The following is a 115,343-nucleotide window of genomic DNA, read 5'->3' on the forward strand; positions in this document are numbered from 1 at the left end:
CCCGCCGCACAACAGGGGCCATTCGCGCTTCGGATACGTGGGCCAATCGGGCCCTCACCCACCGGCACCGAGCCGTGGGCGACAGGTGCACCCTGATGGGGGCACCCGCCGCGGGCGCCGCCGCCGTCCTGGCCGGCGTCGAGGCCGGCCTCAGCATGGAAGTCGTCGAGGCCGGCCTGCGCGTGGAAGTCGTCACCCGAAAGCCGTCGACACGTCCGCCTCACGGGCCGGCACCTCGGCAGCCATCACCAGAACATACGGTTCAAAATGGTGGCATCTGAGCACGTCGGGACTGGACCTCCTCCTCGATGGGTCTCCCCACCCATCCGCCGGCGGCGTCCTCGCCGAACGTGACCCTCGAAATCGCGGGCTTCAGCCGAACCGCCACCCCCGGGACAAGGCCCGGGCGCCATCGCGCTCAACTCGGCGCGGAACTCCACGGCCGTTCCCGACGCGGGACCCGAGCCCAGCGGTCCCACGGTCCCATCCTCGGTCAGTCGTCGATCGGGAAGCGGTAGACCGTGGACCCTCGGGCTTGAAACCCGAGACGTTCATACAGCCGGTTCGCCGCCCCACGATCCGGTCGTGACGTGAGATCGACCGTTCGAGCGCCCGCCGCCCGGGCGATCCGCAGGGACTCCTGGGTGAGCAGCCGCGCAACTCCCTGGCCTCGCGCCGCACTGTCGACGACCACGTCTTCGACACGGGCCCGCAAGCCGGACGGCAAGGGCAACAGCACCAGCGTCAGGTGCCGACGATCGCGTCAGGCGTTCGGGCAACGAGCACCGTGTTGGCGTCACAGGTCACCATCCGGTCGACCGCTTGGTGGTCGAGGGGCTTGGCGGTCGATGACAGCTGAGGAAGCAACCGGCTGAAAGCGTCCACAAGTCCCTGACTCGACTCCAGGATGACCTCTACACGCACGTCCATGTGCGGAGCTTATCCGGGGCTCCCGCATCCTCCCCCCAGCCACGTTCCGCGGTCTTTCGTTGGCCGGTCGCACGGGACGGCTCGCTCGGCGGAGCGGCGGCGTCGGGTCACTCCCCTGAGGAGGGGACGGTCAGTGCTGGGGCACGTGTCCTCGTGAGCCGGGCTGCTGCCTCCGGCAGGAACACGTCGAACGGTGGGCATCGCTAACGCGTTCCGTGCGGATGGGGAGCCGCTCCGCCACCTGGGGGCGAGAACTGATGGCACGTCAATACGTGCTCCGCCTGGGCGTCGCCCGCCGCCGGCCGCCGTTGATCCGCACCGTGATGCCCTGATGCGCCCAGGCCGGCACGTGGAGCTTGATGTCGGGCCGGACGCTGCCGTCGACCGGGAGGTGTCGTGTCCGCGCGCGGGAAGTCCGTCCGCTGAGCGACGGTGAAGCCGCACTCGGGCCAGTGCGGAGCGGAGGCGATGTACGGATCGACCCACAGTGTCCGACCGTCGGCGGACCGCGCTTGGACGGACTCCTGGTACCTGATCTGGTCCTCCAGGACGGCGCCGCCATCGCGGGTGCGCGCGCCGGCAACGCATCAAGATCATCGCAATGGCGCGGGCGCTCGACGTCCGGGACGGCACGGAGGCCGAGGAGCTCACGTCACGGCGGTTCGCCATCGCCTGGGTCGCCGCGCAAGGGCAGGACTTCACGCCTCTCGTCGGCGCTCGCGCCAGAGCGCAACTGGCGGACGTACTGGACCGGGACCGCGCCGAGCGCGGATGCCGCGGCGATCGCCGCGGCGGAGAAGCCGTGTCCCGTGGTGTCGCCGCTGGTGATCGCTACATGAGAACGCTGCTCGATCTGCTCGGCAGGGAACCCTGAGCGCGGCCGGACCCGGTTCCCATAGGGGCAGTCAGACGCCGCCGCGTTACGCACTGGGCCCGGCCGGTCCCCTTCACCGGGACCGAGCACGTCGCGGAGGCCCGGAATCGTGACGCTTCATCAGTCGCACCCGCGAAGATCCGTGCGTGGTGGACTCCCGGCGGACGGGCGTACGGGGACTGCCCGCGGTCGGCGCCCCGCGCCTGCCGGGAGCGAGGTCGGCCGCCGGATTCGCCATCATCGGATCGGCCTGGCGCTTTCTCGCCAGGAGAACAAAGGGAGACATGACGGGACGTCACGCACCAATGTAAGAGGAACGGCCAATTCCTCAACCTGGTCGATCAGTTCAGGACACAGAAGTACTCTGGTGCCCACACTTACGCCGAGGAAGCGAAACTCATGATGGACAGCAAACTCCTCATCCAGCCTCCTGCCGATGACCAGGCGTTCGACGAGAGCCAGGTGCCGCTGTACTACTCCCGCAAGACCAACGACATCCTGCAGAAGTACGGGCCAGGCCCCCGCGTGCACTTCCATGTAGGGCTCTTTGATCAGAGTGCCGATCTGGACACGATGGTCGGCCAGAGCGTCCTGAAGCGACGTATCGCCGAGTCGCAGGAAGCGATCCTTGACCACGCGGCCCGCAGCTGGGGCGTGCACACCGCACCGCCGGTGCAGCTCCTCGACATCGGCTGCGGCGTCGGCGGCGGTTCGATCTACTGGGCGCAGGAGCACCGCGCGACCGTGACCGGCCTCACCGTGGCGGCCGAGCACGTGCCCGTCATACAGGACTTCGCACGGGCGGCCGGTGTCGCCGATCGTGTCACTCCGCGCTACGGCGACGTCCACGAGCTGACCGAGCAGCGGGCCTACGATGCCGCGTACGCCAACGAGAGCTCCGGTTACATGGACCGGCAGCGGCTGTTCGAAGTGGTCGGAAAGGCGTTGAAGCCGGGGGGCTGGTTCGGCATCCAGGAGCACTTCGTCTGCCGCCCCGAGTGGACCGGATTCATTGACGGGTATTACAAGACCCGTCTCGGCACTGTCGCCGAGTACCTCTCGGCAGCCGAACGGGCCGGCTTCGAAATGGAGCAGAACGAGGACGTCACTGATCGGGTGGCGGAGTTCTGGGTGCAGTCGATGGCGTGGAACACCGCTGAACTCGACCGGGTCGAGGCGGCCGGCACCGCGTCCGCCTGGTCACGCGAGCGGCTGCGGGAGTCGACCATCACGCACAGCAGATTCTTCCGGATCTGGCGCGACCACGCGATGGAGACCCGTCTGCTCCTCTTCCGGCTCGCGGGCAGCTGACATGGTCACCGAGTACGCACGGCCCTCTCGCCTGGGGCCCCGGCTCCCGGCTTTCTACTGTCCGTTCAACGAAAGACTGATCCACCCGAGGGCCCAGGAGATCGAAGCGCGGGCAGTGGAGTGGACCGATCGGTTCGGGATCTATCCCGACGGCACGGAGCGCGCCTGGGGTCTGGCCACGCACAGTGCCGACTTCTCCAGTCGCATCATCCCGCGCGGGGACGTCGAACCGCTGGTGCTGTTCGCCGAGTGGAACTACTGGGCCAACGCTATCGACGACTGGCAGGACTCCGGGGACAAGGGAGTGAGTACCGCCGCCATCGTCGGCCACAGTATCCGGCTGGCGCGGGCCATCGAGGCTCCCGGCTCCGCGATGCTGCCTCCCGGCCCGTTGACTGCCGCGCTCGACGATCTGGTGGCCAGGACCTGGGGAATGCTCTCCCCGTTCCAGCTGCGCAGATTCGTCGAGGGAGCCCGGGACTGGCTGTTCGGAGCCGGCTGGCAGGCCGCCAACGCCGAATACGGCGTCATGCCGAGCCTCGCGGACTTCGCCGCGACGGGGGCGTTGGCGAACGGAACCCGGTTCTCCCTCACCTGGTCCGATGTCGCCAATGGGATCCATCTGTCCCCCGACGTCCTGTACTCCGCACCCGTCCAGGTCGCCACGGAGGCCGCCGGGTTCATCGTCAGTGCCGACAACGATCTGTTCTCCTACGACAAGGACGACGATCAGGAGCCCTGGGAGCAGAACCTGGTCAATGTCCTTGCCCATGAGTGGAGGTGCTCGCCCGCGGAGGCGGTGCCCGCGGCCGTGGCGCTGCGGGACCGGGTGATGACCTTCTTCATTCGGCTGCGTGCCCAGCTCGCGCGGGGGGCCGACGATCAACTCGGCCGCTACCTGGATTCGCTCGGTCATTACGTGAGCGGATCCATCGAGTGGCAGAGCCGGGCGCCCCGCTACGCCAGTCCGCGGAATCGCAACGATTTCCCGGTGGCGGGCGCCCATTTCGACCTGATGTGGCGCGATACACCCAGCGACCCGGACCCCTCCGCCCCACCGGTGCCCGCTTTCGCCTGGTGGTGGCAGCAACTGCAGTACTGAGCGATCCGGTGCGTACGGTGGGGGACCAGCGCGGGTGCGCTGGTCCCCCACCGTATGTCCGGTGCCTAGCTGCGCCGGAGCAGGCGCTTCCACCACGACCGGCGCCGCGGGGTCCCCGCGGAGACGGGAGCGGCGTCCGGCGCTGCCTGGGTCTGTACCGCGACCGGCGGCATGGCCGCAGGCACGACTACCGGCGGCATGGCCGCAGGCACCGCCGGCGCGGCAGCCTCGCGTCGAGGGCGGGGGGTGAACGACACGGGCAGCCCGGTCAGTTGCTGGAACATCAACGTTCCGCTGCGCTGCAGCTCGCCCGGGGCAACAGAGGGTTCGAGATCGGGCAGACGCGCGAGGAGGACCTCGATGCCGGTGTCCGCGATGGCCCGGCCGATGTCCTGCCCCGGGCATTCGTGCGGGCCGGCGCTGAACGCGAGGTGCGCGCGGTTGCCGTGCACGGGCGCCGCGTCGGGGCGGATCGACGCGTCGGGGTCGACGTTGGCCGCGGCCAGGCCCAGCAACAGCATGTCACCGGCCTTGATCTCCTGGCCACCGAGCACGGTGTCGCCGGTCGCCCAGCGGCCCAGCACGGTGTTGATCGGCGGCTGGTCCCACAGCACCTGCTCCAGGGCGTCCGGCAGTGTCATGTGGCCGCCGGAGAGGTCGGCGCGGAACCTGCCGTCGGTGAGCACCATCTCCAGCGTGTTCGCGATGAGGTTCGCCGTGGTCTGCACGGCCGCGATGAGGATGACCCGTACGTGCGCGAGCACCTCCTCGGGACTCAGCCGCGACTCGTGCGCCAGCAACCAGGACGTGATGTCCCTGCCCGGAGTGGCGGTCTTGGTCTCCAGGAGTTGCTGCAGTACGGAAGTGACGTAGCGGTCACTCTCCAGCGCGGTCTCCGTGGCGTTGACCATGTCCTGGGCTGCCCGCACCAGCAGCGGCCCGGCCTCCTCCGGAGCGCCGATGAGCTGCGTCATGACCAGTGTGGGCAACTGAGCCGCGAAGTCGGCGACCAGGTCGGCGTGGCCCTTCTCGGAGAACTCGTCGACCAGCTGGTGGGCGAAACGGGTGATGTAGCGGCGGATGCCGCGACGGTCGAAGCCCTGCAGGGCATCCATGACCGCACTGCTCAGCCGCTCGTGCACCTCGCCGTCAGTGAAGTTGACCACAGGCCACCAGGAGACCATGGGGCCCAGCGGGTGGTCGGCAGGGACCTTGCCCTCGGCCATGTCGCGCCAGACGCGCGAGTCGCGGGCGAAGCGGGACGGTGTCCTGGCCACCTCCAGGTTCTCCCGATACCCCAGGACGAGCCAGGCGGGCAGGTCCCCGTGCACCAGGACCGGGGCCACCGGACCGTGTTCGGCCCGCAGCTTCTCGTACAGGCCCTTGGGGTCGCCGTCGGCCTCGGGCCCGTACAGCCGCCTCGTCCCATTGGTGTCAGAGACGTGCGCCGGGCAGCCGGGGGGTGGGGTGGGGGGAGTGCTCACGATGCCTCCGAAGTAGCGGAGAGGGAGTAGAGGTAGCGCATGAGCGCGATCAGGACGTCCCGGCTGTCCTCGCGCTTGCGGGCGTCGCAGAAGTGGATGGGGACGTGTTCCGGCAGGTCCAGGGCGCTGCGCAACTCCTTCACGTCGTAGCGGGGCGCGTTGGGGAAGGAGTTGACCGCGACCAGGAAGGGCACACCGCGCTCTTCGAGCAGGCCCATGGCGTCGAAACTCACCTCCAGCCGGGCGGTGTCGACCAGCACAACGGCCCCCAGCGCTCCTTCGAACAGTCCGCGCCACAGGAACCAGAAACGCTCCTGGCCCGGGGTTCCGAAGAGGTAGAGGATCAGCTCCTGGTTGATGCTGATCCGGCCGAAGTCCAGCGCGACCGTGGTGTGCGTCTTGCCTTCGACCCCTGCTGTGTCGTCGACGCCGATGCCGGCCTGCGTCATGGTCTCCTCGGTCCTCAGGGGCCGAATCTCACTCACCGCGCCGACCAGGGTCGTCTTGCCGACCCCGAACCCACCAACGATCAACACCTTGGCCGCGGTGGCCGCGGTCGCCGGCAGTACGTCTTCCGGCCGCGGGCCCTCGGGGAGCGGCTCAGAGCTTCTGAAGTCCATCGATCACTGCCTTAATCAATGCCGGGTCGGGGAGCTTGACCTGAGGTATCGGCGGACGAGCCAGCACGTGCTCCTCAGCCAGGAGATCGCCGAGCAGCACGGTCACCGCGCTCATCGGCAACGCGGTGTAGGAGGAGATCTCCGCCACCGACAACGGTGACTGGCAGAGCCGGAGGATCACCGACTGCTCGGGGGACATGCCGGGCGTCGGCCCGGACCTGGCCACGATCAACGTGACCAGGTCGAGAGGCTTCTGACCCGTGGAACCACTGCGACCACCGGTGATGATATACAGCCGCTCGGGACTCTCTTCCTCCCAACCGCGGCCCGGTCCGCTCACGTGGCGTGCACGTCGTGTCGCGGCGGACTGTTGAGATGCTCCCCGATCCGAAGTACCAGGTCCCGCATACGCTGCCCCATCAGTCCTGCGTCCACCCCGTCGTTGGCGAGCACCGCCAGATAGGCGCCGGCACCCGCCGCCATCAGGTAGAAGAACCCACCGTCCATCTCGATGACGAGCATCCTCATCTTCCCCGATCCGGAGGGGAGTTCAGAGGCGACGGCAGCCGCCAGGCTCTGCAGGCCCGCGCAGGCGGCAGCGAGCCGGTCCGCGGTGTCGGTCTGCGTGCTGTGCTGGGCCATCTTCAGCCCGTCGGACGACAGGACGATCACGTGGCGGGTCTGCGGGACGCTGTCCGCCAGGTCCGCGAGCATCCAGTCCAGGTTGGCCTGCTGAGTCACTGCTGCTCCCCCTTGCCGGTCGAGCCGGGCTTGGTGTTGTGCTGCGAGGGGTCACCGGAAACGGCACTGCTGAAGGCGGCGAACCATTCGCCGGGCTGTGCTGCCGGCTCGGATTCGGTCGACGTCTTTTCGGACGGGGGAGGCGGCGTGCTTATCTGGGCCCGGCGGCGGCGCTGCGGCAAGCCGTTGTTCGCGCGTGGGACCTCGGGGCCGATGTCGCTCTCGTCCTCGACGTATGCCGGGCCGGAGGCCGGGCGGGAAGTGGGCCGCGCCGATTCGGGAGTCTCCTCCCTCGGCCCGGAGACGGTGCCGATGCCGTGCGCCCGCGCCAGCCCGGACACACTCGTGGTGGTGGTGATCAGCTTCTGCGGGACGACCAGGACGGCTCGCACACCACCGTACGCGGAGGCCCTCAGCGAGACCGTGAAACCGTTGGCCTGCGCCAGCTTGCCGACAGCAGCCAACCCCAGACGCGGGGTCTCCCCCAGGTCGGCCACGTCGATGCCCTGCTGCGCCTGGTGCAGCATGCGCTCGGCCCGCTTGCGGGCCTCCTCACTCATGCTGACACCGCCGTCCTCGATCTCGATGGCGATACCCGACTGCACCTCGACCGTGGTCAGATGGACCCGGGTATGCGGCGGCGAGTACCGCGTGGCGTTGTCGAGCAACTCGGCCAGGGCGTGGATCAGCGGCCCGACACCGGGACCCTCGACAGCGACCTCGGAGACCGAGTGCAGATCGACCCGCTGGTAGGGGATGATCTGGCCCATGGCACCGCGCAGCACGCTGTACAGCGGAACGGGCTTGCGCCACTGGTGACCCGGACGTGCGCCACCGAGCACGGCGATCGTCGCGGCGAGTCGTCCGATGAGCGAGTTGCCGTGGTCCAGCTCCAGCAGATCGCCGAAGACCTCCGGTACCTGCCCGTGCCGGTCTTCCATCTGCCGCAGTTCCAGCGCCTGCTGGTGGACGAAGGCCTGGATACGCCGGGCGACGTTGACGAAGGCGCGCTGCGCGGACTCACGGAGGTCCTCCTCGGCGCTCACGGCGTCGAGGACCGATGTCAGCACCGCCCGGTGTGCCGCCTGGAACTCGGCGGTCAGGCCGGACTCAAGACCGTATCCGGCCGTCAGCGAGGCGAGCACGTCCTCCTGGAACTCGCCCTTGCGCAGGCGTTCCATCGCCTCGGGGAGCAGAACGCCGGCCAGCCGCACGGTGGCGTTCTCCTGCTGTGACAACGCAGTGCGCTGCGCGGCCACGGTGGCAGTCAGTTCCTTGATACGCCTGCCTCGGCGCGCTGCGACACCCCCGACGGCAGCCGTCACAACGACGGCCACCACACCGAGCACCACGACCAGCGTGCGAGCCGAGGACGGGACCAGGTAACCGATCAGCGCAGCGACCGCCGCCGTCGCAACGGCCGGCAGCAGCCATAGGCGCGACGCCTCGGATCCTGCAGCTCCGGGCGGTGATTCTTTGCGGACCATCAGCACCTTCAAATTATCAGACGAATGACGATGGGCGGGAGCATAACGGTGCCCGGCAGGGGCAGTTGACCGAAGCCTCGTTCATCACCCAATGGAGCAACAGGCACGACAGTTCCACATCTGAACCTGTACTCTCCCGCCGCCCGGTCAACATGGCAGGCCTGCGGGCCAGATGGCAGGGGTTTGCCACGTGCATGTGCCATCCCGGCGACGGACTCCGGGCCCTGCTCGCCGCCCCTCATGCGTCGCACCGACATCGTTTCTTTCACGCGATCTCCACCTGGGAACGCGTCGTTGCCGGCTTCCCGCCACCCGGGCCGTCCATCGACCCAGGTGAGATTGGCGACAGCAGGGCACTACAGTCGGTCAGCGAAGAGCGCTCCGCTCGGCCGACGAAGGGTCAGATCGCCGCGGCAGAGCGTCCCTTCTGCCGATGCTGCCGAGGCGGCCGGCGCCTCCGGCGAATCGCGACCGCCCGGCTTCTTCAGCAGGTCATCGAGGTTACGGCAGGGAGGCACGCACCCGTCCGCCACGGTGGAAGCCCGGGGGCCGGCCGCTCCCGGACCGACACGGACGGGCAGAGGATGCCTCTCGCATCGGGGGGCAGGAAGCCGTTGGCGACCCCCGCTGCCCCGTTGGTGATCAAGATCACCGGCTCGGGACGGATATCGCGCGCTCAGGGCGCCACGCGCGATCCGGTCCGCTGGTCCGATGGTCCGCCGATGAGGACGTCCGTCGCGGTCACGGGCGCCCATCGCGGGTCGACCACCTCCAGCTCTCACGCCGGCCAGGCACGCCTGGCGCTGTCAGACACCTGCGCGCCACCGCCGCATTCGACAGAGACGACGACACGCAGGAGCGTAAAAGCGCTGGAAGGCTACGAAGCATTCGCATTCCTGCCCGATGTCCAGGAATGGCGTACACCAGGATTTCGGCCATACGCGTCATCAGAACGCCGCCTCGCTGAACAGCCACCTGCCGCCGCACCCTGCGGAGCCGGCACGTAAGATCATCCGAGTCGTGAAAGCGCCCCCTCCGGCGCGCGCGGACCGATGTCGTTCGCAACGCGACCCCGTAACACCGAACACCGAACGCCGAGGATGTCGTGCTGATTTCCGGGGCCCGCAGGGTTTCCGCAGCCGGGCCGACGAACCGGTGTGGCCACACGGGCGCAGCGCGCTCGGGTCCACCACCGCAGGCAGGCGCGGCCATGACGCGCACCCTTGCGCCGGCAGGCCCCCTATGACCTGTGGCGTTCCTGTCGGCCGTGGTCGCGCAGTGGTCCGACTCGCCAGCCGCGTTCCGCACACGTGTCCAGGAGCCGCGGCACGGCACCCAGTGTCACCCGCCACGAGCCGGGGGCCGACGTGCAGTCGGAGTCATGGAGCAGGACGGTGCCGCCACCGCGCAGGGACCGCATGACGGTGTCGTGCACGGAGCGCGGCGTGGCGCCGCGCCGCCAGTCCTCACCCCACGCCGTCCACAGGACGGGCCGCATGCCGAGTGCGCGGCAGGCCAGGTACGCGGAGGCACTGAACACCCCGTAGGGCGGACGGAACAGCGTGGGCGGTGTACCGAGCACGTGCGCCGCCACATCGTGCACCCGGGCGATGTCCGCAGCGGTGGCTCGGGGCCCGCGCAGCAGTGCGGGACGGTGGGCCCAGCCGTGCACACCGATCTCGTGGCCTGCCGAGGCGATGTCCCGCGCGAGCCCGGGAGCGTGCACGAGCATCTCACCCAACAGGAAGAAGGTGGCGCGGACACCGGCGCGTTCCAACAGTCGCAGGAAGTGCGGAGTGGACTGAGGGTCGGGCCCGTCGTCGAACGTGAGCGCCACGTGCCCGGGGTCGCCCCGGCCGGCGAGTGCGGGCATGAACCGGTTGCGCAGGGGCCCGAACGTGGATACCGCGGGCGCCGCGTGCACCGTCGTCAGGGCGGCGAGAGCGCCCGAAGCGGTGAGCACGGCGGCCCCGGCCCGGCCCGCACCACCGAGCCCGGAGAACGCCCCGGCAGCGGCGCCCACGACGGCCACGGCCGCCGTCGCAGTCACAGCCGCTGTTGCTGTTGCTGTTGCTGTTGCTGTGAGGTGCCCGGTCACCATGCGTGGTCCTCCAGGAATCGGTGGGCTGCAGTGGTCAGGCGCACCGGCACGGAGGCACCGGCCGCGTTCGCCAGCGGGGCCCCGATGCCCAGCGCGAGCGTCAGGGCAAGTCCCGTGGCCGCCACGAACGTCGGCCGAGGCCGGCGTACCTGGGCGGCGGCGCGTGTCACGCGCGCCGTACGGGTCACCGTCGCCGCGTGGCCACTCGGGGCGACGGCCGGGACCCGGGCCGGACGTGGCACACGGGGCGCCTCGGCCCCTCCGGCGGCCGTCGCGATGGCGCCCGCCGGCCCCGCCCCGGGTGGGAACAGAGCAAGCCCCGTGGCCCGTTGCCGCTCCCCACGAGCGCCGGTCGTCAACTCGACGATGGCCGTGTCGAGTTCATCGTCATCACGTACCCACGGCGCAAGCCCGGCCGCTTCCAGCGCCGCCGCGTTCGTCCGGCCGTGACCGGGTATGCATCGGTAGCTCAGGACGGGAAGCCCGGTGGCGAAGGCCTCCAACGAGGTCATCCCGCCGGCGTTCTGCACCAGGACGTCGCAAGCTCGCATCAGGGCACCCATGTCGGGCTCCCAACCGCGCACGTGCGCGAAACCCTCGGCGCGTAGCCGCCGCAGCAGGGCCGCGTTGGTCCCGCAGACCACCACCGGCACGGCCGTGCCACCGTCACGTATCTCGGACGCCGCCCTGCGCACCTGGCCGACTCCCCAGGAACCGGCCACGAGCAGGGCGAGGACCGAGTCGGACGGGAGTGCGAACCGCTCGCGAATCGCGCGCCGTTCGGACTCGTCCACCGGACCGAACGCGGGCCCGGCCACCGGTCCCGCCACGTGCACCCCCCGCGCGCCGAGGGCCCGCGCCTCCCCGGCCGGCACGTCATGCGCAGCGAGGTGCACGTCGACTCCCGGAGCGACCCAGAGGGGGTGGACGGAGAAGTCCGTCAGATAGGTGATCGCCGGCACCTCCAGCGCGCCGCGCTCGCGCAGCGCCCCCAGCACCTGCCCTGCCGCCGGATAGGTCGCCACAACGGCAGATGTCGCGGGTGTCACCGTCAGCGCCGTGCGGCGCTCGGCTCGGCGCAGCAGCAGCCGCAGCACGAGGCCGGGCCGGCCCGTCCTGCCCATCGCCGCGTAGATCCACTGGTAGAGCGAGGGGGCGAGGACGAGCAGCCGGTGGTACGCGCCCGACAGCAGCCGCCCGAGTCCGTACGGCAGCAGGTCCACGAAGTCGTACCGGTCGACGGCGAATCCGGCGGCCTCCAGCCGCCGGGTCAGCTCGGCCGCCGCGCCGTCGTGGCCCGCGCCCACGCTCGCCGAGATGACCGTAATGCGCCGGGAGGCGCGGATAGCGGGCATGACAGGAGGCCCTTTCATAGCTACTACATGATGTAGAGGTGAGAACGGACCAGGACCCTAGCAGCGGAATGCGACGGCACGGACGACGGCCCCCAGAATCGTCTACTGTTCCGTAGACGATAATGGCGCTCGATCGGACGGCGCCGGACGCCGGGACGGTGACAGCGATGAGCGGACGACAGAGAACTCCGTACCGACGGGGAGGCCCGGACCCGGGCAGGCTCGGCGGGCGCGCGCCGCTGCTGCTCGGGCCGGCCTGCCTCCTCGCCTTCGCCGCACTCGCCGCGGCGGTCACGACGTCCTCGACCGTGCCACTGCCGGGCGACGCGTCCGTCGCTCACTGGGCGGTGACTCACCGCCCGGCGGTCGCCGTCGCCACGGCGCGGGCCCTCACCTCGACCGGTACGGGGGCGGTTCCGTATCTGCTGGCGGCCCTGGCGGGACTGGTCGCCGGGCCGGGCCTTCTCGCAGGAGGGCAGGGCCCACGCGCGCGAGGGTGGGGCGCGGTCATCTGCTCGGCCGTGCTCCTGGCCGGGCAGGGACTGCGGCTCGTGGCACTCGCCGCGATCGCGCGCCCCCGCCCGCCCGCGGCCGACTGGGCGACCCATGCGTCGAACTGGTCCTTCCCGTCCGGGCACGCCACGACGTCAGCGATCACGGCGGGCCTGCTCGTCGGCGCCGTCCTGGTCCGCGCGCCGCGCTTCCGCGGCACGCTGGTCGCGCTGGTCCTCTGCTGGGGCGTCGCGGTCGGGCTGACGCGCGCGTACCTCGCGGTCCACTGGGCGAGTGACGTCGTGGGGGGCTGGCTGTTCGCGACGGCCTGGCTCTGTCTGTGCGCCCTGCTGCTCGGCCGGCCGGCGCGCCTCGCGCGGCGCGAGGTGTCAGGCCCCGAGCCGTCGCACGTGGCATGTCCGCCCCGGGACGGGCAGCACGGCGGGGCTGCGGTCCCGGACGACGAGCACCCGAGGCCGCGACGCGACGATCCCCGAAAGGACCACGGGTGAACCGGCGCCCACAGGGCGCCGGGCGGCCCGGAGGGCCGTGGTCGCCGGGTCGCGTCCGCTCACGCGGCCACCGTCGGCTGAGGACATCCACGGTGACGGAGCCGCGGAAGGGCGTGTGCGGCGCCACGCCCGACGCACCGGCGAAGGCCGGGCCCGGACGGGCCGCGCCCGGACGCAGGCCCCCGGATGGACCACCCGACGCGCCGAATATCTACGTCATGTAGTAGCTTCGGGGCAGACCTGGCGCGGCCGGTCCGCGACCGAAGCGGCGGGTTCCCCGCGCGCACGCGCCCCACGGCGCCCTATGGCTTCCCGGCGAACCGGAGCACGCTCCTCACTGTCTCAACGTCGCAAGGACCAGAGATGATCACAGCTCACTCGCTCACGAAACGCTATGGCGACCGCGTCGCGGTGGAGGACCTCAGCTTCACCGTCCGCCCCGGAACGGTGACCGGCTTCCTCGGCCCGAACGGCGCGGGGAAATCCACCACCATGCGCATGATCCTCGGCCTGGACGCACCGACGTCCGGCCACGCGATCGTCAACGGGAAACGCTACGCGGAACACACGGCTCCCCTGCACGAGGTCGGTGCCATGCTGGAGGCTCGCGCCATCCACACCGGCAGGAGCGCGTACAACCACCTCTTGGCCCTCGCGGCCACCACCGGCATCCCGCGACGCCGCGTGGACGAGGTCATCGCCATCGTCGGCCTGCGAGAAGTGGCCCGCAAACGCGCCGGCGCCTTCTCGCTCGGCATGGGCCAGCGGCTCGGGATCGCCAGCGCACTGCTGGGCGACCCGGCCACCCTGGTCCTCGACGAGCCGGTCAACGGCCTCGACCCCGAGGGCATCCTCTGGATCCGCAACCTCCTGAAGGGACTGGCGTCGGAAGGACGGACGGTCCTGGTCTCCTCACACCTGATGTCGGAGATGGCCCTCACCGCAGAGCACTTGATCGTCATCGGGCGCGGCAGGCTGATCGCCGACACCTCGGTGGAGGAGTTCGTCCAGAGCGCGACCGGCAGTTCCGTGCGCGTACGCACCGACGAGGCGGACCGGCTGCGGACACTGTTGACGGGCCCGGACGTCACGGTGGCACCGTCGGCCCACGGAGTGCTGGACGTGACCGGCCTCAGCAGTGACCGGATCGGCCGGACCGCCGCCGCCCACGGGATCGCCCTGGCCGAACTGACACCGCAACGCGCTTCGCTGGAAGAGGCGTTCATGGAGCTGACCAAGGACTCCGTGGAATACAGGACCCCCACCCGCGCGAGCGAAGGACTTCCCGCATGAGCAGCCTCACCACGACCGGAGCGCCCGGAAGCGCCCCCGCCATTCTCCCCCGGGCCGGGGTCAGCCAGGCACGCGTCCTGTACTCCGAATGGATCAAACTGCGGACCCTGCGGTCCACCTTCTACACGCTCCTCGCCGCCGTGATCGCGCTGATCGGCTTCGGCACACTCTTCTGCGCTGTGACCGCCAATCGCTGGCCGCACATGCGTGCCGCCGAGCAATCGGCCTTCGACCCGGCCCTGACCAGCCTGCGCGGCTACTTCCTCGCCCAGTTGGCCATCGGCGTACTCGGCGTACTGGTGATGACCGGGGAGTACGCGACCGGGATGATCCGCGCCACCATGTCGGCCGTGCCGCGCCGGCTCCCGGTGCTGTGGGCCAAGGCAGTGCTCTACGCGGCCGTCACCTGGGTGCTGACGACCCTCGGTGCACTGATCGCCTTCCTGATCGGGCAGGCCGTCCTGTCCTCGCAGCACATCGAGACCTCGCTCGCTTCCCCCGGCGTCGGTCGTCTGGTGCTCGGAACGGGTCTGTACCTGACGGTCGTCGGACTGCTCGGCGTCGCGATCGGCTCACTGATCCGCAACACGGCGGGCGGGATCGCGACGGTCTTCGGCCTGTTGCTGGTGGTACCCGTACTCGCGGAGGCCCTGCCGTCGTCCTGGAGCAACGCCATCAGCCCCTACCTCCCCAGCAATGCGGGGCAGGCCGTCATCGCCCTGCACCAGGAACCCCACACTCTTGCGCCGTGGACCGGAATCGGGCTCTTCCTCCTGTACGCGCTGGCAGCCCTGGCCGCGGCAGCCGTGCTGCTGAAGCGGCGCGACACGTAAACAGGCGGGACCCCTCGCCGGCGACGCACGACCCCGCCGGGCCTGTCGTCGGTCCAAGAACCCTCCCACAGCGATCCTGTGTCGCCCTCGCCCTCGCCGCCGCCGGCGCTGCCGAGGGCGAAGCGGGTCACCTGCTCACCGACCACGGCGTGCCACCTGCTACCCGCTTCGAGGCAGCGACCGTGCGGACAGCAGCTCCGAACCCCGTAGAGCACCGAGCCCCGAGCCGACAGTGATGCGCTCCGGGGTTCGTCACGCCGTCCGCCGTCCTCAGTCGTCGGTTCCCGACGACGGGTCGTAGGCGCCGGGCACGTCCTTGGGCGCGAGGATCTTCTTCCCGCCGGGATACGGCTGCGTCCAGTTGTGTGTCTCACACCAGGTGAAGTGGTTCCTATGTGCGGGGTTCGCGTGGTCGGCCGCGGCGTTGGGGCCGGTCAGCCGCTGCCGAGACTTCCAGTGGTCCCACTGCGACGCGACTGGCTTCACCTCAGTGGGCACATTCGAAGAAGGCACTGCCGCCGCCTTGGGGTCCTGCGGCGCGGGGGATGTCCACGCCGCAGACGGGCGGGGGCGCCAAGGCGTCGGTCAGCGAGGTCCGGTTGGCCACCAGAGCATTGAAGGGCTTGAGGTTCGCCTGCTGGGTGAACGCCGCCGCCATCGGGGTGGCCGCGCTGTCCTTCTGGTTCATCGGGTGGATCCCGAGGATCTGCTCGATGGTGGGGATCATCGTCATCCGGGAGTAGTAGTGGTTGTCGACCGCCGAATCGAACGTTCGGGGAACGGAAGAAACGCCGGAGAGGCAGCTTCTCGGGGTCTGTCCCTGTTCTTCCGTGAGGTGGATGACGTCCAGGGAGCCGACCGCGTGTCAAGCGGGCGGGAGGGAACGTGCCCGGGCGCGGACCGGAGCGTGTCCCTTTGGTGCGGTGGCCAGTTGGGTTGATCGGACGGGTCCGGTACACGGGAACGCGGACAGCCACGCACGGTCTCCGGCCACGGCCCTGACGGCGGGCGGCGCTCCGACAGCACCTCCTACACCCTGTAGTAATTTCTGTAAGCTGCCGCCATGACACGGACGTACACGGATGAACCGGGCATCACCCCTGTCGCGAGACCCGCCCCCACGCGGGCGGCCCGTAAGGGGACAGCGTGGCTCGTCGCGGTGGCGATGGCCTTCCTGGCAAGCCAGTTCACCTTCGTACCGCCGCACCTCGGTCTCGGTTTCGACGAGTCCGTCTACGTCAGCCAGGTGAGCGCCCACGCGCCTGCCTCGTTCTTCAGCGCCCCGCGGGCACGGGGAATCTCCTACCTGGTGGCCCCGGTCGCCGCACTCACCTCGTCGATCACCGCAATCCGCTGCTACCTCGCCGTCCTCTCCAGCGCCGCCCTGCTCGGTTCCTTGTGGGCGTGGCGGTGCTTCTACTCCGACCGGGTACTGGCCCTCGCGGGAGTGCTGTTCGCAGGACTGTGGATCACCCAGTTCTACGGCCCGCAGGCGATGCCCAATCTCTGGGTGGCGTTCGCCGCCCTGGCCTGCGTGGGGCTCTTCCTGCGATCAGTGGGCCCACCCCGTCCGCTGCGTGCACACTGGCGGTCCCTGGCCGGGACCGGTCTTTGCGCGGCGGCGGTGGTGCAACTGCGGCCCCCCGACGGGTTCTGGCTCGCCCTCCCCCTCTTCGCGGTGTCGCTCGCGATCCGCCCGAGGCCCGGCCGCGCCGTGTTCGGCGCCCTGCTGGCCGGGCTCGCGCTGGGCGGGGCTCAGTGGATCGTGGAGGCCTACACGCGCTACGGAGGTGTGGGGGCGAGGCTGCACACGTCGGGTCAGGTCGAAGGCGGATTCAGCTGGAACCCGGCCTTCACCGACCAGTTGCGCTCGCTGGGCGGCCGTACGCTGTGCCGCCCCTGCACAGCCCCGTGGCACTTGGAGACCAACTCGCTGTGGTGGTTCACCGTACCCGTGCTCGTCGCGGGCGGGGTGATGGTGGCCCGGCGGGACCGTCGACTGCCGGTCGCGCTACTGCCGGCGATCTGCGGTCTGTCGATTGCCGCGCCCTACCTGCTACTGATCAACTACGCCGCGCCGCGCTTCCTGTTGCCCAGCTACGCCCTGCTCTCCTTGCCCGCCGCCGCATGTGTGCGCTGGATCGCCGCCGGGGCGGGCAGACGAAGACGCCGCCCGTACCTCACGGCTGCGGCGGTCGTGATCGTCGCGGTGCACCTGGCGATCCAGAACCGCGTACTGACGGCCACCGTCGCGCGCAACGAGACGGCGCACGCCGACTTCTCCCGCATCGCGAGCGACCTGAACGGCGTCGGGATGACACGCCCGTGCCTGATCACCGGAGTGAACGCCATTCCGATCGGCTTCGTGGCGGGCTGCGCCTCCGGAGCGACAGCGGGCAACAACGCCAACATGACCGTCAGAGGCATCGCCGACACGGCACGCCGACGACCCGTGGCGGTTCTCGTGCCGGCAGGACATCCGGTCCCCTTCTACGCGAGGGCCTGGAGACGGCACCGGTTGCCGCTGTCGCGGCAGTTGCCCCCCTACCTGGCCTACGTATCGCGGCAGGCCTCCTCTCCCCCCGGCCGCGGGCAGGGCGATGGGCGGCCCGGGCCGCGCGCAGCGGGTGCGTCCGAGGGCGCCCGGGGCGGTTCTCGGGGCGGTGACACCTCATGAGGCGCTATCCACCGACCAGTTGACGGCGATGAAGAATGCTCTTCGCCGTATCGGTCGCTGCGGCTTCGCCCTTCCGGCCACCGGGCGGGCTTCCACCGCCACGTCAGTCGTGCCGCCTCACCGGCGACCGGCTCCGCCGTCAAGCGTCCGCCTTCCGCGGCGTCGCGAGGCTCGCGGAGCGCGGCCCGTACCGCTGGAACTCCGGCACCGGTCCGGCGCGGCGGACGCATCCGCGACGTCGGCACCCGCCCGGGGCCGGGTCCGCGGACACCTCCCACGGCACGGGGCGCATCCCAGGAAGCCGCTCCCGCTGCCGCCGGGTTCACCCGTTGCGGTGGTGCAGCCGTGCGCCACCCCCGCCCGGAGCGGCTCGACCGGCACAGTGGACGCCATGCGCTCCTTGACCATCGCCAGGGCAAGTGCCGCGATGGTGCTGGCCGCCGCCGTCCTGGCCGGCTGCACCACCGTGCACGCTCCCACGCCCGCCCGTCCCGCAGTCGCCCCGGGATGGAAACAGCCCCGAACGGCGGCCGCACTCGCGTCGACCCGACCCGCCCGGCCCGCCGACGCGCACGACGTGTCCCGTCTCACGGCAACGGGGAAGGAAGCCCCGCGCCATCACGCCGCCCACCCTGCCGAACACCGGCGCGCCCCGCACCGGCCGGCCTCCGTGCCGCCCAGCCGTCCGGCAGCGGTCCACCCCCAGCGCCACCGATGGACACCGCCGCGCGGCTCGGCCAACCACCTCCGGCCCGCGCACCGCCATCAGGCCGCCCCAGCCGCCCGGATCCCCCACCGTCACACGGCACCGGCCTACGACATGCGGCACTTGTGCAGGGACGCGGACACCATCGACGCGCAGGCCGCGTCACTGTGCCACGGCACCTACGGTCGCTGAGCCCCACCCTCGACGGCGATGCCGGACTCCGGCCGCTCCGGCCTTCGCCACGCCGACGACGCCGTCTCTCCTGACACCGCACCGCGGCCGCGGCGTCGCACCCCGCTCGGCGCAGCGGCGTGGTGGCATGGTGGCCGGCGCCGGAGCACCCGTCCCGGCGACGGGCGTTCCACCGCCGGGGATCGTCCTCCGGCATCGCCTCATCGCCGGGCTCCCCGCCACCGGGCACCGGTAGCCGGTCCGGCGGGGGCGGCGCTCGCGCCGGACTCCTGCCGCACGGGGCTGTGTCGCGGCCCGGCGGCTGCCGCCGCACCGGGGTCCGCCCTCAGCACACCCTGGTCTCCCGGTGCGCGGAGTTCGCGGGGTCAGTGACGGCGGGCCCGTCACCGGCGTTCGAGGATCCCCGAGTCCAGGGCCGAGGCGGTGAGGTGTTTGTAGCCGACGGTGTCGAAGTAGACGAGGAGTTCGTGGTCGTCCCGGCTCAGCATCCGGCCCTGACCCCAGAGCCGGTGGTGCACGGGGATGCCACCGATGATCGTCGGGCGGGGGGCCGGCGCCGCCTTCGGCGCGTCGTCGTTGTCGCAGTTGCCGCACGGCGGAGTGTAGGTCTCACCGAAGTACGCGAGCAGTTCCGCCCTGCGGCAGCGCGTGCTCTCGGCGTACGCGCGTGCCGCGTCCAGGCGGCTGGCCAGAATCGCCTGGCGCCGTTTGTCCTGCTCCACGAGTTGGTCGGTCAGCTCCGCAGGGCGGGGCAAGTGGCGCGCCGGTTCGAGAACGCGGTGCTCACCGGTGCCGCTCAGAGCGAGGAAGCCCAGCTCGGACAGTTCGTTGACCACACGGTCGACGGAGTGGGCGTGGACGTCCGCCGTCCGGACCAGGTCGGCGTGGGAGATGCGGCAGCCGGCGTTCTCCAGGGCGTCGACCACGCGGTGGAGGGTGGCCTCACCGAGGTGGGTGCGGGCGGCGAGGCTGCGGGGGACGCGGATGGTGCGCGGGTCGTGCACGAGGACCGCGGCGGCCGGTTCACCGTCCCGGCCCGCCCTGCCGATCTCCTGGTAGTAGTCGTCGATGCTCGCCGGGACACCCGCGTGTACGACCGCGCGGATGTCCGGCTTGTCGATGCCCAGACCGAACGCGCTGGTGGCCACCACGGCATCGAGCCGCCCGGAGAAGAAGGCGTCCTGCACCTCGGCCCTGATCCGTGCGGGCAGGCCACCGTGGTACGCGGCCGCCCGGAAGGAGTCGAGCCGCAGCCGGTCGGCGAGGGCCTCGCACCGGGCGTGTGTGAGCGCGTAGACCAGGGCGGGGGTGTCCTGCTGGATCAGCGCGTCGACGCACGCGTCGTCCACGGCCCGCGCTTCCGGCCTGCTCGGCTGGGTGTGCCGCATGGACAAAGAGATGTTCGGCCGGTCGAAGTCGGAGACCACCACCCTGGGGGAGCGCATGCCCAGGCGGCGCGTGATGTCCGCCTGGACGGGCGGGGAGGCCGTGGCGGTCAGCGCGAGCGCGGGCGGCCTGCCGAGCTGGGACAGGGTGTCTCCCAGCCGCAGGTACTCGGGCCGGAACTCCTGGCCCCACTCGCTGACGAGGTGCGCCTCGTCCACGACGAACAGGCCGACGGCGCGCGCACCCCCACGCACCGCGGACCGTGTTTCCTCATTGGTGAGTTGCTCGGGACCGACGAAGAGGAAATCGAGGTCGCCCCGGGCGAGGCGTTCCAGGCCGTCGTGCCGGTCGTGCGCCCGCTGCCCGGAGTTGATCAGGGCGGCCTCGACGGTGCGCCCCTCGTAGCGGCGCCCGGTGATCGATCGCAGCTGGTCCCGCTGGAGGGCGATGAGCGGCGAGACGACCAGCGTCAGGCCACCCAACACCACGCCCGCCACCTGGTAGATCGCACTCTTGCCACTGCCCGTCGGCAGGACGGCCAGCGCGTCCCGGCCATCGAGGACCGCGTGGACGGCCTGCTCCTGGGGCGGTCGCAGAGCGAAGCCGAACAGGGATCGCGCTGCCTCGGACGCCGTACGTCCCGATGCGGACATAAGGGAAAATATAGTGGCTGCGGCCAGAGGCGGCGGCCCGTGGCCGCCCTCACCGTCCCGACACAACGGCCCGGCGTCGACGAGGTCCGCCGGCACCGGACCTGCACGGCATATCACCCTCCCCGCCCCCGCGCGCGTCATCCGATACCGGGCGTTACGTTGGAGCCATGACCCGAGAGAGGGTGCGGGCCCCGGAAGAAGCCCTGCGCCTCGCCGATCCGGTCCTTGCCACCATCATCGACGAGGTGGACGGCATGGGCGGTATCCGCCCGGCGCTGCCGCCTGATCCCGGGCCGCCGAACGATCCGAGCATGCCGACGGACTGCTTCGGCGCTATCATCCGCGGGATCGCCGGCCAGAACATCTCGGCCTTCGCGTCGCGGGCGATCTACCGGAAACTGACGGACCGCTTCGGCGGCAGACCCCCGACGCCCCGCCAGATCCTGGACGACGATCCGGACGAGCTGCGCGTGGCCGCCGGACTGTCGAACGCGAAAACGATCTCCCTGCGGTCGCTCGCCGAGCACATCCTGTCCGGCGAGCTCCAGCTCGACCAGTTGCACAAGCTGCCCGACGAGGACGTCATCGAGCAGCTCAGCGCGGTGAAGGGCATCGGCGCGTGGACGGCCGAGAGGTTCCTCATCCGGCACCTGAACCGGCCGGACATCCTCCCGGTCGGTGACCTCGGCATCCGCAACGGCGTGCGGAAGATCTACGAGCTGCCCTCGGCCCCGGCCCACGCGGAGCTGAGGCGTATCGCCGAGCCGTGGCGACCGTACCGGACCCGGCACGCCTCTACCTGTGGCGCATGGAGGAAGCGAAACACGGATCCAGCCAGGGCGCGGTGCGTACGGGCAGCGGGGAGTGACGAACCGTCCGGTCCAGGGCCTCGCGACAGCGTCCGGCACCCGGACGCGACGAGAAGCGACGCACGGCGACGACCGAAGCACGGCGGACCCCCACCACCCGGGCCGCACCGCCACGGGGGCTCCTTTCGGGACCTCAGCGGGGCGTCCGGGCCCGCGGCAACGGGAGAGGCAGCGGTGTGACGCGGCGGCGTCGGCGTCCTGATCAACAACGTGGAGGAGGTGGCGGTGACGGAATCCGAGGAGCGTCTGCTCGCACTCGCGCGGCAGGTGGGCACCGCGGACGTCGTGGACGCCATGGGACGCCTGCACCGGCACCGGTGCCATCTGCTCGATCTGGCGAGCCCGACGCCGGGGCGTCTGCTCTTCGGCCCGGTGGTGACGATGTCGTTCTTCCCCACGTGCGAGCAATCCCTACCCGCCGAGAAGTTCAACTTCGTCGATGTGTTCGACGAGGCCGTTCGTGACGCCGGACCCGGCATGGTGCTGGTCATGGCCTCCAACGGCTACCCCGACGTGTCGATGGGCGGGGGGACGAAGATCTCCCGTGTCGCCGGAAAGGGGCTCGCCGGCGTGCTGGCGGAGGGGCGCCTGCGCGACTTCGACGAACTGGCCGGGTACGGGATGGCCGTCTACTGCGCGGGGGAATCGGTCAAGTGGGGCGGGGACACCGTGACTCCCTTCGAGGTGAACCGGCCCGTCGTCGTCGGCGGAGTCGGCGTCCGCCCGGGGGACCACGTCTTCGCCGACGGTTCCGGTGGCGTCGTGATCCCGCGCGGACAAGTGCGGGCCGTGCTGGAGGACGCCTGCCGGACCAAGGAGTCGGAGGCCCGCCTGGCGGCGGAGTGGAGCGCCGACACGGACGGGGACGACTGACGTGGTGAGCGCGGCCGTGGCGTCCGTGGGAGCCGCCCCGGCCGCATGCCGTACCGCTTGCCGACGGCACGTGCCGGGACGGCGCGAGGCCGGGAACGGTGCGGGGGTGCGGCGAGGTTCGAGGCCGCAACGGTGCAACTCCGGCGAGGTTCGAGGCCGGAACGGTGTGGGTCCGGGGCTCATCTTTCGTGTCCCGGGAGCGGCGTCGGCCGCTGGACCGTACCCCGTGTGTCCGACGGCCGTATCGCAGGGGCCCGCACCGGACGGCGCCGCGACGCCGGCGGCGGCGTCAGCCTGGGCCCTGGTCGCTCCACCGCCCACCGGCGGCATTGCCGCATCTTCGACCGGCTGAGGAGAGAGAAGTGGACACCGATGAGGACGAGGCACCCCGTTTCGACGGACTCCGTGCCCTGTTCGTCAACTGCACCCTGAAACCGTCGCCGGAGCGCAGCAACACCGAAGGTCTGCTGGCGAAGAGCCGCGCCGTGATGGAAGGACGTGGTGTGGCAGTGGACGTGATCCGCGCCGTCGACCACGACATAGCGCCGGGCGTATGGCCCGACATGACCGAGCACGGGTCCGCGTCGGACGAGTGGCCACGGCTGTACGAGCGGGTCCTCGCGGCCGACATCCTGGTGCTGTGCGGTCCCATCTGGCTGGGCGACAACAGCAGCGTGACCAAGAGGGTGGTCGAGCGGCTCTACTCCTGCTCCGCGCTCCTCAACGATCAGGGTCAGTACGTCTATTACGGGCGCGTCGGAGGCTGCCTGATCACCGGCAACGAGGACGGTGTGAAGCACTGCGCCAGCAACCTGCTCTACAGTCTTCAGCACCTCGGCTACGCCGTTCCCCCTCAGGCCGACGCTGGATGGGTGGGCGAGGCCGGGCCGGGGCCGTCGTACCTCGATCCGGATTCCGGCGGCCCGGAGAACGATTTCACGAACCGCAACACGGCCTTCATGACCTGGAACCTCATGCACCTGGCCAGGATGCTCAAGGACGCGGGAGGATTCCCCGCCCACGGCAACCAGCGCTCCCAGTGGGAGGCCGGCTGCCGAACCGACATGAACAACCCCGAGCACCGTTGAGGGATGCGGGCATCGCTGAAGGGCCGGTGCAGGGAGAGCGGAAGGGGCCGGCGAGGGGCGGCGGGCAGCGCGCCGGTCAGCAGAACCAGCCCGCCTGCACCCAGCCATGACGGTTGATGTCGCCGTACGCGAATCCGTAGTCCCAACCGGGCTGGGTGCTTTCGACCGTGAAGGTCTGGCCGGTGGTCAGCGTGCCCATCCACGGCCCGCCCGCGGCTGTCCTGACGTACAGGGTCTGCGCGCACACGGTCTCGCGCACACCGACGGTCCCGATGGGGTCGGCCTGGGCCGGCCCGGTGCACAGGAGCAGCGCGGCTCCCGCACCGGCGGAGGCGACAACTGCGGTGAGCGCACGAAGACGAGTCATGGCGGTCCTTCCGGCGAAGCGGTCAGTGGGAATGGCCCGAGGTAGGCGGCCGGTCCGTCGGGCACCCGGGCGCCCGGCTTCGGCGACGACGGGCGGGCCGGACGGCCTGGGGCGACGGGAGTCCGAACGACCGGCGACGCGAGGACGCGACGACGGACGCCCGGTGGACCTCACCAGGAGTCGTAGCCGCCGATGCAGCTGTTCAGGACGTAACCCCACTGTCCCGCCCCGAAGTCGAAGGTAGCGGCCCAGCCGTTGTAGACAGGGTGCTTGCCCGGTGTGTGGCCGACCTTCTTGCCGTAGTACAGCGTGCCGATGAGGCCTGAAGGACCGGACGAGCTGTCGTAGTTGGCGTAGAAGCTCGCCGACTGGCAGACGATGACGGCGTGTTCGGGCGGGACGACGGCCTGCGCGGGCGCCTGCTGGGTGGCGAAGAAAGCGCCGACCAGGGCGCCGGCCGCGAGGAGACTTCTCACTTTGCGCATCACACATCAACTCCGTTGATCAGAACGGTTGACGAAAACGCCAGGTGGACGCGGGTAAACCATAGAAGTCGTGTGTCATGTACGCAATAACGCCGGATCGAACACCCGGCAAATCCTGGGCACGCCCACGCCCCCTGCCGCACCCCGGAAGCACGCCGCCGCACCCCGAGCGCCCCGCGGCCGACCCGCGAACCACCGTGCTCTGCGGCCCGGATCGTCCGCTGAGCGTCCACGTGGCCGGACAGGTCCTCAACTGCGGTCCCGGAACGCACCGGGCCTGTCAGTACCTCACCCGGCCGCCGGTGGACTAGAGGTCGATTTCGATCGTCTCCACGTCGGTGAACTCCACCCGCAGGTCCTGGGCGCGGCGTCCGTTGTCACGGAAGTAGTGCTCGCCCAGCCCCTGTGCGGCGATGTTCAGCAACTGCTGCTCGGTGGCGCCCTGGTCACGGGCTTCGAAGAGCCGGTCCGCCCAACTGGGCGACAAGGCCTGGGTGATGTGCCGGACCCGGGCGTCGTCGGTGGTGCCCGGGGCAGCGGTGAAGCCGAAGCGGGCGCGGGTGGAGACGACGATGCCGTCGGTGGAGGCGGCCTTCTTCTTCGCCCTCGCGCGGATCTGGGGCTGCCACCGCCTGGTGACCTCGCGCTCCATGCGTGCCGCGAGCTCCTTGCGGGGCCGCTTGAGGCCGCCGGCCACGTACCGCTCGACGGTGCGCTGGGAGACACCCAGTGCCCGGGCGGCGGCCTTCGTGCCCTTGAACTGCCTGACCAGGTATTTCATCCGGGCCTGGGCGGACTTGGGGATCGGACGGGTGAAAGCCTGCTCAACCGCGCGATCGAGGCTCTCCCCGAGCAGGTCGGCCATCGTCTACTCCCCGTCGTCGGCGGCCCTGCCGCCGTTCTTGATGATGCGGGCGATGTTGACGGCGTCGCCGTACGTCTCGCGCTGCTCCTCGGCCCACAGGGTGGTCTGGGTGCCCTCGTGCTTGACCATCCCGGGCGACACCCCGAGCCGGAACGCACCAGGCAGCGGCTTGCCGTCCTCGGTGCGCGGCAGGAAGTCCAGCGGGCCCGGCCCATCGGAGGGGTAGACGACGCAGTCGGTGCCGACCGCCACCGGGTACACCTCGGCGGCCGAGGCGACCTTCGCCATCTTCCGGTGCATGTTGACCCGGGTCGTCGCGAGGACGGCGGCCCGGATGTCGGGGCGCCACTCCTTGCGTTCAAGGGCCGGCCACGGCTCGAACAGCGCTGTCCCGCGCGGGCGCTCGCGCAGCTTGCCGATGCCCCCCTTCGCGGTCGCCTTGATCGCCTTGAGCACCAGCGCCATCTCCGGATCGGCCTGCCTGTGCACGGTCATCGCCTCCAAGAACGCCTCCTCCTCCATTGCGGAGGTGACGCCGAGGTCCGCCATCGTGGCCATGTAGGCGTCGCGCAGGCGGGTGTACCAGGCGTCCAGGTATCCGCCGTGCTCGTAGCGCACGTACGCCTCGCTCGGCCGTACCTGGTGGCCCAGCTCCACCGCGTAGGCGACGGTCGGTGTCGCGTACCAGGCCGGGCCCTCGGGCCGCGTGCCCTTCGCCGTGAACGGGGAGGGCAGCCGGGGGTCGATCTCCACGTGGGAGAGGTCGACCAGCCACGAACCCGGCAGCTTCTTGTCGAACGCCGGACTCCGAACGTGCGTGGCGCCGCCCAGGCCGACGGTGAGACGGTTCGCGGCGGCGGCGAACGCCATGTTGATGTCGATGCCGACGACGAACCGCTTCATGCACTCGGCGTCCGTCAGCGGCCGGCACCAGTCGTAGGACTCCTCCATCAGCATCTCGTCAGGAGTGCGCTGGTGGTGGCGCGCGTACTTCCCCTTCAGCATCGGGTGCCCGTCGGGGACCTCGCACTCCACCGGCTCGTACACGGCTGTCAACGCCCCCGGTGCGGCGGCGCCGCGCCACTCCCCCGTGTCCTCGTCCTTGACGGCCATCGTCGGCGGGTGCAGCGCCACCATCAACTCCAGGCCCGTCACGGCCGTGGTCCCGCGCGGCGTCATCACCCGCTCCGCGTACGTGCCCAGGAAGCGGGCCAGATCGGCCGCGCCCATCGTGGGCAGCAGCGGGTTGTCCCGGTCGTCCCACTCCCGCACGTCGAGCGCGTTCCAGGACGGGACGCACAGCTGGACGCACCGGCGCCTCGCCCCTTCGGCCGGGCGAAAGATCCGCGCCCACGGCCCGAACCCGCGCTGGGTGAGCTGCCAGTCGGCGCGCTCCAGCTGCCCCAGGACCTTGTGTCCAGCGGGGAGCCGACCGGCGCGTCGCTCGTCCTCACTCAGCTCCACGGGCAGGCCGTAGCGTTCCAACGCCGAACGGGTCAGAACGAGGACCGGGTCGGCGTCCTTGCCGTGGCGATGCAGCCGCGCCTGACCGAGCCGCGCCTCTTTGAGCGTCCACTCCACGAGCGCCGGGATCGACTTGGCCGGCACGTCCAGAATGAGGCCGCCGACGCAGTACGCCGACACCTCCCCGTCCTCGCAGTCGATGACCGCCAGCGGGCCGTTCTCGAAGCGCGGGTCCACGACCGCTGAAGCGGCCGGCTTCCGCACCGCCTTCTTTGCAGCAGGGCCACGCGACGGCCCGGTCGCCGCGGCGGCGGACGCCGGGCGGACCGCAGGGGCGGTCGACGCCCCGGCTGCCGGAGCAGTCAGCCCTTCGACCGTCGGGACGGTCGGTGTTTCGACCGCCAGGACGGTCGGTGTTTCGGATGCGGGCCCGGGGACGGGGGCGTGGCCGGTGAACACCGCCGGCGCCTCGGCCGGAACGGGGTCAGGCCCGGGGGCGGGGAAGCGGGCGGCGAGCCCGTCGAGCAGCCGGGCGTAGGCCGCTCGCTTCGGCGGCCGCGGCTCGGTGCGGCCCGTCTCCCAGTTTCCCACCGCCTCCCGGCGGGCGTTCAGCGCCGTGGCGATCTGGGCCTGACTCAGGCCGGCCGCCTCACGCAGCCGCTTGCGCTCGGCGGGGGCAGGCAGATCATCCTGTGCGGCCTGTTCCAGCAGGGCGTCGACCGCATCGAACAGCTCATTCTCCGTGGCCACGGGTCACCTCCGTACGTCACCCTATCCAATCGCTCACCTGACCTCGCTACGAATCGCTCATGGATCGCGCCTTTTGTCGAGCGCGCATCACGGGAGGGGCCGGACCGAAACCGGCCCGCCCCCTCCCCGCTCCCCGCTCCCGGCTCCCGGCTCACCGGACGGGGCTCACCGCGTCCGGACATCGTGCGTCGTGCCGTCGGCGACGGCCCGGAGCTTGTCCGGGTTGGCCATGTTGTGAATGGCGGCGATGCGGCCCTCGGCATCGAAGTCGAAGGTGACGGTGGCGATCACCCGGTCCGGAGCGCTGAACAGGATGCCCGGCCCGCCATTGATCTCGACGAGTCCGGCGTTCATGTCGGCGGGCTCGACGCCCTGGTAGGCGACGGTGCCGATGGCCGCGAACCAGCCGGCCACCGTCTGTGCGCCCACGACCGGACGCAGGGCCTGGCGGACCTTGCCGCCACCGTCGGTCCACAGGGTGACGTCCGGGGACAGCAGCTCCATGAGGGTGTTGATGTCGCCGCCGGTCGCGGCGGCGCAGAACTGTTCGGTGACCTCCCGCTGCCGCGCCCGGTCGGCCGTGAAGCGCGGTCGCCGGGACCGGACATGCTCGCGGGAACGGTGCGCGGCCTGCCGCACCGCGGCCTCGGAACGCTCCACCGCTTCCGCGATCTCGGCATGGCTGAAGTCGAAGACCTCCCTCAGCACGAACACGGCCCGTTCCAGCGGGCTGAGCGTCTCCAGTACCACCAACATCGCCGTGGACACCGAGTCGGCGTCCAAGACGGCCTCGGCGGCACCCCCACAGGTGAGGATGGGCTCCGGAAGCCACGGCCCCACATAGGTCTCACGCTTGTGCCGGGTGGAGCGCAGCCGTTCCAGCGCCAGATTCGACACGATCCGCGCCATGTACGCCTTGGGGTCCGTCACTTGTGAGCGGTCGGCGGCCGACCATTTGATCCAGGTGTCCTGGACCGCGTCCTCGGCGTCGGCCGCGCTGCCGAGGACGCGGTACGCCACCGAGAACAGCAGGTTCCGATGCTCCTGGAACACCTGCTGGTCGGCGTCCTGGGTCCGGGGGGTCACCGCGCTTCCCGGGTGGCGCGGGTGAAGCGGCCACCGTGGGGCCACAACGCGCCCGACGCGGGTATCTTCTTCATCCGGCCGTAGGTCGGCCAGGGCGAGGCAGTCACCGTCTCCTTATACCGGGCCGCCGTACGGCCGGTGAGGTAAATACGCCGGGGGCTGTCGTCGGGGCGGGTGAACTGCACGACCCCGTCGTGCCGCCCCAGGCTCACCGGTGTGTGGTAGTAGCCGAAGCGGAACGGCCTGGGCTGCTTGCCGTTGAGTACGCGGATGATCGACACTGCGGCGTGCACACCGCTCGGCATGCCGCCCTGGCAGGTGCCGTGCATGACGCCGTACCCCTGGCGGATCGCGGCCGCGTCGCCCACGGCGTACACCTCCGGATGCGACAGGGACCGCAGGGCGGCGTCGGTGACGATGCGGCCACGCTCATCGACGGTCAGTCCTGCGGCGGCCGCCAGCGGCGATACCCGCGTACCGCTGGTCCACACGATCACATCGGCGGCGACGCTCTCCCCGCCGGCCAGTTCGACCGCGTCCGGCACTACCTTCGCCACTTCGACCCCACAGCGGACCTCGACACCCAGCCGGTCGAGCGCGGCCCGCAGATACGCCGCGGCCTTCGTGTTCATGGCCGCGCCGGGTTCCTGCCGGCCCAGCAGCACGACGTTCAGCTCCGGGTACCGTTCGGCGAACTCCGCGGCCGACTCGACGCCGGTCAGTCCGCTGCCGCCGATCACCACCGTGCCGCCGCCGAGCAGCGAAAGCCGCTCGGCCAGCATCTCCGCGTCCTGGGCGCTGTTCAGGGAGTACGCGTTGCCCTCGGCGCCCGGCACCGCCGCGGTGTCGGCCACGCTGCCCAACCCGTACACCAGCGTGTCGTAGGGCAGAACCTGATCGTCGTCGATCCGCACCGTCTTCGCGTCAGCATCCACCGCGGTGACCCAGCCGCGGACGAACCGCGCGCCTGTGCCCTCCAGCAGCTTCGGGATGCTCAGCTCGGCGACCTGCTGCCCGCTCGCCGTCATGTGCAGCCGCAGCCGCTCGGTGAACCGCTCCCGCGCATTCACCAGGGTCACCCGCACGTCGTCGCGGCGCCCGACCCGAGCCGCGAGCTGGATCGCCGCGGCCATGCCCGCGTAACCCGCCCCCAGGATCACCACGCGGTGAGTGGCCGTCCTGCCTGCTGTGCGCTGTGCGCTCATCGCTTCGCCTTCCGCTGCCCGCTGTTGACGACCACCAGATGGAAGGAGCCGCCCCGTACGTGACATGAGGCCGATGTGACGCGCGACACAGTCGGCTCAGGAGAGCGCGGACCCGACCGTCCGGGCCGGGCCGGACCGGCTTCGGGAAGAACGGGATCGCGGTGAACGCACGGCCGCGCGGGGCGCTCCGCACCCGGCAGGACGTCCCGGAGCCGACGTCCTCTCCGCCCTGCCTTCTCCACCCTGCCCTCTCGGAGCGGGCTGCAGCCTGTGAAGCCCGACAAGCCCGCAGGTCCGAGCGCGCACTCTCAGGTCACGGCCGGGGCGTTCACTGCCCCGGCGGCGCGTCCGTGGCCGTGGCCGCTTTCGACGCTGACGCACGGCTCGGCATGGCGCGAACAACCCTCACGTGGCTGCCAGGAGGATGGCCGTGTAGTGCGCGAGGGCGGCGGCGATCGTGAAGGCGTGGAAGATCTCGTGGAAGCCGAACCAGCGCGGTGAGGGGTCGGGGCGCTTGAGTCCGTAGACGATGGCGCCCGCGGTGTAGAGCAGCCCTCCGGCGATGATGAGTACGACGACCGCGGTGCCGCCGGTGCGCGCGAAGTCGGGCAAGTAGAAGACGGCTCCCCAGCCCAACGCGATGTAGCACGAGGTGTAGAGCCAGCGTGGAGCCCTGATCCACCAGACGCGGAACGCGATGCCCGCCGTGGCTCCGGCCCACACCAGCGACAGCAGCACCAACTGCCGGCCCGGGGGCAGCAAGAGCACCGCCAGAGGCGTGTACGTGCCGGCGATGATCAGGAAGATGTTCGCGTGGTCCAGCCGCTGCAGGACCGCCTCCCCGCGCGGACCCCACGTCCCGCGGTGGTACACGGCGCTGGTACCGAACAGCAGGCAGGCCGACAGCGCGTACACGGAGCAGGCCGCCATGGCCCCGGCCGGATGCGCGAGGGCGATCAGGACGATGCCGCCGGCCAGTGCGAAGGGGAACATCCCGGCGTGCAGCCAGCCGCGCATCCTCGGCTTGAGCGCAGCCGCCGCGCTCTCCACCACGCCTTCCGGACCGGCGGATGTGCCCCCGGCAGCCGACCGGTCGGGGTCGTCGGCAGGCGCGTCAACCGCCGGGGTGCGGAGTGCGTCGGGCCCTGCACCGGGGCGGGACTCGGGCTCCCGTCCCCGTGCCGGCGGCTGGACATCTTCGGCGATCATGCATTCATACTACGAAAGCGGCGGAAGGAAGCGGAATCGCATCCACGCCGGTGGACCGCGGGTCGCTGCCTGCCGTGTGCGGGGGGCGAAGCAGCATGATCAGGTCCCGCAGTTGACGCCCATCTCGTTCCCTGCAGTTGCTCGAACGCCCAAGGACACCGCATTCGCCCCCGTCGTGGTCGACCACGATCACTCGCGGCAGGCGCCGGGAACCGCCCTCCCGGACAACAGCGCTCCACACTCGCGCCGCCGCCTGGTTCCGCACCCACTCCACGCGGTCCCCGCCCACGCCCACTCAAGGCGTTCCTGACAGTCACGGTCGCTGAGACCGGGACCTGGGCCGGCGTCGTGGATCCCGTCGTCGTCGACCCCGTCATCGCGGTCACCGAGACGTGGCCCACCGCGGCCCACTGGGTGCCGCGCACCACATCGAGCCTCGAAGGACGACCTCCACGCGGGCAGCCCGGCCTGTGGCCCGCGCCGTGCGCCCGTCGTCGTAAAGGCAACACGGACCGTCCCGCGCACCGTGCAACCCGTCTCAGCCCTCGACCCGCTCCCTCACGACACGTACCCGTTCGCACACAGCCCCCAGGGGTACCGTCAGGTCGTACGCGGTGATCACGCCGGAGCGGTCGTCCAGACCTTCGTCGCCTGCCGCGCGCCACCGCCGCAGACGTCGCCTTCCCACGGATCGACCGCGAGACTCCCGGCACACGACGACCCGCCCCCAGCGTCGGCCCTACGGACGACGACGGTCGCCGAGGGCGCGCGCGAGCTCGCCGACCAGCGCGAGTACGTGCCCGCCATCAGCCGTGCACCACCACACGGCCGCACCGTCCCGTTGCGAGCCGTGCACTCCGAGGCCATGGTCGGGACACACCGGCCGGACCCGCCAGGTCCATTCGAGCAGACTCTCCTGCACCATGATCGCGAGAGCGGTCAGTGCGACGGTCGCGTCGTCGCACATGCTCGGCAGGACGTGGCCGGCCCAGTTGAGTCGTTCGCCGCCGGCAAGGCGGACCCCGGCTCCCACCGGGAACCAGTCCTCCAGAATCTCGATCTCCGGCTCGCCCTCGATCCCCCACAGGGGGAGGTCGCGCGCGACGATCCGCAGCGCGGCACGCAACGTCTCCAGACGCTCGGGAGCGAGCTCGAAGCCGGGATCGAAACCCACATCGTCCAGCAGGCGCCGGGCCAGGAGCGTCATCTCCGCCGGCGGGATCTCGGCCGGGTTCCTCTCGACGACCTCCAGGACGGCGTCGGTGCAGTGGAACCAGTCGAGCAGTCCACAGGCGAGGTCGACGACGTCCCGCGGGTCGAGATCGTCCTCGCGCAGGCCGAGGTAGACCCTCCGCTCCAGCTGTTCGATCGCCCCTTCACACTCGGCCCCGGTGTCGCTCACCGCCCCAGTATCCCGACACGGCGCGGCTACCGTCCCACGATGACGGGCACGCCTCCCGACGCGCTGCTGGCCACCCGCTGCCCGCCCCTCACCGGCAGGGAGGTCCAACTACCTCTGAGGAAACTGGAGTCAAGGCCGGAGTCCGGTCCTTCGCCGGGCGCAGCGTGGCGCAACCGGACCGGGTGCGGGCGGCGGAGGATGCCGCCCAGGAGGATCCGGAAGAGATGTCCTAGTGTGCTGTCCTCGGCGCCCGCCCCTGAAGGAGAGTCATGCCCTTTCCCGCACTCCCCCAGCCTGCCTCCGGTGACGTGCTGTTGGTCTGCACGTGCTACGAGGACGGCACCGCACTGTGGGGTGAACTGCTCGACGAGGTCGGGGGTCATCGCGAGGACGATGTGCTCGCTCTCCCGGACAGTGGGGTGCGGCTGCGGCTGGTGGAGGGCAGCGGATGGGACAGCCTGCATGGCGGGAACGTACCGGCGCTCGTCGCGGACGCCGACGGCAGTGCGCCGGTGGCCGTCCTGGCCGACCCTTCGCTGGTGTACGGCGGTGAAGGGCCGCTGCTGGTGGACCTGGTGGTAGCACCCGGGCGCGGCGTCCGCATCCCGTCGGACCGGCTCGGCGAGGTCCTGGCCGGCCTGCTGGAAACCACGCTCACGTTCGACGACTTGATTCGTGACATGGACATCTATGGCACGTACCAGGGAGACGGCGGCCGGCCCGCCTTCCCCACACCGACGGCACCACCGCGCCGCTCCTACCCCGCTCTGCCCTCCCCCGACGCCGCCCTGCTGGTCCGTACCTCCTTCGACGACGAGGACGGCTGGCGCGCGCTGCTCGACGAGTTGGGCGGCGTCGACGAGAACGGCTGGGTCGGCGCGGACCTGGACCCGGACGGGATAGACATGGACCACTACCCGTTGACGGCGCTGGTCGTCGACGACCGGGCCTACAACGGACTCCACCCGGCCGAGGTTCCCGCGCTCGTCCCGCCCGAGGAGGAGACCACACTGGTCGTGCTCGTCGACGCCGGAACGTATGCCGGGCCCGGCCGCCCCCTGACCGTCGTGGACCTGTACGACGTCCCCGGCCAATGCGCCGTCCTCCCGTGCGGCGACGTCGGGTCGATGGCCGCCAACCTCCAGATCGGCAACATGGACTTCGCGGAATTCATCGAGGGGGAGGACGGCGAAGAGTGGTTGGAGGAATGACCGCGTAAACCTCAACCACCGCCGAGGCAGCGGCAGGGGCGCTCCGGGGGCTTGGCGGCCTGCGGACGCGGATTCGCCCGCACCGCCCGCGTCGGGCGTTCGGTGCCGGCACGCCCGACGCGGGCGGGTCATGCCGCCGCGCGGCGCAACTGCTGTTCGATGTCCTCCAGCGAGCGGCCTCCGGTCTCGGGCACCCGCCGTCGGACGAAGATCCAGCACAGGGCGTTCATCACGGCGTACAGCAGCAGGGTCGCCGTCAGGCCGAACGTCTGCGACGCGGTGAGCGCGGTGAGTGCGATCAGCAGGTCGAAGCCCCAGACGGAGGCGGTGGCCATGCTGGTGGAGGGCCCGCGGACGGACAGCGGCAGGACTTCCGGCGCGATGAGCCAGACGGCGGTCTGCATACCGGCGCCGTTGAAGAAGATGTAGGCGAACAGGGCGAGTACGGCCGTCCACCGCTGCCCGGCCGAGCCGGGGAGCAGGAACGCCACGGCCACCAGCGCCATGGCCGCTCCGGAGGCGGGCAGCGTCCACAGGAGCAGGCGCCGCCGGCCGACCCGGTCGACGGTCAGGACACCGGTGATACCCGCCAGGACGAGCATGACCCCGATGCCGATGCCGGTGAGCAGGGCGCTCGACGAGCCGAATCCCGCGTGGGCGAGCATCGACGGCGCGTAGTACACCATCGCGTTGATGCCCGTGAGCTGCGAGAAGGCGGCGATTCCCAGAGCGACGAGCAACGCCGGCCTGAGCCAGCGTGCGCGGAGCGAGCGCGCGGTCGCCCGGAGGCCGCGGGCGCCCCCGCTCTCGGCGCGGCACAGGTCGGTGATGGCCGCGACCTCGCCGTCGATGTCCGCCCCGGGTCCGCGCAGGCGGACGAGGACGTCCCTGGCGCGCTGCGTGCGCCCCGCGCCGATGAGCCAGCGGGGGCTCTCGGGCAGGGGAAGCATTCCCAGGGCCAGCACGACGGCGGGAACGATGGCGAGGGCGAACATCCACCTCCACCCGCCGGGGCCCGCCAGCGCGTAACCGGCCAGGTAGGCCACGAGTTGGCCGATGGCGACCATGAGCTGGAAGAGAACCATCAGCCGCCCTCTGACCGCGGGCGGGGCGGTCTCCGCGATGTAGACGGGGACGGTGTTGGACGCGGCACCCACGGCCAGGCCGAGGACGAGCCGGGCCGCGACGAGGGCGACCGTGTCGGGGGCGAGGGCCGAGCCCAGCGCACCGGCGGCGAACACCAGCGCCAGGACCGCCACGACCGGACGGCGACCGTGCCTGGCGCTGAGCAGGCCGGAGACGGGGGCCCCGATCATGGCGCCGACGAGGATGGCGCTGACCACCACTTCCTGGGAGCCGGTGGACAGGTGGAGGTCACGCCCGAGGTCCAGCAGGGCGCTGGAGATGATGCCGGTGTCGTAGCCGAAGAGCAGGCCGCCGATGGCGGACACCGCGGCCACGGCGAACAGCAGTACCGGGGGCCGTGCTTGTGGTGGGCTGTTCCGGGCGGCGGCGCTGCCGCCCGGGTGGAGCGTGGTCACGTGGGATCCCTTCGCGGGTTCGCGGATTGCGCGGGTGGGCGGGCCGCCGCTCAGGCGTCCCCCATGACCAGTCCCTCGATGGTGTGCTGCTGCACGACCGGTTCGAGTGTGTCGACGACCCGGCAGGTCAGGTGGGCGCGGACCCGCTCGGGGAGCGCCTGCCAGTAGGCCCGGCCGCACGCCATGTCGTGCTGCGCGTCGTTGCCGGCGCCCGGAGCGTCGACACCGAGGACCAGGACCGGACGCGGGCGCGGCGCATGGTTGGTGGTACCGCGGTGGATGGTGAGGGCCGATCGCGCGGAGATGTCGCCGCGGCGCGGGTACTTGCGTACCGCGCGGGCCTCGTAGCCGGGGAAGGCGTCCCGGGAGGGGAACATGCCGTGGTCGAACTCGGCTCCCGTCTCCCACTGGGTGCCGGGGGCTATCTCGAACGGACCCATGTCCTCGGCGGTGTCGACGGCGGTGACGTTGAACGCCAGGGACGTGAGGCGGTGTTCCTCACGGGTGGCGGCCGGCGAGGGGAAGTCCCGGTGCCACGGCTGGTTGACGGCGCCTTCCAGGGGGACGTCGAAGCCGAGCTCCACGATGCGGTAGTCCGGGCCGAGCACGGCCTGGCAGACGGAGCGCACCCAGGGGTGGTCCGCCAGCTCGACGAAGTCACGCAGTTGCTCGGGGTGGATCTCGACGTAGTACCGGTTCGGGCCCCGGCCCACGGCGCCGTCCGGACGTGTCCGGGCGTCGTCGAAGGCCCGCTCGATGTCCTCGCGCAGCCGGTCGGCGAACTCGGGGGCGAACGCTCCCTTGCGGGCGGTGATCCCGTCGCGGTAGAGAGCGCGGAAGGCGTCCTCGATCTCCGCGGGCTCCGGCTCTCGCGCACCGCTGATCCGATGGGGTACGGGGGACGTGGGAGCTGCCATGGCGTTCCTCCTTGAAGTCGTGGTCGGCGGATATAAGATTGCAACGTTGATTGCAACGTTGCAATAGCCCGCCGGCTGTTTTTTCGACCGACCGTAGAATGACGGCGGTCCCGACGTCCGCGCGGGAGGAGGGGGAACCGGGGTGGGTTCGAAGCTGAAGGACGTGGCGGCGCTCGCCGGCGTCTCCGTCCGCACGGTCTCCAACGTCGTCAACAACCCGTCGGCCGTCGCCGAGGCAACGAGGGAACGCGTCCTCGCCGCGATCGCCCAAACCGGCTACCGCCCGAACCTCGCGGCACGCTACCTGCGCCAGGGACGCACCGGCCAGATCGGGCTGGTGATCCCCGAGGTCGGCTCCCCCTACTTCGGGGAACTCGCCGGCCTGCTCATCGAGAAGGCGCACGCCCGCGGTTGGACCGTACTCATCGACCAGACGGCGGGCCAGGCCGAGCGCGAACGGCGTCTCCTGTCCGGCGCCGAGGGGCATGTGGTCGACGGTCTCATCATCAGCCCCTGGTCGCTGGCGCCGTCCGAGATCGGCCGGCTGGCGGGCACCACGCCAGTGGTGGTGCTGGGTGAGATCGACCCGGGCGGTACCGCGGACCACCTGGCCATCGACAACGTGGCGGCCGCCCGCGAGGCGACCCGGCACCTGATCGGGCGCGGTGCGCGCCGCCCCGCCGCCATCGGCCTCCAGCCCACGCTGTGCAACGGTACGGCCGCCCTGCGCCTGCGCGGCTACCGCGAAGCCCTGGAAGAGGCCGGGATACGCCCCGAGCCCGCGTACGAGGTCGACGTCACCTCATTGCACCGCCCGGAAGGGCACCGGGCCATGCGGCTGCTGCTGGAGCTGCCGGGCCCCCCGGACGCCGTGTTCTGCTTCACCGACGAACTCGCGCTCGGAGCCCTGCGCGCCGCGTTCGAAGCCGGACTGCGCGTACCCGGGGACCTCTCCCTCGTCGGCTTCGACGACATCGAGGACGGCCGCTACGCCACCCCCGGCCTCAGCACCGTCTCCCCCGACAAGGACGCCCTGGCGGACCGGAGTCTGCAACTGATCGCGGACCGGCTCTACGGACGTCTGGACGCGCTGCCCGCCCGCCACGTCACCACCCCCCACCGCCTGATCCACCGCGAGACCAGCTGATCCGCGCGGCGCCCACCCCGCTGCCGCCCGGCACCATCCCGCAGCCGCGCGGCCGCCGGACCATGGCGGCCGGCTGTACTGCTTCCGCGAGCCGGCACGGAGGGGCGTCCTCGGCGCTCCCGGGCGCGACAGTTCCTTCGACGAACAGGCCGGTGGCGTCGTGACGGCACCGGAAGCCGCTTGCGGGCGTCCCGGGCCGGACAAAGGTGCATGCCGGTGTCCCGGGCCAGACAATGGTGGGACGGCAGCATCGGGCCGGGAGAACCACGGGTCCCGCTCGTTGCGGCGTGTCGCTCCACGACGCCGAAAGGCCATCTCCACAAGGGGCCGCCACAGTCCACTGAACAGCCGTCCCGGAGTACGGGAACCGCAGGGGGATCGGGGGCGCGCGCGACGCGCGGAGGGAGGATCCGAGGTGGCGGGCAGCAGTTCGTTCAGCTTCGATGCCCGCGGGCTGGTGACGGCCGTGGCCGCCGGCGAGGAACTCCTGGGGGCCGGCCTCGACGACGCCGTGGGACGGTCGGCGCTGGCCGCGATGCGGGGACTGCTGGAGGCGGGTGAGGCGAACGGTTCACCCGTTCTTCAGTTCGACGCCTGGCGGAGCGGCGAGGACACCGTGATCTCCGCGGTCGGATCGGCGTCCAGCCCCGGAACGGCTCGCGTGCAGAGCGCCTACATGCCGTCGGCGTTCGAGAACGCGGTCGCGGGCCTTGAGCTGTACGACACCGAACTCACCGTCCTGCGCAGCAACCCCGCGACCCTCGCCATCCGCGGGATACCGGCCGGCGAGGTCGTCGACCGGAACGCGGCGGAACTGGACCCGACGCTCCCGCTGAGTCGGCTGGTCGAACAGGCGATGGAGGCCGAGCGGGCCGGGAGTGCGAACCCGGTCGTGGTACGGGACGTCCGCAAAGGCCGGAACATCTACTCCGTACTGACTCTTCCCCTGCACGACGGCTCGGCCGTGGTCGGTGCCGCGACGATCATCCACGACATCACCGAGAGTGTCCGCTCCAGGGACGCGGAGCGACTGCTCGCGGCGACTCACAAGAAGGTGGGGACAGGGCTCGGAGTCATGGAGACGGCCCAGGAACTGGCCTCGGTCGCGACGGAGGACTTCGCCGACATCGTCACGGTAGATCTGGTGGAAGCCGTCTTCCAGGGCGATGAGCCGCCGCTTCCTCCCCTGAGCAGCACGGCCTCTCTGCGCCGGGCGGCGTTCGTCACCGCCGCCGGCTTCACGAGCCTGTACGCCGTCGGCGAGCCCAGTCACTTCGCGTTCCCCACCCCGTACAGCCAGGCGCTGGCGGACACGAAGCCGCGCCTGGTGGATCCGGAGGGCAGCCCGTCGGACTGGCACATGTACGACACCGCCAGGACCGGCATCCTGCGCGCCGCGCGCGTGCACTCGATGATCCTCGCCCCCCTGGTGCAGCAGGGGCGCATCCTCGGCCTGGTCTGCCTCTACCGCAGCCCGCGGCACCCCACCGCGTTCGACCGCCACGACCTGGCCCTTGCCGAGCAGATCGCCGCCCGAGCCGCCATCCACGTGGAGAACGCGCGCCGGTACAACCGGGAACTCACCAACGCCACGACCTTGCAGCGCAAACTGCTGCCCCAGGGCATCCCCCAGATGCCCGCCGTGCGCACGGCTCATTTCTGGCGACCGGGCGTCCACCAGACCCACTGGTTCGAGGTGCTCGCCCTGCCCGGCGCCCGGGTGGGCGTGGCCATGGGCCGGATCGCGCAGCACGGCCTGCGGGCCTCGGTGGACATAGGGCGCTTCCGGACGGCCTTCGGCACGCTGGCCCAGATGGACCTGGCGCCGGACGAACTGCTGGCTCACCTGGACGATGTCACCCACAGGATCCACCAGGACGACGAGGCGTCCGTGGAGACGGAAGCGGACACGGGCGTCGAGGAAGCCTGCTGCATGTACGCCATCTACGACCCCGTCGAGGGAGGCATCACGATCGCCTCCGCGGACTGGCCGGCGCCGCTCGTGACGGCTCCGGACGGCACCACGGCCCCCATCGCCCTCCCCATCGGGCCGCGGCTTGGCCATCACGCCAGTTACGAGGTGACCCGGACCACTCTGGAGCCGCACACGCTGCTGACGTTCTACTCGGCCTCAATGCTCCATCCGACGCGCGACGACGACGCCTTGGCCTTGTTGGAGCGAGCGGCCGCCGCGTCGGCTGAAGACGCGCAGGCGGCATGCGACAACGTCGTCTACGCGCTCATGGACGCTCGATCCCCCGACGGCGGTGCCCTCCTCGCCGCGGTGGTCGAACGGCTCGCCCCGGACGACCACGTGTCCTGGATCTCACCACGGGACCGCGCCGCCGTCGCGGACAGCAGGGCACGAGCGCGCGAGCAGTTGGAAGCGTGGCATCTGGACGACCACGTGTTCGCCACGGAGTTGGTCGTCAGCGAACTGGTGACGAACGTCCTCAGCCACGCCACAGGGAACCCGCGGGTCCGCCTCATCCGCGGCGAGAAACTGACAGTGGAGGTCTCCGACGATTCGACCACCTCCCCGCACCTGCGACACGCACGGGCGCAGGAGGAGGGCGGTCGAGGACTGCTCATCGCCGCCACTTTGGCCAGCCGGTGGGGCGCCCGTTACGGCGAGGACGGGAAGACGATCTGGGTCGAGCAGGAGCTGGGGCAGAAAACGCCGGGCTGAGCTCCGTCCTCCCGTAAGGGACGCCGGGGACCATCGTCGTCCTGCCCGCTGCTCCACGGGTTCAGCTACGGGCCCGAGGGCGGCTCTCCCCCGGTACCGGTGCTCGCCGAGCTGGTCAGGATCGCGCCCACGATGACCCCGAAGAGGTGATCGGCACGTGGCGCGAGCGACGGTTGATCACCGAGCCAGGCGAGAGACCCCGCCAGCGCGAACAGGTCGGTGCCGTCGATGTCGGTTCGCGCCGCGCCCTCGGCCTGAGCGCCGGCCAGGAGTCGGGTGCCGGCCGCGCGCATCGCGACGCACGAAGCGTGAAGGGCGGACTGCGTGTCCTCGATGGCCGTCACCATCAACGCGATGGCACCGCGGTAGTTGCGTGCACAGGCGACGAAGTCACGCAGCCAGGCCACCAGTGCGTCTTCCGGCGGGCCCGACGTCGGGATCGACAGCACCTTTCCGCTCGCGGAAGCCCGCGCGGCGCACGAACGCGCCGCACGAGGGCATATCCAAGGCAAGATCGTACTGACGGTCGTGTAGGGACGAGCCGTTTCCCTGACGCGTCCGGCGCTCGCCCTTGGGGCTCCGCGGGCCAACAGGGCGTCGAAGTACCGACCTTGAGGGGCCGGCACGCCGACGAGCCCCCGCCGTGGGGACCTTGGGGCGCGCCTTCCCGCGCAGGGGCTGTCGCTCGTAGCGGTGATCCGGGCGGGCGGGTTCGATCGGGGCGGTTCGCTGCGGAAGGTCGCCGAGGCGGAGGCGTTTCCGAGGCCCGACGGTGCCGCCTCGGTCCCCGGCTCCGCCTCGGTCCTCGGTCCTCGGTCCCGGCTCCGGCTCCAGCTCCAGCTCCAGCTCCAGCTCCAGCTCCAGCTCCGAAGAGTGCAGGGCTGCGCATTCAACTCTTCCGGTCGCGGCGAGACCGGGTCCACTCCCCCGCGGGGCTGTTGACGCGGTGACGGGCAGCCGGCTCCCGAGCGCGGCGGGGCACCGGTGACGGTCGCCCGGCGTGGGCTCCTCGACAGCCCCCACTGCCTTGTATGCGCTTACCTGTGCGCACACAATCGCAGCCTTGAGGAAGGGGCTCGCGTGCGGTGTCGAAACGGCTGGTGCGAACCGCGGGCCGCCCCGGAAATCCTCCCCTCCCCATCCCCTGCGAACGCTCACGGCTGTCGACCGTGGGGAGAGGCCACTCCGGGCGGCGCCCCGGGCCGGGGCCGCGCAGGGACTCGACCTGGCCCGACAACGGACAACGGAAAGACAAGGCAACCGTGAACACACACCGAAACCCGCCGTCCTGGCTCTCCGAGGCCGTGCTGTACCAGATCTACCCGGCGAGTTTCGCCGACTCCGACGGCGACGGCGTCGGCGACCTCCCCGGGGCGCTGGAACGCCTCGACTACCTGGACTGGCTCGGCGTCGACACGCTCTGGTTCAGCCCCTGCTTCGCCTCCACCTTCGGTGACGGCGGCTATGACATCACCGACTATCTGCGCATCGCCCCCCGCTACGGGACCAACGAGGACGCCGACGCGCTCATCGAGGCCGCCCGCAGCCGCGGAATGCGGATCATGCTCGACCTCGTCCCCGGGCACACCTCCCACCGGCACCCCTGGTTCGTGGAGTCCGCCGATGATCCGGACGACCACCGCTACATCTGGTCCGACCGCATCGCCACGCCGGTGCGCAGCTGGATCCCCAACCACGCCGCGCGCGGCGGCTACTACCTGGCCAACTTCTATCCGATCCAGCCCGCCCTCAACTTCGGTTACGCCCGGATGGATTCGGCCGAGCCCTGGCGGCAGCCCGTGGGCGCGGAGGGTCCACAGGCCAACCGAGCCGCCATGCGCGAGATCATGGGGCACTGGTTCGACCGCGGCGTGTCGGGCTTCCGGGTCGACATGGCCGCCTCCCTCGTCAAGGACGACCCCGCGCTGGTCGAGACCGGCCGGCTCTGGGCTGAAATGCGGGAGTGGATCGACCGGGCCCACCCGGACCGGATCCTGCTGTCCGAATGGGGCGACCCGAAGACGGCCGTACCGGCGGGGTTCCACGCCGACTTCTTCCTCCACTTCACCGGACCCGCACTCCGGTCCCTCTGGGACAACGGCACCGGAAGCCAGGGGGCATGGGCGGACGGACGACCGTGCTACTTCGACCCCGACGGCCGGGGCACGATGAGCACCTTCCTGGACGCCTGGCGTGAGGCCGACGAGGCGATCGACGGAGCCGGCCATGTCGCCCTGCCCACCGCCAACCATGACTTCTCCCGCCTGACCTGCGGACCCCGCACCCGCGACATGGTCGCTCCCGCCTTCGCCTTCCAGCTCACCTGGCCGTCGCTCCCGGTCATCTACTACGGCGACGAGATCGGCATGCGCTACGTACCCGGGCTGCCGGACAAGGAAGGGAGCCAGCTCGACTCCGAGGCCCGCCAGGGTTCCCGCACGCCCATGCAGTGGGACGAATCCGCCAACGCCGGTTTCTCCGCCGCGAGTCCGGACGAGCTCTATCTGCCCGTCGACCCGGACGAGAGCCGTCCCTCGGTGGCCGCCGCCCAGGCCGATGACGACTCCCTCGTGCACCACGTCCGGCGGTTGATCGCGCTGCGCAAGGCGACGCCCGCCCTCGGAACCGGCGGCTCGGTGCGGGTGCTGCACCGCGACTATCCCTTCGTTTATCTCCGGGGCGAGCGGCACCTCGTGGTCATCAACGGGCGCCGCGAGACCGCGACTTCCCCCCCGCCCGTTTCCGGGGCCCTCCTCCGGCCGCTGGCCGTCCACGGAGTCGACGTGACGGCCTCCGGTATCCGGGCCGCGGGATTCTCCTACGGCATCTTCGAACTCGGCCCGAACACCCGGTTGGCGCCCTGACACCAGCACGCAAGGCTCCTGCGGCGGCGGGGAGTTGGAGACCCGCCGCTCAGCCGCGGGTCGCCCCCGCAAGGGCCGCCCGGAGCAGGCTCCGTCGGGCGGGCGCGGGCGCTGGAACACACCTGCACGCGGCCGTCGCGGACGGAGTGCGGGTCGAGGGCTACCCGCGCTGGAGCCCACTGGACAACTACGAGTGGGCGTCCGGCTTCCGGCCCACCTTCGGCCTGGTCGCCGTGGACCGGAGGACCTTCGTACGCACACCGAAGCCGTCCCTCGCCTGGCCGGGCGGCGTCGCACAGGCCAACGGCCTGGACCCGCGGGCCTGATCTCCCCGTGGTGGGGGCGCCGCCCGTGCGACGCCCCCCACCACGCCGTGTCCGCGAACAGCACAGCGGGCGTGGCTACCACCGTCATGGCGCACGCTCCCCGCGCGGTAGGTTCCGCCACGTCGTCATCGCGCCGCGCCCAACAGGCCCCGCATGCGTACCTTTCGCACGTCGAATCGTTCGTTCCCGAACTCATGGGACCCGTAGGCCTCAGACGTTTCACTCACCGGCGATTCGGCCACACGGAGCACCCCGACGGTGGCCCTCCCGGCGATCGCGGACGTGGGGCCCCTTGCGATGCACGGCCTCCACTACGGCCGAAAGAGACTGCGTTCGCATGCGGCACCGCCTCGTTATGCCGTGCACCAGTACCTCTCAACGGCCAAGACGGAGGAACCCGTGGATTGCGTGCGCATCCTGAGCGAACTCGAACAGTGCCGGTACTCTCGCCCGCATCAGGGATGTGGATCATGAAGGCGGCCAGGAAGCAGGAGCCGGGGACCGGTGGGATCTCCCAGGCGGAACGGGAGCTCTATGGCGGCCGGCTGCGGTGGGACAAGAGCTTCGTGCGACATGAAGTCGCGTTGACACGCATGGGGTTCGCGCAGATGGCGGCGGCCCTGCCTCGTATGTCGGGGAGCGTGCTGCGGATCGGGTGGGAGGTCGATCGGCGGGCGCTGGCCGGCGTTGTGGCGGCCCAGCTCGGGCAGGGTGTGACATCCGCGTGGGGGCTGGTCGCGGTCAACGGCGTTCTCGCGCGGTTGTTCGCCGCCGGCCCGACTGCTGACAAGCTGCGCGAAGCCTTGCCGTCGCTGGTGTGGCTGGCGGTGGTATCGGTGGGTTCGGCTCTGCTGGCCGCGTGGTCGATGTCGATGTCCGGGCGGCTGGAGCCGCAGGTGGAGCGGGCGGTATCCGCCCGCTACTACGAGGCGGTCACCCGGGTCGAGGTGGAGGCGACCGAACAGCCGGAGGTCCAGCGGGTGCTGGAGGCCGGCAAGTTCGGCACGGATTCCGCCCGCAACATGTTGCGGCTGTCCGTGGGCGTGGGTCAGGTCCTGATCGGCATGGTCGCGGCCGCTGTCGTGCTGGCTTCCCTGCACCCCCTCTTGCTGCCGATGCTGCTGGCCATCGCGCTGCCCAAGGGCTGGGGAGCGGTGCGTTCCGCTCGCCGCGAGTACACGTCCCGTCTGAGTTGGGTCGATCACCGGCGGGCGATCTCCTCGCTGCTGGCCTACCTGACGCGTCCGCACGCCGCAGGGGAGATCCGCGCGCACGCGGCCGGGGCGAAACTGCTGGCCGGCTACGGAGAGATGTCCCGGCAGACGGAAGCGGAGCAGCGTCGCCTGGCACGGGCGCAGGCCCAGACCGACCTGGTCGCCGGGGTCTTCTCCGGGCTGGCGTCCGTGGCGTGTTACGGGCTGCTGTGGTGGCTGCTGAGCAGTGGGGGCCTGCCCCTGGCCGTCGCCGGGACCGCGGTCATCGCCATCCGCAATTCCACCGCACGGCTGTCGTCGCTGGTGCAGCAGGTCAATCGGCTGTACGAGGAGATGCTGTTCCTCACCGACACGAAGGACGCCACCGAGTTGGCCGCCCGGCACGCCATCCCCCGCACCGGCACGTCTCTCCCGGCCCACGTGTCGGGCGTGCACGTGGAGGATGTGACGTTCTCCTACCCGGGCGCCTCGTCGCCCTCGCTGAAGGGCGTGAGCCTCTCGGTGCGCCGAGGCGAGGTGACGGCCCTGGTCGGCGCGAACGGCTCAGGCAAGACCACACTGACCCGGATCCTGGCAGGGCTGCTGCTGCCCACCGAGGGGAACGTGTGGTGGACGGGGGCGCCCGGGGAGAGGGTGGAGTTGCGTGAGGCGGACCGGCAGCAGGTGTTCGACCACGTGGGCCTCCTCGCGCAGGACTTTCCGCACTGGGAGATGACCGCGGCGACGAACGTCGCCATCGGCCTCGGTGATCGCCCGCGCGACATGGACCGTGTCACCGAGGCCGCGCAGGCAGCCGACGTGCGTGACCTCGTCGAGGGCCTTCCGCACGGATGGGACTCCATCGTCTTCAAGGGCTACGAGAGGGGGGTCCAGCTCTCCGGAGGACAGTGGCAGAAGCTGGGCACGGCCAGAAGCCGGTACCGCAACGCACCGTTCTTCCTGGTCGACGAGCCGACATCGGCCCTCGATCCGCACGCGGAGATCGCCGCCTTCCAAGGCCTGTGGTCACTGGCCGAGCGCGGTCACGCGGTCGTGCTGGTCACGCACCGGCTGGCCGCCACCGCGAAAGCCGACCACATCTACGTCCTGGACCAGGGCCTCCTCGCGGAGGCAGGCAGCCACGACGAGCTCATGAGCCGCGAGGGCGGCGTCTACCGGGAGATGTACACAGCCCAGGCCGCCCAGTACGGCCTCTCCCCGTCGGCAGCCGGCCCTCTGCCCTCACCGAGGGAAGCCACCGACCGGCAGGAGGAGATCCTGTGACCTCGCGGAGCGCCGCCGCACGAGGGGGCCGCGACCGACGGCGGCTGCCCGGCTCCCGGCACCCGCCGCGCGGTGGGGTGTGACGCACTGCGGCACAAGGATGTGGCATCGGCCGCCTGGCATGCGCCGTGGGTCTCAGGGGAGCGTCCCGTCGCCGTCGAGGGTCCGCCGGCTGCCGCGAGTCCCGCGAGTCCGAGGCCTGCGGTCTCCGTGAGCGTCAGCGCCGGCAGCGGTGGCGCCGCCGACGGCATGTCACGTGCCGTCGGCGGTACGGGAGACAGCCCGGACAGACCGATGCCGCTGCCTCCACCCGCCCGTGCGCTGCTCCGCCCGACCCCGGATCCGGCCTGACGCCCGGTCCCGGCTAAAGTCCCCTTCTCACGATGATCACAAGAAACACACAACTGGAGCGGGGCACATGAAGCACATTCGGGCGACGGCGTGGACCGGGGTGACCGTCATCGCGCTGGCCGCGAGCAGCGCGTGCGGCGCGGGAGTGGAGAAGAAGACCGCCGACGCCGTCAACAACGCCCACACGATCATGTCGACCCTGACCCGCGCGTCGGAGAAGGCATCGAAGTTCGGCTCGGCCGAGGTCGAGTCGACGACCACCGTGACCGGCGGCAAGCCCATCACCATGCGCGGCACGTACTCCTGGGGCGACGGCGCGGCGATGGACGTGCAGATGGACACCGCGAGCGCGCAGATGCAGGCTCTCCAGGACGCCCCCACCACGACCATGAAGCTGGTGCACGGGGCGTACTTCTACGGGATCGATCCGCAGCAGGCCGGGCCGCTCAAGGGCAAGCACTGGATGCGCATCGACGTCTCGGCTGTGGCAGGCGCGTCGGGAGCGAAGGCCATCGAGGCCGACGCGGACCCCACGGCGGGCTTGCGCAACATCGGTGCCTCGAAAGACGTGAAGGACGTCGGCGAGGAGACCATCCGCGGCCGGAAGACCACCCACTACCGCGGCAGCGTCAAGGCGCTGTCGATCGCCAACGTCGCCACCCAGGGGAAGAAGTCCCCCGCACAGGCTCCGAAGGCCGGCAGCGGGAAGACGACGGTCGACATCTGGGTCGACGCCAAGAACCTCCCGGTGCGCGTCACACAGCGCGGCGGCGGCCTGACGAACACCATGGACTTCCTGCGGTTCGGCACGACGAAGAAGATCACCGCCCCGCCGGCCGCCGACACCGGTGATCTCACGGACCAGGTCACCAAGCAACGCGAACAGTCGCTCGGCCAGTGAGGCCCTGAGGTCTCAAGGGCCCGTCAGATCCCTGACCATGGCCGGGCCCGCGTGGTACGTACAGAAATCGCGGGGCTGCCGGGGCCGCCTCCTGGTCGGCGGCCCCGTGGAGGGCAGCCCCGCGGACAACGACCGCCCGACCAGGTGTCGCCGCCGTGGCGTCGGCCCGAGGATGTGACCTCCGCGGCCGGTTCACCCGCCTTCCCCGGCCTGTTCGCCGATCTCCTCGACCGCCTCTGCCGTACCGCTCGTCCTTGTTGCCCTCCGCCGCGCTTCGGGCTGTGACCCGGCCGCAACGGAACGGGCGCAGGCTGCCGTTCGCCGCACGCCGCCTAGCGACGTCCTCAGTCGTGTGCCACGCATCCCCGGAAGGTGCTCCCCAAGCACTCAACGGGACCTGCGAGTTGCTCACCGGCCGCTACCGGGCGCCCGGCAGAACCTCTGGCACGCGGGGCATCCAGGCTTGCCGCCGTGTGCCGCCGGCCGACAGCGTCAGCGCCGTCCTCGCGGGACCTCGCCCCCTGTTGCCTCACGCAGGTCGGTCGTCGAACCGGCTGATGCGCTTCTTTTCCAAGGACGTCAGGGGTTCGCGCGAACCAATCGCCGGTTCGACGCATCACACCCCATTGGCAGCGGATCAAGCCCCGGACCAGGCGTGGTTACGCCTAAGACGGATGAACCGGCGCTTCGCCCGACTGTCGCCTCGCACGCCCCCGTGTGCGAGGCGACAGTCGGGGTGACGTGACGTCAGATCCGCTGCTGCCAAAGGACCAACGACCGCGAGCTACAGCAAAAGGAACGTGCAAGCCAATGGATCGACTGCGAAGAGCACGAACAGGCAGACCGTCGAGGAAGAGGTCGTGGCGTACCACCGTGCTGGTGGGGATGGCAGCTGTCTCTGTGACGCTGTTCGGGCCGGGCATCCAGTCCGGGATCGCCGCCCCCTCCCCCGAAGCCGGGACCGCGTCCTCCCCCCGGGCGTCCGACAGCGGCGAGTCACCTGCCCGGCTCCACGCCGAGGTGGGCGCGGGAACTCTGCTCGAAAAGCACGGTGTCCATCCGGTCTGCCCTCAGTGCGACGCCGAGATCGTCACCGAGAAAGCCGGAGGCTCCGCCCCGCTGAGTTCCTCCGCACCGGCCGGCTACGGGCCCGGGGACCTGAGCGCCGCCTACAGCCTGCCTGCCACTTCGACCAGCACCGCGACCATCGCCATCATTGACGCAGGCGTCGACGCCACACTCAAGCACGACCTCGCCACGTACCGTTCGACATTCGGCCTGCCTGCTTGTTCGGTGGCGTCAGGCTGCCTCACACTGAAGAACTACACCGGCGGCGCCCAGCCGGCCCCGCAGTCCTCCGCCCAGGGTGCCGCGGCGGAGGAGGCGGTCGCCGAGGAGACCTCGCTCGACCTGGACGTGGCCTCCGCGTCCTGCCCGTCCTGCCGTCTGCTGGAGATCTCCGTCCCCTGGCAGGACTCCCAGGACAACAACGACGTCACGACACGCGACTTCGCCAAAGCCGTGAACCTCGCGGTGTCCGACGGCGCGTCGGCCGTCTCCGTCAGCTACGGCTTTTCGGCGGACGTGACGAACACCCATGGCTACGACCTGTCCGCCTTCACGCACAAGGGCGTCGCGATCACCGCATCGGCCGGCGACATCGGCTTCAACGGCGGTATCCATCAGTCCTGGCCGTCCGATCTGCCCTCGGTGATCAGCGTCGGCGGTGTGACCCTGCCCGACTCGGGCTCGCCGTCGGCGTGGACCCTCGGTGGCAGCGGGTGCGAGACGGACTTTCCGGCCGCCACAGGCCAGCCCGCCGCGGTGACGGCCGCCTGCGGCCACCACCGCTCGGCCACCGACGTCTCGGCGGACGCCGACCCTTCGACGGGCGTCGCCGTCTTCGACACCGACGCACCCGGCTCGGGCGTGCCCGACCGCTGGATCATCGCCGGTGGCACCAGCGCCTCCGCGCCGTACATCGCCGGTCTGTTCGCCCGGGCGGACCACCTGGCCCCGGTCAACGGTCCGATGTCGCTGTACAGCGCCCCGGCGGCCGACTTCGAGGACGTCACCACCGGCAACAACGAGATCTACCACGCGTGTGCCGACTACACGGGCATCAGCGCTTCCGTGTGCAACGCGGGGCCGGGCTGGGACGGCCCCACCGGGCTCGGCATACCCGACGGTCTCGGCGCTTTCAGTTAGGTCCTCTCCGAGCAAGGTCCAGCCACTGGGCACGACACCTGACATACGGCGGCACGGACATGTGCCTGCCCGAAAGGACTCTCCATGCGTCGAATGACGCCTACCGCGACAGTCGGGGTGGCGATCGCTGCCGCGCTGCTGGCCGGTTCCGGAATCGCGACCGCCGATACCGACCAGGTCACGGCCAAGCCCGCCGCCTGCGGCATCAACGACGTGTCGTTCTACTTCGGCGGCGCCTCCTCCGGGATCGGGCAACGCAGCTTTGACATCACACTGCTCGCCCACGACGGCGTCGCCTGCACGCTGACGGACATCCCGCTGATATCCGTCGGTGGTCCGCCGAGCCAGAAGACGCCGATACCGCTCTCGGTCAACGGCCGGGGCGGTTCCCTGGTCCTGCGCCCCAACTCCCCCTTGCACGCGAGTGTCTTCTACTCCGCGCCCGACACGGCTGAGGACACCATCCAGGTCAGCTCGCTGACACTGGCCATGCCCGATCACACCAGCCTCAGCACGTCGTTCCTGTTCCCCGGCACCATGGACATCTACTCGGGCGGTGTCTTCGTCACGGCGTGGACCACCGGACTGGGTCTGGGACAGGGCGAGGAGGGCTGATACCGGGGGCGCCGGGGCCCCGCGGCCGGGTGGCTGACACGTCACCACGCCCGGCGGGACCCGGCGCCCACGCGTCCCCCTCGTCCACATCGGTCACCAGCCACTGCCGGTCGGCTTCCGCAGGAGCAAGGACACGATCACCTCGGAAGGGAATCCCAGGCCGCGTACCCGACCAGCCCGAGAGCGACGATGGCGGCACCGGCCAGCAGGAGGAGGACGCAGCCGATCAGGCCCGGGATCAGCTCATCGAGAAAGCCCCCTACGATCTCCACGACGATCTCGCCGACGCCCTTCGCGACCTTACGGACTCCCACAGCTCTCCCCCGCCTTCGCTCGCTGGGGCGCGCACCGCCCCGGCTTCTGCTCGATTCCTATCAGTCGCTTCGGCGGGAACTGATCGCTTCCCACCAGGATTCCACCCATGGTGTGTTGTCGGGGCCGGACGCGAAGTCGCCCACCGGTCCCGGCCGCCAATCGATGCCGCTGCGCCGGCCCCGGCCGACAGGGACGGTCGGCAGGCGCTCCCGTCGTCGTGCGGCGTGGACCCGCCCGGCCCGCCGCGCCGGCGCTCGACGTGTCGGTGCCGCAGCCCCGTCGCCGAGCCGCGAAGTCCACCCGAAGTACGTGAGGGACAGCGGAAGGGGTGGCGCCACGGGCCGATGGAACGAAGACCGGCATCACTCTTCAGGTCGTGAGTAAGGCCCGCGCGGCAGCGGTTGCTCTTCCTGACGCTCTGCGTCCTGCTGACGGCCGCGGCCGTCGCGGCCGCGGGGACGATCGGCTTCGTCGCCCTGGTCGCCCCGCACGCCGCCCGGACCCTGGCCGACCGCCGGCATGTACGCGTCCTGCCCGTGGCCATGCTGCTCGGCGCCGTCCTGGTCACCCTCGCGGACCTGCTCGGCCGCACCGTGATCGCCCCGGCGCAGCTCGGCGCGGGCCTGATGACGGCGATGGTCGGCACCCCGTACTTCGTCCGGCTGCTGCTGCGGGGCCGGCGGTAGGCAACCACGGGGCGGTCCGCCTGCCCCGTGCCGCGGGTCGCCGTCCTCGCGCGGTCCGTCCGTGCGGCCGGCGCCGGGCCCGGCGCCGGGCCCGGCGGCCCGGCCGGGAATCGGGCGTCAGGGCTCGCGCCCGGCCTGAACCCGCCCATCGACGCGCACGACCTCCGCGGGTCCGCGTCGGACCGCTCGCGGCGTACGCGCCCCGTACGGCCTCGCCGTCGCGCCAGCCGCGCCAACCTCGCCCACGCACAGGGGCGTTGACTCCAGCTGAGCGCACCCGCCCCATTGATCAGCGTTCCCGCGAGACCCCATTGACATGGATCGGTCACCAGTTCCACTGTGTGCCGTTGGCGCCTCCTGCGGTGTACGGGACGCCTTTCGCCGAATATCAACGGGAGTGGTCGGTGCGCAGACACGGAAGATCGGGCCCCCTGACGGGCCGAAGGGGACCGAGGGCGCTGGCGCTGCTCGGCGCCGTCGCACTCGCGGTGCTGGGTGTGACGGCGCCGGCGGCGTCCGCGGGTCCCGCGCCGGCGGCGCCCGCTGCCGGAAGCGGCGAGGCGTCGTACAAACCCGTTTGCGGCACACCGGAAGCGGGCCAGTTCGCCTGCTTCGCGCTGCGCCGCACCGACGTGTCGGCGGCCCGCGGCCTGCGCGCCGCCGCCGCACCCGCCGGGTACGGTCCCACCGACCTGCAGAGCGCCTACAACCTCCCCTCCGACGGGGGCGCGGGCCAGACCATCGCGATCGTCGACGCCTACGACGACCCCGCGGCGGAGTCCGATCTCGCCCTCTACCGGCAGCAGTTCGGTCTGCCTGCCTGCACGGCAGCCGACGGCTGCTTCACGAAGGTGGACCAGCGAGGCGGCACGGACTACCCGGAGCCGAGCACCGACTGGGCGGGCGAGATATCCCTCGACCTCGACATGGTCTCCGCGGCAGCGCCCAACGCGCACATCCTCCTCGTCGAGGGCGACGACCCGAGCGGCGACAACCTCGGCGCGTCCGTCGACACCGCGGTGGCGCTGGGAGCCAAGTACGTGTCCAACTCGTACGGCACCGACTACCGGGGCGGCCCCGGCAGCGGTGAGGACCCGTCGGAGGCCACCTCCCTCGACGCGCACTACAACCACCCGGGCGTCGCGGTCGTCGCTTCGTCCGGTGACTACGCCTACGGCGTCTCGTATCCGGCGGCCTCCCCGTACGTCACCTCGGTCGGCGGCACCTCGCTGAACCGGGACGGGGACAGCGCCCGGGGCTGGTCCGAGGCTGCCTGGGCGAACGCGGGCTCCGGGTGCTCGCTGTACGAGCCCAAGCCGGCCTTCCAGCAGGACACCGGCTGCGCGAACCGTGCCGTCGCCGACGTCTCCGCGGTGGCCGACCCGGCGACAGGCGTAGCGGTCTACCAGACCTACGGCAACACCGGCTGGTCGGTCTACGGCGGCACCAGCGCGTCCTCGCCGATCATCGCCTCGGTGTACGCGGACGCGGCCACCCCGGTCGCGGGCACCTACCCCAACGCCTATCCGTACGCCGACCGCGCCGGGCTCAACGACGTCACCGCGGGCAGCAACGGCAGTTGCGATCCCACGTACCTGTGCCGCGCCGCCGAGGGCTACGACGGTCCCACCGGCCTCGGCACCCCGAACGGACTGCAGTCCTTCCGCACCGGACCGCACGGCCAGTTGTCCGGGACACTCACCGACAGCGGCACGGGCAAGCCCGTCGTCGGTGCCACGCTCTCCTCGGGGACCGACTCCGCCCGCACCGACGCCGGGGGCCACTACACCCTGGCCCTGCCGGCCGGCAGCCATGACGTCACCGCCACCGCCTTCGGGTACGCCACCCGCACCCTGAAGAACCTCTCGATCGCCGACGGCGTCTCGCTCACCCGGAACATCACCGTCAGCCGGGTGCCCAGCGAGACCGTCACGGGCAAGGTCACCGACGGCTCGGGCCACGGATGGCCGCTCTACGCCAAAATCGGTGTCACCGGTGACCCCAACGCCGTGTGGAGCGACCCCGCCACCGGGGCCTACAAAGTGACACTGCCGCGCGACGCCGACTTCACCCTCGACGTGGCAGCCGTCGCGCCCGGGTACCGCGCCCTGACCAAGAAGATCCACGTCGGCAGGAAGGCACTCACCGCCGACCTCCGGCTGACCGCCGACCCGTGGGCCGCCACCGCCCCGGGCTACGCGGTCCACCTGACGGGAAAGACCGAGACCTTCGACTCCACCACCGCGCCGCCGCAGGGGTGGGCGGTCACCAACGCACCTGACACCGTGGGAGGTTGGGAGTTCGACGACCCGGCAGGCGAGGGCAACAACACCGGTGGCGAGGGCTCCTTCGCCGTCGTGGACAGCACCTACTACGGCTGGGACGCGAGCCAGGACTCCGACCTCACCAGCCCCGTCTACGACTTCACCGGCAAGGACACGCCCGAGCTCGCCTTCGACATGATGTACACCTGGAACCCGTCACGGATGAACTTCGGTGTGGAGGCCTCCGACGACGGCGGAGCCACCTGGTCGACGGTCTGGTCCCCCGAGGACGGCGTGTACTACGCCGGACCCACACCGGTGGTCGTACCCCTCTCCGCCTACGCGAACGCCCCTTCCGTGCAACTGCGGTTCCACTACGCGGCAACGGGCGTCTGGTTCTGGGGTGTCGACGACGTCTTCGTCGGGCAGCGCGACTTCACCCCCACGCCCGGCGGCCTGGTCGTCGGCACCGTGAAGGACGCGAACACCGGCCTGCCCGCGACGGCCGCCACCGTCACCGACGACAGCGACCCCGCCGTACGCACCCAGACCGTGGCCACTCCCGAGGACCCCACGCTGGACGACGGGTACTTCTCACTGTTCACCCCTGATCCCGGCAAGCACACCCTCACCGCGGCCAAGAGCAACTACGCCGACCAGCCGAAGGCACTGACCGTACGGGCGGACCGCGCCACCGCCGTCGCGTACTCCCTGAAGGCCGGACGGCTGACCGTCACGCCAGGCAGCATCGAGGCCACCACGCCGCCCGGCAAGCAGGTCACGAAGAAACTGAGAATCACCAACACTGGTACCGCGAAGGCCACGTTGACGCTGGGTGAACAGGCCGGCACGCTGCTCCCCGACGCTGCCCGGGGCGCGCCCCTGCAGCGCGTCAAGGGCGACTATCCGCTCGGCCGCGCCCGCACCACCGCCCCCGCCGGCTCCGCACCCGCGGGCCACGCGGCACCGCCCCCGGTCAGCTCCTGGCAGAGCGCACCCGATCTCCCGGCGGCCATGATGGACATCACCGCCGACAGCCACCAGGGCAAGCTCTACTCCGGCTTCGGCGACCCCGGGTTCTCCATCAACGGCACCGGGGACAGCAACGAGCTGTACGTCCTCGACCCGGGCGCCGACACCTGGAAGCAACTGGCCGACGCCACCGATGCCCGGGAAGCACCGGGACACGGCTTCATCGGCGACAAGCTCTACATCGCCGGCGGCTGGTCCGGCTCCGACCTGGCCCCGGACGCGAAGCTGGAGGTGTACGACACCGCCACCGACACGTGGTCGGCCGGTGCCCCCGATCCGCGCCCGCACGCGGGTTCGGGCTCCGCCGTACTCGACGGGAAGCTCTACCTCGTCGGCGGCTGCGACGTGGGCTGCGGCGTCTCCGACGTCACCGTGTACGACCCGGCAAGCGACACCTGGACCCAGGCCACCGACTACCCCGAGCCTGTCTCCTGGGTGTCCTGCGCGCCCGTCGAGGGCAAGCTCTACTGCGGCGGCGGTGCGACCGACGCCGGGAACATCGCTCACACGTATGTCTACGACCCGGCGTCCGACACATGGGCGCGACTCGCGGACATGCCGGTGCCGTTGTGGGGCTCGGCGTACGCCGCCGCGAACGGCCTGCTGGTGGTGTCCGGCGGCGTGAGCGGCGACGACCTGAGCAACCAGAGCTTCGCCTACGACCCGCACAAGGGCGCCTGGAGCACTCTGCCCAACGCGGTCACCGCCACCTACCGCGGCGGCGGCGCACTCGGCTTCTACAAGGTCGGCGGCGGAACCGGCGGGCTGGCCGTCACCTCAGTGGTGGAGAACCTGCCCGGCTTCGCGGTCGATCCGGCCTCGGACGTCCCCTGGCTGAAGGAGAGCGCACAACGGCTCACCCTGCGGCCCGGGGCCGGCGTCACCGTCACCGTGACCCTGGACGCGCGCGCGACCCGGACGACCGGACCGGGCGATTACCTCGCCCGGCTCGACTTCGGCACGGACACGCCGTACGCGCTGCCACCGGTCGCGGTGACCCTCCACATCACTGCACCGGGGCGCCCGTCGGGGCGTTCCGCGGGATAGGAATGTGGTGGGCCGAATCCAGCAGTCTCCAAGAGTCCTCAACGGACAGACCCGGAGGAGGAACGAGACGATGGCGACGGCGGCGGCTGCCTGGGCATCGGGCCTGCGGTGAACACCGTGCCCTCGCCTGGTGATCGGCGGGCGCCACGCCCGCTCCCCCGGCTCCACGGTCCGGCTGTCTCCTGCGACAACGCCTGACCGAACCTCGATGACCATTCCGAGACCTGGTGGGCCCCTCGCCGAGGGGCCCACCAGATGGCTCGACGGGCGCTCGGCAAGGCGCCCCATGCATCCGGTCCGATGGCGGCCTCCGTAGAATCCCCCCTGCGACCAACCCCCTTGACGCTGTGGCGCCGTGGCGGGGACCGATGGCGTTGGCCACTGCCTCGCCCCGGTACTCTCCGCACGGTGAGCAACTCGCGTGCAGCCGCCGACGACGCCGAGGTAGCCATGGTCGCGGCATGCGCCGGCGCGGACGTGGTGCGCACGCTGTACGGCCGGCGGCTCACCCGTATCGACAAGGGCGCCGGAGACTTCGCCACGACCGCCGATGTGGAGGCCGAACGGCGGATTCTCCGCGTCATCCGCGCCGCGCGGCCCCATGACGCGGTGCTCGGAGAAGAAGGCGGGCAGCAGGGCCAGCTCGGTGCCGTACGGCAGTGGCTGGTGGATCCCCTGTGCGGCACGCTCAACTACGCTGTCGGCAGCATGCTGGTGGCCGTCAACGTGGCGTTGCGCAACGGGGCAGCCGCCGTGGCCGACCCGTTCAGCGGTGATGTCTTCTTCACGGACGGCGAGACCGCTTGGGGTCGGCCGGACAGGGCGGACCCGCAACTGACGCCCACGCCCGTCACGCGCTTGGTGGATGTGAACCTGGATCCGCCGTTTCCGAACGCCCCCGGCTTCCGGGCCGTGGACCTGCTGGCTCACCCGGGTTTCGCCGAGCACTTCCGGCCGCGCGTCGTGTCCACGACCTTGGCCCTGGCGTGGGTCGCGGCGGGAAAACGGGCCGCGTACGTGACCGATGGCGGCGACCTGTTGGGCAGTGTGCACTTCGCCGCCGGCATAGCTCTCTGCCGGGCTGCCGGGTGCGTGGTCACGGGGATCGACGGTTCGCCGATCGGAGCATCGAGCCGCGGGCTCGTCGCAGCGGCCGACGCCGAGACCCACGGGCTCCTGATGTCCGTCATCCGCAGCCGAAGTTGACGCGATGATGACGGGAGGCGTCGTCGCTGGTTGACGGCCACGGCCGGGGGCGATCGTCGTCCGCCCGGGCGGAGCAACACGCGGCACCGACCGCAGGGTCGTCCCCGGCGGGGCGGCCACCCAGCTCACCGTGCACCTCGGTCAACGACGACGCCCCGACGCGGTGCGTAGCCGACGCGTTCGCCGTCCACTTCGGATACAGCACGCACCATCGAGCACGGGCCCCGGGGGTATGCCCCACATCCCGGTGCGCGACGAGGACCGCGTCCATGCACCCGATGTGCCGCGCCGCCGCGTGAACCATGCGCAAGGGCATGACAGAGCCGCCCGTGCCAGGTACCGGCCCCGGCCCCCACCTGTGGTGCCTCTATCGGTCGGCGGGTCCGGGGACGAGGCCATCGGCGATCAGGCCCGCAAGTACCGCCTGTCCCAGGGCATGCACAGCGGACTGGGGGCGGACCATCACGGTGAACTCCTTGATCCGGCCCGTCGCGTCGAACTGGAGCAGGTCGATGCCGTGGATCTGCTTGCCCTCCACGGCGGTCCGGAAAGGCAGGATCACCGACGGAGCTTCCTCGCCGTCGGTGCTGGTCTCCGCAGCGCCCTCGAAGTGTCCGATGTAGCGAAAGTCCTCGAAGATGCGCAGCAGGACGCCGAAGAGCCCCAGCACCATGGGCTTGCCGTGGAAGGGGATGAACTTCACCGGACTGTAGAAGCGGATGTCCTCGCTGAACAGGTCCTCCAGCGCGTCGAGTTCACCCTTCTCCACCGCGGCACGGAAACGCTCGGCAGCCTCCATGGACCCTCCTCGTATTCATCAATGAGACTAGTCAGTTTCTTGAGTATGATGCAGGAGCGGACGAAGAAAAGGGAAGGGGCTGCTTCGATGGCCTTGCGACATGCCGTGCTGGCCGCACTTCTCGACGGCGAGTACAGCGGATACCAGTTGGCGAAGGCGTTCGACGTCGGCGTCGCGAACTTCTGGCACGCCCTGCCCCAACAGCTGTACGCGGAGCTGGCCAGGCTGGAGAAGGAGGGGCTGGTCGCGGGCCGGGAAGTGGTCCAGGAGAGTCGACCCAACAAGCGTCTGTTCCACGTCACGGACGCCGGTCACACCGAACTGGAGGAGTTCGCCGCTGCCGCGTCGAAGCCCTCGTTCATCCGCGATGACCTGCTCGTCAAGGTCCAGGCCGCAGACGGCGTCGGCACCGTACGTGTGATCGAGCAACTGGAGGAGCGGGCGTCCGCAGCCGAGGGCAAGATCGAACTGTTCGGCACACTGCTGCGGCAACTGCGCGGCGACGCGGAGGAGGACGAGTTCCTGCGCCGGGGCCGGCGGATCGGCCCGTACCTCACCTGCCTGCGCGGCCTGGCCTTCGAGCGGGAACACCGGGACTGGTGTCTGCGGACCGCGGCCGTCCTCAAGGAAAGGCAGTCGCTGCACACCGGACCGTGAACCCCCGCGCCACGCAGGCCGCCCGTGCGGAGTGTTTCTGGCAGTCACGCGACATACGGCGGCCTTCTCCACGCCGGCCAGCCTGCCGGGAAGTCGAGACCGACTCTTCCGGCCGCACCTCCGAATCAGGCAGACCCGGCCGCCAGTTCACCCTCCGCGCATCGGGTCAGCGGCATGGCGCTGCGATTCGTGCGGGTGAATGTCACAGCCAGGGACGACTCGGCGCCGGGCCGGTACTGGGCGCAGGCGCTCGACTCCGAGCGCCTCCGGCGAGGAAGCCGGTGCGCGCAGTGCGCGGCCCGTGGATACCGCCAGGCCCCATCCCGATTCGGTCTCCGTCGACGTCATCGTCGTCCCGGACCCCGGAAGGGTGGGCCGCGCGCACACTGAACTCGCCGCCACTTCCGCTACCCCTCACGCGGAATGGGTCGGTCGCCCGACGGAACTCGGCGCGACGCCCACCGACGTGGGCCAAATGGACTCTCGCGGATGGATCCGGGGGCCCGGAGGGCAACGAGATCTGCGTCCCCGGCCCGGTCTGCGCGAAGCCTCCCCGCCCGAGCCGCCACGCCGGACACCTGATGGCTCATCACTGAGGGCTCCCCCGTCGTCGTCGTCCGCCGCCATGCGACTACGCGCTCCCGGTTCACACCGGTCGGGTCACCATCATCCGCTCGCCCTTCGCCCTTCGACTTGAACGAACAACAGCACCTTCTCGACGTGCGACGGAACTGACGCACTCGCTCGTCGCCGGAGCACGGTTCGCTGGAAGGTCGTCGACCGTTACCCGCGACTGCCGTGGCTTCGTGACACGCCGGTCTCGTCCTTGACTGCCGTTGATATGACGCCCGTTACCCGCGGCGCGGTAATGCCCCCGCAGGCCGCAGGGGCATCATTCGACACCTGGTCGCGTCAGCAGTTGTCGCCCACCGCGTCCATCTTTCCGCCGAATCCGTTCCGGTAGAAATCCGCGTAGTCCCCCTTGCTCACCGGATGGCAGTCCTTGCCGCTGGCCCAGTCGATGAAGGCGCCGCTTCTGTTGGCCCGGAAGGAACCCACGTGGTCGGTGAAGTTGCTGGGCAGGTCGTGGTAGCCGCCCGTCCACACATAGCGGGTGCCTGTGTGGTATTGCCCCGTCCACACACAGATCGCGTTGCTGGGGCAGAGGATCAGCGGCTGCGCCCGGGTCTCAGCCGAGGTACCGAGCGTCGTCGCCAGCATGGCTCCGGCCACCAGCGCGAAACTCGCCCATCGTTTTCTCATCTTGTTCCCCCTCGGTTCGCAGAGTGATTTCTCCTATCGTCCGGCCCAAAACGCCATACCGGAACACGGATCATGAGTTCGATCTTCACGAAAGGATTCCGCGGCATCGCCGCCTGAGCCGTCGGCCGGCCACACTCGTGGTGTACGACGTCAGGCAACGGAAGTCGCATCGGGAGCCGCGGGTGTACCCCAGTGACGGCATGTCACCGGGAATCCCGGGCCAGAGCGACGCCGTGGCGCCCCGCCGGCACCGATGGGGCGAGGTGCTTCGCCCCGCGCTCGGGCGAGGACACGGGGAGGACGCCACCACCACGGGCAGAGGGGTCCGTCCGGCCTGGACCTCGAGGTCAGGGGGCTGTCCCGGTTTATTCGGGTGAACCTCGGTCCGCTCGGCTGTGTGGGGACATGCGTACCGGCGTGGCGCGATGGTCGGCGCGGAATACAAGGCGGAAATCCTCACGGAAAGGCTCACGTACCTCATGCGTCGTCGTTTCCCGCTCACCGCCTCCTGCGCGGCGACCGCCCTCACCGTCACCCTGTCACTGGCCCTGACCGCCCCTGCCGCGTCCGCCGGGGGAAAGCACGAGCCCTGGGTCATGCGCTCCGCCACGATGAGCACGGACGCCAAGGCGTTCCGTTCGCTGTGCGGCAAGCAGAAGGAGGGCAAACCCCAGCGTCTCACTTTCCCTCTGTTCAAGCACGGTAAGCCGTTCACCGCGGTGCAGGACTTCCAGCGCCGGAATGCGGACGGCTCGGTGTACTGGGGTGGCCACGACCCGAAGAACTCCGAGAACACGATCTCCGTCACCGTGATCGGAGCGTGCACCAACGGGCCGGTCACCCTCTCCGGCGCGATCCAGGTCGGCTTCCACCAATACATGTACGAGCCGCTGGCGAAGAAGCACGCGGGACAGTACGTACTGCAGGAGATCGACTCCCTGAAACTGCCGCCCAGTGGACGCGGTGTCGACACGGTCGACGTCCCCGCGAAGAAGCCGCACAAGCCACACAAGCCCCAGAAGCCGGGGCAGCGGGCCGCCACGCCCGACAACCCGGCGGCCATCGACATCGTCGCCGCCTACACTCCGGCCACTGTCAACGAGCTCGGCAGCGTCTCGGCGGTCCTGAGCCGCATCGGCTATGGCGTGAACCAGCTCAACAGAGCACTCGCGAACAGCAACGTGCCGGCCAGTGTGCACGTCGTCAACACCTATCAGACCGCGGCCACGGGGGTCCCCCGTGAGAACGTGAACACACTGCTGGGCATGATCAACAACCCCACGAACACGGTCCTCGGCGTCACGGCCAATGCCCAGCGGCAGCGCTACGGCGCCGACCTGGTGGCCCTCCTCGCCTCCGTCCCCGTGGAGGACAGTTCCGGGGCGTCCGACCTGCCCAGTTCCGGCCCGTCCGCGACGACCGACCGTAACGCGTTCTCGGTCACCAGCATCTACTCCGTGACGGGGTGGGAGAACCTCGCACACGAGATCGGCCACAACTTCGGCATGCAGCACGACCGCCTGACGGTCTCGCGACAGGGCGGGACACCCCCCGCGGGCTCCTTCAACTACGGCTGGGTCACACCCAACGGGCAGCACCGTACGCTCATGGCCTACTCCACCGCCTGCCCCCAGCCCTGCAACGTCGTCAACGCGTACTCCAACACCGAGCGGGTCTGGGGCGACCAGCCCCTTGGCAACGCAATGAACAACAACGCCGCCGTCGCACGGCAGAACGCCGACATCCTGGCCGCCTACCGGCCCTCCACGGTGACCAACCGCAGCTCCCTCACCCTGTTCACCACCCCTGCGGCCGGTGGCACGGTCAGGGTCAGCGAATACGGTCCGTACGACCCCGGCACGCGGGTCACCGTCACCGCCTTCCCCAACCCCGGCTACCGGTTCGACGCCTGGGCGGTCGACGGCGTGGAACTGGACGTCACCGCTCCGAGCTACGAGCTCACCATGAACGGCAATCGGACCATCAACGCGCTGTTCGCCCCGATCGAGCCGTAGACGTTTCCACCGGCTCCACAGCCCGGGGCCGAGTCGCGGCACGATCGTGCCGGCCGGCCACGACTACGCGCAGCGGAACGTGCGGTCGTGGCCGGCAACTCCCTCTCCGCCACCGCGCGGACCGCGCCGGGGCTCCAGGGCATCGTCATCGTCCCGCGGGCGGTGGCGGCCCTGGCCTCCCGTGCGACCGCGAGGCGAGGGACTCACCCCGGAGTGCGGGTGACGCATTCGGCGACAGCGTCCGCGAACACCCGGGGTTCCTCGATGTGACCGAAGTGGCCGCTGTTTTCCAGGACGGTGAGGCGGGAGTGTGGGACACGTTCGTGAATCTCGCGAGCCCAGCGGGGGCCGCAGATGAAGTCGTGGCGGCCCACGATCACCGAGGTCGCCGTGGTGATGGAACTCAGTGCGGCCCGGTCGTCGAAGGTCACGGGAGCCAGGTGCTCGTCGAGACCCGAGATGTGGGAACCGACGAGCGACTCCCGGATGGGTGCGAACTCCCCCTCGCGTCCCCAGTAGTCGGCGACATAGGCGGGGAACAGCCGGCGAGCGACCGTCGTGAAGGCCGCGTCGTCGGCGATCGCGGGGACGGACTTCCAGGCATCGAGGATGTCCGGCAACTCCGGGTTGCCGGCGTTCTCGCGAGCGAAGGCCTCCATAGTGCGGGCGGCTTCGGAGAAGAACTCCGGTCCGACCGCGGGTGCGCTCTCGTACAGGACGATCCCGGCCAACCGGTCGCCGTGCTTGCGAGCGTAGTACTGGGCGACGAAACCGCCGTGTGAGTGTCCGAGCAGATACACCTTCGGTATGCCGAGGTGGCCGATCAGTCCGTCGAGCGCCCTGCCGTACGCGTCCCTCGTGTACCCGTTCGGGTGGGTGGCCAGACGACCGGACCCACCGGTGCCGATGGGCTCGATGTACACCGCGGTCAGACGGTCTTCCACGGCGGGCATTCTCAGGTAGTTCCAGGCGAAACCCGGTCCTCCCGGATGGACCAGGCACACCGGTCCGGAGCCGGCGACGTGGTAGCGCTGAGCCACGCCGTCGATGGGGATCTCGTGTACGCCGGGCGACAGAGGACCGGTGTTCGTGACCACGGACCCTCTCTCACTTAAGGCGTCGACGAGAGCGCACACACGATGCGCGGGTGCAGAGGTTCGGACGCCCCCGCCGGGGAGCCCCCGTCCCGGCGACGGTGCCGGCGAGGCGCCGCGTACGGCGATCGGCCCGGGTCGGAGACGATCTGGTGACGGCCTGCCCGCGCGAGTCCACCCGGGCACAAGCGGCAGATTTCCTCGGTGAGTTCGTCATTTCTCGCGGTGCGGCGGAACGTTCTGGTTGAGACGAAACACGTTCCCCGGGTCGTAACACGCCTTGACCGCCTGCAGCCGCGCATAGGTCTCGGGCGTGTACATGTCGCTCACGGGCGTCGTATCGGACGAGGTGAAGTTGAGGTAGACCTGTCCGGTGCTCCACGGCTGAAGTCCTGCCAACACAGCCTCCGCGAACTCGTGTTGCGTCACCCACCGAGGACGGCCCCGTGGACATGATCCAGACGGCGAATGCGGCGTCGCGGTTCCCCACCGCGCTCGGCGGCCCCACCTGCCTCCCGAACGCACCACCGAGATGACGCACCTCGTCGAACTCCACCGGAGGATCCGTCCCCGGCCCCGCGATGTCGATCAGGGTGTCCACCGCCTCCGGCGTGAACTCCCTGAGCATCGCCGTCCATTCGCGGAAGAACAGCGGGTCGACCGGGTCGTTGTGGATGGATGCGAAGTCCGTCAAGGGCATGTCACCGAGCGTGTCGAGTACCGGTGGAACGGCCCTCCGCAAAGGCATGGCGAGACGATCGCCCTCCGCGGCCGTCCCGACGTAGGCGATCCGTATGTGGACCATAAACGCGTCGCGCAGCAGCTCCGGGACGGACGCAACGTCCGGCATCCGCAGGAGGGCGATGGAGGATGTCAGCTGGTCGGGCACGGAGGCGGTGAAACCGCGGTAGGCGTCCAGCACGGAGGCTGCGTCCCTCCCGGAGAAGAACAGCCCGCCTCCGTACAGTCGTGTCACGTCGTGAAGTTCCATCTCCACGGCGGTCACGACACCCATGTTGCTGCGGCTACCGCGCAGGGCCCAGAACAGGTCCGGCTCCTCCCGCGCGCTGACACGCCTGAGCCGCCCGTCGGCTGTGACCACTTCGATCGCGTGCACATAGTCGGCGCCCCATCCGAAGGCTCTGCCGAAGGTGGGGCTGAGGCCCCCGCCGAGGGTGAATCCCACGACGCCGACGGACGGCGAGGAACCCACCATCGGTGACAGGTCGAACTCGGCGGCCCCGTCGATCACTTGCTGAACACGGGCCCCTGCCTGGACGAGCGCCCTGCGGCTGCTGGGATCGGCGGTGACCGCCGACATCCTCCGTGTGTTGATCAGTACGGCCCCGTCGGCCGGCACGATGGCCTGATGCCCCGTGGCGAGTACGGCAACGGCCAGGCCATCGGCGGTCGCGAACCGCACCGCGGCCTGGACATCGGCCGGCTCGGCCGCGCCCACCGCGACGGCCGGCCTGTGTGTGAGGGCCAGGTTGAAGGTCGCACACTCCACACCGTAGCCGGCATCGCCCGGCTGGAAGACCTCTCCCGTCACGCCGGCCGCCAATGCCGCGACGTCATCAGCAAAGAGGCCCGGGGGCGGGCCTTCGTCGGAAGCGGGGGAAACCAACGGGATCGCGCCTTCCGGACTCGTGGGAGCAGTGTGCGGGAGCAGACAACTCAGGCGTCGGACACCGTCAGGGCAGGCAGGTCGACATGCCACGAGAGCGGGCCCACTGCCTCAATCCGCAGAGGCCACGCGTAGTGCGCTCCTTGTCCTTCCATGGAACAACAGGTGTGACCTCGGCGCATCAGCAACGGCCGCGGCGCGGCGGTTGCGCTGGACGGTGCCGAAGGCGGGTCCGCGGGCGTCTCGTCCGCTCCGGCTGCTCCGTCCGATCGCGGACACCGCACGTTCGTCTCGCAGGCGCCGGCTCTGTACTGCCACCCAAGTCGCCCTTTCCTGAGGTCTGCTCGACGCGACGGCCCCTCGGAAACCAGCCGGCCGGACGGCGATCGCTCCGCCGTCTCGGCCGTCGGTGCGGACGTGAAGCACAGCGACCTTCCGCACGCGTTACCCTGGTTTACATAGTCAATATTAGTGACTAAATCCCTCGAGGGCCTGCGACCACCATCGAGCTCACGAGGTTCCGCGTGGAGCCTCACCGAGTAGAGGACCTGCTCCACGCCCGGCCCGGCATGCTCGCCGACTTCCGTGCCGACCGCACCGGCTTCCTCGACGCCCATCTGGTCCGGCTCCCGGACGACCAGTGGCTCGACATCGTGACCCGGCGTGCTCCGCATGACTTCGCGGGTTCCCGGACCAAAGGAGCCAACCGCCCGGGCATCGCCGCTTTCTTCGCCACGATCGCCGAGATGGTCAGTGCGGAGGAAGGCACCGAGCCCGACATCGAGGAGGTATGACCCGTGCGCGCCCCCTGGTACCACCGTCAGGGCCCGGCCGCCGATGTGCTGCAGGCCGGTGTCCTGCCGACCCCGGAGCCCGCCGAGGGTGAAGTCCGGGTACGGGTGGCCGTCTCCGGCATCCACGCGGGCGACCTCGGCAAGCGCGAGGGCATGCCGGGCTCCGTCATGCCGTACCCGCGCGTGGTGCCGCACGGCGACGGCGCCGGCGTGTCGACGCGGTGGGCGACGGTGCCCCGGCGGAGCGCGTCGGAACACGGGTCTGGGTGTATCTGGCGCAGCTCTACCGTCCGTTCGGCACGGCGGCCGAGTACGTCACCGTGCCGGCCGGTCACGCCGTACCACTCCACGAGGAGGTCCCCTTCGAGCAGGGAGCGGTGGTGGGCATCCCCGGCATCACCGGCCACCGCGCCATCATGGCCGACGGCCGGTGCACGGCCAGTACGTCCTCGTGACCGGCGCCGTCGGTGCGGTCGGCCGGGCCGCCGTCGCCGCCGGCGCGCGTGTCATCGGCACGGTACGGCACGAGAGGGAGGTCGAGGCGGCCCTCGCCGCGGGCGCGCACCACGTCCTGCGAAACGCTGGTCCGAGCGACGCCCTCATCGCCGGGATCAACGACATCACCGCAGGCCGCGGCCTCGACCGCGTCGCCGACCTCGCCTTCGACTCGGGCATCGCCGACTAAGTGGTCGGCTCCGGAAGTCCTTCGGGGGTTGATCAGGCTGCCAGGGCGACGGAGGATTCTTCTTGTCGGTCGGCGGGTGTGTGTCGGTCGAGCCGGGCCAGTAGATCGTCCAGGTCGGAGGTGGTGAACCTCCACTGGAACGGCTGTGCCGTGGGGTTGTAGCGGTCTTCGAACGCTCTGAGCCGGTCCCGGACCTGGGTCAGGTCCGTGAAGTCGTTGGGTTGGTCGACCTTGCGCTGAACGACGGAGAAGAAGATCTCGATCTGGTTCGTCCAGGAGGCGTGGACGGGGGTGTGGACCATGACGGCGTTCGGAAACCTGCTGGCCAGGCGGTCGATAGCCCGTTGGCCGCGGTGGGAGGAGCCGTTGTCGACGACCCAGAAGACGCGTTTCGCACCGGCGTAGGGCTCGGTGGCCATGACCTGCTCGACCAGGTTCATGAAGGGGATGATGCCGGTCTTGGGCTCGCAACGCCCGAAGACCTTGGCGCGGTGGACGTCGTAGGCGGCGAGGTAGGCCAGCGCGCCGCCGCGGCCGTACTCGTGGTTGACGCGCATCGCCCGGGCCCGGCCCGGGGCCAGGGTCGGGTGGCAGCGGCAGCGGGCTTGGACGGAGGTCTTCTCGTCGCTGGAGACGACGTACTCGTCCTCGCCCAGCGGGACGTCCTCGAACGTGCGGGCATACAGGTCAAGGACACGCTGGGCCTTGGCGCGGAAGTTGGGGTCGCGGATAAAGATCCAGGACCGGTACTGCCAGGGCTTGAGTGCGTCCTCGCGCAGCCAGCGGCGCACTGTGGACGCGGAGACGCTGTCGGTGATCCCGCGCGCGGTCAGCTCGGCGGCCAGCTCTGGGCAGGACCAGCGCGACAACGGTACGCCGGTCTCGGCGGGTAACTGGCAGGCCAGCGCCTTGGCCTCGGCGATTTGCACGGGGTTGAAGCGGGCCGGGCGCCCTGAGCGCTTGTGGTCGGCCAGGGCCGGCAGCCCGCCGTGGGCGAACCGGCCCCGCCAGGCACGGACCGTGTCCAGGTGCAGGCCCGTCTCGCGGGCGTTCCGCGCGTTGGAGCGCCCCCGTGCCGCGTGCAGGATGATCTGCGCGCGGACCCGCAGTCGGTGCTCGGTCTTGTGGCCGTAGGCCATCTTCTTCAACCGCTCACGCTCGGCGGCGGTCGCAACTATCGGGCGGGCCGGGCAAACGGGCATGGCAGACGGGCCGATCGGGAGAAGTGGATCACGACGGGTCACACCCCGCCGCATCGGATGCGGCATCATCCACGCCATGCTTGATGACCTTGCCCTGGCCCAGCGGGCGGCTCTTGCCGGGCACCGCCGTGGGTCTGCGCTACTTTGCTCGCGTACGTACCCTTACCCGGCAGCAGAAGATGGACGGTGTGGCTGCGACCGAGGCGGCGCTGATCCGGGAAGCGTGACCCACCGACCCTCTGTGGGCCTAATGAGTCCAGGGCGGCGTGACGGTGCTGCCGTCGGCCAGCTTGGCGCTGAGTCCGACCCGTGTAGTGACCCACATGTGCGCGGGCTGGTCGGTGGTATTGGCAACCGCCAGCTCGGAGCCTGCCGGAGCCACGGCTGCGTCACCGACGCCGAGTTCGGCGCTCTCGCCGGCGATGGTGATCCAGAGGCGGCCGGATAGAACGTAGAACGTCTCCTCATGACTGATCGTGTGGGCCGGACCCACCATTCCGGCCGGGACCTCGCCGCGCCATGCGGCGAGGTCCCGGCTGCCCGTGTCCGGGCGGACGTAGGAAACGAAGCGGCCGCCATGGATCTCGTGCACGACGGCCTCGTCACTGCGGATGAAGGGCATGCCAGCCTCCTTGTAGACAAGTAACTTGTCCATAAAGACAAGCAGCTTGCCGAGTTATAGTCAAGCCATGGATGACGCTCTGGCCTTCTCCGCACTCGTGCTGGCACTCTCGGGACAGTTGGTGCAGGAGATCCACGCTCGCGTGTCCCAGCAGGGATTCGAGGACCTGCGGCCTGCACACGGCTTCGCCTTTGCCCGCATCTCCCTGGGCGGCTCCACTACGGCCAACCTGGCCGAACACCTGGGGGTGACCAAACAGGCCGCCGCCCAGCTGGTCGAGGAGCTGGTCCGCAAGGGGTACGTTGTGCGACATCCACACCCCCACGATGCCCGCGCCCGGCTCTTGGGGCTGACCGAGGCCGGCTGGGCCGCCACTCGCGCCGCCGACGAGGCAGCCCGGGCTGCCGTCGCGCCATGGCGAGAGGCGCTGGGCGAAGCGCGCTTCAGTGAACTTGTCGCCGACTTGACCCGACTTACGCCACCGGGGCCGATCCGCCCCGCCTGGTGAGCCAGTAAGTCACTGGCCTGGACCACCGCAGGTCACCAAGGAAGAGCCAGGGCAACGGATTTGCGCATCCCGGGTCGGGGATGCGCAGCAAGTCGTGAACCCCGCAACCCCCGAAGGACTTCTGAAGCCGACCACTAAGTCGAGACGGCCGCCTACCACGCCGTCATCGCCACGTACGCCACCAGCAGCCCACACCCGTCCGTGCCCTACTGGACCCTGGCGTACAAGAACGTGACCGTGCGCTTCCTCAGCAACGACGACTTCCCCGAACAGGCCAACCAGCGCGCCGCGACCGAGCTCACGCAGGCCCTGGCGGTCGGCGACCTGCGGTATCCCATCGCCGCGCGTTATCCGCTGGAGGAGATCGCCGAGGCTCACGAAGCCGCCGCGCTCAGCGGCGGCGGCCGTGTGGTGCTCGATCTGCCCGGAGGGGCGTCATGACCGTCCGGTTCGGCCTCTCGCTGTCCCCGGCGCTGATATCGAGCACGGCTACCGGCTGGCCGCCGTGGCCGAGCACTCAGGCCTGAACCTGATCGGTGTGCGAGACCGTCAGCACGTCGACAGTCACGTCGCTTTCGTCTTCATCGGGCGACTGCCGGCACGCACGCGCGTCACGGTCCTGCCCGATGTGGCGAACCTGCCGCTGCGGCAGCCGGGCACGCTCGCCCGCACGTCGTCATCGCTCACCCGCGTCTCCGGCGGCAGGTTCGTGCTGGGCCTCGGCGGGGCGGCTACTGGGATACCATCGCCTCGATGGGGACACCCCGGTGCGCGTCCGCCGAGGGACCGCGTGCGCTTGCCGAAGCGGTCGAGCTGATGCGTGAGCTGCGGCAGCCCGGTGTGGCGGTGACGCACGACGGCGCGTCCGTGTCCGTGTTCGCGTCCGTGTCCAGTACAGCCAGTCAAGGACCGGCCGTACCGGTCTGGATCGGTGCACGGGGTTCGTGCGGTCTCGCGGTCACCGGCAGGTTCGGCGAGAGCTGGGCGGCGCCCGTCCCCTCGTATCTTCCGTACGAGCGGTGAGGCCCTCGAACGCGATCACCGACAGGGCGGCCGGGGAGAGCGGGCGTGCGCCGTCAGAGGTGACCCGGGCCGGGCGGTTGTCCGGCACGATCGATCCGGCCGCGCACCGGCGCGCCGGCCTGGTCGGGTCCGCACCGATCCGTACGGACGTGTGCGGCTGGGCCGAGGAGATCGAACGCCACGCCACCGAACAGCCGTTCACCGCGTTCGTCCGCCGGCCCGAGGAAGCCGACGAGACGCAGATCCGCCGGTTCGCGGAGGAGGTCGTGCCGCTCGTCCCGGCGCGGCCGAGGCAGAGGGCACCCGACGGTGCAGGCGGCGGCTGTTCTCCGGCAGGCCGGTGCCAGGGGTCCGTCTACGCGTTGCGCGCAGCGCGGCCTACGGCCGGCCTCAGCGCCTTTTCTCCGGCACCACGACCGGTCCGGACCCGCCGGGAGGCCTTCACCGTCGCCGCCGGCACCACCATCCCGCGAAGGCCGTCGGCGGAACACGGGCCGCGGGCCGGCGGATCCTCCCCTCGCGGCACGGTGAACCGCTCGGCGGCCCGATCAAGGACGCTGCTCGTTACGCTGGGAGGGAGCGTAGACCAAGGGTGGCTACGGAGGGTATCGGAATGGTGTACGAGCCCGAGGCCGATCCCACAGTGACGCACTCCGCCGGCTTCGCACAGGTGCCGGAGGCGCCCACTCCCGCACTGGCCCTGCTCGACTCCGACGGAACCGTCGTGGCGTGGGGGGAGGGCTGCCGGCGGTTGCTCGGACACCGTGCGCAGGACATCGTCGGGCATCCGGTGCAGCAGCTCCTCACGGCTTCGGCCGAGATCGCGTCCTGGCCTCCCGCCCCTGGAGCCCTGGACCGAGGGGGCGATCGGCAGAGCGTCGCCGGCGTCGTGGAGGTCACGCACGCGGAGGGCAGGAGCCTGCGCCTGACGGTGGAGATCATCGCGCTTTCGGGCGAGGACGGTGCGCGCTGCTGGTTCGTTGCCGTCACGGACGCGCCGGACGGAGCGGAGAACGTCGAAGCGGCGGCGTCGCTCCTCGACCGGTCGACGCTGGCCGTGGGGGTGTGGGACGCGGACATGCGGCTGGTGTGGTCGAACCGGACCTGCAGGGAGGTCGTGAGCCTCTTCGAGGCGAACGCGCCCACACCGTCGACACGGCACGCCATGCGTGGTTTCGACCGGACCACCATCGAGCCGGTGCTGCGCAAGGTGCTGAGGTCGAAGGAGCCGGTCACGGAGAGCCTGGTCCGGTGGGTTTCCCCGGAGGACGGCCGGGAGATCGTCTCTTCCTCCTCCGTCTTCCCGCTCGCCCCCGGGGCCGGGTCTCCGCTGGGAGTGTGCACGATCTCCCTGGTCACCAAGAGCGGCGAGCGCGAGCGCCTGGCGCTGCTCGGCAGGGCGGCGCGACGCATCGGCACCACCCTCGATGTGGTGAGGACCGCACAGGAACTCGCGGACATCGCCGTGCCGACACTCGCCGACTACGTAACCGTGGACCTGGCCGATGCCGTACCGCTGGGCGGTGAGCCGCTGGAGCGGCTGCCCGAGGCGGAATCCGGCGTCCCCGTCTTCCGCCGCGCCGGTCTCGCCTCCGTCCACGGGGGCAAGCCCGAGGCCGCGTTCACCGTGGGCGACGTGGTGTACGTACCCCCCGCGTCTCCGTTCCTGACCGCGCTGTACGGCGATCGGTCATACTTCGAGCCGGTCATGAAAACGGGCCCGGGGACATGGCTGGACAACGATCCCCAGCGCAGGCGGCTCATCCGCGAGACCGGCATGCACTCGGTGATGGTGATCCCGCTCAGGGCCCGCGGCACCGTGCTCGGCATCGCCGTGTTCGTGCGGAACGACAACCTCGTCCCCTTCTCCCGCGAGGATCTGCTGCTGGCCGAAGAACTCGTCGTCCAGGCGTCGCTGAGTCTCGACAACGCGCGCCGGTACGCGCGGGAACGGGCCGCGGCCCTCACCCTGCAGCGCAGTCTCCTGCCCCAGGCGCTGTCCGGCGGAGCCACGATGAATGTGGCCCACCGCTACCTGCCCTCGGACCGGCACGAGGGCGTCGGCGGGGACTGGATGGACACCATCGAACTGCCCGGGGGCAGAATCGCCCTGGTGATCGGCGACGTCGTCGGCCACGGCGTCAACGCGGCCGCCGCCATGGGACGGATGCGCACCGCGGTTCACACGCTGGCCGTCCTCGACCAGCCCCCGGCGGAACTGCTCGACCATCTGGACAAGGTCACCACCCAGCTCGCGGAGTCGGGCACCTGGTCCCTCGGGCACGCGTCGGTCACCGGCGGGACCTGCCTCTACTGCGTCTACGACCCGGCCACCCGGATCTGCACGCTGGCACGTGCCGGTCACCCGCCACCTGTACTGGTCACGCCCGACGGCCACGCCGCGATCGCCGGCACACCGGTGGGCCCGCCGGTCGGTACCGGCACCGGCCCCTACGAGTCCGTCGACCTGGAACTCGCCGAAGGCACGCTGCTCGCCCTGTACACCGACGGGCTGGTGGAGTCCCGGCACGCCGATATCGACGTCGGACTCGACCGGTTGGTCGACGCGCTACGACAGCCGCCCGCGGACCTCGAAGCCCTGTGCGACCGTGTCGTCGCACGCATGACCTCGGACGCGCCGTCGGAGGACGATGTCGCTCTCCTCGTGGCACGCACCCACGCGGGCGGCTGAGGCGAGGTTTCCTTCGACGGCGGCCCGCGCAACACAGCGCGGGTCACGGCGCCCGCACGTCCCACCGCACATGGCATCACCCCGCGTCGGTCCGCGGGGGCCGTCGTCTACGTCAGGAGCAGCATCACAGCGGTCACCAGGGCAAGCAGCCCGATGTAGGCCCAGGCGTGGATACGGTCGGGGATGGCAGGCGGGCGCCGCCGCAGTACGGCGATGACAGGCAGGGCACCCAGGAGCAGTGCCGAGGCCGCGCGCAGGTCCACGAGGCCCACCAGGTGCACGTGCGCGTGCGCGGCGGCGGGAACCGCCGCCGCGCCCAGGGACATCGCGGTGGCGGGGAGCGCGATCGCGAGTGTGAGGGGGTTGGCCAGCGTGGTGGCGACGTGCATGGTGTGACCGGCCCGGCGCATCGCGGGCACGGTCATGACACTGCCACCCACACCGAGGAAGGCCGCGACCGCACCGATCGGTGCACCGAGGACCGCCGGCAGCCGGCGTGGCGCGTCGGATATCGCGCCGCCCCGGGGCGGCGGACGCAGGAACCCGGGACGCAGCAGCAGGTCGGCGATGGTGAAAGCGCAGTACACGACGAATGCCCAGTGGGCCACGGCAACCGGGGCGAGGCGCGTCGCGAGCGCGCCGGCCGCGGCACCGGCAGCCAGCAGGAGGAGCAGCCTGCCGCTGCCCCGGAGCGCGAGGAGCACACGCCGTGGTGTGACGGCCGTCGCGAATCCCGCGTTCACCAGCATCACCAGCGCCGAGGTGGCCGTCGCCACCCGCATCGCGTCCGCGCCGAGCGCGGCATCCGCCCAGACCACTACCGGTACCGCGACGAAGCCCCCGCCGAAACCGAACAACACGGTCGTCACCCCGGTGAGGAGCCCGACCCCGATCAGCATCACCACGTCCATGGCCCCCACCCCACCAGTTCGGACGATCGGCCCGCATGCGATGGTCGGCACAGTTCTTTCGTGTGTCAGCCACCCGGGGATTAGGGTGACCCGGTGAGGAACGTCCCGCTGGCCGCCGTCGACCACGTCGACCGGGCCGTCCTGCCGATCGGCACCGACTACCCGCCCGGCCACGTACTCGACTGGCACGCACACCAGCGCGCGCAGTTTCTCTACGGCGCCACCGGGGTGATGGTCGTCGACACCGCCGAGGGGACCTGGACCGTCCCGCCCGAACGCGCCGTACTCATTCCGCCCACTACCCGGCACCGGGTGCGCATGCTGGAGGTGAGCACCCGGAGCCTGTACATTCGTCCGCGCGCCGTCCCCTGGTGGCCCGCCACCTGCACGGTCGTGGGCGTATCACCGCTGTTGCGCGAACTCCTCCTGGCCGCCGTCGATTTCGAGGCCGAGTACAGCCTGTCCGGCCGCGCGGGAAGCATTGCCGCGCTCCTCCTCCATGAGATCGCCGAGCACGCCCCGCTCCCGTTCCACGTGGGGATGCCCGCGTCCGCCGACCTCGCGAAGCTCTGCCGCGAGTACCTGGCCGCCCCGGACGTCGAGGTCACCAACGCCGTGTGGGCCGCTCGTGCGGCGATGAGCGAGCGCGCTTTCACGCGGCGCTTCCGTTCCGAGACGGGTGACAGCCCCGCCGCGTGGCGAGGGCGGGCCCGCCTGCTCGCGGCCGTCCCGCTGCTGCGTACCGCATCGGTGAGTGATGTCGGCGCCCGTATCGGCTATGCCTCTCCCGCCGCGTTCACCGCCGCGTTCACCCGCGTCTTCGGGGCGCCTCCGTCCCGCTTCACGGCGAGCGGCCTGGGTGGGGGCCGGTTCTGACCGTACGACGGCGGGTGCAGCCGAGCGCCGTGTCCGTCCGTGGACCATCTCATCCGCTCCACCGAAAAGCCCCGGGCGCAGGCCGATCGCGCGGGCGTCGGCTGCGTCGCCGGGCCGGGCCCGTTCACGGCTGGGTGCGCCGCGGAGGCGGTTATGCGTTCACTGCCGTGCGTCGGCCGCGCGACGCTGATGGTCGACCACGTCGGCGAAGACCCGCTTGAACTCGGCATAGACGTCCCGGCCGAGGCGCCGTTCGTGGCGGGCCTGCATGCCGGCCATGATCTCGTCCGCCGCTGCCATCTGGGCTCGGCCGCGTTCAGTGGGGCACACGAGTTTGGCCCTTCGATCCGCGGGGTCGTTCTGCCGTTCCACGTACCCCAGATCGGTGAGTTCGTCGATCAGGGTGCCGATGACCTGCTTGTGCACACCCGACCGGCGGGCCACGTCCGTCGCCCGGATGCCCGCCCCCTCCAAGTACGCGAGGACGGCACCGTGGCGTGGCTTGAGGTCGCCGAAACCCAGCTCATGGAGCCGGGCGAAGAGTTCGCCCTCGACGGCTGACAGCAACCGGCTCGACAGGGTGCCCAGATCCGGCTCGGCAACGTTGCGCTCCTTGCGACTCACGTTCCGACCTCCTCGGCCCCTGCCCTCCCCGGCCACGAACGGCCCGGGCACGTACTGCACGAGTACGTACTGCACGAGTACGTACTGCACGAGTACGTACTGCACGAGTACGTACTTTCCGAGCACGTACTTCCCAGGCAGGTGAGTTTAACCGCCCGGCATGCGCGCGAACGAAGCGTGGGGTCGTCGAGCATGGCGTACTCGTTCCCGGGCGATCCACGGTGGCTACGGCACGCCTTCTCGCCGGCGTCGGCCGCCTGGGCAGGACGAGCCTCGCGGGCACCGGTCCGGGGGGCGCGTGACGACACGTGGAGACAACGCCAGGGTCGCGGCCGGGCCGCACACCGCGGCGGAATCCGGGTCGGGATCGGTGTCAACTCGCCCCCCGGCGCGACGCGTTCCGCGGCATTCGTCGCTGCGTCCGGGACACGATCACCAGTGTGGCGGCCACCAGGGCGGAGACGACGCAACCCGTGACCAGAACAGGACTGGACGCGAAGGTGGATGCGAGCACGGCAATGACGGCCGCAGCGAACAGCACGTCCAGTGCGCCGGACGCGGACTGGTGGCGAAGCAGCAGGCGGAGCGCCGCGACGTAGACCGCGACGGGCACCGTGTAGACGGCTCCCATCGTGGTGTGCCCGCGGTGGACGTGGCCGGCCGACTCGGAGATGTTCGCAGCGAGGCCGGCCCCCACCGCCGCCGCGGCGGCGAACAGCGCGTAGTGGCCGTAACCCCAGCGCAGCGAGGCAGAAAGCGAGATGAGACCGGTGGGGGCGTCGTAGGCGAAGTACAGCCACCACATGGCGAACACCGTCATGATGCCACCGATGACAAGGGAGGCGATGTCACCGAAGGCGATGTGGAGGTCGAGAGCGGTACTGACGGCATCGGTGACGGCCGTCACGGTCTCACCGAGCACGATGAGGGTGAACAGCCCGAAGCGTTCGGCGACATGACGAGGGTGCCAGGTGGTCTGCGCCGCCCGCTCCGCCCACAGGGGTACGGCGAGTTCTCCCGCGACGAGAACGAGGAAAGTCACCAGGCTGCCGTGACCGCCCGCCGCGAGCCGGGCCACCCAGCCGACCTGGAGGACGAAGATCCCCGCCGCATAGCGAACGCAGCCCCTCCGGCGTTCGGGGTCGGAGTAGGCCGCGCGCAGCCACTGGCTCATCATGGCCAACCGCATGACGACGTAACCGATCGTGACAACGGTGAAGTCGTAGTGTTCCAGAGCCTTGCCCGCTCCGGCAGCCATGATGAGCGCGCCGGTGATCTGTACCAGGGTCAGCAGCCGATAGAAGACATCGTCGGTGTCGTAGGCGGAGGAGAACCAGGTGAAATTCATCCACGCCCACCAAATGGCGAAGAACACCAGCACATAACCGAGCACCCCGTGGGCGATGTGACCGGCGACGAATTCATGTTCGAAGGCTGCGGCGGACCGGGCCACCGCGATGACGAAACACAGGTCGAAGAAGAGTTCCAGAGCGGTAGAGGTGCGATTCTCCTCATCGGCAGGACGTGCCGTCATCGGCCGGTACCAGACCCAACCGCCGGTGCTGTCTTGCGGTTGACTCATACTGGCGCGCTCCTGACCGTTCTTGAATCGCGTTGATCTCGCCCATGGCCACCACGCACCGCGCCCGGAGCAGCGCGCGGCAGACACGTGCCGTTCCAGGCATTGACAGAGGGTCACCCTACCCTCCGGGGGCGTTCTGACCGTGCCTTTGCCCAGCCGTAAATTCGCCCCGACGCTGGACATTTTCGGGCCGCAATTCCGGGCGGACTCAGGGAACGCCGGGCCCCTTCTGCACAGCGACGAATGAACGCTACGGAAAGGCCTTTCGGATGACCGGAGATCGGGACCCGACTCGACCGTACGGTGGGCCCCGGTCGTTCATCCCCGCCGTTGAGCCGGCCGTTCGACGAGGGGCCGCGTGTGATTCGGGAAAGCGGCTGGCGGGCCGCGCCGGACGGATCGCACCGCCAGGAGCGGGCCCGGACCACTGCGACGGTCCGAGAGGGCAGGCGCAATGTCTATTTTGACATGATTCGGTACGGTCGTACTGTATGGGCATGACGAAGATTCCTCGCACGCGCCGGGCGGGCGGAGCCAAGCGGATCGCGGCTCTGGGTGCCGTCGCGGAGATCCTCGCGGCGAGGGGATACGAGAACACACGGTTCGCGGACGTGTCGGCGGCGAGCGGCGTGGCGATCAGCACGCTGCAGACGTACTTCGGCTCGCGCGAGGACATGCTGATCGAGGCCATGCGCCGTTCGACCGACGAGGAGGTCGCGGCACTGGAGGCCGCGGCCGGGTCGGAGAAGGACCCGTGGAGACGACTCGTCGCGCTGATCGACCGGAGCCTCGGAAACTCCGAGCGCACACGGCAGGTGCTGATCGAGTTCTGGCGCGCGGGCATGCGCGATGAGGAGTTGCGCGACTACAGCGTGCAAGTACGCACACGCTACCGGGAACCCTTCGTCCGGTCGGTGACCGAGGGCCGCGATCAAGGCGCGTTCGTGTTGACCTCCGGTCCCGACGACGTGGTCGACTTCCTGCTCGCGGCGCTCGGCGGGGTCATGATCCCCCGAGTTCTGCACCATCCCGGACCGTCGCCCGAGGGTTTTCGGCACGTGCTGTTGAGTCACATGAGGCTGGCGCTCGGCCTTCCCGGGTAGCCGCGGCCGCGCGGAAGCCGAGCTGCGCGGCGCGTACGTCACCCCTCAAGGACCAGCGGGCCGACGACACATCAACAAGAAGCGGCGAGCGTACTTCGGCACGGCACCGTCCGGGTGCCGGTGCCTCAGGCCGCGTGGGCCGGATCCCTGTCGGGATGAACACACCGAAAGGAAGAGGGCACAGCCATGAACCCTGCCGAACCCAACGGATCCCAGGGGCCCCAGCAGAGCGGCGACGACCAACTCCCCACTCAGCCGCCGAGCTGGACCGGCGAACTGAACACCCTGGCGCAGAGCGTCGACGGCCCCGTCCTGACCCCCGGGATGGAGGGTTACGACGAGGAAGTCGCGGTGTTCAACCAGTCCGTGTCCCATCACCCCGCGCTCGTCGTGGGGGCGGCGAGCCCGGGTGACGTGTCGGCCGCCGTGCGTTTCGCGAACGTCCACCGGCTCGGTGTCGCCGTACTCAACACGGGGCACGGCCCATCCGTCGGCGCGACGGACGAGATCCTGCTCATCACCACACGCCGCATGTCCGACATCGCGATCGACGCGGAGCGGCGGACCGCGCGTGTCCAGGCGGGTGTCCGCTTCGGGCCACTCGTCGAGCAGGCCGCGCGATACGGGCTGGCCCCCCTCCCCGGCTCCTCGCCCGGCGTCGGCGTGATCGGTTACACCCTCGGCGGTGGCGCCAGCCTGACCATGGGCCGCAAGTACGGCTGGGCCTCGGACCATGTGCGGGCTCTCGACGTCGTCACAGCGGACGGGGAGACACACCGCGTCGCGCCGGACAGCGAAGCAGCGCTCTTCGGAGCGCTGTTGGGAGGCAAGAGCAACTTCGGTGTTGTGACATCCATGGAATTCGCACTGTTCCCCGTCACCCGCCTGTACGCGGGCGCCCTGTTCTTCTCGGGTGAGGACGCCCGGGCCGTGTTGGAGGCGTACCGGCGTTTCACCGCTTCGGCGCCCGACGAGATGAGTTCCGGGCTCGCCCTCCTCAACTTCCCGCCCCTCCCGACGCTGCCGCCCTTCCTGCAGGGCAAGCTCGCCGTTTCCGTACGGATCTCCTACGTCGGCCCGCCATCGCAGGGAGCGCGGCTCGTCGAGCCGCTCCGCCGAGCCGCGCCGCTTCTCCTGGACTCGGTCGGCGACATGCCGTACACGGAGTTCGCCGCCATCAGCATGGACCCCACCGAGCCCGCCGCCGCCGTGGAGCACTTCGGCCTGCTGGACGCGATGTCCCAGGAAACCGTCGACGCCGTGCTGGATACGGTCGGCCCCGGCTCCGGCTCCGGCTCCGGCTCCGGCTCCGGCTCCGGCTCCGGCAGCACGGTCAACCTGGTCGACATCCGCCACCTCGGCGGCGCCTACGCCGCCCGCCCGACGACCGAGACCGCCGTCGGAGCCCGCGACGCCGCCTACGCGTTCTTCGCTCTCACCGTCGTGCCGCCCGGGCAGGACGTCGCCGCGTACGCGGACGCCGGCCGGGAGCTCCTCGAACGGCTCACGCCCTGGCTGAGCCCGACCAAGCACCCCAGCTACCTCTCCCCCGCGGACGCCCTCGCGGGCAGGACGAGCGAGGCGTACGACTCCGGGGTCTACGAGCGACTGCAGGAGCTCAAGGCGGCCTACGACCCGGAGAACAGGCTGCGGGTGAACCACAACATCCCTCCCCGAAGCGCTGCTTGAGGGCTCCCCCGCGACTCCGTGGCACCTCGCGCAGCCACCCGCTTCGCCGCTCCAGGCATCTGCCTCCGCCGCTGCCGCTGCTGCTGCCGGACCCCGATACCGGGATGCGGCGGGCCGCACGGGTGGCATCCTCGGGCTCGGGCTCGTAAGCGGACAGCCCCCGGACGAGCGCGAGTTCAAGGACGAGTTGCAGCCCGCTCCCTCCCCGAGGCCGGATGTCCAGCCGGGTCCGCGTGTCCTTTGGTCCGGCCCATCCGTGGTGACGGTCCTGTGCGGTCTGCCGTCCATCGGGCAACGCGCCACAACCGCAGGCATCACATGACGTCGACACGCGCTGCTCGTCGTCGTGCCGCCCGCCGGGACACGCGTCGAGCCCGGCCCACGTGGCGGCTCCGCGGGCAGCAGCGGCTTCGCACCATGGCTTCGGTTCGGGTTGCCGCGCTCGTGGTGCGGCCGGATCGGTCCGTGCCGTTGCGGGGGTGAACGCCAGCCACGAGCGGGACGCCGTGATGGTGTCCGAGGTGGCCAAAACCCCTGCTTGCAGCACGACTTGTCCTGGCTGAACGCTTCACCGGCCCGCCTTCCGGACCGTTGCAGGCGTAGGCACGCGGAGGTGCCCGTACCCGGCAGAGAGCGCTCTCACCCTTGACGCACGGGCCTGCGCGCAGGTTCAATCACTACCGCCCACCCGGGCCGGCGACGCTGCGAACGCGGCTGGTCGGCCCTCCAAGCAGGCACTGCGCGCTGTCACCATCCGCTCGACACGCCGGGCCCCTCCCGCCACCCCCGCGGTCCTGACGTGACGTCCCTCTGCCCCCCACCAGACCGGCCCTGCCTGCCCAACGGCACTGTGCCGGACTTCCACAGGAGGAGAACGTGGTCTCCCGCCGTTCCTTCATCACCGCCGCCGGCGCCGTCGGCATGGCCACCGCCGCCAGTTCACCGCTGTGGTCGACAGCGCTGAGCTCGCCCGCTTCGGCCGCCACGGCATCCCTGCCCATCGCTCTGCGGAACAACTCCGGCAGCGGCACGGTCTACGCCTACATCAGTGGATCCGACAGCACCGGCTGGCCCGGATTCGTCACGCCCGACGGGCACTTCCAGCGTCTGCCGAGCCCGTCGGCGGTCCTCACCCCCACACCCGACTACTCGATCGCCCTGGGCGCCTCGGGCTCCTCAGCGACCGACGTGCCCCTGGCCGACTACGTCATCGGGGGCCGCGTCTGGTTCTCCGTCGGCAAGAAGATCCAGTTCTTCGTCAACCCGCCCGGCGGGAGCGGAGGCGTCCCGGGACTCGTCCAGCCCGGCTTCACCAGTTCCGACCCGAACTGGGAGACCAACTGGACCTTCTGCGAGTTCACGTACAACAGCGCCAACCTGTACGCGAACATCAGTTACGTGGACATGGTCGCGCTGCCGGTCTCCATGGGCAGTACGGGCAGCGGGGGCGCACAGTCGGTCAGCCCACTGCCTTCCGGCGCGCTGGCCTCCATCGCCACGGGCCTGCAGTCGCAGCACGCCATCGACGGTGCGCCGTGGGATCAGCTCGTCGCAAAGGACGCCGGCGGAGCGGCACTGCGCATCCTGGCCCCGGCACACTCGCCGACGGACTTCGGTTCGTACTGGAACGCCTACCTCGACGAGGTGTGGAGTTACTACCAGTCGCATGCTCTGACGGTCGACGGACAGGGCAGCATCGGTTCCTTCACCGGCACGGTCTCCGGCGACACACTGAACTTCGCCGGCCTCAACACCAACGGCGTCCCGTTCACCAAGCCGAGCGCCGTCGACATCTTCGGCTGCGCGAGCGGCCCCCTCTACAACTCCGGCGGGGACGCGCGGGGCGCCGTCGCGGCCCGCCTGGCCGCCGCACTCAACCGCAGCTCACTTCTTGTGAGCGGCGGCGACAACCAGCCCAGTGGTGTGACACCGCCGCAGTACTACCAGGGCGGTACCACCAACCACTACGCGCGCCTGGTGCACCAGTACGCCTCCATCGGCTACGCCTTCCCCTACGACGACGTCGGCCCCACCGGCGCGGCGCCCGTCGACGGCCACCTCCAGGACGGCGCCCCCACGTCCTGGAGCATCTCGCTCGGGTCCGGTCAGTAAGCCCCGGAGAAGTCGGAGCTCTTCCGCCCTTGGGTGCCTCCTCCTGTGCCGGCCGCCGCCACGAGGCGCGGCCGGCACGCAGGCGTCCCCGGGCTCATCCCCCTGCCGCACCGGGCGGTTGCCCAGCTCCCCAGACGAACGGGTCACCCTTATCCGGTCCTGCTGGCGTGCGTGACTTCGACATCAATGTCACCCGATCCACCGGCAGTCACCATTTCAAGGTCCTACGGCGTGCGGGCCTCATCCGGCAGCGCTACGAGGGCACGCTGAAGTTGAACACCTTGCGCCGCGCGGACCTGGAGCAGGCCTTCCCCGGACTGCTCGACGCGATCATCGACGCCGCTCGACGCGAGGCAGCACGGTAGACGGTCGCGGCGCACGGCGCACTCCCCGGCAATCGGTCGTGGGGCAAGGGGGTTGAGCCGGTCCCGCCTGCCGCGATCGAAGCCGACGAGTATCTCCCCAGCGAACCGCCGCCCGCCGAAGCGGCCCGGACCCCCGCGTCCCGCAGCGCGCCCGGCACCTCACCGGACCGCGACCGAGATGTTCGCGGGTTCGAGACGGCCGACGTCGGGACGACGGGATCGTGTCGCGTGTCGGCCCTGTCCTCAACCGGCTTCTCGCGGCTCCTGGGTGAAGTCGTATCCGGTGAAGGCGGCGAGCGGAACTATCCGATGTGCTGGTGGAGAGCGTTGCTCGTGGCGTTGACCGGGTTCGTCAACAGGACGACGGACGACATCCGGCCGACCGAGGTGCCCGCGCACCCGACCGGAGCGGTATCGCGGTTCCGCGGCAGGTTCCACCCCATACGGGTGGTAACCCTCGATGCACTCGGGATCACACGATTTCGGGAATCTCACCGCTATTCGATGACAAGACGGTGACTCGCTGTCACATTGCTCTGTATGAATACTTCAGGCGGTCCGGTCCCTTCGGTTTTCTGCACCATCGTGCCCCCGCACATCCTGGACAAGTTGTCGCAGGCGGCGGACGCATCACGTTCGGCCCGTGCGCTGCGGACCCTCGAGCACGACGCCCTCCAGCGCGGACGGCGCCGAGCCGTCCAGCCGCTCGTCGCGGCCGGGACGGGCACCGGCGGGGACAGTCCCCGCCGTACTGTCTACGACGCCCGGCACAAGGAGACCCTGCCGGGGGTGAAGGTGCACTCCGAGGGTGACACGCCGTCCAAGGACGCGTCCGTCAACCGCGCGCACGCCGGACTCGGTGTGACGTTCGACCTGTACCTCAAGGTCTACGGCCGGCACTCCATCGATGACGCGGGCCTGCCGCTGAACGCCACCGTCCACTACGGCCGCGAGTACGACAACGCGTTCTGGGACGGTGAACGCATGGTCTTCGGCGACGGGGACAACGACCTGTTCCTCGACTTCACCATCCCGGTGGACGTCATCGGCCACGAACTGACCCACGGTGTCACCCAGTACACCGCCGCCCTTGAGTACTCCGGCCAGTCCGGTGCGCTCAACGAGTCCGTCTCCGATGTCTTCGGGTCGCTGATCAAGCAGTACGCCCTCGGTCAGAGCGCGGCCCAGGCGGACTGGCTCATCGGCACAGGGCTGCTCGGGCCCGATGTGACGGGGCAGGCGCTGCGCTCCATGAAGGCGCCTGGCACGGCGTACGACGACGACGTCCTGGGCAAGGACCCGCAGCCCGCGACGATGGACGCCTACGTGCGCACGGCACAGGACAACGGGGGCGTGCACATCAACTCCGGTATCCCCAATCACGCCTTCTACCTCGCCGCCACCGAACTGGGGGGCAGCGCCTGGGAGAAGGCGGGGCAGGTCTGGTACGACGTCCTCACTGGTGGAGCACTCGCCGCCGACGCCCAGTTCGCCGATTTCGCGCGGCTGACCGCCGCCGCGGCCCGCACGCGCTTCGGTGACGGCGACGAGCACGCGGCGATGGTCAAGGCGTGGTCGCAGGTCGGCGTCGCCGCCACCTGAGAGCCGGGCACGGAGTGTCCCGCCGCCCGCCGGCGAATGCGGCGCGGCGCTCCGGCGGGCGGGATGCACCCCGCGCAGGTCGGGTAGGAAGGAGCCATGCGGATCGCAGTGCGACGGACCGGCGGCCTCGCCGGCATCGAGCGTCACGCCGAAGTCGACACGTCGACACGGCCCGACGCACAGGAGTGGGACGCCCTGGCCCGGCAGGTCGTCGACGAGGGCGGAGCCGCGCCTCCCGCGGGAGTCCCGGACGGCTTCCGCTACGAGGTCACCGTCGACGGGCGTACGGTCCACCTCGCCGACCCCGGGCTGACGGATCAGCAGCGTGAGCTGGTCACGGGGGTGCTCAAGGAAGGGGCCTGAGCGAACTGCCGATTCTTCGCGGATCCGGATTCCCGTCCACGGGCCCCCGTCCCCCGCTCCCTCTCGGCTGCCCGGGGCCGAAGCGGCGGCCGGGAGGCGGGGCCGGGCCCTGCCTCCCGGCCGCCGGGGAGCTGGGGCACAGGACCCTGCCCCCGGCGGCCGGGGTGCGGGGCGGTCAGACGCGTCGGCGCGCGAGGTTCAGCGCCTCGACGGTGAGGCGCGGCCTGCCGGAGGGCAGAGCGCGGGCGGGCCATGACGCCTCGACCGTCCGCGTCTCGCCGGGGAGCAGCCACAGATAGTTGTCGCTGTAACGGGTGGGCAGTACGCGGGCGTCACTGTGCGCGTCGCGGACACCGACCCTGACCATCGCCGCCGCCACATCCCCGGTGTTGCGCAGTGTCACGGTGGCCCCTTCAGGCCCGTCGCGCCGGATGCTCGCGGCGAGCCGTGCGTCGTGCGCACCGATGAGGCCGCGGACATCGCTCGGGGAGCGGTAGCGCAGGTAGGTGTTCTCCGAGACCTGCTCACCGTGACGGTCGCTCATGCGCAGACGCAGCAGGTGCCCGCCCGGCAGGTCGGCGGTGAACGGCACGGTGAACGCGGCCGCGGCCGAGGAGGCCGCCACGTCCAGGGTGCGGCGCCGCGGCGCGGCCAGCGCTCGGCCGTGCAGGTCGCGCAGGTCGGCGGTCACCGTCGCGCCGGTGAGGGCCGCCGGCGTCTGGTTGACCGCGTGCACCTGCCAGTCGGCGAGGCTCGCCTGGACGTGCAGGGGCTCGCATGCCGTGCGGGCTCCGTAGTAGGTGCCGTTGACGTCGAGGTCGTAGTCGTAGGTCTGCCAGACGGTGCTGTGGTGCGCCGGGTGGGACATCCACAGCAGGACACCCGAGGCGTCGTCCCACATCTTCGCGTTGTACGCCTCGAAGATGGCGCGCATGCTCTCGTAGTTGACGAACTGTGCCCGGGAGCAGAAGTCGTCGAGGTTGTCCGAGGGGCCGAACCGGTCGTCGACGGCGGCCCGGTACGTGTCTGGGTTCTGGCCGCCGCGCGTGCACCAGTCGTGGTGGAACCAGACGTCACCGATGGGCCAGACCGGCTGGCCGTCGGCGAGGTGTCGCATACTCTCGGCGACCGGGACGGTGGGGATGCCGATCTCGGTGTGGAAGCCGTAACTGCCGATGGAGTAGGTGTCCCCGGAGAAGTACGTCGCCGGGTCGATCCAGGAGTACGGGCCGTGGCCGGTGACGATGCCCCCCGCCGAGTTGCCCTGGTAGAGCACGCCGGGGTGCACTTCGGTGACGGCCGTGCGCAGCCCCGCGTCGATGGCGGCGGGCGGGTCGCTCTCGTTGGTGGCGCACCAGACGGCGAGGCAGGGGTGGTGCCGGTAGCGCAGCACGGTGTCGCGGGCGATGGCCAGGAAGGACGCGAGGTTCGAGTCGGGCGGGAAGATGGCATCCCCCTCCCAGAAGTCGTTCCACACCAGGATGCCGTTCTCGTCGCAGGCGGCGAAGAACTCCTCGCGGTTGCTGGAGCCGATCCAGTTGCGGATCATGGTGAAGTTCATGTCCCGGTGCATGGCGACGGTGTCGTCCATCCGATGGGGCAGGACGCGGCGCAGCAGTTCGTCGAAGCCCCAGTTGCCGCCGCGGCACATCACACGTACGCCGTTCACCGCGATCTGCAACTGGGTGCCGGTGTTGCTGACGGAGGTGACGTCCGTCCAGGAGGAACCGTCGTCGCAGACCTGCACGGTGAAGGTCAGGGCGTAGGCGCTCTCCCAGGTGATGACGACCCGGTCGAAGGTGGTGGTCGCACCGAGGTCGACCTCTATCCACTGGTTGTCGGAGTAACCCGAGGACCAGCGGGTGGAGTCGCTGCCGTCGACGGCGTTGGCGGGCTGGTCGTTGCTGTTGTCGAAGGACGAGGCGGTGGCCGTGCGGTGCAGGGCCAGGTCGGTGCCGGGCGTGGCGCTGTCCAGGACCGACAGGGTCCACATCGACACACCGAAGCCGGTGGCGCGCTTGCCGCACTGGATCCGTACGTAACGGGCCCGCTGCTGCGCGAAGTCGACGTTCTGGGGAGCCGAGTGGCCGGTCGGCGCGATGACGATCGGCTGGTCGTAGTGGTAGTCGAGCCGGCGCAGGCCCACCCGGGTGGTGCGCCGGTCGGAGACGGCCCCGCCGACGGTCGCGGTCGTCGTCAGGTCGTGCAGCACCGCCTCGCCGTAGCCGTTGGGCCACCACAGGCGCGGCTCGGTGATCCGCAGCGCCGGATGGCCGGCGGGGGCGAACGTCACCTCGCGGCTCTCCCCGGCCGCCAGGGTGAGCGTCGTGCTCACCTCGGCCCCGTGCAGCCGCGCGGACACGGTGGCCTTACGGCTCACGGCCCCGGCGTTGCGGACCGGGACGACGACGGTGACCTCGGCCGTGCCCAGGGACGGCAGCTCCGGGAGAGCGGTGTCCACCCGGGGGTCGCCGACGACGACGTCCCCGGTGGATCGCAGCCGTACGTGGTTCCAGATCCCGGCCGCGCGGTCGCGGACCGCGGGCATCCAGTCCCAGCCGGTGATGGAGATGTACGTCGGCGAGTCGGCGGTCGGCGCGACGGAGTTGAGTGTCGAGATGCCGTCCGGCCCCTTGTCGCCCGGATTGCCCGGGTGCGGCATGGGCGCGATCCGCACGGCGACGACCTGCTCGCCGTGCGCCAGCGCGTGGGTGACGTCGAACGCGGCTCGTGCGACGGGGTAGGTGAGTTCGCCGACGCCGAGGCCGTTGAGCCAGATCTCCGCCTGGTGGTTGACGCCGTCGAACTCCAGCCAGACACGCCGCCCTTGCCCGGTGCCGAGGCCCTTGGGAAGGTCGAAGGCACGCCGGTACCACCAGTCGTGGCGGGACAGGGCCTCGGGGGCACGCATGTTGTTGAAGCCGACGGTGGGTTCGGGCAGGTGTCCCTGCTCGACCAGCGAGGCGTGCACGGTGCCGGGAACGGCGGCCGGGAGCCACGCACTGGTGTCGACACCGCGCGAGGACAGGTCCTTGCCGTCGGTCGACGGTGCCCAGGAGTCCATGGTGACGCTCCAGCCGGACTCCAGCGCAACCGTGCCGTCGTCCGCGACGGCGAGGGCGGGTGCCTTCGCGGCGTTGCGGCCCCAGTCGGTCCAGCCGGTGGCGGCCGGTCTCGCGCCGCGGCTCGTGCCGTACACCTCGAAGCTGTTGAGGCCGACGGGATTGTCGTTCGCGCGTTTGGTCGAGGTCATCCGGATCCAGCGGGTGGTCACCGGCCGGGGCAGCGTGATGGTCGTCAGGCCGCCGGTGCCCGAGGACGTCTCGTACACCGGACGCCAGGATTTCCCGTCGTCGGACACGTCCAGCGTGAACGCCACCGCGCAGCTGGACATGGCCTCGAAGCCGGTCGTGTGCAGGAAGGGGTTGACGCCCGGGTCGGGGATGAAGACCGGGTCGGAGTCGGTGGCCTCGAACACGAGGACCACCGACTCGACGGAACAGGGCCCCTGCAGATCGACACTGATCCACTGGGGATCGCCGGGCACCGCCCGCCAGCCGGACCCGCGCACCCCGGGCTCGGCGAGGCCGTCCACGGCGAACGACGCGGGTGTCGGCGCCCAGTCCGTCGAGGAGACCTGCACCGGCCGGTACTGCGCGAGGTCCGCCGACCGGCCGCGGTGCGGCACGGAGGGCGCGGTCGCGGAGCCGGCCGCCCGGGCGACGGTGGCGGGCAGCCCCGCCGCCAGGCCGAAGCCGGCGAGCAGGGTGGCGTTGCTGCGCAGGAAGGAACGCCGGGACGGGGACGGGTGGTTGTGCGGCTCGGACATACGAGGACTCCGGGGATCACGAGGGTGTACGGGTGCGGACAGGTGCGTGGTGGGAACGGGCGTTGCGGGGTGTGCGCAGGGGCGCGTGGACATGCCTGACGGACGGCTGGAGGTGCGGCCCCGACGCCGCGGCGGGTGCCGTCGCGCCGGGGTCACCGGCTCCCGCCGGGGCGCTCGGGCCCGTGCCTCGGCCCGTAGACGCGGGGGTTCAGCGGCCGAGCATCTCGATCTCCGACAGGTTCACCCCGTGGCCGTCGGCCGGTGGGCCGACATCGATCCGTACGTACCGGTACCGGCCGGTCTTGTCGGTCGGGGTGAAGGCCCGGGTCTGCAGGCGCCAGGGGAACTGCTCGCCGCTCCTGCGGTCCACCACCGTCCAGTGTGTTCCGTCGGTGGAGGCGCTCACCGTCCAGTCTGAGGGGTCACCGCCGGTCCCTGCGGCGCTGGTGAGTGTGTACTGGTCGATGTGCTGGGGCTGGTCGAAGGTGTAGGTGACGGAGGCGGGGCCGGCCGGGAAAGCGGCCTCGGTCGAAGAGGTGTCGTCGAACAGCGGGGCCGGGTCGGTGCCACCGCTCGCGGTGGCCGTGCCCTTGCCGGGTCCTGTCCGGTCGGCCGGCGGGTTGGCCACCTTGGACCCTGTGGTGAGCGACGGCGGAGCGTCCGCCGCCTTGGTCCCCCAGGCGGACGGGTGCGGGCCCATACGGAAGTCGATGTGGCCGCCGCGTGCCAGGTCGTCGTGCTGGACGTACGTCTTGTCCGAGCTCTTGCCGTTGATCCGCAGGGACTGGACGTAGATGTCGTGGTCGGAGTCGTGATCGGCGGTGATGGTCAGGGTGTGGCCGCCGACCGGGCTGACCGTGACCTTGCCGTACAGGGGTGATCCGATGGCGAACGTCGGAGAGCCCGACTGGAGCGGGTAGAAACCGAGGGCGTTGTCGATGTAGAACGCCGACATCGACCCGTTGTCCTCGTCGCCGGGGTAGCCCTGGCCGATGGTGCTGCCGGTGAAGAGCCGGCCCATGGCGTCGCGTACGTGCTCCGCGGTCTTCGCGGGCTCGCCGACGTAGTCGTACATGTAGGGGACGTGCATCGAGGGCTGGTCGTTGAAGGCCCACTGGCCGGCCCGGTCGTCACGGGACTCGAACATCTCGTGGTACGGCCCGAGCCAACTGCCCCCGTACTGCGCCGTCTCCGGGGTGGCGAAGAACTGGTCGAGCTTGTCGGCCAGGCCGGCGCGGCCTCCGTAGAGGTTCGCCAGCCCGTTGCCGTCCTCCGGGGCCGCGAAGGCGTACGTCCAGCCGTCGCCCTCGGTGTAGTCGGTGGCGTTCCATTCCAGCGGGTTGTACGTGGACGCCGGCTGCTCGAAGGTGCCGTCGGCGTTGCGCGGCTGGAAGAACCCGGTCGAGGGATCGAACAGGTCAACGTAGTGCTGGGCCCGGTCCTTGAAGTACGTGTAGTTGTCCAGGTATTCGCGCCGGTGCGCGTCACCGGCAGCGCTGGTGCGGTACAGCTTCAGGGACATCTGGGAGATGCCGTAGTCCGCGAGGTAGTCCTCCAGTGACACCGACGCGCTCGACCCGGTGGTCTGCGGTGTGTAGCCGAGGAAGGTGGAATGCTGCACGTCCGGACGGCCGTTGAGACCGGAGGAGGGAGTGGTGGCGTCCTTGACGGCGGCCTCGTAGGCGCCGCGGACGTCGAAGTTCGTCACACCGCGCAGATACGCGTCGGCGATGGCCACATCGGAGTTGGTGCCGCTGAACCCGAGGTAGCCGGGGGCGGTCCACTGGCCGATCCAGCCACCGTCCCGGTACTGCTGCACGAACCCGTCGATCATCTCGCCGGTCAGCTTCGGATACAGCAGCGAGTCCAATGACCACGCCGTTCGATAGGTGTCCCAGAAACCCTCGTTGGCATACGGTTTGCCCTTCTTCACAGCGTTGCCGGTGCTGGTGGGCGTCGCCTGGCCGGTGGCCGGCGCGTACGGGCTCGCGTACCGGAAGTCCGGCGCGGTGGCGGTACCCGTGTTCTCGAACAGCTCGTTCGGGTAGAGGTTCAGCCGGTACAGGCTGGAGTAGAGGGTGGTGAGCTGGTCCTGGCTCGCGCCGCTGGGCCGGATCACGCCCAGCGCCGTGTCCCAGGTCTTCTGCGCCGCGGTGTGAACCTGGTCGAACCCGGCTGTTCCGACTTCGAGTTCGAGGTTGTGGCGGGCCTGGTCGACGCTGATGAACGAGGTCGCGATGCGCATCGTCAGCCGGTGGTCCGCGCCGAGGTCGAAGCCCGCGTACCCGCTGACCTCGGACCCTCCGCCGCCCGGGAGCGTACCGCTGCCGGACATGGGCCGGTCGAAGGTGGCGTAGACGAACATCCGTGGCGCGCCCCACAGGCCGGCGACGTCGGAGTAGCCGCTGACGACGCCGTTCGCGCGGTCGACGGTCAGGCCCCCGTTGTCGTTGACGTTGTCGAAGATGAGGCTGCCGTCACCGGAGGGGAAGGTGAACCGCATGACACCGGCGTGGTCGGTGGGCGTCATCTCGGTGCGCAGGCCGTTGTCGAAGGTGACGCCGTAGTAGTCGGCTCTGGCCGTCTCGTGGTCATGGCTGAACGACAGGGCGCGGGTGGTGCGGTCGGCCGTGCCCGGTACGGCCGACGTGGACGGCATCACCTGGAACGTCTGGTGGTCCGCGACCCAGATGCTGGGCTCGTGGCTGATGGAGAACGCCTGGATCCCGGGCTTGTTCTCGGCGTCGTTCGCCCGCTGGAAGGAGTAGAGCGTACCGGTGCTGCCCGCGTCGGTGACGGGCGTGAAGAAGTTGAAACCGTGCGGCACGGCGGTGGCGGGGACGTCGTTGCCACGGGAGTAGTCGCCCGACGAGTTGGTGCCGCGGGTGGTGATCACACAGGTCGAGGGGTGGGCGCAGTCGTCACCGGGCGGTGCGGCGGCGACGGTGACGTCGTCGAGCCAGCCCCCGAAGTGGGCCGCCGGGCCCGGGGCGTCGTAGTCGACCAGCACCCGGGTGACCGTCTTTCCGGCGGCCACCGCGCCGATGTCGGCCGTGACCTCGTTCCACTGGTCCGTCTGGAGCACCTCGGCCGCGCCCTGCGCCCGTGCCGACAGGTCCTTGCCGTTCTGGTCGGTGGCACGGAGTCCGCTGAGGTAGGTGCCGTCGCTGAAGGCCAGATCGACCGAGACGTAACTGCTGGGGTAGGCCAGGTCCTTGCCGGTGAACTCCGGGAAGATCCGGTACGAGAGGCGGGTGTTCGCGCGGACGGGCAGCGAGACCTCGTAGATCTTGTCACGTGCGGTGCCGCTGCCGCCGAGCTGCCACCCGGCGTAGTGGAGTGCGTGGGTGCCGGTGAAACCGGCGTGCGTCTTCGCCGTCGGGCTGGAGGCCGGTCCGTCGCCGACGGAGGTGGTCATGCCCTCGTCCGCGGACGGGGCGGCGCCGAGCACGAGTTCGGCGAGCTGGGTGTGACTGTCGCCGTGGTTGGCCGTGACGGCGAGACGGTAGCGGGAGTAGGACCCGGAGTGCCGGACCGTGAAGATCCTCGTCTGAGAACGCTGGCCGAAGGTCTGCCCGCTCCGGGTGTCGAGCGTCTTCCAGGTCCGCCCGTCGGACGAGCCCTGCAGGCTCCAGGACCGGGGATCCCGCGCGGGCGAATCGGACGCCGATGTCATGGCGTACGTCGCGACCCTGGTGGCCGACGAGAGGGTGAGCGACAGATCAGGCGTCGAACTCGCCGCCTGCCAGGAGGTGTTCGGATCACCGTCGGCGACATGGGCAGCGGCACCGTCCGGGAGCACCTCGTCGTCGGCCGCCACGGTGGCCACCGTGGACATCACCGAACCGGGTAGCCCGGAACCGGTGTCCGGATACACGCCGGAGACCGCGGGGCGGCCGGCCGGCCCGTCGTCCGCTGTGTCCTGCCAGCGAGGAGCCGGGTCGGCGGGTTCGAAGGACGTCGCGAACGCGCCCGCGCCGGCGGAGTCGGGCGCGGTCCCGGCGAGCGCTGCCCGCGCCGGCAGAACCGAGAGCACGAGACCGGTCAGCGCCGCCGCGGCGACGAGAGCCGAGCGTCCGGGGCGGCGCCTTCGAAACGGGCGCCGGCGAGCGAGAAGTGCCACGTCCAGGCTCCTTGGCAGGGTTGTCACGGCTCGGGGCGCAGGGGACGCCCCGCCGTGCTGTGGGACCGGAAGAACGAGGGCGGCGGCCGATGACAACGTTGCCATCGTCGCGCGTCGTCAGTCTCAAGCGTGGGGAAAGCCGGTGTCAACCCCGCGTCAGGGACGCTCTGTTCGGCGCAGGGCGCCCCGCACCCCGGGCGCCGCGAGGCAGGCGCGCACGCTGACCAGCACGCCGAGCGGTTGATGCCGCCCGTCATCGCCCCGGTACTGGCACCGTCCCAGGCGGCCCCCGCCTCTCAAGATCCCCTCGCGGCCCGGCCCCCTTCGCCGTGCACACCTGGCAGCGGGACCCTCCTCCCCCCGGATCGAACCTCCGCCGGAGGCTCGCTCCACCGGGGCCACGCCCTCACTCCGCACGATCCTGGCTCCGGCGGACGCCGGCCCCAAGTGCTGAACTCCCCGCCGTCGGACGCGGGTCGGGAGCGCCGGCGCCCTGATCCGGTGATCGTCCGGGAGGGTCCAGGGTCGGCCGGCGCCGAAGGACAGGCGGGCCATCGGTCGTGGGAGCCAAGGGTCCCGCCGGCGCCCGGAACAAGCCGAGGCCCCGGCCTGGCGACCGGCCGACTACCTCACCCTCACATCCGCGGGTCGGGCTTCAGCAGCGCGAACACCGCGCCGGATGGGTCCGCGAGCCAGGAGATCCGGCCCACGTCCGGGACGTCCGTCGCCGGCATCAGGACGGCACCGCCGTTGGACCGGGCCGCCGCGACCGCGTCGTCCACGTCCACCACATGGAAGTACGGCACCCAGCGGGGCCGCTCGATCCCGCCGCCCGCGGCGTCGCCCACCGGTGCGACCCCGCCGAACGAGGCCGCCTGCTGGTCGCCGTCCTTCGTACTCAGGACCCGGTAGGTCATGCCCGGCGCCTGCCGTTCCTCGCTGCGCCAGCCGAACAGGCCGCGATAGAAGGCGATGTCCGCGACCGGGTCGGGGGCGTGCAGTTCCACCCAGACCAGCGTGCCGGGGGCGGAGGTGAGCCCCAGCCCGGCGGTCCTCCCGGGCTGCCAGAGCGCGAATTCGGCGCCCTGGGGGTCGGTGGCCTGCGCCAGCCGACCCTCGCCCATGACGTCCACGGGCTCCATCCGAACGGTTCCGCCGCCGGCCGTGACGGCCGAGACGGTGGCCTGGATGTCATCGGTCTTGAAGTGGACCGTCCAGGCAGGGTTCGCCCCTTCCTCGGTGAGCGGACCGAGGGCGGCGACGGTCTTGCCGTCCACCTGGAAGAACCCGTAGCCGCCCGCCTCGGGTCCGGCGGAGACGTACCGCCAGCCGAAGACGGCGCCGTAGAACGCGGCGGCCGCCTCCGTATCGGGGCTGCCGAGGTCGAGCCAGTTGGGCGATCCGGTACTGAAGTCGGTGCCGAGCATGGGGTCTCCTGGAAGACGGGGGGATCGGGCCGGGGGCCACGATGCCGACCCTGCCCCGCGTCATCCGCGTACGAGCGGCGGCGGGAGGCCGGTTTCACCTGTACGGCGGAACCCGCGCCCGGCGCCCGCGGCGGCGCGGGCTCGCCAGTACGCACCCACCCGTCCTGCGGCGGAGACCCGCTGCCCGACCCCGCTGTTGTCCTCGTGGACGGGCACGCGCGGAACAGACCTCGATCCCCGCCGGCCACCTCCCCGTGCCTCTTCTCTCCGGAGGACGTCTGCGGCCGATCGGCAGACTCGGCTCGTCATCCGGGTCTCGGCGGACGTCTCCCCCTCCGTCTCGGCACACGGTGAGGCGCCCTGAGACGATCACCGAAGACGACGGGCGAGAGCAGCAGGAACAGGCTCGCCAGGACCGGGAGGGAGGCACCAAGTGCCCCTGCCGCAGGCACGCACGACCACGCCGTGGTGGCGAGGTGATGCGGCCACGATGCGGGACGGCCCCCTGCGCGTTCCCGCGCAGGGATCGGCGTGGGTTTCCAAGGGCGCCTTCTCCAACGACCCGGCATCTGCCGGACAGCCGCTCCACCACTGCGTGTTGTCGCAGTGTTCCAAGGTTCCCAGGGGTCGAGCGTTGCGCCCGTGCCCTGCGGCCTTCGGGCGTGTGAAGACACAAAGGCGCCCACGCGTCGTAGTCGGCCGTCCGTGAGGCAGGCCTATTCTGGACCAACTCCCCCTGGAACATGGGGTTCGTACCTTCCCGACCCTCTCACGCCTCACGGTCCCACCCGCATGGCAGGCAGGAGCACCGCGTTGACATCACCCGTCGGACCTGAACCGCCCGCCCGCGCCCGCTACCGTCTCGATCCGGCGGGCGGCTGCCCCCACGCGGACAACGCGGCCCTCCTCGCCCGCGGCGACGTGGCACCCGTCATCCTTCCCGGGGACGTTCCCGCCATGGCCGTACTGGGGCATGAGGCCCTCAAGGAGTTCCTCGGTCATCCCGATGTCGCGAAAAGCGACCGCCACTTCACCGCACTGCACGACGGCCGGATCGCGCAGGACTGGCCGCTGCGGGCCTTCGCGAGCGTGCCGGGCATGACCACCGCCGACGGCACCGAACACCGGCGGCTGCGCTCCCTGGTGACCTCAGCGTTCACGCCCCGCCGCGTCGAGGAACTGCGCCCGAGGATCGAGAGCACGGCGGCCGGGCTCCTGGACGCCATGGACCGGGCCGCCTCGGACGGCGACGGCGTCGTCGACCTGCGGCAGCATTTCGCGCTGCCGCTCCCCCTTGCCGTCATCAGCGAACTCCTCGGTGTCGACGCCGAACACCGGTCACGGCTGCACGAGTTGTCCCACCGGATCGTGAGCACGGACATCAGTCCCGAGGACGCGCGGGCAGCCAACGCGGACATGGTCGCCGTACTCGCCGCAGTCGTCGCCGCGCGCCGCGAACAGCCCGGGGACGACCTCACCACCGCTCTGATCACGGCCGGCGAAGGCGACAGCGAGCGGCTCAGCGAAGCGGAACTCGTCGGCACACTCCTCCTGATGATCATCGCGGGTCATGAGACCACACTCAATCTGATCAGCAACGCCATCCGCGCCCTGTGCGCCCACCGCGACCAGCTCCGACGGGTCCTCGAAGAGCAGGGCACCTGGTCGGACGTGGTGGAGGAGACCCTGCGCTGGGACAGTCCCGTCAACTGTTTCCCCTTCCGCTACCCCACTCGCGACCTGACCGTGGGCGGCACGCTGGTCCCCCAGGGCACACCCGTACTGGCCGGCTACTCCGCCGCCGGACGCGACAAGGCCGCACACGGCCCTGACGCCGACCGCTTCGACATCACCCGGCACGCCGGCCGTCATCTCTCCTTCGGCCACGGAGCCCACTTCTGCCTGGGCTCTCCCCTGGCCAGGCTGGAGGCGACCGTCGCACTGCGGATGCTGTTCACCCGCTTCCCCCGCCTCGAACTCACCCTGTCCGACGCCCAACTCCCCCGCCATCCCAGCTTCATCGGCAACGGCGTACAGGAACTCCCGGCGCGGCTGCACCCTTCGGCCACGTAACAGCGGCTGCGCTCGGACCCGGCGGGACAGGCCCCGCCACCGGCGGGTCCGGTGTGCACGGCTCGGCACGCGGGCGTGTGCGGCGTCCACCGACCCGAACCCAACCGGAGGTACCGGCCGTGACCACCGGTACGCGGGGCTCGCAGTCCAGCACGAGGCGCCACTGCACCTCGTCACCATCAACGAGCGGCCGCGACCAACGATTCGCCACGCGCCCGGACGAGGCAGCAGCACACGCGACGATCACGCCCCCGGCGTTAGGCTGGGTGTGGAGGCTCGTCCCTCGGCAGTGGATCTCGTCCGATACTTCTACGCTCGGAGGGAAGGCGATGGGAGACCGGGAAACGCGGGCAGCGCTGGACCGTCACTGGACGGCCTCGGCTGCCGGAGACCAGGACACCGAGCACGAGATCTATCACGATGACGTGATCACGGACTATCCCCAGTCGGGCGAGCGCATCCGGGGCCGCCGCAATCTGCAGGCACTGCGTTCGAGCCACCCGGCGAAGCTCGACTTCACCGTCCGCCGCGTTCTCGGCACCGGAGATCTCTGGATCACCGAATACGTGTTGGCCTACGACGGCAATCCGACGTCCACCATCAGCATCATGGAGTTCGAGGACGGCAAGGTCGTCCACGAGACCCAGTACTTCGCGGATCCGTTCGCCCCGCCGTCATGGCGCACCCAGTGGGTCGAGTCCATGCCCTGACGCCGTCCCGGTCGCCGAGCGCGGCGCCGCCGGCTGAGCGCGCCCTCCCGCGCCGAGGCGTCAGGCCTGCGCGGTGGGCCGGACAACGATCTCGCTGACGTCGATGCCGGCGGGCTGCTCGATCGCGTAACCGATGGCGGACGCGATGGCGGAGGGCGGGATGGCGATCTCGTCGCGCGCCCGGGCCAGCGCCGCCGCCTCCTCAGGTGGCGCCCCCTTGCCCACCCCTTCGGTGTCGGTGAACCCGGGCGAGACGAGCGTGACGCGCAGATGGGGCCCGGACTCCTGCCGCAGCCCCTCGGTCAGCACCTTCACTGCCGTCTTGGTGGCCGCGTAGACGCCCTGCGGTGATTTCACGACGTAGGCCGCCGTGGAGGCGACGTTGACGAACTGGCCGGAGCGCTGCCGCCGGAAGACGGGAAGTGCCGCCCCGATGCCGTTCAGCAACCCGGTGACATGCGTGGCGACCATGGCGTCCCAGTCGTCCTGGCGCAGCTCGTCGAACGGTGACACCGCCATCGTGCCGGCGTTGGAGACCAGTACATCGAGCCCGCCGTACCGGTCCACTGCCGTGTCCGTCAGGCGTTTGAGGTCCTCGCGGCGCGTCACGTCGATAACGGCGCTGACGGCCGAGCCCCCTTGCACGGCGATCCGGTCGACCACCGCGTTCAGCCGGTCCTCCCGTCGGCCCCCGAGCACGAGCCGTGCCCCTTTACCCGCGAGGTAGGCCGCGGTCGCGGCGCCGATGCCGCTGCCCGCGCCCGTGATCGCCACGACCTTGCCCTCGACACCTGGCATGATCGACTTCCTTCCATGACTGAGTACGCAGGTCAGACCATGACCTACGATGAAAGTGGGGGCCCCGCCACTTACCTCACGTTAAGTGGGCGCGCCCCCGTTTAGCAAGTGAAGGAGTCGGGAGAGGAGAATGGCGACCGATGACGACCGACCGTGCACCACGCCCGTTGCGAGCTGACGCACGGCGCAACCGAGACAAGATCCTCGCGGCCGCGATGCACGCCTTCGCCACGCAGGGGCTGGACGCCCACCTGGAGCGCATCGCCAGTGAGGCTGGGGTCGGCAGCGCGACGCTGTACCGCAACTTCCCGACCCGGGAGGCCCTGATCGAGGCGGTGTACCGCAACGAGGTGGCCCAACTGTGCGACGCCGTCCCCGGCCTGCTCGCGGAGAAGCAGCCCCACGAAGCCCTCCGCGCCTGGACTCGCCTCTTCCTGGACTACGTCACCGCCAAATTCGGCATGGCCGACGCCTTGCGCGCCATCGCCGCGGGGGGAAGCAACCCGTACGGCCACAGCCGGGAGATGATCCAGGCCGCCATCACCGCTCTGATGGACGCGTGTGCGACCGCCGGAACGATTCGCACCGACATCAGCCCCGCCGACATGGGCGCCGCGCTCGAAGGCATCGCCCTCACCTCCGCGAGGCCCGAACAACGGGACCGCGCCGAACGTCTGCTCGACCTCTCCCTGGACGGGTTGAAGACCCGTCCGTAGGGCGGCCGCCTGCGGAGCCGAACGTCACGTCCCCCGCGCGGCGCGGGCGTCGGCTTCGGCTTCGGCTTCGGCGTCGGCTTCGGCGTCGGCTTCGGCTTCGGCTTCGGCTTCGGCTTCGGCTTCGGCTTCGGCGTCAATGATGCGACCGCGGGTTCGCGGCCGAACATGTGGCGGGGTCGGGACGGGTCGGTCGGTCGGTCGGTCGGCAGAGCGTCCGGGCGCCGACGGTGCATGAAGCGACACGAGGGAGCTGAGGGCGGTCAACGTACAGACCACAGTGGCGGGTTGACGGAGGCGCAGCCAGCCTTGCCGACAGCCGGACGGGCGACCGTCCGGCACGGCGGGTAGGGCCGTGCGGGCAGCATGTGCGCCGACCGGCGGAAGTGGAAGACGTTCCGCCCGTCCGTCGGGTCAGGCGGCCTCGGACAGCACTCTCAGATTGCGCTCTCAGACTCGCGGAATGCTCGGGCATGACGCGCACACCACTCGGCGAAAGTCCCCGGCCTGCGTCCCAGCAGCCGGCTCGCGGTGTCCGTCCGCAACCCGACGGTGTCGGCCCGCATGAGGGTGAAGCCCTCCGTGATGGCGTCGGCGAGCGCTTGGGGTGCCCCGCCGGGGAAGCGGAACCGTACGGCGTCGGCCGCGGTGGCCGTGGGCCGGACCTCGATGTCGCGGCGGATCGTCTCGGAGATGATCCGGACCTGCTCGGTGACGGTGAGCGCTTCGTCTCCGGTGAGCAGGTACTCCTTGCCCTGGTGGCCGGCCTCGGTCAGCGCGAGGGCGGCTACCGAGGCGATGTCCGCGGGGTCGATCGGCGCGTAACGGCCGGGGCCGACCGGGTCGAGGACGTAGTTCCCCTCGCGGATGGTGGGCAGCCAGTCGAGGGCGTTGGTCATGAAGCCGCCGGGCCGGAGGAACGTGGCGGGTATGCCGGAAGCGCGGATGATCTTCTCGCGTTCGTGGTGCCAGCGACCCATGGCGGGGATCGGGTCGAAGGTGACGTGGAAGGAGGAGAGATGCACGATGTGCCGCACCCCGGCGGCTTCGGCGGCGGCGAGCGCCTGGGCGGTGTGGTGGGTGCCGATGCCCTGCGTGAGCAGGAACAGCTTGTCGACTCCGGCGAAGGCGGTGGCCAGCGATGAGGGATCCCCGAAGTCGCCGACGGCGCGCTCGGCACGCTCCGGCAGTCCTTCGGCGCGGGCGGGGTCGCGGACGAGGAGACGTAACGTCGCGCCTTTCGCGTCGAGTTCGCGGGTGAGCTCACGGCCGATGTTCCCGGTGGATCCGGTGACCAGTATCATCATGACTCCCAAGTCGTTTGCCGTCTAACGATTCAGAAGAACATTAGCCAGCGAATGATTAGCCGTCAATCGACTTGCTCGCACTCGCCCGGACATCCCTGACCGGGCCTCACGGAAGGGCCGCGATGTCAGAGTTCCTGGACCTGCACGGCCGGACGTCAAAGGCACTCCGCGCCCTGGCCGACGCGGCCATGCGCCGCCACGGGCTGCACGTGGGACAGAACTACCTGCTCGCCGTGCTGTGGGAAGCGGACGGCCGCACCCCCGGCGAAGCGGCCACCGCGCTGAACGTCACGACGCCCACCGTCGTCAAGATGGCCGACCGGATGACCACCGCCGGACTGCTCACCCGGCGCCGCGACGACCGGGACAACCGCCTCGTCCGCCTCTGGCTCACCGATGCCGGGCGCGCGCTGCGGAAACCCGTCGAGGCGGAACGGCGCCTGATCGAGGAGAAGGTCACCGCCGGCCTGACCGAGACGGAGCGCCAATCCCTCCTGGACGCCCTGGCGAAGGTCCACCGGGCGGCGAGCGACCTCCTGAGCGAGCCCGTCGACTACAGCGACTCAGCCGCCACCTGACACGCCCCCGCCCCGCTCACTCCCCCTGACGGAAAGCGGCTCTCAGCACCGTTGTGTACGACAGGCCATGGGGCCGGCCGGTGAGCGGGCCGCAACGCGGTGCGCTCCTACCCGCCGTGCAGCGGTCACGCAATCGCGGAGCGGCCGCCGGAAGGCCGTCGGCAATGGGCCGCCGGCTGGAGCGAAAGGCCAGGTCAGGTAGGGTCCCCGGGCCGCATTCCGCGCCTGTTCGAGGTCGGCGTCTTTCACTCGAACGGACCCCTCGCAGTGGGGCCCCGGCCCGGACCGATGCACCGTGGAGGACATGTGGCCTCCCAGGTTCAGGCACGGCGTCGTACTGCTGCCGCTTGCGCTGTTGATGGCGTGTGACGCTCCCCTGCACACACCCCAGCAGGGACAGCAGCGACCGCACCGGGTCCGCTTGACGGCGCCCGAGCCGGCGATCGTCAGCCGGCTCGCCTGGCACGCCGACGAGAAGACCGTGCGCGAGAAGCCTGTCTACACGGGTCCCGTCGAGGTGGTCTTCATCCACCACACCAACAACGCGAACAATTACGACTGCAAGCGCGACGTACCCGGCATGCTGCGGGCCATAGAGCAGCGGCACATCGACGGTATGGGCTGGGACGACATGGGCTACAACTTCGTCGTCGACCGGTGCGGCACCATCTACGAGGGCCGGGCCGGGGGCGTGAACAAGCCGGTAAGGGGTGCCCACACGGAGGGTTTCAACACCCACAGCGTCGGCATCGCCGCGCTCGGCCACTTCGAGAAGGGCCAGAAGGTGCCGCGCCGCATGCTGGAGGCGATCGCGGCGATCGCGGCGTGGAAGCTGCCGCCGGGCGTCGATCCCCGGGGACACGTCAAACTGGTCTCCCGCAACGACGCCAGCCGGTACCCCAAGGGCAAGGCCGTCGAGATGAACGTCATCTCGGGGCACCGCGACGGCTACGAGACCGACTGCCCCGGCGGGGCCCTGTACGCCGACCTGCCCTGGCTGCGGCGCCGCGCGGCCGAGCTCCGGCACACGGCGACACAGCCGCCCCCGCTGCACCACCGGGGCTGAGCCCGATCCCCGTCCGGCGGGACGAGCGGCAAGGCTCGGCCGTGGCGCCGCAGTGACCGGCCGCGCCCGGCCACCATGCGGGCGAGGGCGCCCTCCCGCCGGCGGACATGCCGGTCGGGCCGGCTCCGCTCGTGCGGCGCCGGCCCGACCAGGTGGGTCGCTCCCGACTCAGACGGCGGGGGCCGCTTCCGCTGCCGCGACGAGCTTGGCGACGACCTTCGGCAGCTTCTCCGCGACCTCGGCGTCGTCCTGCGGGTGCAGCTCGGCGAAGCGGACGACCGAGCCCGGGATCGACAGCTCGGCCTCCTCGACGATGACGCCGCCCGCGATGCCGACCGCCTTGCGGGTCTCCTCCTGTGCCCACTTGCCGCCGTACTGGCCGTAGGCCGTGCCGACCACCACGACCGGCTTTCCGGTGAAGGACGAGGCGCCGAAGGGACGGGACAGCCAGTCGATGGTGTTCTTCATCACGGCGGTGATGGTGCCGTTGTACTCCGGCGAGAACAGCAGGAAGGCGTCGGCGGAGCCGGCGGTCTCGCGCAGCTTCGCGGCGGTGGCCGGGACAGCGCCCTCGACGTCGATGTCCTCGTTGTAGAACGGGATGTCGGCGAGGCCCTCGTAGATGGCGATCTCGACACCCTCGGGGGCGTGCTTGACCGCGGCCTCGGCCAGCTGACGGTTGTGGGAACCGGCGCGGAGGCTACCGACGAAAGCAAGGATGCGTACGGACACGACAGCTCCTGTAAGTAATGGGCGACCTGGTCCGGTCTGGTGGACCGAGGTGCGGATAGTGCGAACACTTGTCTAACATCCCAAGCGGACTGCGGTCCACTTCGCCTGCCGCATGCCTATCCTTCGGTATGGCCCGAAACCCTCGCCCCTCCGCCGAGCCACTCGTGCTCGGGCAGCCTCCGCACGAGCTCCCCGTGCTCGGGCAGCCCCCGCACGAGCGTGCCGACGCGGCACGCAACAGGGCACGGCTCCTGGACGCGGCCGCCGAGCTGGTGGACCGGCACGGCGCCGGCCACGTCACGATGGACGCCGTGGCCACTGCCGCGGGTGTCGGCAAGGGCACGCTGTTCCGCCGTTTCGGCGACCGCACCGGACTGATGAACGCCCTGCTCGACCACGCCGAGCAGGAGAACCAGCAGGCTTTCCTGACCGGGCCGCCCCCACTGGGTCCCGAGGCCGAACCGCTTCAGCGGCTGGAGGCCTTCGGGATCAGCACCATCCGGTTCCACTTCCGCTACCTCGACGTCCTGCTGGAGGCGGAACCCTGCGCGTCCAAGCGCTACCTGGTGCCGGCCAGGATGCTGCGGATCACCCATATCTCGATGCTGCTGCGCGGGATCGGTGGTGACGGCGGTGGCAGGCGCGGCGAGGGCGGGGACGGGGACGCGGTACTGCTCGCGCACACCCTGGCCGCCCATCTGGACCCCGCCCTGCTCCACCACCTGCACCAGCAACTGCACGTTCCGGCAGAGCACATCGAAGACGGCTGGCGGGACCTGGTCCAGCGGGTGACGGAACGTCAGTTCCCCTCCGTCACCTGAGACATGTGCCGCTTCGCCCCGGCCCCTCGGGCACAGCGGCTCGGTAGGGCAGCGGCTCGACGCCTCCACGCTGCCGCCGATGACCGCGCCACCTGCCAGGAGCCGCGTCCCTCTCCCGCTCCGCGTCCCGATTCTCCGGGCGCCCGGGCACGCCAGAGCACAGCGGAGCAGAAAAATGGCGGGCGCGCATCTGCAAAGACCTGACCTACCCCCGGTAACCTCTTCGCACTGTCTTCCGGGAGGAGCGGGAATGCGACGACGCACCCTGAGTCTCAGAACAGCCGCGGCCGGTGCCGTGCTTGCCCTCGGCATAGGGCTCGCGGCCCCCTCGCCGGGGGTCGCGACGGCCGCCGGCTCCAGCGACGACTACTGTCAGAGCCAGTGCCGTGACATCCTGCCGCCCGGCGAGAACGGCAACGCGACACTGGCCGAGATCCTCGCCAACCGCACACTGGGCACTCGTCCCGCGCACACCAGCGACCAACTGGGGCCCTACTCCGGCCTCGCCAGTGGCTATCCGCAACTGACGGACTCCACTCTGAGTTCGTTCTACAACGACGCGTCCTTCGGTGTGCCCAAGGACCAGGTCGCATCCACCGACAGCCCCCGCGGCGATGTCACCATCACCCGGGACAAGGCGACCGGGGTGCCGCACATCAAGGGCACCACCCGGTCCGGCACCGAGTTCGGCGCGGGCTACGCGGCGGCCCAGGACCGGTTGTGGCTGATGGATCTCTTCCGCCACGTGGGCCGCGGCGAACTGACCTCCTTCGCCGGTGGCGCCGCCGCGAACCAGGGCCTGGAGCAGCAGTTCTGGCGTGCGGCCCCCTATACGGAGGCCGACCTCCAGCAGCAGGTGGACCGGCTGGCGGCCCAGGGGACGCGCGGCGCGCAGGCCCTCGCCGACGCGCAGGACTACATCGACGGCATCAACGCGTACATCGCGAAGGCCAAGCCGGGCCGGTACTTCCCGGGCGAGTACGACCTGACGGGGCACATCGGTCCGATCACCAACGCGGGATCGATCGACCAGTTCAAGCTGACCGATCTGATAGCCCTTGCCTCGGTGGTGGGCGCACTGTTCGGCTCCGGTGGCGGGGGCGAGGTGCAGAACGCCCTCTCGCTCCAGGCCGCCCAGGCACAGTACGGCGTCACCCAGGGAACGAAGGTCTGGGAGTCCTTCCGCGAGCGCGACGATCCTGAGGCCGTCCGCACCCTGCACGACGGGCAGAGCTTCCCGTACGCGCTCAAGCCCGCGGATCCGAAGGGGACCGCGATGCCGGACACCGGCTCGGTGACGGCGGAGCCCCTCGTCCACGACCGTACGGGGTCCGCGGTGGCGGCCGGGGCCGGCAAGAAGACTCCCGTGAAGGCGCCGGCGGCCCTGAAGCCCCTCCAGGGCATGTACGACAACGGGGTCCTGCCCTCCGGCCTCTTCTCCACCCCGCACAAGGGGATGTCCAACGCCCTCCTCGTGTCCGGCGGGCACACCGCGAGCGGCCACCCCGTCGCCGTCTTCGGTCCGCAAACCGGTTACTTCGCACCGCAGTTGCTCATGCTGGAGGAGTTGCAGGGCCCCGGCATCAGCGCCCGCGGGGCCGCCTTCGCCGGGCTGAGCCTGTACGTGGAACTCGGCCGGGGGCAGGACTACGCCTGGAGCGCCACCTCGGCGAGCCAGGACGTCACCGACACCTACGCCGTCCAACTGTGTGAGCCGGGCGGCCAAACGCCCACCAAGGACTCCACCTCCTATCTGTGGCACGGAAGTTGCGTGCCGATGGAGAAGCTGGAACGCACCGACTCCTGGTCGCCGACCCTCGCCGACTCCACCGCCAAGGGCTCGTACCGCATGCAGGTGTACCGCACGAAGTACGGTCCCGTGCAGTACCGCGCGACCATCGGCGGCAAACCCGTCGCCTACACCACGCTCCGCAGCTCCTACGAGCACGAGGCCGACTCCATCATCGGCTTCCAGATGCTCAACGACCCCTCCTACGTGCACGATCCGGCGAGCTTCCAGAGCGCGGCACAGCACATCAACTACACCTTCAACTGGTTCTACGCCGACGACCAGCACATCGCCTACTACAACTCGGGCAGCAACCCGGTGCGGGCGCCCGGCGTCGACGCGTCCCTGCCGGTGCTGGCCGGGCCCGCCTACGAATGGCAGGGGTTCGACCCGGATGACAACACCGCCGACTACACGCCGCCCGACCAGCATCCGCAGTCGGTCGACCAGGACTATTACGTCTCGTGGAACAACAAACAGGCCGCCGGCTACGACGCGGCCGCGTTCGGCGAGGGGTCCGTCCACCGTGCCAACCTGCTCGACGACCGGGTCAAGGCACTCGTCGCCAAGGTCGGTGTCACCCGCTCCGCGCTCACCCGGGCGATGGCCGACGCCGCGGTGACCGACCTGCGGGGCGAGGACGTCCTGCCCGACCTGCTCGCCGTGCTGCGCAGCGCTCCCGTCACCGATGCCCAGGTGGAGAACACCGTCCAGAAGCTGGAGAACTGGGTGGCGGACGGCAGCAAACGCCGTGAGACGACAAAGGGTTCGCACGCCTACGCCGACGCTGACGCGATCCGGGTGATGGACGCGTGGTGGCCGGCCCTGGTCAAGGCGGAGTTCCAGCCAGCGCTCGGCGACGACCTGTACTCCGCGCTGACCACGGACCTCACCATCGACGAGGCGCCCTCCGCGGGACACGGTCCCACCGGGAGCCACGCCGGCAGTTCCTTCCAGTACGGCTGGTGGTCCTACGTGGACAAGGACCTCCGGGCTGTCCTGGGCAAACCCGTCAGCGGGGCCCTCGGCGCGAAGTACTGCGGCGGCGGCGACCTGACGGTGTGCCGGAGCGCCCTGCTGGACTCGCTGAAGCAGGCGGCGGCCGAACCGGCGAGCCAGGTCTACCCCGGCGACGACGGGTGTGCGGCCGGCGACCAGTGGTGCGCCGACAGCATCGTGCAGCGCCCTCTCGGCGGTGTCACCGACGACCGTGTCACCTGGCAGAACCGCCCCACGTACCAGCAGGTCGTGGAGTTCCCCGCGCACCGGTAGGTCCCTCGCCCCCGGTGCCGCCTCTTATGCGGCGGCACGCGGCCGGAGCCCGCACGCAACGGGCTCCGGTCGTCGAGGGGACATGCCGGTGGGGCGCGGCCTTTCGACCACCGCCCCGTACCGGATCGGCGCCTCGTTGTCGCGGCGCGATCGGGGCCGCTCAGACGGCGGCGTGGAGGGAGCGCCCCCACTCCTCGACGGTGGCCACCCCGCCGCGCCGGACGAGGATGTCGTTGATGAGGGTGTCGTGCAGGGCCGGCTTGGGGTCGGCGCAGGCGTCGGACAGGACGGTGACCTGGTAGTCGAGGTCGGCGGCCTGCAGCGCGGTGGACAGGACTATTCCGCCGGTGGCGATGCCCGCGAGGACGAGGTGGCTGATGTCCTGCGCCGCCAGGATCTGCTGGAGGTTGTTCCCGGCGAAGGCGCTGACCCGGTTCTTGTGCACGACGATCTCGCCGTCGGCGGGGGCGACGTCGGGGTGGAAGGCGGCGCCGGGATCATCGGCCGTGAAGAGGTGCGGCGGAAGGGCACCGAAGACCTTGTTGCGGGGGTGCGCGTCGGTGTGGGCGTCACGCAGCCGAAGTGCCACATGGATGACCGGGATGCCGGCGGCACGGGCCGTTTCGAGTGCCCGCACAGCGTGCGGCAGGTACTCGTCGGGCATGTGGGCGAGGTGGGTGCGCTGGAGGTCCATGAGCAGCAGTGCCGTGCGGGACATCGTCGTGCCTTTCGTGGGCGTGGAGCGCTGCGCGGGGACATCTCGCCGCTCGGGACGGTGCGGGGTGGGCGACGCGGCGCCGCGAGTGGGCTGCTCGGCGGTCTCCTTCACGGCCGGGACGTCGTCGGTCACACCACGGCCGAGCGTGCGGTCGAAGACCGTCAGCAGGAGGTACAGCACGCTGGCGCCGAGCATGACCCAGGCCAGCTGGTGCATGCCGACGGTGTCGGCGCGCTGTCCGAAGGACGTGGCCGTCGCCGAGGAAGCGATCATCGAGCCGACGTAGGCGAAGGTGCGCAGCAGGCCGGCCGAGGAGGCGGTGCGCTCGGCATCGGCCTGGAAGTAGACGGAGTTCTGCAGGGCCAGACTGTTCAGCCCCTGCGGGACACCGAAGACCAGGGCGACGAGGAGCAGCGTCCACAGGGGGCTCGTCCCGCTGAGCGTCAGCATCACCAGGCAGGCCACGATCTGTCCCACCGCGCCGACCAGGAGTTTCCCTCGTACGCCTCGGCGCCGCCCGGAGATGACAGAGGCGCCGATCGCCAGCAGGAACATGGGGATCTGGACCACCCCCGCGTGGAACGGCGACAGCCCGTACCCCTCCTCGGTCCACTGGCTGAAGCCGTAGAGGAAGGCGTACGAGACGACGTACGCGACGAGCGCGCGGCCGTAGGTCGCGAGGAGCGGCGTGTTGCCGCCGAGGACCCGCAGGTCGATGAAGGGGGTGGCGGCCCGCAACTCCCGTAGGGCGAAGGCACTTCCGGCGGCGGCGGTGATCAGCAACACGTACCCGTCGCGCAGGTGCGGGTTCATCAGGAACAACAGCAGCGAGGTGAGCGTCGCGGCGAACAGGCCCATGCCGGGCAGGTCGAGTTGGGCGGCCAGGCGCCCGCGCTGGGGGCGCTCGCCCGTCCCCGCGGATCCGGGCATCCGCAGCAGGCCCAGCACGACGGCCGCCACGGCCAGCGGCACGTTCAGCGCGAAGGTGGCCCGCCAGCCGCCCACCGCGATCAGCAGGCCGCCCAGCAGCGGTCCGACGACGGCAACGCTCTGATTGGTGACCGCGAGGGCGGTCAGTATCCCGCCGGGACTGTCCCGTCCGGTGCGTTTGCCCTCGCTGCGCAGCAGCGCCATCGCGGAGGGATACCCGGCACAGGTACCGAAACCGAGCAGGACACGCGCGGCTATCAGCACCCCCAGGTTCGGCGCCAGGGTGCCGACGACACCGGCGAGGCCGACGAGTGCGGTGCTGAGGAGGAAGATCCTGCGCGGTCCGAAGATGTCGATGAGCCGGCCCACGACAGGCTGCCCGAGAGAGGTGGCCAGGTAGAGGGCGGAAACCAGCCAGGCAGTCTCTGAGGACGGTGCGCCCAGGGCTCTGCCGATGGGTACGAGCGCGACGGAGATGATCGTCGAGTTGATCGGGTTCAGGACCGAGCCCAGCATCATCGGCGGCAGCAGCCGCCGGTCGAAACCCGGCCTGTCCGTCCCTCCCGTCGCACCCCTCCCCGTGTCAGTCATGAGTCAGCCGCTCCAGTACGGCCATAGTGGCGATCACCGCGCGGCGCTCTTCCTCCGTGCACTTGTCCTGCAACTGGCCGGCGAGCCATTCCGTCCGCGCCTGACGTCCCTCCTCAACCCGGCGGTGGCCCTCCGCGGTCAGCGTGATCAGCAGGCGCCGCCCGTCATCCGGGTCGGGTTCCCGCACCACCAGAGCTCTGGTGGCGAGAGACGCGACCGTCGCTGTCATCGACTGGTGCCGCACCCCTTCGGCCGAGGCGAGTTCGCTCGCCGTGACACCGCCCTTGCCCGACAGGCGGGCCAGGACGGACGCCTGGCCCAGGGTGAGGTCTTCGACCTCGGCGGCGTTCAGGATGCGGCGGCGCAGACGGCTGATGACCGCGCGGACCTCGCGGGACGCCTGGACCGCCGAGGGTGAGGGGCCCGCGTTCCCGGAGCCGCGGTTCTCGGAGCCTGGTTTCTCGCTCATGGCCTTCACGCTAATGCCTACAGCGCAAACTGTCCAGTTAGCCTGTACAGTTTGCGCTGTCTATACGTCCGCCTCCCGATGAGCGCGTGAAGGGTGAGCGCGTGAAGGGTGGGCGCGTGAAGGGTGGGCGGCCGACGAGATCGCCCCTGCCGGCCGATACCGGGAGGCATCACGCACCCTCGGCGCCGATCGCGCCCGTCGGCGCCGGGCGCCTGCCGGTATCGGCCGGGTGCGTCCTGGAGGACGCGCCACCCCCCGCGCCGAACGGGCACGGGCCGGCCCCGCATCGCGACGCGAGGTGGCAGCACGGCCCGGTTCGGGAAAGATCATTGCGTGCTTTACCCTAGTGAACCGGCATAGCACTCGCAACGCAACAGGCAGTTGGGGTCGGAGGTCGATCTCCGGCCCCTTCGCAGGACCGCGAAGAAGGATCATGAACAGGGTCAGCGCCACCGAGAACTACACCACCCAGGTCTTGCAGCGACTGGCCGCAAGAGGCAGTCATGACGCCCTGGTTGACGGGACCCGAAGGATCAGTGGCACCGAGTCCGTCGGCATCGTGCTCTCCTTCGCCGCGGTTCTGCGAAGGGCCGGGCTGGGACACGGGGACGGAGTGGCACTCTTCGCCGGAAACTCCGCAGAAGCATTGCTTCTGCAACTCGCCATCCACTTCGCGGGCTGCCGCATGGTCTTTGTGCCGCCCGAGCCCGGGAACGGCGAGCTCGAAGCGCTGATACGGCGTGCCGACGTCAGAATGCTCCTGTTCGACCCGGCCTTCGAGGACCGGACCCGGCAGATCTCCGACCAGGTGGACCTTCCGCTCGTCCTGGGCATCGGCCCGTCCTCGATCGCCGCCGACTTCCTTGCGATGGCACGCGACCAGGCCGCCCTCTCGCCGCAGGAGGCTGCCGACGGCCGCCACCTGGCGACCCTCCTCTACACGGGCGGGACGACCGGGCTGCCCAAACTGGTGACCCACCGCAGCAGTTACTACCGCGGATACGTGGATTTCTCCTCCGACATCGCCGAGGACACGTCGGCCGAAGCCACCATGCTGATCTGCACCCTCGTGACGCACACCAGCGGTCACGCCGCCTTCCTCATCGGTGTGCTGAGCGGTCACACCATCGTGCTGCTGCGGAAGTTCGACGCCGGCACGGCCCTGGCCGTGATGGAGCGCGAGCGCGTCACCCGGCTGATGGTGGTGACGCCCATGCTGTACGAACTGCTCGACCATCCGCGCGCCCGCCCCGGTGGCTTCCCCGCCCTGACGACCCTCTACTACACGGGGGCGGCTGCCTCCCCTGCCCGTCTCCGTCAGGCGATCGACCGCTTCGGGCCCGTCCTGCACCAGATCTACGGGGCATCCGAGGACGGCGCCGTCACGGAACTCACCCCCGAGGAACACGACCTGCGCCGACCCGAGTCGTTGACCAGCTGCGGGCGTCCGGCGACCGGAGTCGAGGTGGAACTGCGCGGCGACGACGGCAAGAGGGTGGCGGTGGGAGAGACAGGCGAGCTCTACGTGCGCGGCCCCTCGGTCATGGACGGCTACTGGAGGGACCCGGAACGTACCGCCGAAGTACTGGACACCGACGGCTGGTTCCGCAGTGGTGACCTCGCCCGCCAGGACGAGGACGGATACCTGTACCTCGTCGACCGGGCGCGCGACATCATCGTGACGGGCCGTACGGCCGACAACGTCTACTCGCGCCTTCTCGACGACTTCCTCAGTGCGCACCCGGCCATCAGGGAGGCGGCGACCATCGGCCTGCCCGGCGACGACGGCGAAGAGAGCGTGCACGTCGTGCTGGTAGTTCGGGACCCGGCGGCCGCCCCTGACCTCCCCCGGCTCACCGGCCAGATCGTCGACGCGCTCGGAGAGCTCTACGCGCCGGCCTCCTACTCGCTCGCTGCGTCCCTTCCCCGGACCACCGTCGGCAAGACGGACAAGAAGGCACTTCGCACAGCACTGCTCACGGCCTCCGTATAGGGGTGCCGGGCACCGGTCCCTCCGCGAGGCGGCCGGACGGGTCCCGGAGGCCGGGTCCCGGTCGGACGGCCGGCCCCGTGGGGCCGCGGGCGGGCAGTCCTCAGGCCAGGCACGCCTCCACGACCGAGACGTCCTCGGGGACCTGGCCGCCGGAGACTCCGACGGCTCCGATGACACGGCCGTTCGCCCCGGTGATCGGCAGGCCGCCGCCGAAGGACACCAGACCGCCGTTCGTGTGCTCGATGTTGTACAGGGAGCCACCCGGCTGGGAGAGCTCGCCGATCGCCGCCGACGGCATCTTGAACAGCACGGCGGTCTTCGCCTTCTTGATCGCGATGTCGATGGAGCCCAGCCAGGCGTCGTCCATCCGGGAGAAGTGCAGCAGATTCCCCCCGGCGTCCACGACGGCGATGTTCATGGGCACGCCGATCTCGGTGGCCTTGGCGATGCCGGCGGCGGTGCGGTTCATCGCTTCCTGCAGCGTGAGAGCAGTCACTGTCCCTGGTCCTTCCCGGTGTTCGCGGACGCGCGGCGGCCCCGTCGTGGACGGCGCGCGGGAGCGGCTCCCGCGGCTGCCCGGCCTCGGTCGGCCGGGTGGTGGGCGGCGGAAGGACTCCCGGGCGACCTTATCGGGACGATAAGTAATAAAACCCTCAGGGACACGAAACTCGCCACGGCCCCTTCCCGATCGGCGTCCCGACCGCTACGCGGGAGCGGCGGCACGCACGGGCACGGGCTCCGCGTGCGCCCCTGCCGGTGGCGCGCCCGGCGACGACGAGAGCCGACCGTCCCCACGAAGGCGTGCTCTTCGCCGGATGGTTCGGGGTCCAGCCGCGGGTTCCGAACGCGATGGCCCCGAAGGAGTCGGTCGGGTGTCCACGGTCGGGGCGAACACACCGCGTAAGCCGACTCGCACGCCGGGTTCCGTCCGGCGGCCCGCTCCACGGCCGTCAAGAGCGGAGTGCGTCGGAGGAAAGCGACCTCGGCGCCCGCCCCCACTGCCTTTCTTCGGGCAGCGGAGGGCAGCCGTCAGGAGAGCCGACCGCCTCGGTGCCGCGCCCCCGAGGCGGGGATCCACCATGGCGTGCGTCACACCGGACGAACGGTCGTCCCCGCCGGCTGCCGCCGAGGCGTCCGGCAACGTCCTGCCCCCGGCCGCCGATCCGAGGGCGCTCCGTCAAAGGGCCGGGCCGGGCGTCACCGCGGGTCACTGCACGCTACTTAGGTCACCCTTCCCCGGCGCCGGGGGTGCCTGGTACAGATGGAGTGGTTCCGCCACCACATCGGAAGTCACGCCATGAACCAGGACTACGCCCGCGACCTCACCCCCTTCTCGATCGATCTGACCTTCGACGAGGTACGACGACGCAGTGAGGTCGTCGCCGCGCTCGGCCCCCACTGGGACCCGGTGGCGGCCCTCCAGGGCGAGGACGAGGCATACGCCCTCCTCTACTCGGGCCTGGACGAGGAGCAGCAGCGCACGTACGACATGCTGGTGGCGGCCGGTGTCCTGCCGGGTCAGGAGCCGGGCCGTGCGTCTGCCCATTGATCCGCAGGCGGATTCGGGCCGTCGCGCCTGGGTGGCCTGCCCCGTCTGCGACGACGCCCGCCATTGCGACACCTGCGCCAGCAGCCGCAACTGCTTCGAGCACTGGCGCTACCTGATCTCCAACAAAGGGCCGGTCGTCCACCTTCAGTGCCCGCGGTGCACGCACCTGTGGTCCCTGGACACCCGGCCCCGCGCGGCCCGCCCCGGCGACAGCGGCCCCTGCTCCTGACGGGCCAGGCCTGCGGCCCCACGGGTCCGTGGGTCCGTGGGTCCGTGGGTCCGTGGGTCCGTGGGTCCGTGGGCGATCCTCACCCGGGATTCCCGCGTCGCCGCGCACGACATCGCCACGGAGCGCGTCCGGCGCTTCGGAAAGCCCCGCGCGCACAGCGCCCTCCTGCCGGAAGTGACGGCGCCCCTCCCGCCCACGGCGGGAGGGGCGCCGTCCCCGCTACGGCACGGCCAGGGCCTTAGCGGGGAGCGTCGTCACGTGTCCGTGGTCAGCCTCCGATCCCGATCGAGAAGATGTGCATCGCCAGCTGGCTGTTGGTCGCGGTCTTGCTGACATTCGGCAGGGTGACGGCCTCAACCGTCTTGCCCGTGCGCAGTGGCACTGTCACACCGTAGGTGTGCACCTGCTGTGTCTGGTGGCCGCCGGAGTTGTTCAGGTACGCGAGCGTGGCGGCGAAGTCGCTGCCCGCGGGCGCCGACGAGCCCCACCAGTCCCCGAAGCCGAGCGAGTAGGTCTGGGTGGTGCCGTCGGTGTAGAGGACGGTGCCCGATCCGGAGGAGGCGCCGAAGTCACTGGTGCCGATGAAGCCCAGCGTCGCTCCCGAACCCCGGACATGTACGGCCTGGCCACTCGCGACGATGTTGTCGGGCTTACCGGTTCCCGCCGTCGCGGGCCACGGGAAGGTGACCCCGTCGTGGGTCGCGTTCTGCCCTGCCGTGTATCCGGCAGCCTCCAGGGTCTGTTCCGAGAAGCTGGCGCCGCCGCCGTCCAGGCTGCCGGTGCCCGGAGTGGCGTCGTCGCTGATCCCGGAGTTGTCGTAGGCGGCGGCGACGGAGGCGTACGGCACCGTCACCGGCGCCTGGGCGCTCTGCCGCCCGTTGGGTGTGGTGACGGTGGAGTCGAGGGCGAAGGACGCCGGGTCGACACCCTCGGGGACCGTCACCTGCCACGTCGTGCTGACGGCCTGGCCGGCGCCGACCTCGGCGAAGGTGGCCGGTGTGCTCGCCGCGGCGGTCCAGTCGCTCGGTGCGGCGAGTGCGACCGTCACGCCCTTGACCGGCTTGCCGGCGCCGTTGGTGTAGGTGGTCTTCGCGGTGAATGTGGAGCCCGCGTCCGCGATGGGCGGCGCGCCGAGGGTGAGCGTGTTCCGCACCACGACGGGGGTCGTGCCGCTGACACCGTTCACGGTGACCTTGATGGTGGCGGTGCCGTCGGCGACCGCGTGGACGCTGCCGTCGCGGTCCACGGTGGCGACCTTCGGATCGCTGCTGCCGTACGTGACGTGCGCGGTGGACAGGTCGACGAAGGACTCGTCGTTGTTGACGGCCTCGACCACGTTGTCCGCCGTCACCGACAGGTCGCGCTGTTCCTTGCTCGCGTCCGTGTCGTCCTTGATCCACTTGTTCTTGCCGGTGAGGTCGAATGTGTCGCCCGCGTTGTGGACGACGTCCTCCGGCTGGACGGTGACGTACTGGACCTTCCGTTGGAGTGCCCCGGTGACCTTCACCTTCGCGGAGCCCGCGAGGGTACCCGCGTCGGGGCCGACCTGGAAGCCGTAGGCCCCGTCGTAGACGGTGTCACGCGACGCCTTCGCGTCCCAGAAGGCCAGATCGGGGACCTTGACGGGGATGGTGATGTGCTGGGTCGCGCCCGGTGCCAGCGACTTCGTCTTCCGGAAGCCCTCAAGGCGCTTGTCCGGCAGTTGTACCCCGGCTTCGGTGAACTGCGTCGCCGCGTACAGCTGGGCGACCGTCGAGCCGGCCGTGGTACCGGTGTTCTCGATGTCGAAGCCGACGTCGACCGTGCCGTTCGCCGAGACCGACTTCTTGTCGGCCTTGATGTGGGAGTAGGCGAACGTGCTGTAGCTCAGGCCGTATCCGAAGGGGTAGGTGGGCGTGCCGGTGAAGTACTGGTAGGTGCGGCCGAGTCCACCGGTCTGGTCGGGTGTGAGGCCGTAGTTGGACTTGTCCGGCAGCTGTGAGTCGTCCTTGTACCAGGTGAAGTCCAGGTGCCCGGCAGGGTTCTGCTTGCCGAAGAGCACGTCGGCGAGCGCGTCGCCCTGGCTCTCGCCGTTGTAGCCGCTGAACAGGATCGCGGGAACCTTGTCCTTGACGTCGTCGATCTTCACCGGGCCGTCCGACTGGATGACCAGCGCGGTGTTCTTGTTGCCGAGCGCGGTGGTCTGGTCGATGAGCGAGTCGTAGTTGCCCGGCATGTCGAGGCTTGCCCGGTCCTTGCCCTCCGACGCGTTGTTCTCGTCGGTTCCGACGAACAGGACGACCAGGTCCGCTGCCTTCACGTCGGCCAGGGTCCGGTCGCTCAGCGTGGCGGCGCCGCTCGCCGTGGAGGAGGTGCCTGCCGCGTCGAAGACCACGGACGCACCCGGGTTCGCGGCCTTCACCGCGTCGGTGATCCCCTGGACGGCGTCGACCTGCTTGGTCGGTTCGCCGGAGTAACCGCCGAGCGTCACGGTGCCCGCCAGGTCACCGAGGATCACGATCTTGCCGGTCTTCGCTGGGTCGGCCGGCAGCAGCGGCCTGTCCGTGCCGGGCACCTGTCCGTTCTTCAGCAGGACGAGGGAGTTGTCCGCGACGGTACGGGCGAGGCCCTGGTGCGCGGGGGACTCGATCTGGTCCTTGGAGATCTTCGTGTAGGCGACCTTGCTCGCCGGGTCGAACTCGCCGGTCTGCATGCGGACGGTGAACACCTTGACCAGCGCGTTGTCGAGCACACCCTCGCTCAGGGCGCCGGCGTCGATGGCCTGCTGGACGTTGGTGGTCGTCGCCTCGTCACCGGTGCAGTTGAGGTCGGTCCCCGCGCGCAGCGCGTACGCCTCGCCGCCCGCCTGTCCGGTCATGGTCGCACCCGTGGTGGTGCTGGTCCAGGTCGGGCTCGGCTTGTGGTCGGTCGTCCAGCCGGGGGCCGCCCAGTCGTGGCCGCCGGGGAACTGCTGCCAGGTGGTGCCGACAGCGCCGCAGTCGGAGGTCACGTAGCCGTCGAACCCGTAGGTGCGCTGGGCGAGTTGGTTCGTGGTGTAGGTGTCGGCCACTGACGGGGTGCCATTGATCGCGTTGTACGAGGTCATCAGGCCCGAGACATGGGCGTCCTCGATCAGCGTCCGGAACTGCGCGGTGTAGTAGTCGCGCAGGTCGGTGTCATCGACGCCGGAGCTGATGCCGGTGCGGTTCTCCTCGACGTTGTTGAGCGCGTAGTGCTTCGCCGTGGCCGCGACCTTGAGGTATCCGGTCCGGGGTGTGCCGTTCTGGTCGTTGCCCTGGTAGCCGTCGACGAACTCGCCGGCCATCTTGCCCGTCAGGTAGGGGTCTTCGCCGAAGGCCTCGTCGGTGCGGCCCCAGCGCGGGTCCCGGTCGAGGTTGACGTTGGGGGCCCAGAAGGTCAGGGCCCCGTAGTCGTCGGCGGAGGGGCCGAGGTTGTTCTGCCCGCTGCCGAAGAGCGACGTGTCGTTGAAGCCGCGTACCTCGTCGGAGATGGCCCCGGTCTCCTGGTAGATCAAGGACGGGTCCCAGGTCATGGTGGACGCGAAGTTGACCGGGAAGCTGGTGGCGTGGATGCCGCCCTGTGCGCCGCCGTTGTTCTGGTCCGCGCCCAGGGTGTTGACGCCGTGCTGGCCCTCGCTCCAGTACGTGTACTGCTGCACGCCGAGCCGGGGGATGGCGGGGGCGCTGTTGGTGGCGAGCTGCTGGACCTTCTCCTGCAGCGTCATACGGGACACCAGGTCGGCCGCGCGCTCCGCGAAGGAGTAGCCGGTGTCGAGGTAGACCGGGGTCGTTGCCGCCGTGGGCCCGGAGCGTCCGGCGGCGTTCGCCGGGCCGTGCGCGGTGGCGGTGAGGCCGACCGTACAGGCCAGGGCGCACGCGGCGGCCAGTCCTGCCCGGCGCAAGCGGTGTCGTTGTCTGTCCATGGTTCCTCCGTCGCAGCGGTGGGGGTGACGTGAACGGCGGTACTCGCGGTGCTCGGACGAGTTGGGTGCGTGGGGTCGGTTCGCTGAGGGCTCGGCTGCGCGGACGTACAGCTCGTGCGCGGACGGGAAGGTGCCCGCCGGCTTGGTGGTGACGACCTTGACCTGGCGTGCGGCGGCCGGGGCGCGTGTTCGGAGGAGTGCGCCTTTCGGTGGCGTACGGGTCGTCTCGGCGGGACTCGGCACGGTCGTGTACGCGGTGTCGTCGAGCGGGACGTGGACGTCCGATTCGCCCCGGAGGCAACCGCTGGGGGTGGACAACCGATCCGGGTGAGGGTGGGGACCGCGCCGGGACCGGGACAGACCGCGCCCTTTTCGGACAACGTTGTCGCACTGGCGTGGTGCGTCCGGCCGTCCGGGGCGTGGACGGCCGCGGGGCCCGGCCGCGGGAGGGCGGCCCGCCCGCTGCCGAAGCGCTGCGGCCCCGGCCCGGCGGAGCCGGCCGCGTCCGCGCCGAGGGCCCGCCGTCCGGTCGGTGACAGCGCCGCGTGGGCGGCGGGGAAAACGTGTTCGTGCATGCGCGTCTCCGTCGTCTGGGGGAACGAGTGAGGGCGCGGCGTGCGTCGGGTGCGCCTGTGACGCCGCGTAACGCGATGGACACTTATTATGTTGGCGGAGGCAACTTATTGACGCAGCACACCAGTTGACAAGATGTGCGTCCGTAAAGGTTCGCTGATGTCGGCCCGGCCCTGGCCAGTCCATAGGGGTCACGGGCGGTCGAGGACCCCTCGGCACCCGTTTGTCAGCCGCGCGAACTAATGGCCGGTCCCGCCTCGACGAACCGGATCTTCCGACCCAGGGGAACACTTCCGGGCGCCGGACTCCCGGGGCTACCGGACGGTGAGCCCTCGATGGGCAGGCGGCAGGCAGGTGGCACGACGCGAGGACCCCCGTGCGGTGCGGACGTGACGTCCGCACCGCACGGGGTTCTCGCCGTGGCCGACACCCGGCCACGCTCGCGCCGCACCCGCCCGCGGGCCCTCGTCTCCCCGGGCCCGCGGGCGGCAGGGCTACGCGACGGGCACGACCCCCTCGCCGTCCTCGTCCCCTGTGCTGCGGCCCGCACCCGGGGTGACACGGACAGCGGTGCTGCCGAGCCGTGGGATGTCCACGAGTATGTCGTCCCCTTCGCGCGTTACCGGTCCCTCGGGGTCACCGAGGAGTGTGGCCCGCTCGGCGGCGGCTACCGGGAAGCCGCAGCGGAGGCGGACGGTCCGCGCGCTCTCGGCA

The 115,343-nt window shown here is 70.6% G+C and carries 91 protein-coding genes and 5 pseudogenes (1 of these 96 only partly in view); 51 read left to right on the forward strand and 45 right to left on the reverse strand.

The window, feature by feature from the left end; all coding sequences use genetic code 11:
* Nucleotides 1–493: 493 nt before the first annotated feature.
* Nucleotides 494–930: pseudogene (locus OG310_RS01855) on the reverse strand (GNAT family N-acetyltransferase).
* 601 nt (nucleotides 931–1,531) lie between these two features.
* Here OG310_RS01855 and OG310_RS01860 point away from each other — a divergent pair.
* The 3 genes from OG310_RS01860 (at nucleotide 1,532) to OG310_RS01870 (ending at nucleotide 4,217) form a co-directional block, all read left to right on the forward strand.
* The gene (locus tag OG310_RS01860) at nucleotides 1,532–1,804 is read left to right on the forward strand and encodes a hypothetical protein (RefSeq protein WP_329454096.1); all 273 of its coding nucleotides are present in this window, start codon (nucleotides 1,532–1,534) and stop codon (nucleotides 1,802–1,804) included.
* Between the two features lie 399 nt (nucleotides 1,805–2,203).
* Entirely contained in the window at nucleotides 2,204–3,115 is a 912-nt protein-coding gene (locus tag OG310_RS01865; protein ID WP_329454097.1) for an SAM-dependent methyltransferase, read from the forward strand.
* 115 nt (nucleotides 3,116–3,230) lie between these two features.
* Nucleotides 3,231–4,217 carry a terpene synthase family protein gene (locus OG310_RS01870; RefSeq protein WP_329454098.1) on the forward strand — a complete coding sequence of 329 codons (987 nt, stop codon included), beginning with the start codon at nucleotides 3,231–3,233 and terminating at the stop codon, nucleotides 4,215–4,217.
* 65 nt (nucleotides 4,218–4,282) lie between these two features.
* On the opposite strand, the gene OG310_RS01875 is transcribed toward OG310_RS01870, so the two are convergent.
* From OG310_RS01875 to OG310_RS01905, 7 genes are all read right to left on the reverse strand, one after another.
* Nucleotides 4,283–5,701, reverse strand: coding sequence for a cytochrome P450 (locus tag OG310_RS01875; RefSeq protein ID WP_329454099.1), 1,419 nt, complete (start codon nucleotides 5,699–5,701; stop codon nucleotides 4,283–4,285).
* On the reverse strand, nucleotides 5,698–6,321 hold the full coding sequence (locus OG310_RS01880) for a GTP-binding protein (protein WP_329454100.1): 624 nt from the start codon (nucleotides 6,319–6,321) through the stop codon (nucleotides 5,698–5,700). The genes OG310_RS01875 and OG310_RS01880 overlap by 4 nt, the downstream gene beginning before the upstream one ends.
* Nucleotides 6,302–6,661 carry a DUF742 domain-containing protein gene (locus tag OG310_RS01885; RefSeq protein WP_329454101.1) on the reverse strand — a complete coding sequence of 120 codons (360 nt, stop codon included), beginning with the start codon at nucleotides 6,659–6,661 and terminating at the stop codon, nucleotides 6,302–6,304. The genes OG310_RS01880 and OG310_RS01885 overlap by 20 nt, the downstream gene beginning before the upstream one ends.
* On the reverse strand, nucleotides 6,658–7,035 hold the full coding sequence (locus OG310_RS01890) for a roadblock/LC7 domain-containing protein (RefSeq protein ID WP_329459990.1): 378 nt from the start codon (nucleotides 7,033–7,035) through the stop codon (nucleotides 6,658–6,660). The genes OG310_RS01885 and OG310_RS01890 overlap by 4 nt, the downstream gene beginning before the upstream one ends.
* A 23-nt stretch (nucleotides 7,036–7,058) precedes the next feature.
* The gene (locus OG310_RS01895; protein ID WP_329454102.1) at nucleotides 7,059–8,549 is read right to left on the reverse strand and encodes a sensor histidine kinase; all 1,491 of its coding nucleotides are present in this window, start codon (nucleotides 8,547–8,549) and stop codon (nucleotides 7,059–7,061) included.
* A gap of 1,240 nt (nucleotides 8,550–9,789) precedes the next feature.
* A complete protein-coding gene (locus tag OG310_RS01900) occupies nucleotides 9,790–10,650 on the reverse strand; it encodes a polysaccharide deacetylase family protein (protein WP_329454103.1) in 861 nt (286 codons plus the stop codon).
* On the reverse strand, nucleotides 10,644–12,005 hold the full coding sequence (locus OG310_RS01905) for an MGDG synthase family glycosyltransferase (RefSeq protein WP_329454104.1): 1,362 nt from the start codon (nucleotides 12,003–12,005) through the stop codon (nucleotides 10,644–10,646). Before OG310_RS01905 ends, OG310_RS01900 begins: the two co-directional genes overlap by 7 nt.
* Before the next feature lie 167 nt (nucleotides 12,006–12,172).
* On the opposite strand from OG310_RS01905, the gene OG310_RS01910 reads away from it, so the two are divergent.
* From OG310_RS01910 to OG310_RS01920, 3 genes are all read left to right on the forward strand, one after another.
* On the forward strand, nucleotides 12,173–13,009 hold the full coding sequence (locus OG310_RS01910; RefSeq protein ID WP_329454105.1) for a phosphatase PAP2 family protein: 837 nt from the start codon (nucleotides 12,173–12,175) through the stop codon (nucleotides 13,007–13,009).
* Nucleotides 13,010–13,372: 363 nt separating this feature from the next.
* Nucleotides 13,373–14,302: an ABC transporter ATP-binding protein gene (locus tag OG310_RS01915; RefSeq protein WP_329454106.1), complete on the forward strand. Its 930-nt coding sequence runs from the start codon at nucleotides 13,373–13,375 to the stop codon at nucleotides 14,300–14,302.
* Nucleotides 14,299–15,135 (forward strand): ABC transporter permease, encoded by an 837-nt coding sequence (locus OG310_RS01920; RefSeq protein ID WP_329454107.1) that lies wholly within the window; start codon nucleotides 14,299–14,301, stop codon nucleotides 15,133–15,135. Before OG310_RS01915 ends, OG310_RS01920 begins: the two co-directional genes overlap by 4 nt.
* A 270-nt stretch (nucleotides 15,136–15,405) precedes the next feature.
* On the opposite strand, the gene OG310_RS38460 is transcribed toward OG310_RS01920, so the two are convergent.
* Entirely contained in the window at nucleotides 15,406–15,621 is a 216-nt protein-coding gene (locus OG310_RS38460) for a hypothetical protein (RefSeq protein ID WP_443078528.1), read from the reverse strand.
* A 1-nt stretch (nucleotide 15,622) separates the two neighbouring features.
* Entirely contained in the window at nucleotides 15,623–15,868 is a 246-nt protein-coding gene (locus tag OG310_RS38465) for a hypothetical protein (RefSeq protein ID WP_443078529.1), read from the reverse strand.
* Between the two features lie 330 nt (nucleotides 15,869–16,198).
* Here OG310_RS38465 and OG310_RS01930 point away from each other — a divergent pair, with 330 nt between their 5' ends.
* The gene (locus OG310_RS01930; protein ID WP_329454108.1) at nucleotides 16,199–17,812 is read left to right on the forward strand and encodes a hypothetical protein; all 1,614 of its coding nucleotides are present in this window, start codon (nucleotides 16,199–16,201) and stop codon (nucleotides 17,810–17,812) included.
* Nucleotides 17,813–18,203: 391 nt separating this feature from the next.
* The gene (locus OG310_RS01935) at nucleotides 18,204–18,710 is read left to right on the forward strand and encodes a hypothetical protein (RefSeq protein WP_329454109.1); all 507 of its coding nucleotides are present in this window, start codon (nucleotides 18,204–18,206) and stop codon (nucleotides 18,708–18,710) included.
* Nucleotides 18,711–19,093: 383 nt separating this feature from the next.
* On the opposite strand, the gene OG310_RS01940 is transcribed toward OG310_RS01935, so the two are convergent.
* The gene (locus tag OG310_RS01940) at nucleotides 19,094–20,749 is read right to left on the reverse strand and encodes a RecQ family ATP-dependent DNA helicase (RefSeq protein WP_329454110.1); all 1,656 of its coding nucleotides are present in this window, start codon (nucleotides 20,747–20,749) and stop codon (nucleotides 19,094–19,096) included.
* 167 nt (nucleotides 20,750–20,916) lie between these two features.
* On the opposite strand from OG310_RS01940, the gene OG310_RS01945 reads away from it, so the two are divergent.
* The 3 genes from OG310_RS01945 (at nucleotide 20,917) to OG310_RS01955 (ending at nucleotide 23,579) form a co-directional block, all read left to right on the forward strand.
* Nucleotides 20,917–21,798 carry a DNA-3-methyladenine glycosylase family protein gene (locus tag OG310_RS01945; protein ID WP_329454111.1) on the forward strand — a complete coding sequence of 294 codons (882 nt, stop codon included), beginning with the start codon at nucleotides 20,917–20,919 and terminating at the stop codon, nucleotides 21,796–21,798.
* Nucleotides 21,799–21,843: 45 nt separating this feature from the next.
* Nucleotides 21,844–22,491, forward strand: a complete 648-nt coding sequence (locus tag OG310_RS01950; RefSeq protein WP_329454112.1) for an RraA family protein — start codon at nucleotides 21,844–21,846, stop codon at nucleotides 22,489–22,491.
* Nucleotides 22,492–22,853: 362 nt separating this feature from the next.
* Nucleotides 22,854–23,579 carry a flavodoxin family protein gene (locus OG310_RS01955; RefSeq protein ID WP_329454113.1) on the forward strand — a complete coding sequence of 242 codons (726 nt, stop codon included), beginning with the start codon at nucleotides 22,854–22,856 and terminating at the stop codon, nucleotides 23,577–23,579.
* A 76-nt stretch (nucleotides 23,580–23,655) separates the two neighbouring features.
* On the opposite strand, the gene OG310_RS01960 is transcribed toward OG310_RS01955, so the two are convergent.
* The 8 genes from OG310_RS01960 to OG310_RS01995 form a co-directional block, all read right to left on the reverse strand.
* Nucleotides 23,656–23,946, reverse strand: coding sequence for a hypothetical protein (locus OG310_RS01960; RefSeq protein ID WP_329454114.1), 291 nt, complete (start codon nucleotides 23,944–23,946; stop codon nucleotides 23,656–23,658).
* 170 nt (nucleotides 23,947–24,116) lie between these two features.
* Nucleotides 24,117–24,422 carry a hypothetical protein gene (locus OG310_RS01965; RefSeq protein ID WP_329454115.1) on the reverse strand — a complete coding sequence of 102 codons (306 nt, stop codon included), beginning with the start codon at nucleotides 24,420–24,422 and terminating at the stop codon, nucleotides 24,117–24,119.
* Between the two features lie 316 nt (nucleotides 24,423–24,738).
* Entirely contained in the window at nucleotides 24,739–25,296 is a 558-nt protein-coding gene (gene tpg / locus OG310_RS01970) for a telomere-protecting terminal protein Tpg (protein WP_329454116.1), read from the reverse strand.
* A 3-nt stretch (nucleotides 25,297–25,299) separates the two neighbouring features.
* Nucleotides 25,300–27,510, reverse strand: a complete 2,211-nt coding sequence (gene tap / locus OG310_RS01975; protein WP_329454117.1) for a telomere-associated protein Tap — start codon at nucleotides 27,508–27,510, stop codon at nucleotides 25,300–25,302.
* Nucleotides 27,511–27,675: 165 nt separating this feature from the next.
* The gene (locus OG310_RS01980; RefSeq protein WP_329454118.1) at nucleotides 27,676–28,596 is read right to left on the reverse strand and encodes an RNA polymerase sigma-70 factor; all 921 of its coding nucleotides are present in this window, start codon (nucleotides 28,594–28,596) and stop codon (nucleotides 27,676–27,678) included.
* Nucleotides 28,593–29,801, reverse strand: a complete 1,209-nt coding sequence (locus tag OG310_RS01985; RefSeq protein WP_329454119.1) for an NAD(P)/FAD-dependent oxidoreductase — start codon at nucleotides 29,799–29,801, stop codon at nucleotides 28,593–28,595. The genes OG310_RS01980 and OG310_RS01985 overlap by 4 nt, the downstream gene beginning before the upstream one ends.
* A gap of 405 nt (nucleotides 29,802–30,206) precedes the next feature.
* Complete coding sequence (trhA, locus tag OG310_RS01990; protein WP_329454120.1) at nucleotides 30,207–31,010, reverse strand: PAQR family membrane homeostasis protein TrhA; 804 nt, start codon at nucleotides 31,008–31,010, stop codon at nucleotides 30,207–30,209.
* Nucleotides 31,011–31,749: 739 nt separating this feature from the next.
* Nucleotides 31,750–32,412, reverse strand: a complete 663-nt coding sequence (locus OG310_RS01995; RefSeq protein ID WP_329454121.1) for a hypothetical protein — start codon at nucleotides 32,410–32,412, stop codon at nucleotides 31,750–31,752.
* 269 nt (nucleotides 32,413–32,681) lie between these two features.
* On the opposite strand from OG310_RS01995, the gene OG310_RS02000 reads away from it, so the two are divergent.
* Nucleotides 32,682–33,623 carry a DUF6924 domain-containing protein gene (locus OG310_RS02000; protein WP_329454122.1) on the forward strand — a complete coding sequence of 314 codons (942 nt, stop codon included), beginning with the start codon at nucleotides 32,682–32,684 and terminating at the stop codon, nucleotides 33,621–33,623.
* A 128-nt stretch (nucleotides 33,624–33,751) separates the two neighbouring features.
* On the opposite strand, the gene OG310_RS02005 is transcribed toward OG310_RS02000, so the two are convergent.
* On the reverse strand, nucleotides 33,752–35,164 hold the full coding sequence (locus tag OG310_RS02005) for a sugar porter family MFS transporter (RefSeq protein WP_329454123.1): 1,413 nt from the start codon (nucleotides 35,162–35,164) through the stop codon (nucleotides 33,752–33,754).
* A gap of 50 nt (nucleotides 35,165–35,214) precedes the next feature.
* Entirely contained in the window at nucleotides 35,215–36,081 is an 867-nt protein-coding gene (locus OG310_RS02010) for a phytanoyl-CoA dioxygenase family protein (RefSeq protein WP_329454124.1), read from the reverse strand.
* A 142-nt stretch (nucleotides 36,082–36,223) separates the two neighbouring features.
* Between OG310_RS02010 and OG310_RS02015 the strand changes: the two genes are divergently transcribed.
* Both OG310_RS02015 and OG310_RS02020 read left to right on the forward strand, forming a co-directional pair.
* Complete coding sequence (locus tag OG310_RS02015) at nucleotides 36,224–37,228, forward strand: LacI family DNA-binding transcriptional regulator (RefSeq protein WP_329454125.1); 1,005 nt, start codon at nucleotides 36,224–36,226, stop codon at nucleotides 37,226–37,228.
* A 415-nt stretch (nucleotides 37,229–37,643) separates the two neighbouring features.
* On the forward strand, nucleotides 37,644–39,917 hold the full coding sequence (locus OG310_RS02020; RefSeq protein ID WP_329454126.1) for a SpoIIE family protein phosphatase: 2,274 nt from the start codon (nucleotides 37,644–37,646) through the stop codon (nucleotides 39,915–39,917).
* A 65-nt stretch (nucleotides 39,918–39,982) separates the two neighbouring features.
* Here OG310_RS02020 and OG310_RS02025 read toward each other — a convergent pair.
* Nucleotides 39,983–40,351: pseudogene (locus OG310_RS02025) on the reverse strand (SbtR family transcriptional regulator); the annotation flags it as partial.
* On the opposite strand from OG310_RS02025, the pseudogene OG310_RS02030 reads away from it, so the two are divergent.
* From OG310_RS02030 to OG310_RS02060, 7 genes and pseudogenes are all read left to right on the forward strand, one after another.
* Nucleotides 40,347–40,451, forward strand: a pseudogene (locus OG310_RS02030) (zinc-binding dehydrogenase); the annotation flags it as partial. The pseudogenes OG310_RS02025 and OG310_RS02030 sit on opposite strands and share 5 nt — an antisense overlap.
* Before the next feature lie 728 nt (nucleotides 40,452–41,179).
* Nucleotides 41,180–42,781: an alpha-amylase family glycosyl hydrolase gene (locus tag OG310_RS02035; protein ID WP_329454127.1), complete on the forward strand. Its 1,602-nt coding sequence runs from the start codon at nucleotides 41,180–41,182 to the stop codon at nucleotides 42,779–42,781.
* 122 nt (nucleotides 42,782–42,903) lie between these two features.
* Nucleotides 42,904–43,107, forward strand: coding sequence for a family 1 glycosylhydrolase (locus tag OG310_RS02040; RefSeq protein ID WP_443078813.1), 204 nt, complete (start codon nucleotides 42,904–42,906; stop codon nucleotides 43,105–43,107).
* Nucleotides 43,108–43,577: 470 nt separating this feature from the next.
* Entirely contained in the window at nucleotides 43,578–45,584 is a 2,007-nt protein-coding gene (locus OG310_RS02045; protein WP_329454128.1) for an ABC transporter ATP-binding protein, read from the forward strand.
* Nucleotides 45,585–46,002: 418 nt separating this feature from the next.
* On the forward strand, nucleotides 46,003–46,836 hold the full coding sequence (locus OG310_RS02050; RefSeq protein ID WP_329454129.1) for a hypothetical protein: 834 nt from the start codon (nucleotides 46,003–46,005) through the stop codon (nucleotides 46,834–46,836).
* A gap of 885 nt (nucleotides 46,837–47,721) precedes the next feature.
* Nucleotides 47,722–49,044, forward strand: a complete 1,323-nt coding sequence (locus OG310_RS02055; RefSeq protein ID WP_329454130.1) for a S8 family serine peptidase — start codon at nucleotides 47,722–47,724, stop codon at nucleotides 49,042–49,044.
* Between the two features lie 84 nt (nucleotides 49,045–49,128).
* Nucleotides 49,129–49,659 carry a hypothetical protein gene (locus OG310_RS02060; RefSeq protein WP_329454131.1) on the forward strand — a complete coding sequence of 177 codons (531 nt, stop codon included), beginning with the start codon at nucleotides 49,129–49,131 and terminating at the stop codon, nucleotides 49,657–49,659.
* A 137-nt stretch (nucleotides 49,660–49,796) separates the two neighbouring features.
* On the opposite strand, the gene OG310_RS02065 is transcribed toward OG310_RS02060, so the two are convergent.
* A complete protein-coding gene (locus OG310_RS02065; protein ID WP_329454132.1) occupies nucleotides 49,797–49,973 on the reverse strand; it encodes a hypothetical protein in 177 nt (58 codons plus the stop codon).
* A gap of 390 nt (nucleotides 49,974–50,363) precedes the next feature.
* On the opposite strand from OG310_RS02065, the pseudogene OG310_RS02070 reads away from it, so the two are divergent.
* The 3 genes and pseudogenes from OG310_RS02070 to OG310_RS02080 all read left to right on the forward strand — a co-directional run.
* Nucleotides 50,364–50,660: pseudogene (locus OG310_RS02070) on the forward strand (iron chelate uptake ABC transporter family permease subunit); the annotation flags it as partial.
* A 404-nt stretch (nucleotides 50,661–51,064) separates the two neighbouring features.
* Nucleotides 51,065–55,003, forward strand: a complete 3,939-nt coding sequence (locus OG310_RS02075) for a Kelch repeat-containing protein (RefSeq protein ID WP_329454133.1) — start codon at nucleotides 51,065–51,067, stop codon at nucleotides 55,001–55,003.
* A gap of 408 nt (nucleotides 55,004–55,411) precedes the next feature.
* Nucleotides 55,412–56,209 (forward strand): inositol monophosphatase family protein, encoded by a 798-nt coding sequence (locus OG310_RS02080; protein WP_329454134.1) that lies wholly within the window; start codon nucleotides 55,412–55,414, stop codon nucleotides 56,207–56,209.
* A 367-nt stretch (nucleotides 56,210–56,576) separates the two neighbouring features.
* On the opposite strand, the gene OG310_RS02085 is transcribed toward OG310_RS02080, so the two are convergent.
* The gene (locus OG310_RS02085) at nucleotides 56,577–57,008 is read right to left on the reverse strand and encodes a nuclear transport factor 2 family protein (protein ID WP_329454135.1); all 432 of its coding nucleotides are present in this window, start codon (nucleotides 57,006–57,008) and stop codon (nucleotides 56,577–56,579) included.
* Nucleotides 57,009–57,095: 87 nt separating this feature from the next.
* Here OG310_RS02085 and OG310_RS02090 point away from each other — a divergent pair, with 87 nt between their 5' ends.
* Nucleotides 57,096–57,665, forward strand: coding sequence for a PadR family transcriptional regulator (locus OG310_RS02090; protein ID WP_329454136.1), 570 nt, complete (start codon nucleotides 57,096–57,098; stop codon nucleotides 57,663–57,665).
* Nucleotides 57,666–58,577: 912 nt separating this feature from the next.
* On the opposite strand, the gene OG310_RS02095 is transcribed toward OG310_RS02090, so the two are convergent.
* Nucleotides 58,578–58,928 (reverse strand): peptidase inhibitor family I36 protein, encoded by a 351-nt coding sequence (locus OG310_RS02095; RefSeq protein WP_329454137.1) that lies wholly within the window; start codon nucleotides 58,926–58,928, stop codon nucleotides 58,578–58,580.
* 479 nt (nucleotides 58,929–59,407) lie between these two features.
* On the opposite strand from OG310_RS02095, the gene OG310_RS02100 reads away from it, so the two are divergent.
* Nucleotides 59,408–60,943 (forward strand): InlB B-repeat-containing protein, encoded by a 1,536-nt coding sequence (locus OG310_RS02100; protein WP_329454138.1) that lies wholly within the window; start codon nucleotides 59,408–59,410, stop codon nucleotides 60,941–60,943.
* Between the two features lie 203 nt (nucleotides 60,944–61,146).
* Here OG310_RS02100 and OG310_RS02105 read toward each other — a convergent pair whose 3' ends face one another.
* Together OG310_RS02105 and OG310_RS02110 are read right to left on the reverse strand one after the other, a co-directional pair.
* Nucleotides 61,147–62,040 carry an alpha/beta fold hydrolase gene (locus OG310_RS02105; protein ID WP_329454139.1) on the reverse strand — a complete coding sequence of 298 codons (894 nt, stop codon included), beginning with the start codon at nucleotides 62,038–62,040 and terminating at the stop codon, nucleotides 61,147–61,149.
* 10 nt (nucleotides 62,041–62,050) lie between these two features.
* Nucleotides 62,051–63,664, reverse strand: a complete 1,614-nt coding sequence (locus OG310_RS02110) for an FAD-binding oxidoreductase (protein ID WP_329454140.1) — start codon at nucleotides 63,662–63,664, stop codon at nucleotides 62,051–62,053.
* A gap of 524 nt (nucleotides 63,665–64,188) precedes the next feature.
* Between OG310_RS02110 and OG310_RS02115 the strand changes: the two genes are divergently transcribed.
* The 3 genes from OG310_RS02115 (at nucleotide 64,189) to OG310_RS02125 (ending at nucleotide 65,143) form a co-directional block, all read left to right on the forward strand.
* On the forward strand, nucleotides 64,189–64,458 hold the full coding sequence (locus tag OG310_RS02115; protein ID WP_329454141.1) for a hypothetical protein: 270 nt from the start codon (nucleotides 64,189–64,191) through the stop codon (nucleotides 64,456–64,458).
* Nucleotides 64,459–64,724: 266 nt separating this feature from the next.
* A complete protein-coding gene (locus OG310_RS02120; protein WP_329454142.1) occupies nucleotides 64,725–64,913 on the forward strand; it encodes a hypothetical protein in 189 nt (62 codons plus the stop codon).
* Nucleotides 64,889–65,143: a zinc-binding dehydrogenase gene (locus tag OG310_RS02125; protein ID WP_329454143.1), complete on the forward strand. Its 255-nt coding sequence runs from the start codon at nucleotides 64,889–64,891 to the stop codon at nucleotides 65,141–65,143. The genes OG310_RS02120 and OG310_RS02125 overlap by 25 nt, the downstream gene beginning before the upstream one ends.
* Nucleotides 65,144–65,175: 32 nt before the next feature.
* Here OG310_RS02125 and OG310_RS02130 read toward each other — a convergent pair whose 3' ends face one another.
* On the reverse strand, nucleotides 65,176–66,282 hold the full coding sequence (locus tag OG310_RS02130) for an IS630 family transposase (protein WP_329459991.1): 1,107 nt from the start codon (nucleotides 66,280–66,282) through the stop codon (nucleotides 65,176–65,178).
* Between the two features lie 310 nt (nucleotides 66,283–66,592).
* On the reverse strand, nucleotides 66,593–66,967 hold the full coding sequence (locus OG310_RS02135; RefSeq protein ID WP_329454144.1) for a cupin domain-containing protein: 375 nt from the start codon (nucleotides 66,965–66,967) through the stop codon (nucleotides 66,593–66,595).
* Nucleotides 66,968–67,034: 67 nt separating this feature from the next.
* Here OG310_RS02135 and OG310_RS02140 point away from each other — a divergent pair, with 67 nt between their 5' ends.
* The 5 genes from OG310_RS02140 (at nucleotide 67,035) to OG310_RS02155 (ending at nucleotide 71,190) form a co-directional block, all read left to right on the forward strand.
* Nucleotides 67,035–67,475 (forward strand): MarR family winged helix-turn-helix transcriptional regulator, encoded by a 441-nt coding sequence (locus OG310_RS02140; protein ID WP_329454145.1) that lies wholly within the window; start codon nucleotides 67,035–67,037, stop codon nucleotides 67,473–67,475.
* Between the two features lie 201 nt (nucleotides 67,476–67,676).
* A complete protein-coding gene (locus OG310_RS02145) occupies nucleotides 67,677–67,916 on the forward strand; it encodes a hypothetical protein (RefSeq protein WP_329454146.1) in 240 nt (79 codons plus the stop codon).
* Nucleotides 67,882–68,292 (forward strand): LLM class flavin-dependent oxidoreductase, encoded by a 411-nt coding sequence (locus OG310_RS38470; RefSeq protein ID WP_443078530.1) that lies wholly within the window; start codon nucleotides 67,882–67,884, stop codon nucleotides 68,290–68,292. The genes OG310_RS02145 and OG310_RS38470 overlap by 35 nt, the downstream gene beginning before the upstream one ends.
* Nucleotides 68,229–68,498, forward strand: a complete 270-nt coding sequence (locus tag OG310_RS02150; RefSeq protein ID WP_329454147.1) for a hypothetical protein — start codon at nucleotides 68,229–68,231, stop codon at nucleotides 68,496–68,498. Before OG310_RS38470 ends, OG310_RS02150 begins: the two co-directional genes overlap by 64 nt.
* 592 nt (nucleotides 68,499–69,090) lie before the next feature.
* Nucleotides 69,091–71,190 carry a SpoIIE family protein phosphatase gene (locus tag OG310_RS02155; protein WP_329454148.1) on the forward strand — a complete coding sequence of 700 codons (2,100 nt, stop codon included), beginning with the start codon at nucleotides 69,091–69,093 and terminating at the stop codon, nucleotides 71,188–71,190.
* A 107-nt stretch (nucleotides 71,191–71,297) separates the two neighbouring features.
* Here the strand turns inward: OG310_RS02155 and OG310_RS02160 are convergent, their stop codons facing one another.
* Entirely contained in the window at nucleotides 71,298–72,101 is an 804-nt protein-coding gene (locus OG310_RS02160) for a sulfite exporter TauE/SafE family protein (protein ID WP_329454149.1), read from the reverse strand.
* A 93-nt stretch (nucleotides 72,102–72,194) separates the two neighbouring features.
* Between OG310_RS02160 and OG310_RS02165 the strand changes: the two genes are divergently transcribed.
* Entirely contained in the window at nucleotides 72,195–72,977 is a 783-nt protein-coding gene (locus tag OG310_RS02165) for an AraC family transcriptional regulator (protein ID WP_329454150.1), read from the forward strand.
* 159 nt (nucleotides 72,978–73,136) lie between these two features.
* On the opposite strand, the gene OG310_RS02170 is transcribed toward OG310_RS02165, so the two are convergent.
* Nucleotides 73,137–73,727 carry a MarR family winged helix-turn-helix transcriptional regulator gene (locus OG310_RS02170; RefSeq protein ID WP_329454151.1) on the reverse strand — a complete coding sequence of 197 codons (591 nt, stop codon included), beginning with the start codon at nucleotides 73,725–73,727 and terminating at the stop codon, nucleotides 73,137–73,139.
* A gap of 247 nt (nucleotides 73,728–73,974) precedes the next feature.
* Nucleotides 73,975–75,183 carry a low temperature requirement protein A gene (locus OG310_RS02175; RefSeq protein WP_329454152.1) on the reverse strand — a complete coding sequence of 403 codons (1,209 nt, stop codon included), beginning with the start codon at nucleotides 75,181–75,183 and terminating at the stop codon, nucleotides 73,975–73,977.
* A 497-nt stretch (nucleotides 75,184–75,680) separates the two neighbouring features.
* Here OG310_RS02175 and OG310_RS02180 point away from each other — a divergent pair, with 497 nt between their 5' ends.
* The 6 genes from OG310_RS02180 (at nucleotide 75,681) to OG310_RS02205 (ending at nucleotide 82,417) form a co-directional block, all read left to right on the forward strand.
* Nucleotides 75,681–76,286: a TetR/AcrR family transcriptional regulator gene (locus OG310_RS02180; protein ID WP_329454153.1), complete on the forward strand. Its 606-nt coding sequence runs from the start codon at nucleotides 75,681–75,683 to the stop codon at nucleotides 76,284–76,286.
* Between the two features lie 186 nt (nucleotides 76,287–76,472).
* Complete coding sequence (locus tag OG310_RS02185; protein WP_329454154.1) at nucleotides 76,473–77,975, forward strand: FAD-binding oxidoreductase; 1,503 nt, start codon at nucleotides 76,473–76,475, stop codon at nucleotides 77,973–77,975.
* A gap of 876 nt (nucleotides 77,976–78,851) precedes the next feature.
* Nucleotides 78,852–80,087: a beta-1,3-glucanase family protein gene (locus OG310_RS02190; RefSeq protein ID WP_329454155.1), complete on the forward strand. Its 1,236-nt coding sequence runs from the start codon at nucleotides 78,852–78,854 to the stop codon at nucleotides 80,085–80,087.
* Nucleotides 80,088–80,254: 167 nt separating this feature from the next.
* Complete coding sequence (locus tag OG310_RS02195) at nucleotides 80,255–80,452, forward strand: helix-turn-helix domain-containing protein (protein ID WP_443078531.1); 198 nt, start codon at nucleotides 80,255–80,257, stop codon at nucleotides 80,450–80,452.
* A gap of 540 nt (nucleotides 80,453–80,992) precedes the next feature.
* Nucleotides 80,993–82,054 carry a M4 family metallopeptidase gene (locus tag OG310_RS02200; RefSeq protein WP_329454156.1) on the forward strand — a complete coding sequence of 354 codons (1,062 nt, stop codon included), beginning with the start codon at nucleotides 80,993–80,995 and terminating at the stop codon, nucleotides 82,052–82,054.
* Nucleotides 82,055–82,150: 96 nt separating this feature from the next.
* Nucleotides 82,151–82,417: a protealysin inhibitor emfourin gene (locus OG310_RS02205; protein ID WP_329454157.1), complete on the forward strand. Its 267-nt coding sequence runs from the start codon at nucleotides 82,151–82,153 to the stop codon at nucleotides 82,415–82,417.
* A gap of 175 nt (nucleotides 82,418–82,592) precedes the next feature.
* On the opposite strand, the gene OG310_RS02210 is transcribed toward OG310_RS02205, so the two are convergent.
* The 3 genes from OG310_RS02210 to OG310_RS02220 form a co-directional block, all read right to left on the reverse strand.
* A complete protein-coding gene (locus OG310_RS02210; RefSeq protein WP_329454158.1) occupies nucleotides 82,593–86,246 on the reverse strand; it encodes a discoidin domain-containing protein in 3,654 nt (1,217 codons plus the stop codon).
* Nucleotides 86,247–86,454: 208 nt separating this feature from the next.
* On the reverse strand, nucleotides 86,455–90,369 hold the full coding sequence (locus OG310_RS02215; protein WP_329454159.1) for a GH92 family glycosyl hydrolase: 3,915 nt from the start codon (nucleotides 90,367–90,369) through the stop codon (nucleotides 86,455–86,457).
* A gap of 635 nt (nucleotides 90,370–91,004) precedes the next feature.
* Nucleotides 91,005–91,796 (reverse strand): VOC family protein, encoded by a 792-nt coding sequence (locus OG310_RS02220; protein WP_329454160.1) that lies wholly within the window; start codon nucleotides 91,794–91,796, stop codon nucleotides 91,005–91,007.
* A gap of 792 nt (nucleotides 91,797–92,588) precedes the next feature.
* Here OG310_RS02220 and OG310_RS02225 point away from each other — a divergent pair.
* Nucleotides 92,589–93,869: a cytochrome P450 family protein gene (locus OG310_RS02225; protein WP_329454161.1), complete on the forward strand. Its 1,281-nt coding sequence runs from the start codon at nucleotides 92,589–92,591 to the stop codon at nucleotides 93,867–93,869.
* A 329-nt stretch (nucleotides 93,870–94,198) separates the two neighbouring features.
* A complete protein-coding gene (locus OG310_RS02230; protein WP_329454162.1) occupies nucleotides 94,199–94,579 on the forward strand; it encodes a nuclear transport factor 2 family protein in 381 nt (126 codons plus the stop codon).
* A gap of 60 nt (nucleotides 94,580–94,639) precedes the next feature.
* Here the strand turns inward: OG310_RS02230 and OG310_RS02235 are convergent, their stop codons facing one another.
* Entirely contained in the window at nucleotides 94,640–95,377 is a 738-nt protein-coding gene (locus OG310_RS02235) for an SDR family oxidoreductase (RefSeq protein ID WP_329454163.1), read from the reverse strand.
* A 140-nt stretch (nucleotides 95,378–95,517) separates the two neighbouring features.
* Here OG310_RS02235 and OG310_RS02240 point away from each other — a divergent pair, with 140 nt between their 5' ends.
* The gene (locus OG310_RS02240) at nucleotides 95,518–96,093 is read left to right on the forward strand and encodes a TetR/AcrR family transcriptional regulator (protein ID WP_329454164.1); all 576 of its coding nucleotides are present in this window, start codon (nucleotides 95,518–95,520) and stop codon (nucleotides 96,091–96,093) included.
* A gap of 24 nt (nucleotides 96,094–96,117) precedes the next feature.
* Here OG310_RS02240 and OG310_RS02245 read toward each other — a convergent pair whose 3' ends face one another.
* Nucleotides 96,118–96,357 (reverse strand): hypothetical protein, encoded by a 240-nt coding sequence (locus OG310_RS02245; RefSeq protein WP_329454165.1) that lies wholly within the window; start codon nucleotides 96,355–96,357, stop codon nucleotides 96,118–96,120.
* Nucleotides 96,358–96,527: 170 nt separating this feature from the next.
* Nucleotides 96,528–97,397: an NAD(P)H-binding protein gene (locus tag OG310_RS02250; protein ID WP_329454166.1), complete on the reverse strand. Its 870-nt coding sequence runs from the start codon at nucleotides 97,395–97,397 to the stop codon at nucleotides 96,528–96,530.
* A gap of 122 nt (nucleotides 97,398–97,519) precedes the next feature.
* On the opposite strand from OG310_RS02250, the gene OG310_RS02255 reads away from it, so the two are divergent.
* Nucleotides 97,520–97,975: a MarR family winged helix-turn-helix transcriptional regulator gene (locus tag OG310_RS02255; protein ID WP_329454167.1), complete on the forward strand. Its 456-nt coding sequence runs from the start codon at nucleotides 97,520–97,522 to the stop codon at nucleotides 97,973–97,975.
* Between the two features lie 304 nt (nucleotides 97,976–98,279).
* Nucleotides 98,280–99,041 carry a peptidoglycan recognition protein family protein gene (locus OG310_RS02260; RefSeq protein ID WP_329454168.1) on the forward strand — a complete coding sequence of 254 codons (762 nt, stop codon included), beginning with the start codon at nucleotides 98,280–98,282 and terminating at the stop codon, nucleotides 99,039–99,041.
* 168 nt (nucleotides 99,042–99,209) lie between these two features.
* Here OG310_RS02260 and OG310_RS02265 read toward each other — a convergent pair whose 3' ends face one another.
* Complete coding sequence (locus OG310_RS02265; RefSeq protein WP_329454169.1) at nucleotides 99,210–99,773, reverse strand: NADPH-dependent FMN reductase; 564 nt, start codon at nucleotides 99,771–99,773, stop codon at nucleotides 99,210–99,212.
* 128 nt (nucleotides 99,774–99,901) lie between these two features.
* On the opposite strand from OG310_RS02265, the gene OG310_RS02270 reads away from it, so the two are divergent.
* Together OG310_RS02270 and OG310_RS02275 are read left to right on the forward strand one after the other, a co-directional pair.
* Nucleotides 99,902–100,594: a TetR/AcrR family transcriptional regulator gene (locus OG310_RS02270; RefSeq protein ID WP_329454170.1), complete on the forward strand. Its 693-nt coding sequence runs from the start codon at nucleotides 99,902–99,904 to the stop codon at nucleotides 100,592–100,594.
* Between the two features lie 250 nt (nucleotides 100,595–100,844).
* Nucleotides 100,845–103,655, forward strand: coding sequence for a penicillin acylase family protein (locus tag OG310_RS02275; RefSeq protein ID WP_329454171.1), 2,811 nt, complete (start codon nucleotides 100,845–100,847; stop codon nucleotides 103,653–103,655).
* Between the two features lie 160 nt (nucleotides 103,656–103,815).
* Here OG310_RS02275 and OG310_RS02280 read toward each other — a convergent pair whose 3' ends face one another.
* The 3 genes and pseudogenes from OG310_RS02280 to OG310_RS02290 form a co-directional block, all read right to left on the reverse strand.
* On the reverse strand, nucleotides 103,816–104,373 hold the full coding sequence (locus OG310_RS02280) for a cysteine hydrolase family protein (RefSeq protein ID WP_329459992.1): 558 nt from the start codon (nucleotides 104,371–104,373) through the stop codon (nucleotides 103,816–103,818).
* Between the two features lie 120 nt (nucleotides 104,374–104,493).
* Nucleotides 104,494–105,894, reverse strand: a pseudogene (locus tag OG310_RS02285) (MFS transporter); the annotation flags it as partial.
* Nucleotides 105,887–106,363, reverse strand: coding sequence for a MarR family winged helix-turn-helix transcriptional regulator (locus tag OG310_RS02290; protein WP_329454172.1), 477 nt, complete (start codon nucleotides 106,361–106,363; stop codon nucleotides 105,887–105,889). The pseudogene OG310_RS02285 and the gene OG310_RS02290, both read right to left, overlap by 8 nt.
* 433 nt (nucleotides 106,364–106,796) lie before the next feature.
* Between OG310_RS02290 and OG310_RS02295 the strand changes: the two genes are divergently transcribed.
* Nucleotides 106,797–108,356 carry an AMP-binding protein gene (locus OG310_RS02295; protein ID WP_329454173.1) on the forward strand — a complete coding sequence of 520 codons (1,560 nt, stop codon included), beginning with the start codon at nucleotides 106,797–106,799 and terminating at the stop codon, nucleotides 108,354–108,356.
* A 100-nt stretch (nucleotides 108,357–108,456) separates the two neighbouring features.
* On the opposite strand, the gene OG310_RS02300 is transcribed toward OG310_RS02295, so the two are convergent.
* Nucleotides 108,457–108,852: a GlcG/HbpS family heme-binding protein gene (locus tag OG310_RS02300; protein WP_329454174.1), complete on the reverse strand. Its 396-nt coding sequence runs from the start codon at nucleotides 108,850–108,852 to the stop codon at nucleotides 108,457–108,459.
* A gap of 801 nt (nucleotides 108,853–109,653) precedes the next feature.
* Here OG310_RS02300 and OG310_RS02305 point away from each other — a divergent pair.
* Together OG310_RS02305 and OG310_RS02310 are read left to right on the forward strand one after the other, a co-directional pair.
* Nucleotides 109,654–109,905, forward strand: coding sequence for a DUF6400 family protein (locus OG310_RS02305; protein ID WP_329454175.1), 252 nt, complete (start codon nucleotides 109,654–109,656; stop codon nucleotides 109,903–109,905).
* On the forward strand, nucleotides 109,889–110,134 hold the full coding sequence (locus OG310_RS02310; RefSeq protein ID WP_329454176.1) for a hypothetical protein: 246 nt from the start codon (nucleotides 109,889–109,891) through the stop codon (nucleotides 110,132–110,134). Before OG310_RS02305 ends, OG310_RS02310 begins: the two co-directional genes overlap by 17 nt.
* Nucleotides 110,135–110,402: 268 nt before the next feature.
* Here OG310_RS02310 and OG310_RS02315 read toward each other — a convergent pair whose 3' ends face one another.
* Both OG310_RS02315 and OG310_RS02320 read right to left on the reverse strand, forming a co-directional pair.
* Complete coding sequence (locus OG310_RS02315; RefSeq protein ID WP_329454177.1) at nucleotides 110,403–114,056, reverse strand: glycoside hydrolase family 3 C-terminal domain-containing protein; 3,654 nt, start codon at nucleotides 114,054–114,056, stop codon at nucleotides 110,403–110,405.
* Nucleotides 114,057–115,123: 1,067 nt separating this feature from the next.
* Nucleotides 115,124–115,343 carry the 3' end of an alpha-mannosidase gene (locus tag OG310_RS02320; protein WP_329454178.1) on the reverse strand. Its footprint extends 3,023 nt past the window's final position, so only the last 220 of its 3,243 coding nucleotides appear in the window; the start codon falls outside the window, past its right edge; it ends in the stop codon at nucleotides 115,124–115,126.

This window comes from Streptomyces sp. NBC_01497 (assembly GCF_036250695.1).
Lineage (GTDB): Bacteria > Actinomycetota > Actinomycetes > Streptomycetales > Streptomycetaceae > Streptomyces.

Bases quoted from the DNA above. Each gene is read 5' to 3' on its own strand.
- OG310_RS01930 (WP_329454108.1), top strand. From the start codon at position 16,199: ATGACACGGACGTACACGGATGAACCGGGCATCACCCCTGTCGCGAGA.
- OG310_RS02240 (WP_329454164.1), top strand. From the start codon at position 95,518: ATGACGACCGACCGTGCACCACGCCCGTTGCGAGCTGACGCACGGCGC.
- OG310_RS01865 (WP_329454097.1), top strand. From the start codon at position 2,204: ATGATGGACAGCAAACTCCTCATCCAGCCTCCTGCCGATGACCAGGCG.
- OG310_RS01945 (WP_329454111.1), top strand. From the start codon at position 20,917: ATGACCCGAGAGAGGGTGCGGGCCCCGGAAGAAGCCCTGCGCCTCGCC.
- OG310_RS01905 (WP_329454104.1), bottom strand. From the start codon at position 12,005: ATGCCCGCTATCCGCGCCTCCCGGCGCATTACGGTCATCTCGGCGAGC.
- OG310_RS02250 (WP_329454166.1), bottom strand. From the start codon at position 97,397: ATGATGATACTGGTCACCGGATCCACCGGGAACATCGGCCGTGAGCTC.
- OG310_RS01880 (WP_329454100.1), bottom strand. From the start codon at position 6,321: ATGGACTTCAGAAGCTCTGAGCCGCTCCCCGAGGGCCCGCGGCCGGAA.
- OG310_RS02200 (WP_329454156.1), top strand. From the start codon at position 80,993: ATGAATACTTCAGGCGGTCCGGTCCCTTCGGTTTTCTGCACCATCGTG.
- OG310_RS01960 (WP_329454114.1), bottom strand. From the start codon at position 23,946: ATGACTCGTCTTCGTGCGCTCACCGCAGTTGTCGCCTCCGCCGGTGCG.
- OG310_RS01915 (WP_329454106.1), top strand. From the start codon at position 13,373: ATGATCACAGCTCACTCGCTCACGAAACGCTATGGCGACCGCGTCGCG.
- OG310_RS02055 (WP_329454130.1), top strand. From the start codon at position 47,722: ATGGCAGCTGTCTCTGTGACGCTGTTCGGGCCGGGCATCCAGTCCGGG.
- OG310_RS02205 (WP_329454157.1), top strand. From the start codon at position 82,151: ATGCGGATCGCAGTGCGACGGACCGGCGGCCTCGCCGGCATCGAGCGT.
- OG310_RS02090 (WP_329454136.1), top strand. From the start codon at position 57,096: ATGGCCTTGCGACATGCCGTGCTGGCCGCACTTCTCGACGGCGAGTAC.
- OG310_RS02230 (WP_329454162.1), top strand. From the start codon at position 94,199: ATGGGAGACCGGGAAACGCGGGCAGCGCTGGACCGTCACTGGACGGCC.
- OG310_RS02270 (WP_329454170.1), top strand. From the start codon at position 99,902: ATGGCCCGAAACCCTCGCCCCTCCGCCGAGCCACTCGTGCTCGGGCAG.
- OG310_RS01910 (WP_329454105.1), top strand. From the start codon at position 12,173: ATGAGCGGACGACAGAGAACTCCGTACCGACGGGGAGGCCCGGACCCG.
- OG310_RS02260 (WP_329454168.1), top strand. From the start codon at position 98,280: ATGTGGCCTCCCAGGTTCAGGCACGGCGTCGTACTGCTGCCGCTTGCG.
- OG310_RS02130 (WP_329459991.1), bottom strand. From the start codon at position 66,282: ATGGCCTACGGCCACAAGACCGAGCACCGACTGCGGGTCCGCGCGCAG.
- OG310_RS02060 (WP_329454131.1), top strand. From the start codon at position 49,129: ATGCGTCGAATGACGCCTACCGCGACAGTCGGGGTGGCGATCGCTGCC.
- OG310_RS02290 (WP_329454172.1), bottom strand. From the start codon at position 106,363: ATGAGCGAGAAACCAGGCTCCGAGAACCGCGGCTCCGGGAACGCGGGC.
- OG310_RS02095 (WP_329454137.1), bottom strand. From the start codon at position 58,928: ATGAGAAAACGATGGGCGAGTTTCGCGCTGGTGGCCGGAGCCATGCTG.
- OG310_RS02100 (WP_329454138.1), top strand. From the start codon at position 59,408: ATGCGTCGTCGTTTCCCGCTCACCGCCTCCTGCGCGGCGACCGCCCTC.
- OG310_RS02210 (WP_329454158.1), bottom strand. From the start codon at position 86,246: ATGTCCGAGCCGCACAACCACCCGTCCCCGTCCCGGCGTTCCTTCCTG.
- OG310_RS02140 (WP_329454145.1), top strand. From the start codon at position 67,035: ATGGATGACGCTCTGGCCTTCTCCGCACTCGTGCTGGCACTCTCGGGA.
- OG310_RS02315 (WP_329454177.1), bottom strand. From the start codon at position 114,056: ATGGACAGACAACGACACCGCTTGCGCCGGGCAGGACTGGCCGCCGCG.
- OG310_RS01900 (WP_329454103.1), bottom strand. From the start codon at position 10,650: ATGGTGACCGGGCACCTCACAGCAACAGCAACAGCAACAGCAACAGCG.
- OG310_RS01920 (WP_329454107.1), top strand. From the start codon at position 14,299: ATGAGCAGCCTCACCACGACCGGAGCGCCCGGAAGCGCCCCCGCCATT.
- OG310_RS02000 (WP_329454122.1), top strand. From the start codon at position 32,682: ATGCCCTTTCCCGCACTCCCCCAGCCTGCCTCCGGTGACGTGCTGTTG.
- OG310_RS01895 (WP_329454102.1), bottom strand. From the start codon at position 8,549: ATGGTCCGCAAAGAATCACCGCCCGGAGCTGCAGGATCCGAGGCGTCG.
- OG310_RS02135 (WP_329454144.1), bottom strand. From the start codon at position 66,967: ATGCCCTTCATCCGCAGTGACGAGGCCGTCGTGCACGAGATCCATGGC.
- OG310_RS02085 (WP_329454135.1), bottom strand. From the start codon at position 57,008: ATGGAGGCTGCCGAGCGTTTCCGTGCCGCGGTGGAGAAGGGTGAACTC.
- OG310_RS02010 (WP_329454124.1), bottom strand. From the start codon at position 36,081: ATGGCAGCTCCCACGTCCCCCGTACCCCATCGGATCAGCGGTGCGCGA.
- OG310_RS38465 (WP_443078529.1), bottom strand. From the start codon at position 15,868: ATGACGATGATCCCCACCATCGAGCAGATCCTCGGGATCCACCCGATG.
- OG310_RS02295 (WP_329454173.1), top strand. From the start codon at position 106,797: ATGAACAGGGTCAGCGCCACCGAGAACTACACCACCCAGGTCTTGCAG.
- OG310_RS02045 (WP_329454128.1), top strand. From the start codon at position 43,578: ATGAAGGCGGCCAGGAAGCAGGAGCCGGGGACCGGTGGGATCTCCCAG.
- OG310_RS01935 (WP_329454109.1), top strand. From the start codon at position 18,204: ATGCGCTCCTTGACCATCGCCAGGGCAAGTGCCGCGATGGTGCTGGCC.
- OG310_RS02150 (WP_329454147.1), top strand. From the start codon at position 68,229: ATGGGGACACCCCGGTGCGCGTCCGCCGAGGGACCGCGTGCGCTTGCC.
- OG310_RS02235 (WP_329454163.1), bottom strand. From the start codon at position 95,377: ATGCCAGGTGTCGAGGGCAAGGTCGTGGCGATCACGGGCGCGGGCAGC.
- OG310_RS02305 (WP_329454175.1), top strand. From the start codon at position 109,654: ATGAACCAGGACTACGCCCGCGACCTCACCCCCTTCTCGATCGATCTG.
- OG310_RS02255 (WP_329454167.1), top strand. From the start codon at position 97,520: ATGTCAGAGTTCCTGGACCTGCACGGCCGGACGTCAAAGGCACTCCGC.
- tpg (WP_329454116.1), bottom strand. From the start codon at position 25,296: ATGGCCGACCTGCTCGGGGAGAGCCTCGATCGCGCGGTTGAGCAGGCT.
- OG310_RS02275 (WP_329454171.1), top strand. From the start codon at position 100,845: ATGCGACGACGCACCCTGAGTCTCAGAACAGCCGCGGCCGGTGCCGTG.
- OG310_RS02160 (WP_329454149.1), bottom strand. From the start codon at position 72,101: ATGGACGTGGTGATGCTGATCGGGGTCGGGCTCCTCACCGGGGTGACG.
- trhA (WP_329454120.1), bottom strand. From the start codon at position 31,010: ATGATCGCCGAAGATGTCCAGCCGCCGGCACGGGGACGGGAGCCCGAG.
- OG310_RS01860 (WP_329454096.1), top strand. From the start codon at position 1,532: ATGGCGCGGGCGCTCGACGTCCGGGACGGCACGGAGGCCGAGGAGCTC.
- OG310_RS02180 (WP_329454153.1), top strand. From the start codon at position 75,681: ATGACGAAGATTCCTCGCACGCGCCGGGCGGGCGGAGCCAAGCGGATC.
- OG310_RS01985 (WP_329454119.1), bottom strand. From the start codon at position 29,801: ATGAGCGCACAGCGCACAGCAGGCAGGACGGCCACTCACCGCGTGGTG.
- OG310_RS02185 (WP_329454154.1), top strand. From the start codon at position 76,473: ATGAACCCTGCCGAACCCAACGGATCCCAGGGGCCCCAGCAGAGCGGC.
- OG310_RS02050 (WP_329454129.1), top strand. From the start codon at position 46,003: ATGAAGCACATTCGGGCGACGGCGTGGACCGGGGTGACCGTCATCGCG.
- OG310_RS01940 (WP_329454110.1), bottom strand. From the start codon at position 20,749: ATGTCCGCATCGGGACGTACGGCGTCCGAGGCAGCGCGATCCCTGTTC.
- OG310_RS02220 (WP_329454160.1), bottom strand. From the start codon at position 91,796: ATGCTCGGCACCGACTTCAGTACCGGATCGCCCAACTGGCTCGACCTC.
- OG310_RS02175 (WP_329454152.1), bottom strand. From the start codon at position 75,183: ATGAGTCAACCGCAAGACAGCACCGGCGGTTGGGTCTGGTACCGGCCG.
- OG310_RS02280 (WP_329459992.1), bottom strand. From the start codon at position 104,373: ATGTCCCGCACGGCACTGCTGCTCATGGACCTCCAGCGCACCCACCTC.
- OG310_RS01890 (WP_329459990.1), bottom strand. From the start codon at position 7,035: ATGCTCGCGGACCTGGCGGACAGCGTCCCGCAGACCCGCCACGTGATC.
- OG310_RS02225 (WP_329454161.1), top strand. From the start codon at position 92,589: ATGGCAGGCAGGAGCACCGCGTTGACATCACCCGTCGGACCTGAACCG.